Origin of the sequence: Marinomonas vulgaris (assembly GCF_018145875.1) — a bacterium.
GTDB lineage: Bacteria > Pseudomonadota > Gammaproteobacteria > Pseudomonadales > Marinomonadaceae > Marinomonas > Marinomonas vulgaris.
Genome location: NZ_JAGSSV010000007.1, coordinates 1 through 115343 on the forward strand (window position 1 = coordinate 1; position 115343 = coordinate 115343).

General features: G+C 47.9%; 106 protein-coding genes and 1 riboswitch (1 of these 107 running past the window's edge). Of the genes, 50 read left to right on the forward strand and 56 right to left on the reverse strand.

The annotated features are described in order from the left end of the window. Nucleotides 1–95 precede the first annotated feature (95 nt). Nucleotides 96–902, reverse strand: a complete 807-nt coding sequence (locus J9B83_RS07465; RefSeq protein ID WP_211536128.1) for an ATP-grasp domain-containing protein — start codon at nt 900–902, stop codon at nt 96–98. Between the two features lie 81 nt (nt 903–983). After that, nucleotides 984–1880: an EamA family transporter RarD gene (gene rarD / locus J9B83_RS07470; protein WP_211536129.1), complete on the reverse strand. Its 897-nt coding sequence runs from the start codon at nt 1878–1880 to the stop codon at nt 984–986. A gap of 162 nt (nt 1881–2042) precedes the next feature. Then, nucleotides 2043–2222, forward strand: a riboswitch (FMN riboswitch). Nucleotides 2223–2335: 113 nt separating this feature from the next. Here rarD and J9B83_RS07475 point away from each other — a divergent pair. Then, nucleotides 2336–3265, forward strand: coding sequence for a DMT family transporter (locus J9B83_RS07475; RefSeq protein ID WP_211536130.1), 930 nt, complete (start codon nt 2336–2338; stop codon nt 3263–3265). Nucleotides 3266–3302: 37 nt separating this feature from the next. Here J9B83_RS07475 and J9B83_RS07480 read toward each other — a convergent pair whose 3' ends face one another. Together J9B83_RS07480 and J9B83_RS07485 are read right to left on the reverse strand one after the other, a co-directional pair. Further along, a complete protein-coding gene (locus tag J9B83_RS07480; protein WP_211536131.1) occupies nt 3303–3587 on the reverse strand; it encodes a helix-turn-helix domain-containing protein in 285 nt (94 codons plus the stop codon). After that, nucleotides 3584–3904, reverse strand: coding sequence for a type II toxin-antitoxin system RelE/ParE family toxin (locus J9B83_RS07485; RefSeq protein WP_211536132.1), 321 nt, complete (start codon nt 3902–3904; stop codon nt 3584–3586). The genes J9B83_RS07480 and J9B83_RS07485 overlap by 4 nt, the downstream gene beginning before the upstream one ends. Nucleotides 3905–4142: 238 nt before the next feature. On the opposite strand from J9B83_RS07485, the gene J9B83_RS07490 reads away from it, so the two are divergent. From J9B83_RS07490 to J9B83_RS07515, 6 genes are all read left to right on the forward strand, one after another. Next, nucleotides 4143–5348, forward strand: a complete 1206-nt coding sequence (locus J9B83_RS07490) for an MFS transporter (protein WP_211536133.1) — start codon at nt 4143–4145, stop codon at nt 5346–5348. Nucleotides 5349–5448: 100 nt separating this feature from the next. Next, on the forward strand, nt 5449–7599 hold the full coding sequence (locus J9B83_RS07495; protein ID WP_211536134.1) for an FAD-dependent oxidoreductase: 2151 nt from the start codon (nt 5449–5451) through the stop codon (nt 7597–7599). Nucleotides 7600–7605: 6 nt separating this feature from the next. Beyond that, the gene (locus tag J9B83_RS07500) at nt 7606–8409 is read left to right on the forward strand and encodes a DUF547 domain-containing protein (RefSeq protein WP_211536135.1); all 804 of its coding nucleotides are present in this window, start codon (nt 7606–7608) and stop codon (nt 8407–8409) included. 32 nt (nt 8410–8441) lie between these two features. Next, nucleotides 8442–9167, forward strand: a complete 726-nt coding sequence (locus J9B83_RS07505) for a sulfite exporter TauE/SafE family protein (RefSeq protein ID WP_211536136.1) — start codon at nt 8442–8444, stop codon at nt 9165–9167. A gap of 138 nt (nt 9168–9305) precedes the next feature. Further along, on the forward strand, nt 9306–10697 hold the full coding sequence (locus tag J9B83_RS07510) for a sensor domain-containing diguanylate cyclase (protein WP_211536137.1): 1392 nt from the start codon (nt 9306–9308) through the stop codon (nt 10695–10697). Between the two features lie 83 nt (nt 10698–10780). Continuing rightward, nucleotides 10781–11305, forward strand: coding sequence for a M48 metallopeptidase family protein (locus tag J9B83_RS07515; protein WP_211536138.1), 525 nt, complete (start codon nt 10781–10783; stop codon nt 11303–11305). A 97-nt stretch (nt 11306–11402) separates the two neighbouring features. Here the strand turns inward: J9B83_RS07515 and J9B83_RS07520 are convergent, their stop codons facing one another. From J9B83_RS07520 to nhaC, 4 genes are all read right to left on the reverse strand, one after another. After that, on the reverse strand, nt 11403–12068 hold the full coding sequence (locus tag J9B83_RS07520; protein WP_211536139.1) for a 7-cyano-7-deazaguanine/7-aminomethyl-7-deazaguanine transporter: 666 nt from the start codon (nt 12066–12068) through the stop codon (nt 11403–11405). Between the two features lie 161 nt (nt 12069–12229). Next, nucleotides 12230–13087 (reverse strand): PA4780 family RIO1-like protein kinase, encoded by an 858-nt coding sequence (locus tag J9B83_RS07525; RefSeq protein WP_211536140.1) that lies wholly within the window; start codon nt 13085–13087, stop codon nt 12230–12232. A 16-nt stretch (nt 13088–13103) separates the two neighbouring features. After that, nucleotides 13104–14348 carry a DEAD/DEAH box helicase gene (locus J9B83_RS07530; protein ID WP_211536141.1) on the reverse strand — a complete coding sequence of 415 codons (1245 nt, stop codon included), beginning with the start codon at nt 14346–14348 and terminating at the stop codon, nt 13104–13106. A gap of 164 nt (nt 14349–14512) precedes the next feature. Continuing rightward, nucleotides 14513–16000, reverse strand: coding sequence for a Na+/H+ antiporter NhaC (gene nhaC / locus J9B83_RS07535; protein WP_211536142.1), 1488 nt, complete (start codon nt 15998–16000; stop codon nt 14513–14515). Between the two features lie 745 nt (nt 16001–16745). On the opposite strand from nhaC, the gene J9B83_RS07540 reads away from it, so the two are divergent. The 3 genes from J9B83_RS07540 to J9B83_RS07550 are packed head-to-tail and all read left to right on the forward strand — an operon-like array spanning nt 16746 to nt 20676. After that, nucleotides 16746–17504 carry a response regulator gene (locus tag J9B83_RS07540; RefSeq protein ID WP_328797715.1) on the forward strand — a complete coding sequence of 253 codons (759 nt, stop codon included), beginning with the start codon at nt 16746–16748 and terminating at the stop codon, nt 17502–17504. Continuing rightward, nucleotides 17489–18304, forward strand: a complete 816-nt coding sequence (locus tag J9B83_RS07545; protein ID WP_211536144.1) for a substrate-binding periplasmic protein — start codon at nt 17489–17491, stop codon at nt 18302–18304. The genes J9B83_RS07540 and J9B83_RS07545 overlap by 16 nt, the downstream gene beginning before the upstream one ends. Then, nucleotides 18304–20676, forward strand: a complete 2373-nt coding sequence (locus tag J9B83_RS07550) for an ATP-binding protein (RefSeq protein WP_211536145.1) — start codon at nt 18304–18306, stop codon at nt 20674–20676. The genes J9B83_RS07545 and J9B83_RS07550 overlap by 1 nt, the downstream gene beginning before the upstream one ends. On the opposite strand, the gene J9B83_RS07555 is transcribed toward J9B83_RS07550, so the two are convergent. After that, a complete protein-coding gene (locus J9B83_RS07555; RefSeq protein WP_211536146.1) occupies nt 20673–21977 on the reverse strand; it encodes an NAD(P)/FAD-dependent oxidoreductase in 1305 nt (434 codons plus the stop codon). The two genes, J9B83_RS07550 and J9B83_RS07555, sit on opposite strands and share 4 nt — an antisense overlap. Nucleotides 21978–21979: 2 nt before the next feature. Continuing rightward, nucleotides 21980–22930, reverse strand: a complete 951-nt coding sequence (lhpI, locus tag J9B83_RS07560; protein WP_211536147.1) for a bifunctional Delta(1)-pyrroline-2-carboxylate/Delta(1)-piperideine-2-carboxylate reductase — start codon at nt 22928–22930, stop codon at nt 21980–21982. A 197-nt stretch (nt 22931–23127) separates the two neighbouring features. On the opposite strand from lhpI, the gene J9B83_RS07565 reads away from it, so the two are divergent. From J9B83_RS07565 to J9B83_RS07580, 4 genes are all read left to right on the forward strand, one after another. Then, complete coding sequence (locus J9B83_RS07565; RefSeq protein ID WP_211536148.1) at nt 23128–23934, forward strand: AraC family transcriptional regulator; 807 nt, start codon at nt 23128–23130, stop codon at nt 23932–23934. Nucleotides 23935–24119: 185 nt separating this feature from the next. After that, nucleotides 24120–25790 carry a GGDEF domain-containing protein gene (locus J9B83_RS07570; RefSeq protein ID WP_211536149.1) on the forward strand — a complete coding sequence of 557 codons (1671 nt, stop codon included), beginning with the start codon at nt 24120–24122 and terminating at the stop codon, nt 25788–25790. Between the two features lie 119 nt (nt 25791–25909). After that, nucleotides 25910–26986, forward strand: coding sequence for an alkene reductase (locus tag J9B83_RS07575; RefSeq protein ID WP_211536150.1), 1077 nt, complete (start codon nt 25910–25912; stop codon nt 26984–26986). A gap of 99 nt (nt 26987–27085) precedes the next feature. Beyond that, on the forward strand, nt 27086–28258 hold the full coding sequence (locus tag J9B83_RS07580) for a methionine aminotransferase (RefSeq protein ID WP_328797716.1): 1173 nt from the start codon (nt 27086–27088) through the stop codon (nt 28256–28258). An 18-nt stretch (nt 28259–28276) separates the two neighbouring features. Here J9B83_RS07580 and J9B83_RS07585 read toward each other — a convergent pair whose 3' ends face one another. From J9B83_RS07585 to J9B83_RS07610, 6 genes are all read right to left on the reverse strand, one after another. Then, complete coding sequence (locus J9B83_RS07585) at nt 28277–28687, reverse strand: GFA family protein (RefSeq protein ID WP_211536151.1); 411 nt, start codon at nt 28685–28687, stop codon at nt 28277–28279. Nucleotides 28688–28820: 133 nt separating this feature from the next. After that, on the reverse strand, nt 28821–29594 hold the full coding sequence (locus J9B83_RS07590; protein WP_211536152.1) for a 3-hydroxybutyrate dehydrogenase: 774 nt from the start codon (nt 29592–29594) through the stop codon (nt 28821–28823). A 44-nt stretch (nt 29595–29638) separates the two neighbouring features. Beyond that, complete coding sequence (locus J9B83_RS07595) at nt 29639–31000, reverse strand: TRAP transporter large permease (protein ID WP_211536153.1); 1362 nt, start codon at nt 30998–31000, stop codon at nt 29639–29641. 14 nt (nt 31001–31014) lie between these two features. Beyond that, entirely contained in the window at nt 31015–31614 is a 600-nt protein-coding gene (locus J9B83_RS07600) for a TRAP transporter small permease subunit (RefSeq protein ID WP_211536154.1), read from the reverse strand. 105 nt (nt 31615–31719) lie between these two features. Then, nucleotides 31720–32778 carry a TRAP transporter substrate-binding protein gene (locus tag J9B83_RS07605; protein WP_211536155.1) on the reverse strand — a complete coding sequence of 353 codons (1059 nt, stop codon included), beginning with the start codon at nt 32776–32778 and terminating at the stop codon, nt 31720–31722. Nucleotides 32779–33102: 324 nt separating this feature from the next. Beyond that, complete coding sequence (locus tag J9B83_RS07610; protein WP_211536156.1) at nt 33103–34524, reverse strand: sigma-54 interaction domain-containing protein; 1422 nt, start codon at nt 34522–34524, stop codon at nt 33103–33105. A 113-nt stretch (nt 34525–34637) separates the two neighbouring features. Between J9B83_RS07610 and J9B83_RS07615 the strand changes: the two genes are divergently transcribed. Together J9B83_RS07615 and J9B83_RS07620 are read left to right on the forward strand one after the other, a co-directional pair. Beyond that, nucleotides 34638–35960: an MFS transporter gene (locus tag J9B83_RS07615; RefSeq protein ID WP_236037187.1), complete on the forward strand. Its 1323-nt coding sequence runs from the start codon at nt 34638–34640 to the stop codon at nt 35958–35960. An 85-nt stretch (nt 35961–36045) separates the two neighbouring features. Further along, nucleotides 36046–36555 carry a glycine cleavage system protein R gene (locus J9B83_RS07620; protein ID WP_211536157.1) on the forward strand — a complete coding sequence of 170 codons (510 nt, stop codon included), beginning with the start codon at nt 36046–36048 and terminating at the stop codon, nt 36553–36555. Between the two features lie 5 nt (nt 36556–36560). On the opposite strand, the gene J9B83_RS07625 is transcribed toward J9B83_RS07620, so the two are convergent. The 3 genes from J9B83_RS07625 to J9B83_RS07635 are packed head-to-tail and all read right to left on the reverse strand — an operon-like array spanning nt 36561 to nt 40989. Then, nucleotides 36561–38141 (reverse strand): cryptochrome/photolyase family protein, encoded by a 1581-nt coding sequence (locus J9B83_RS07625; RefSeq protein WP_211536158.1) that lies wholly within the window; start codon nt 38139–38141, stop codon nt 36561–36563. After that, nucleotides 38138–39682 (reverse strand): cryptochrome/deoxyribodipyrimidine photo-lyase family protein, encoded by a 1545-nt coding sequence (locus tag J9B83_RS07630; protein ID WP_236037188.1) that lies wholly within the window; start codon nt 39680–39682, stop codon nt 38138–38140. Before J9B83_RS07630 ends, J9B83_RS07625 begins: the two co-directional genes overlap by 4 nt. Next, nucleotides 39658–40989, reverse strand: coding sequence for a DASH family cryptochrome (locus J9B83_RS07635; RefSeq protein WP_211536159.1), 1332 nt, complete (start codon nt 40987–40989; stop codon nt 39658–39660). Before J9B83_RS07635 ends, J9B83_RS07630 begins: the two co-directional genes overlap by 25 nt. Nucleotides 40990–41484: 495 nt before the next feature. On the opposite strand from J9B83_RS07635, the gene J9B83_RS07640 reads away from it, so the two are divergent. After that, entirely contained in the window at nt 41485–43521 is a 2037-nt protein-coding gene (locus J9B83_RS07640; RefSeq protein WP_211536160.1) for a sensor domain-containing protein, read from the forward strand. Nucleotides 43522–43612: 91 nt separating this feature from the next. Continuing rightward, nucleotides 43613–43954, forward strand: a complete 342-nt coding sequence (locus tag J9B83_RS07645) for a zinc ribbon domain-containing protein YjdM (protein WP_211536161.1) — start codon at nt 43613–43615, stop codon at nt 43952–43954. A 113-nt stretch (nt 43955–44067) separates the two neighbouring features. Here J9B83_RS07645 and J9B83_RS07650 read toward each other — a convergent pair whose 3' ends face one another. The 5 genes from J9B83_RS07650 to J9B83_RS07670 all read right to left on the reverse strand — a co-directional run bounded on the left by J9B83_RS07650 (nt 44068) and on the right by J9B83_RS07670 (nt 49659). After that, nucleotides 44068–44349: a DUF3817 domain-containing protein gene (locus tag J9B83_RS07650; RefSeq protein ID WP_211536162.1), complete on the reverse strand. Its 282-nt coding sequence runs from the start codon at nt 44347–44349 to the stop codon at nt 44068–44070. 120 nt (nt 44350–44469) lie between these two features. Further along, entirely contained in the window at nt 44470–46530 is a 2061-nt protein-coding gene (locus J9B83_RS07655) for an ABC transporter permease (protein WP_211536163.1), read from the reverse strand. Next, nucleotides 46530–47600 carry a quaternary amine ABC transporter ATP-binding protein gene (locus tag J9B83_RS07660; RefSeq protein ID WP_211536164.1) on the reverse strand — a complete coding sequence of 357 codons (1071 nt, stop codon included), beginning with the start codon at nt 47598–47600 and terminating at the stop codon, nt 46530–46532. Before J9B83_RS07660 ends, J9B83_RS07655 begins: the two co-directional genes overlap by 1 nt. Before the next feature lie 174 nt (nt 47601–47774). Beyond that, on the reverse strand, nt 47775–48704 hold the full coding sequence (locus J9B83_RS07665; RefSeq protein WP_211536165.1) for an ABC transporter substrate-binding protein: 930 nt from the start codon (nt 48702–48704) through the stop codon (nt 47775–47777). Nucleotides 48705–49164: 460 nt separating this feature from the next. Continuing rightward, nucleotides 49165–49659, reverse strand: coding sequence for a fasciclin domain-containing protein (locus J9B83_RS07670; protein ID WP_211536166.1), 495 nt, complete (start codon nt 49657–49659; stop codon nt 49165–49167). Between the two features lie 126 nt (nt 49660–49785). Between J9B83_RS07670 and J9B83_RS07675 the strand changes: the two genes are divergently transcribed. Then, the gene (locus J9B83_RS07675) at nt 49786–50217 is read left to right on the forward strand and encodes a DUF4174 domain-containing protein (protein ID WP_211536167.1); all 432 of its coding nucleotides are present in this window, start codon (nt 49786–49788) and stop codon (nt 50215–50217) included. A gap of 128 nt (nt 50218–50345) precedes the next feature. On the opposite strand, the gene J9B83_RS07680 is transcribed toward J9B83_RS07675, so the two are convergent. From J9B83_RS07680 to J9B83_RS07730, 11 genes are all read right to left on the reverse strand, one after another. Then, nucleotides 50346–51470, reverse strand: a complete 1125-nt coding sequence (locus tag J9B83_RS07680) for a hypothetical protein (protein ID WP_211536168.1) — start codon at nt 51468–51470, stop codon at nt 50346–50348. Between the two features lie 159 nt (nt 51471–51629). Continuing rightward, nucleotides 51630–53177, reverse strand: a complete 1548-nt coding sequence (gene ahpF / locus J9B83_RS07685; RefSeq protein WP_211536169.1) for an alkyl hydroperoxide reductase subunit F — start codon at nt 53175–53177, stop codon at nt 51630–51632. Between the two features lie 131 nt (nt 53178–53308). Further along, the gene (gene ahpC / locus J9B83_RS07690) at nt 53309–53866 is read right to left on the reverse strand and encodes an alkyl hydroperoxide reductase subunit C (RefSeq protein WP_211536170.1); all 558 of its coding nucleotides are present in this window, start codon (nt 53864–53866) and stop codon (nt 53309–53311) included. Nucleotides 53867–54102: 236 nt separating this feature from the next. Next, nucleotides 54103–55026, reverse strand: coding sequence for a 5-oxoprolinase subunit C family protein (locus tag J9B83_RS07695; protein ID WP_211536171.1), 924 nt, complete (start codon nt 55024–55026; stop codon nt 54103–54105). Beyond that, the gene (gene pxpB / locus J9B83_RS07700; RefSeq protein WP_211536172.1) at nt 55016–55735 is read right to left on the reverse strand and encodes a 5-oxoprolinase subunit PxpB; all 720 of its coding nucleotides are present in this window, start codon (nt 55733–55735) and stop codon (nt 55016–55018) included. The genes J9B83_RS07695 and pxpB overlap by 11 nt, the downstream gene beginning before the upstream one ends. A 3-nt stretch (nt 55736–55738) precedes the next feature. Then, on the reverse strand, nt 55739–56494 hold the full coding sequence (locus J9B83_RS07705; RefSeq protein WP_211536173.1) for a 5-oxoprolinase subunit PxpA: 756 nt from the start codon (nt 56492–56494) through the stop codon (nt 55739–55741). Between the two features lie 20 nt (nt 56495–56514). Beyond that, nucleotides 56515–57822: a TRAP transporter large permease gene (locus J9B83_RS07710; protein ID WP_211536174.1), complete on the reverse strand. Its 1308-nt coding sequence runs from the start codon at nt 57820–57822 to the stop codon at nt 56515–56517. Next, entirely contained in the window at nt 57822–58340 is a 519-nt protein-coding gene (locus tag J9B83_RS07715; RefSeq protein WP_211536175.1) for a TRAP transporter small permease, read from the reverse strand. Before J9B83_RS07715 ends, J9B83_RS07710 begins: the two co-directional genes overlap by 1 nt. An 87-nt stretch (nt 58341–58427) precedes the next feature. Then, nucleotides 58428–59390, reverse strand: coding sequence for a TRAP transporter substrate-binding protein (locus J9B83_RS07720; RefSeq protein WP_211536176.1), 963 nt, complete (start codon nt 59388–59390; stop codon nt 58428–58430). 49 nt (nt 59391–59439) lie between these two features. Then, the gene (locus tag J9B83_RS07725) at nt 59440–60240 is read right to left on the reverse strand and encodes a putative hydro-lyase (protein WP_211536177.1); all 801 of its coding nucleotides are present in this window, start codon (nt 60238–60240) and stop codon (nt 59440–59442) included. Between the two features lie 116 nt (nt 60241–60356). Next, complete coding sequence (locus J9B83_RS07730; protein WP_211536178.1) at nt 60357–61250, reverse strand: LysR family transcriptional regulator; 894 nt, start codon at nt 61248–61250, stop codon at nt 60357–60359. A gap of 167 nt (nt 61251–61417) precedes the next feature. Between J9B83_RS07730 and J9B83_RS07735 the strand changes: the two genes are divergently transcribed. Both J9B83_RS07735 and J9B83_RS07740 read left to right on the forward strand, forming a co-directional pair. Then, complete coding sequence (locus tag J9B83_RS07735; protein WP_211536179.1) at nt 61418–61999, forward strand: DUF502 domain-containing protein; 582 nt, start codon at nt 61418–61420, stop codon at nt 61997–61999. Nucleotides 62000–62118: 119 nt separating this feature from the next. Next, nucleotides 62119–63345 carry a TIGR03862 family flavoprotein gene (locus tag J9B83_RS07740; RefSeq protein ID WP_236037190.1) on the forward strand — a complete coding sequence of 409 codons (1227 nt, stop codon included), beginning with the start codon at nt 62119–62121 and terminating at the stop codon, nt 63343–63345. A gap of 65 nt (nt 63346–63410) precedes the next feature. Here J9B83_RS07740 and J9B83_RS07745 read toward each other — a convergent pair whose 3' ends face one another. Further along, the gene (locus J9B83_RS07745) at nt 63411–64610 is read right to left on the reverse strand and encodes an OmpA family protein (RefSeq protein WP_211536181.1); all 1200 of its coding nucleotides are present in this window, start codon (nt 64608–64610) and stop codon (nt 63411–63413) included. Nucleotides 64611–64946: 336 nt separating this feature from the next. On the opposite strand from J9B83_RS07745, the gene J9B83_RS07750 reads away from it, so the two are divergent. Next, nucleotides 64947–65129, forward strand: a complete 183-nt coding sequence (locus J9B83_RS07750; RefSeq protein WP_211536182.1) for a hypothetical protein — start codon at nt 64947–64949, stop codon at nt 65127–65129. Here J9B83_RS07750 and J9B83_RS07755 read toward each other — a convergent pair whose 3' ends face one another. After that, complete coding sequence (locus tag J9B83_RS07755) at nt 65130–65948, reverse strand: substrate-binding periplasmic protein (RefSeq protein ID WP_211536183.1); 819 nt, start codon at nt 65946–65948, stop codon at nt 65130–65132. Nucleotides 65949–66116: 168 nt separating this feature from the next. Here J9B83_RS07755 and J9B83_RS07760 point away from each other — a divergent pair, with 168 nt between their 5' ends. Further along, on the forward strand, nt 66117–69056 hold the full coding sequence (locus J9B83_RS07760; protein WP_211536184.1) for an HD domain-containing phosphohydrolase: 2940 nt from the start codon (nt 66117–66119) through the stop codon (nt 69054–69056). Between the two features lie 35 nt (nt 69057–69091). Here J9B83_RS07760 and J9B83_RS07765 read toward each other — a convergent pair whose 3' ends face one another. The 7 genes from J9B83_RS07765 to J9B83_RS07795 all read right to left on the reverse strand — a co-directional run bounded on the left by J9B83_RS07765 (nt 69092) and on the right by J9B83_RS07795 (nt 75652). Further along, complete coding sequence (locus J9B83_RS07765; protein WP_211536185.1) at nt 69092–69409, reverse strand: hypothetical protein; 318 nt, start codon at nt 69407–69409, stop codon at nt 69092–69094. A 150-nt stretch (nt 69410–69559) separates the two neighbouring features. Next, nucleotides 69560–71284, reverse strand: coding sequence for an ABC transporter substrate-binding protein (locus tag J9B83_RS07770; RefSeq protein WP_211536186.1), 1725 nt, complete (start codon nt 71282–71284; stop codon nt 69560–69562). A gap of 112 nt (nt 71285–71396) precedes the next feature. Continuing rightward, a complete protein-coding gene (locus tag J9B83_RS07775) occupies nt 71397–71669 on the reverse strand; it encodes a DUF2160 domain-containing protein (protein ID WP_211536187.1) in 273 nt (90 codons plus the stop codon). Nucleotides 71670–71680: 11 nt separating this feature from the next. Continuing rightward, nucleotides 71681–72559 (reverse strand): carbohydrate ABC transporter permease, encoded by an 879-nt coding sequence (locus J9B83_RS07780; protein WP_211536188.1) that lies wholly within the window; start codon nt 72557–72559, stop codon nt 71681–71683. 9 nt (nt 72560–72568) lie between these two features. Continuing rightward, the gene (locus J9B83_RS07785; protein ID WP_211536189.1) at nt 72569–73438 is read right to left on the reverse strand and encodes a carbohydrate ABC transporter permease; all 870 of its coding nucleotides are present in this window, start codon (nt 73436–73438) and stop codon (nt 72569–72571) included. After that, nucleotides 73428–74561, reverse strand: coding sequence for an ABC transporter ATP-binding protein (locus tag J9B83_RS07790; protein WP_211536190.1), 1134 nt, complete (start codon nt 74559–74561; stop codon nt 73428–73430). The genes J9B83_RS07785 and J9B83_RS07790 overlap by 11 nt, the downstream gene beginning before the upstream one ends. A 2-nt stretch (nt 74562–74563) precedes the next feature. Continuing rightward, nucleotides 74564–75652 carry an ABC transporter ATP-binding protein gene (locus J9B83_RS07795; protein WP_211536191.1) on the reverse strand — a complete coding sequence of 363 codons (1089 nt, stop codon included), beginning with the start codon at nt 75650–75652 and terminating at the stop codon, nt 74564–74566. 309 nt (nt 75653–75961) lie between these two features. On the opposite strand from J9B83_RS07795, the gene J9B83_RS07800 reads away from it, so the two are divergent. Together J9B83_RS07800 and J9B83_RS07805 are read left to right on the forward strand one after the other, a co-directional pair. Next, nucleotides 75962–77986 (forward strand): sigma-54-dependent Fis family transcriptional regulator, encoded by a 2025-nt coding sequence (locus J9B83_RS07800; RefSeq protein WP_211536192.1) that lies wholly within the window; start codon nt 75962–75964, stop codon nt 77984–77986. 22 nt (nt 77987–78008) lie between these two features. Beyond that, nucleotides 78009–78557 carry a DUF7482 domain-containing protein gene (locus tag J9B83_RS07805; RefSeq protein WP_211536193.1) on the forward strand — a complete coding sequence of 183 codons (549 nt, stop codon included), beginning with the start codon at nt 78009–78011 and terminating at the stop codon, nt 78555–78557. Here J9B83_RS07805 and J9B83_RS07810 read toward each other — a convergent pair. Continuing rightward, nucleotides 78543–79595: a peptidase M42 gene (locus tag J9B83_RS07810; protein ID WP_211536194.1), complete on the reverse strand. Its 1053-nt coding sequence runs from the start codon at nt 79593–79595 to the stop codon at nt 78543–78545. The genes J9B83_RS07805 and J9B83_RS07810 overlap by 15 nt on opposite strands. A 226-nt stretch (nt 79596–79821) precedes the next feature. Here J9B83_RS07810 and J9B83_RS07815 point away from each other — a divergent pair, with 226 nt between their 5' ends. The 7 genes from J9B83_RS07815 (at nt 79822) to J9B83_RS07845 (ending at nt 87557) form a co-directional block, all read left to right on the forward strand. Beyond that, a complete protein-coding gene (locus tag J9B83_RS07815) occupies nt 79822–82380 on the forward strand; it encodes an EAL domain-containing protein (RefSeq protein ID WP_211536195.1) in 2559 nt (852 codons plus the stop codon). Then, a complete protein-coding gene (locus tag J9B83_RS07820) occupies nt 82377–83606 on the forward strand; it encodes a multidrug effflux MFS transporter (RefSeq protein ID WP_236037191.1) in 1230 nt (409 codons plus the stop codon). The genes J9B83_RS07815 and J9B83_RS07820 overlap by 4 nt, the downstream gene beginning before the upstream one ends. 32 nt (nt 83607–83638) lie before the next feature. Next, nucleotides 83639–84964 (forward strand): MATE family efflux transporter, encoded by a 1326-nt coding sequence (locus J9B83_RS07825; RefSeq protein ID WP_211536196.1) that lies wholly within the window; start codon nt 83639–83641, stop codon nt 84962–84964. Between the two features lie 128 nt (nt 84965–85092). Then, a complete protein-coding gene (locus J9B83_RS07830) occupies nt 85093–85800 on the forward strand; it encodes a MotA/TolQ/ExbB proton channel family protein (protein ID WP_328797717.1) in 708 nt (235 codons plus the stop codon). Beyond that, nucleotides 85790–86212, forward strand: a complete 423-nt coding sequence (locus J9B83_RS07835; RefSeq protein ID WP_211536198.1) for an ExbD/TolR family protein — start codon at nt 85790–85792, stop codon at nt 86210–86212. Before J9B83_RS07830 ends, J9B83_RS07835 begins: the two co-directional genes overlap by 11 nt. Further along, nucleotides 86209–86640 (forward strand): ExbD/TolR family protein, encoded by a 432-nt coding sequence (locus tag J9B83_RS07840; protein WP_211536199.1) that lies wholly within the window; start codon nt 86209–86211, stop codon nt 86638–86640. Before J9B83_RS07835 ends, J9B83_RS07840 begins: the two co-directional genes overlap by 4 nt. Beyond that, nucleotides 86637–87557: an energy transducer TonB gene (locus J9B83_RS07845; RefSeq protein WP_211536200.1), complete on the forward strand. Its 921-nt coding sequence runs from the start codon at nt 86637–86639 to the stop codon at nt 87555–87557. The genes J9B83_RS07840 and J9B83_RS07845 overlap by 4 nt, the downstream gene beginning before the upstream one ends. A 31-nt stretch (nt 87558–87588) precedes the next feature. On the opposite strand, the gene mltA is transcribed toward J9B83_RS07845, so the two are convergent. Further along, nucleotides 87589–88758 carry a murein transglycosylase A gene (mltA, locus tag J9B83_RS07850; RefSeq protein ID WP_211536201.1) on the reverse strand — a complete coding sequence of 390 codons (1170 nt, stop codon included), beginning with the start codon at nt 88756–88758 and terminating at the stop codon, nt 87589–87591. A 64-nt stretch (nt 88759–88822) separates the two neighbouring features. Continuing rightward, a complete protein-coding gene (locus J9B83_RS07855) occupies nt 88823–89416 on the reverse strand; it encodes a DNA-J related domain-containing protein (protein WP_211536202.1) in 594 nt (197 codons plus the stop codon). A gap of 61 nt (nt 89417–89477) precedes the next feature. On the opposite strand from J9B83_RS07855, the gene J9B83_RS07860 reads away from it, so the two are divergent. The 4 genes from J9B83_RS07860 to J9B83_RS07875 all read left to right on the forward strand — a co-directional run bounded on the left by J9B83_RS07860 (nt 89478) and on the right by J9B83_RS07875 (nt 92769). After that, the gene (locus J9B83_RS07860; RefSeq protein ID WP_211536203.1) at nt 89478–90155 is read left to right on the forward strand and encodes a zinc metallopeptidase; all 678 of its coding nucleotides are present in this window, start codon (nt 89478–89480) and stop codon (nt 90153–90155) included. A gap of 113 nt (nt 90156–90268) precedes the next feature. Next, the gene (locus tag J9B83_RS07865; RefSeq protein WP_211536204.1) at nt 90269–91747 is read left to right on the forward strand and encodes an ATP-binding protein; all 1479 of its coding nucleotides are present in this window, start codon (nt 90269–90271) and stop codon (nt 91745–91747) included. Then, a complete protein-coding gene (locus tag J9B83_RS07870) occupies nt 91744–92421 on the forward strand; it encodes a response regulator (RefSeq protein WP_211536205.1) in 678 nt (225 codons plus the stop codon). Before J9B83_RS07865 ends, J9B83_RS07870 begins: the two co-directional genes overlap by 4 nt. Before the next feature lie 96 nt (nt 92422–92517). Next, nucleotides 92518–92769, forward strand: coding sequence for an EF-hand domain-containing protein (locus J9B83_RS07875; protein WP_211536206.1), 252 nt, complete (start codon nt 92518–92520; stop codon nt 92767–92769). An 85-nt stretch (nt 92770–92854) separates the two neighbouring features. On the opposite strand, the gene betA is transcribed toward J9B83_RS07875, so the two are convergent. The 3 genes from betA to J9B83_RS07890 all read right to left on the reverse strand — a co-directional run bounded on the left by betA (nt 92855) and on the right by J9B83_RS07890 (nt 96529). Continuing rightward, nucleotides 92855–94522: a choline dehydrogenase gene (betA, locus tag J9B83_RS07880; RefSeq protein WP_211536207.1), complete on the reverse strand. Its 1668-nt coding sequence runs from the start codon at nt 94520–94522 to the stop codon at nt 92855–92857. Nucleotides 94523–94559: 37 nt separating this feature from the next. Next, entirely contained in the window at nt 94560–96017 is a 1458-nt protein-coding gene (betB, locus tag J9B83_RS07885; protein WP_211536208.1) for a betaine-aldehyde dehydrogenase, read from the reverse strand. Nucleotides 96018–96223: 206 nt separating this feature from the next. Then, on the reverse strand, nt 96224–96529 hold the full coding sequence (locus J9B83_RS07890; RefSeq protein WP_211536209.1) for an isoamylase early set domain-containing protein: 306 nt from the start codon (nt 96527–96529) through the stop codon (nt 96224–96226). A gap of 298 nt (nt 96530–96827) precedes the next feature. Between J9B83_RS07890 and J9B83_RS07895 the strand changes: the two genes are divergently transcribed. Continuing rightward, nucleotides 96828–96968: a hypothetical protein gene (locus J9B83_RS07895; protein WP_211536210.1), complete on the forward strand. Its 141-nt coding sequence runs from the start codon at nt 96828–96830 to the stop codon at nt 96966–96968. A 32-nt stretch (nt 96969–97000) separates the two neighbouring features. Here the strand turns inward: J9B83_RS07895 and J9B83_RS07900 are convergent, their stop codons facing one another. The 5 genes from J9B83_RS07900 to J9B83_RS07920 all read right to left on the reverse strand — a co-directional run bounded on the left by J9B83_RS07900 (nt 97001) and on the right by J9B83_RS07920 (nt 100797). After that, on the reverse strand, nt 97001–98725 hold the full coding sequence (locus J9B83_RS07900) for a GNAT family N-acyltransferase (RefSeq protein WP_211536211.1): 1725 nt from the start codon (nt 98723–98725) through the stop codon (nt 97001–97003). A gap of 132 nt (nt 98726–98857) precedes the next feature. Continuing rightward, complete coding sequence (locus J9B83_RS07905) at nt 98858–99070, reverse strand: hypothetical protein (protein WP_211536212.1); 213 nt, start codon at nt 99068–99070, stop codon at nt 98858–98860. Between the two features lie 133 nt (nt 99071–99203). Continuing rightward, on the reverse strand, nt 99204–99386 hold the full coding sequence (locus J9B83_RS07910) for a hypothetical protein (RefSeq protein WP_211536213.1): 183 nt from the start codon (nt 99384–99386) through the stop codon (nt 99204–99206). A gap of 131 nt (nt 99387–99517) precedes the next feature. Next, nucleotides 99518–100216, reverse strand: a complete 699-nt coding sequence (locus J9B83_RS07915; protein WP_211536214.1) for a ChrR family anti-sigma-E factor — start codon at nt 100214–100216, stop codon at nt 99518–99520. A 5-nt stretch (nt 100217–100221) separates the two neighbouring features. Then, nucleotides 100222–100797: a sigma-70 family RNA polymerase sigma factor gene (locus tag J9B83_RS07920; protein ID WP_211536215.1), complete on the reverse strand. Its 576-nt coding sequence runs from the start codon at nt 100795–100797 to the stop codon at nt 100222–100224. A 257-nt stretch (nt 100798–101054) separates the two neighbouring features. Between J9B83_RS07920 and J9B83_RS07925 the strand changes: the two genes are divergently transcribed. From J9B83_RS07925 to J9B83_RS07985, 13 genes are all read left to right on the forward strand, one after another. Beyond that, nucleotides 101055–101498 (forward strand): nuclear transport factor 2 family protein, encoded by a 444-nt coding sequence (locus J9B83_RS07925; protein ID WP_236037192.1) that lies wholly within the window; start codon nt 101055–101057, stop codon nt 101496–101498. Between the two features lie 16 nt (nt 101499–101514). Next, nucleotides 101515–102282 (forward strand): SDR family NAD(P)-dependent oxidoreductase, encoded by a 768-nt coding sequence (locus tag J9B83_RS07930; RefSeq protein ID WP_211536217.1) that lies wholly within the window; start codon nt 101515–101517, stop codon nt 102280–102282. 108 nt (nt 102283–102390) lie between these two features. After that, nucleotides 102391–103641: an NAD(P)/FAD-dependent oxidoreductase gene (locus J9B83_RS07935; RefSeq protein ID WP_211536218.1), complete on the forward strand. Its 1251-nt coding sequence runs from the start codon at nt 102391–102393 to the stop codon at nt 103639–103641. Beyond that, nucleotides 103635–104420, forward strand: a complete 786-nt coding sequence (locus tag J9B83_RS07940) for a DUF1365 domain-containing protein (RefSeq protein ID WP_211536219.1) — start codon at nt 103635–103637, stop codon at nt 104418–104420. The genes J9B83_RS07935 and J9B83_RS07940 overlap by 7 nt, the downstream gene beginning before the upstream one ends. A gap of 39 nt (nt 104421–104459) precedes the next feature. Further along, nucleotides 104460–105719, forward strand: coding sequence for an SAM-dependent methyltransferase (locus tag J9B83_RS07945; RefSeq protein ID WP_211536220.1), 1260 nt, complete (start codon nt 104460–104462; stop codon nt 105717–105719). A 93-nt stretch (nt 105720–105812) separates the two neighbouring features. Next, nucleotides 105813–106322, forward strand: a complete 510-nt coding sequence (locus tag J9B83_RS07950) for a DUF2878 domain-containing protein (RefSeq protein WP_211536221.1) — start codon at nt 105813–105815, stop codon at nt 106320–106322. 13 nt (nt 106323–106335) lie between these two features. After that, a complete protein-coding gene (locus J9B83_RS07955) occupies nt 106336–107064 on the forward strand; it encodes a hypothetical protein (RefSeq protein WP_211536222.1) in 729 nt (242 codons plus the stop codon). Between the two features lie 40 nt (nt 107065–107104). Beyond that, nucleotides 107105–107653 (forward strand): DUF3833 domain-containing protein, encoded by a 549-nt coding sequence (locus J9B83_RS07960; protein ID WP_211536223.1) that lies wholly within the window; start codon nt 107105–107107, stop codon nt 107651–107653. Nucleotides 107654–107803: 150 nt separating this feature from the next. After that, nucleotides 107804–109399 carry an EAL domain-containing protein gene (locus tag J9B83_RS07965; protein WP_211536224.1) on the forward strand — a complete coding sequence of 532 codons (1596 nt, stop codon included), beginning with the start codon at nt 107804–107806 and terminating at the stop codon, nt 109397–109399. Between the two features lie 81 nt (nt 109400–109480). Continuing rightward, nucleotides 109481–109831, forward strand: coding sequence for a DUF6164 family protein (locus J9B83_RS07970; protein ID WP_211536225.1), 351 nt, complete (start codon nt 109481–109483; stop codon nt 109829–109831). 93 nt (nt 109832–109924) lie between these two features. Beyond that, a complete protein-coding gene (gene rlmF, locus J9B83_RS07975; RefSeq protein WP_211536282.1) occupies nt 109925–110905 on the forward strand; it encodes a 23S rRNA (adenine(1618)-N(6))-methyltransferase RlmF in 981 nt (326 codons plus the stop codon). A 143-nt stretch (nt 110906–111048) separates the two neighbouring features. Further along, entirely contained in the window at nt 111049–113358 is a 2310-nt protein-coding gene (locus J9B83_RS07980; RefSeq protein ID WP_211536226.1) for an EAL domain-containing protein, read from the forward strand. 63 nt (nt 113359–113421) lie between these two features. Beyond that, complete coding sequence (locus J9B83_RS07985) at nt 113422–114138, forward strand: 1-acylglycerol-3-phosphate O-acyltransferase (RefSeq protein WP_211536227.1); 717 nt, start codon at nt 113422–113424, stop codon at nt 114136–114138. 6 nt (nt 114139–114144) lie between these two features. Here J9B83_RS07985 and J9B83_RS16005 read toward each other — a convergent pair whose 3' ends face one another. Continuing rightward, a protein-coding gene (locus J9B83_RS16005) for a DUF3482 domain-containing protein (protein WP_211536228.1) crosses the window boundary here: on the reverse strand, nt 114145–115343 show its 3' portion. The gene runs 145 nt beyond the window's last position; 1199 of the gene's 1344 nt are visible here — the last part of the coding sequence; the start codon falls outside the window, past its right edge; it ends in the stop codon at nt 114145–114147.

The following is a 115343-nucleotide window of genomic DNA, read 5'->3' on the forward strand; positions in this document are numbered from 1 at the left end:
GAGTTGATGTGACATGGTCAGGCTCGAAGGTTAAAAATGAATTGTCTCATGCGCGGGACTTATTCGCATCTTCCCTAAGCACCAAGGGTTAGGTTTTAAAACCCACTCGGCTGGTCGATTAGGTCGGCGGTAGACAGTAGGTGTTGTTCGTTTAGGTAGTTCAGTAGCTCTGTGTTGACGTCGTGTTGAATGTTGGGCAGCCCTTGGTTACCAAAGATGCGATTGATTTCAATCACGTAAGGCACAGAGCCGACCATGGCGATGTCGAATCCGGCGTGGTTGATGTCCAAAGATTCGGCCAGGAAGGTCACAAGGTCTTGCGCTTCTTTGGGAATCAAGGCAACTTCCACCTGACCACCTTGGCTGATGTTGTTATGGAAGCCATTGTCCGACTGCAAACGCCAGTAACCACTGACAATTTTATTGCCCACCCAAATAACGCGCATGTCCCGGTCAATCGGTAAATATTCTTGTGCGTACAGCACGTCGGTTTTTTCTATGTAGTCGCGCCATTGGCCGATGGTGTCGATTAAAAACACCCCATTGCCCATGCTACTACGCGGGATTTTTGCCACAAAAGGCGTGGCCATTTCGTCCCAAATACGCTCCGCTTCGTAGGGTGTGTTGGCGGCGATCAAGGTGTACGGATGTTGCTGCGGCGCTATGGTGTTGAAAGTGCGTGTCATCTCGATTTTGTCATGGCCAATCAGGTAAGAAGCCATGCTTGGAAAAATGCGTTTCTTGAGGCCGCAAGTCAGCGCAGTCAGTTGCCAGTATTGGGGAAACAACAGCCAATCTGCCTCTCTAATTTCCTCTAAATGATCGTACATGGATTCGGGTTTTATGTAGCGAACTTGAGGCAAATGGAGGGTTCTGAGGGCGTCAAACGAGATGATTTTCATAGGTTATAATCAATAGCGAAACAGGCCGCGATTGTGGGGCCTGTTTCGAAAAAAAGAAACTGTTTTTTGCTTAAATTATCATCACTGTTGCAGGGTATTGTGGGTTTTACGCAAGCGACGAACCGAGTCGAAAATCAGCATCGCTAAGGCCGACCAAATCAACACAAAGGTAGTGAGTTTTTCTGAACTGAGGGGCTCGTCGTAAAGGAAAACCGCTAGGAAAAACATCCCCGTTGGGCCTATGTACTGGAAGAAGCCAAGCGTCACCATGCTGACACGATTGGCCGCCGCTGCGAAACACATGAGCGGCACCATGGTCACTGGCCCAGCGGCAAACAATAACCAGTTAACGCTGGCGCTGTTGCCAAAAATATTCGAGGTTGGAGACGGGCTGAGAGTCAAATACATCAAGGCAAATGGCAACATGATGGCGGTTTCAATGGCCATGCCGGTAAAGCTATCGACCGCTATTTTCTTACGTACCAAGCCATAAAAGGCAAAAGTCATAGAGAGCGATAAGGCGACCCACGGGAGCGAACCAAATTGTATGATTTCAAACACCACGGCACAAAAGCACAGTAATACCGCGGTTTTACGAATGGTATCGAGCTTTTCCTTAAAGAAAATTACCCCCAATAAGATACTGATTAAGGGGTTAATGTAATAACCCAAACTGGCGCTGAGCATTTGGTTGTTTTGCACCGCCCAAATAAAGGTGCCCCAGTTAAAACCAATCAGCAAAGTAGACACCAGCATAGCGGCCAAAATTTTAGGGGCTTTTAAGACAGTGACCAGCGCCTTGGTGTAGCGCAAAATGAAAATCAGCGCCAACACCAATAAAAACGACCAGATAACACGATGAGCCAGAATTTCCTGAGCGGGAACAAACGACATCTCTTTAAAATAAATAGGCGCAATGGCCCATAAGGTAAAGGCAGTCAGGGCATAAAGAACGCCGCTTTTTGAAGAAGTTTGCATGACAATCATCCTAGCTGATCAAGAATTTTTATTGGTTGCAGAGTGTAGCTTAATACTGGGTAAACGGTCAGATTTTTTGCGTTATTAATGACTCCTAAAGGCCGGTTAATTATTGCCTCAGAAAGGGGATGGGTTTAGAGTTAGCTACGTAAATTTACATTAATCGAACTTCGGGGCGGGGCGAAATTCCCCACCGGCGGTATTTTTTCTTGGGTGACAGCATCCAGTTAAACAGCCCGCGAGCGCCTTGTTACGTTTCTTATGATTTTGAAACTACAAGGGTCAGCAGATCTGGTGAGAAGCCAGAGCCGACGGTTACAGTCCGGATGATAGAAGATCGACCAAGTTTTAATGCTCCTAGCAATGGGGCGTTCATGTGTGCTTTTTTAAGTGCGGCGCTTGGTACTATTCGTTCTCATCACCCCTGTGCATCTTATTGATTGGAGAAATTCAAGATGGCAGGAACATTCTTTATTATGATCGCGTGTTTTACGTGGGCACTGGATACCTTAATCCGTTACCCGCTGTTAGGCGCCGGTTATTCGACCTTGCAAATCGTTCTTATCGAACATCTTACCCTAGTGCTATTTATTAGCCCTATGTTGTGGCGGTATCGCCATGTTTATCGTCATATGTCGATCAGTGGCTTTTCCTGTCTATTTTTTATCGGCGGGATTGGCTCGGCCATGGGTACCTTGGCGTTTACCGAAGCGTTTCAGTATTTAAACCCTACCGTGGTGATTTTGCTGCAAAAGCTGCAACCGATTGTGGCTATTTTATTGGCTTATTGGCTGTTAAAAGAGCGCATCGAAGGGCATTTTCTACAATGGGCGGCGGTGATTTTATTCGGCAGCTTTGTAATGATGTGGCCGGATTTACGCCAACTCGGCGACACCCAATGGCATTATTCGAGTGACACCGCGAGCCTACTCAAAGGCTATGGTTATACCTTAATTGCCGTGATTGCCTGGGGGGCGGCGACCGTATGCGGTAAGTACTTGTCTCATCAGCACATGCCAGCGAACGCCATTATGTCCGGTCGCTTTGTTGCGGGTCTATTGGTGCTCTTGCCCATGGCCTTGGCTCAATCCGACAGCTTATCCATGATGACATCAGTAGACTTGAGCCTTGTGGTCGTCATGGCCTTGCTCAGTGGTTTTATTGGCATGTGGTTTTACTACCAAGGCTTGAAAACCGTTCCTGCGCAACTGGCGACCTTGGCCGAATTGTCCTTTCCCGTCTTCGCTGCCGTGATCAACTGGGTTTTCCTCGACATGGGCTTGACTGGCTATCAAATCATCGGCGGCATGATGCTGATACTCGGCAACATCGGCCTGCGTATGAAAGAACTGAGACAAAACGACCTAACCCCCGTGACGCAGTAAAAAAGCGCTTGAAGAGTTATGTGCACTATAAAATTAACTAGCTTGAGTGAATTTTTTGTGCGGCGAGCGTTAATTCGAAACCACAAGCATGGGCATATTTTGACAGCGTAGACCAGCTAGGGTTTGCGTTGCCTTTTTCTAAGCGACTGATGTTGCTTTTTTGAGTATGCATTTTTTCGGCTACCTGTTGCTGTGTGAGGCCGGCTTTGATGCGCATACTAATAAGTTGATCAATGAAGTTAAATTCGTTTTCGAGCTTCTCATATTCAGATCTCACTTCGGGGTTTTCAAAGGCGCGTTGTTTCAGGGCTTGAAGACTCATTGTTGAACCTCTTTTTGTCTTTCGCGAGCTAGTTTGAGCTCATGCTTTGGTGTTTTTTGAGATTTCTTGATAAATACATGCAGTACATAGATACGATTGCCTTTGAGGTAGCAAAATAAGCCTCGTCCAATGCCTTCCTTGGCTTTTGCTCTTATTTCAAATAGACCGTCGCCCATAGCTTCTGTGTGTGGTGGACCTAAATTCGCGCCATGCTTTTCCATTAATTCGAGTAGTTTAATCATCCGTGCCTGAATTTTAGGGGGCATACTAAGGAGTTGATCCTCAACACCACCGTAAAAATCTATTTTCCAGTTCATAGGAATCCCTTCATAAAGTTATCTTTAATGATAACTTTTATTGTTCTTTTTGTCTAATATTTGATCTATTAGATGGTTTACTTTTGCCTTCTTGCTAACTTCTTTTTTTATTGCGCAAATGGTGGCTTCGAGCGGGTGTTTTTGCTTTAGAATGGCGTTAGTTTGTCCGTAAGGTCAGTTTTTAAGTGCATCTCCTTGTGTTGATGGCTTAATAAGTTTGTTTTTTTAAGGAAGCCTGATGCCTGATTCCCCTGCTTTTTCAACAGCGGTTGCGCCGAGAACTCAATGGTTAGAAGTGATTTTGCTGTGGATTGCAGGTATTTCTGCGGCCATGCAATTTGCCAAGTTTTCGGTGTCGTTCGATGCTTTGTTGTCCCATTACGAGATGGGTGCCACGTCTACCGGAGCGGCGTTGTCGGCGGTGGGATTGGCGGGGCTAATCTTCGGCGTTTCAGCCGGCATGATTGCCAGCCGCATTGGTTATTTGAAAGTCTTGGTCGGTGCTTTGTTGTTGGGCGGTGTTTTGTCTTTGATTCAATCTACTTTGCCGCCTTTTAATTTGTTGTTCATAACGCGAATGCTGGAAGGCTTTTCTCAATTAGGTGTGGTTGTCGCAGCGCCGACCTTAATCGCGAAGTTGAGTGCGCCTCAGCATAGGTCGTTAACCATGGGCTTATGGGGGACGTTTTTTGGTGTCGCGTTTGCCGTGAGTGGTTGGATTGGTAAAGGGTTATTGGATAATTTGGGATTGCAGTCGGTGTTTTTTGGCCATGGTCTGCTCATTATGACCATGGGCGTGGTGCTGTTTTTCATTCTGAAAAACAATGCTGTGTTAGATCTGGTGCCGATAACAGGTGTGCAAGAAGGGTTTTTCAAGCAAATGTTGCAAGTGTATCGTAACCCTCGCAGCTTGTTACCAAGCTGCGTGTTTCTGTTTTACACCTGTACCTTGGTATCGGTTTTAACCTATGTGCCTGGTTTAGTCGGTGACTCTTCGCTGCAAAAGTGGATGCTGATCGTGCTGCCCTTGGTGAGTACATGCGGCACTTTCTTAGCCGGAGCGATTGCTCAATACGCGATGAAACCGCAGCGACTGGCGGTGTTGGCGTATTCGGGCATTGCGCTCAGTGTGTTGGTATTGGCGGTGATGCGCGATCTAGCGCCGGTGTTTTTTATCGCTGTGGCGGCCATGGTGTTGTTTTTGGGCATGGTGTCTGGCTCGTCATTGGCGATGATTCCGACCTTGGCGCGTAGCCCGAGCGAACAAGCCCAAAGTTACGGTTTATTGGCACAGTTCGGTAATTTAGGCGGCACGATAGGGCCGCCAGCGTTCGCCACCGTCATTACCCTGTATGGATTGTCGGGTCTTGTTGGGTTGGTGTTGTGCGTGTGTGTATGTGGTTTGTTTTTTAGTTTTTTATCTGGCCGTGTAAAAAGTGTTTGATCGAGTGTAATAATCTCGGCCTTAGCGGAGTCTAACCTTTATACAGTAAATAAATGAGTCAATTAGTCTTGAGTTGAAAAACTCTGTTGGAGCGTTAGTAATGAAAAAGTCGGGTTTATTAATCGTCATTGCGGCACTCATTGTAGGTTTTTTCTACTTTGATTTGCATCAATTGTTAACGCTGGAAGGCCTAAAGTCTGGCCTGGATCAGTTTGAAGCGTGGCGTACAGAGAGCCCGGTTTTGGTTGGCGGTGCGTTCTTAGTGTTGTACGTGATTGTGACGGCGCTGTCTTTGCCGGGTGCGGCGATTATGACCTTGGCCGCGGGCGCTTTGTTTGGCTTAGGTTGGGGTTTGCTGATCGTGTCGTTTGCCAGCACCATAGGCGCGACCTTGGCGTTTTTGGTAGCGCGTTACTTGTTGCAGGAAACGGTACAAAAGCGCTTTGGTGATCGCCTAAAAGCCATCAACGAAGGCGTTGAAAAAGAAGGCGCTTTTTATCTGTTTACCCTGCGGTTGGTACCGTTGTTTCCTTTCTTCTTGATCAACTTATTGATGGGCTTAACTACGATTCGTGCGGTGACTTTTTACTGGGCGAGTCAATTGGGCATGTTGGCGGGCACCTTGGTGTTTGTAAACGCAGGCACGCAACTTGGGCAACTTGAAAGCTTGTCAGGGATTTTGTCGCCGTCTTTGCTTTTCTCCTTTGTGTTGCTCGGAGTATTCCCTTTATTGGCGAAAAAACTGCTTAACGTCATCAAGGCGCGTCGCGTTTACAAAGGCTTCACCAAGCCAAAAACGTTTGACCGTAATCTTATCGTGATCGGCGGCGGTGCGGGTGGTTTAGTGAGTGCTTACATTGCGGCGGCGGTAAAAGCCAAGGTGACCTTGGTGGAAGCCCATAAAATGGGCGGCGACTGCTTAAACTACGGCTGTATTCCCAGCAAAGCCTTGATCAAAAGTGCCAAAGTCGCTCAGCAAATGCGCCATGCCGAACATTATGGTTTAGACAGCGCAGAGCCGACGTTTTCGTTCAAAAAAGTCATGGCGCGGATTCATGACGTGATCAGCAAAATTGAGCCGCACGACAGCGTTGAGCGTTACACCAAGCTGGGTGTGGATGTAGTGCAAGGCTACGCGACCATCGTCGATCCTTGGACGGTAGAAATTAAGCTAAACGACGGTGGCACCCAGCGTCTTACCGCGCGCAGCATTATTCTAGCCACCGGTGCGCGTCCGTTTGTGCCGGATTTACCGGGCTTGAACGACGTGGGTTATTACACCAGCGACACCTTGTGGGAAGAGTTTGCCAAGTTCGATGCGCCACCAAAGCGTCTTGTGGTGTTGGGCGGTGGGCCGATCGGTTCCGAATTGGCGCAGAGTTTTGCGCGACTAGGGTCGAACGTCACCCAAGTGGAGCGTTCTGAGCGCATCATGGTGCGAGAAGACGAAGAAGTCTCGGCGTTGGTACAAGAAAGCATGAGATCGGACGGGGTGACGATTTTGACCTCACATAACGCCATTCGCTGTGAAAAAGACGGCGACGTGAAACGCTTAATCGTCGAGAAAGACGGTGTGGAAAGCGTGATCGAATTTGATGCTTTATTGTGTGCGGTAGGCCGCCAAGCGCGCCTTGAAGGCTATGGTTTGGAAAACATTGGTGTGGAAACCAAACGCACCATAGTGACCAACGATTATCTTGAAACCTTGTTTCCGAATATTTTTGCTGTCGGCGACGTGGCGGGGCCTTATCAGTTTACTCACGTAGCGGCGCATCAAGCCTGGTTTGCGTCGGTTAACGCCTTGTTTGGCACCTTTAAAAAATTCCGTGCTGACTATCGGGTGATTCCATGGGCGACTTTCGTCGACCCAGAAGTGGCGCGAGTGGGCTTGAGCGAGCAAGAAGCAAAAGAGCAAGGCATTGCCTACGAAATGGTTCGTTACGGTCTTGATGACCTTGACCGCGCCATTGCCGAAAGTGCCGACAAAGGCTTTGTGAAAGTGTTAACCGTGCCGGGTAAGGATAAGATTTTGGGCGTGACCATTGTTGGTGAGCATTCTGGTGAGTTATTGGCGGAATTTGTACTGGCGATGAAACACGGTCTGGGCTTGAACAAAATTCTTGGCACCATTCATACTTATCCAACTTGGGCAGAATCGAACAAGTATGCGGCGGGCGAGTGGAAACGTGCCCATACGCCAGTGCGCATTTTGGCTTGGATCGAAAAATACCACACATGGCGTCGAGGTTAATATCCTATGAAAAACTGGTTGATGACCTTAGTGGCACTGATTGGATTACAAAGCACCTTGGTCAGCGCGGCAAACGCGTTTGATCATTCTACTTGGAATGCTTTATTGCAGCAGCATGTGTATTTGATTGATGGCGGTAAAGCCAGCCAGGTGGATTATCAAGGCTTTGATGACGACCAAGCCGCGTTAGATGGCTACTTGGCGTCGTTGAGCGCCGTCAGTCAGTCACAATTCGACGCTTGGAACAAAGACGAGCAATTGGCGTTTTTGATCAACGCTTACAATGCCTACACGGTAGAATTGATCCTGACAAAATGGCCGGATTTGGACTCGATCAAAGATCTAGGGAGCTTTTTTAGCTCCCCATGGAGCAAGGAGTTTGTGCCATTACTGGGCGAAAAACGCTCGCTGGATAACCTAGAACACACCTTGATTCGCGGCTCAGATCGCTACCAAGATCCGCGCATTCATTTTGCCGTAAACTGCGCCAGCATTGGCTGTCCGGCGCTCGCGAATCAGGCTTTTGATGCCGATAATCTAGACGCTTTGCTAGAGACACAAACCAAGCTGTTTTTGTCAGACAGCAGCCGTAATCGTTTGAATGGCGACATACTAGAACTTTCTTCTATATTTAAATGGTACCGTGAGGACTTTGAAAAAGGCTGGAAAGGCTACCAGTCTTTAGAGGCGTTTTTGAGTGACTATTCCAGCGCTTTGTCATTAAATACCCGTGCAAGCGAGCGACTAGAAAAACAGACGTTCGACATCAAATTTTTAGACTACGACTGGGCGTTAAACAAAACACCATAATGCTCAGTGATGGCAGCCGTTAGGGGAAATCATTGGACAGCGCGTGGATTGTATTGAGCTTAGCGGGACTAATCACCGGCTTCTCTAAATTTTCAATCGGCGGTATGGGGTTACTCATACTGCCGATTTTAATGATCTCTTACCCAGGGCCTGAAGCCTTGGCGATTCTGCTTCCTCTCTACATTGTGACCGACATCATGGCGGTGTGCAGCTACAAAGCCAAAGTGGCGTGGCCGGTGTTGTTGCGATTCCTTCCCTTAGCGTTTTTAGGCATATATGTGGCCAGCTACTTTTTAGCTTCCATCGATGCGGATCAATTCGTGCGCTTTTTGGGCGTGATGATCATCTTTATGATTCTTCTAGGGCTGTACCTCGACTACCGGCCGACCACCTTTATGCGTAAGCCATGGGCGGCTTATTCTATGGGCTTTTTCGGTGGCATTGTGACCATGATGGCCAACGCCGCTGGGCCTCTGTTCAGTCTGTTTTTACTGGAACAAAAGCTCAATAAAGAGACCTATGTGAGTACTAGGGCATGGGCGTTTTTTATTATCAATGTGGTGAAATTGCCCTTTTACTTGAGCCTGGGGTTATTGACCCTAGAAACAACCGAAGCCAGTCTGTACACCTTGCCAGGCTTGTTGGTCGGGTCATTTATTGGCTACCATTTTCTGAAAAAGATAAACCCAGTGCAGTTTAAATGGTTGATTCGCATTATGTCGGCATTGGCCGCCTGTAAGTTGTTTCTTTTCTCGTAAAAAATACAAAAACCATACAAAAAAAACCTAAAAACGATTGAGGCTGTCTTGCGCTACTTTGTGTTGTTTCGTAAAACTTAATAGTAATCAGATTATTACTTTTACCTAGTAAATACGACGAAATTACTTGGAAAGACTATGAACAACACCTTAAACGAGAGCGTTAGTTTGGAAGACGTTCTTGATACCACGCCCATACCTGTTATTTGTTCTGATGCCGTCACGGGGCAGGTTCAATACGTCAATAAAGCATTTACTGACTTGTTTGGCTTTCATCTCAACGAGATGGCAACCATAGACAGTTGGTTTGTAAAGGTCGGTTCAACCGCTAAATTTTACCCCAATGTGATAGAACCTTGGATGTCGACAGGCCATCAAGGCGCTTCCACGGAATTTTTAAACGCGACTTTTTTTTGCAAGTGGTATTCACAAAAACACATCAGCATGCGTTTTTCTTTAATAGGAAACACCAGAATTTGGTATCTTCATGATGTCACCGATTATTGGGTGGCAGAAGAACGATTAAGAGCGCGCAGTGTGATGTTAGAAATGGTAGCGAAAAGCTCAGCGTTACCCGATATTCTGGATGTGATCGTTAAGCAAATTCAAAAAGAAAACCCCATGTCGCTGTGCAGTGTGCTGTTGTTCGACAAAACCAACCAATGTTTGCGACTTGGTTCAGGCCCTAGCTTACCCGATTTTTATAATGATGCCATCGACGGCATAAAAGTGGGTTTGAATGTGGGGTCATGCGGTACGGCCGCTCATATTAATGAGCGGGTTATTGTGGAAAACATCTCCATTCACCCTTATTGGGAAAATTTCACTGAACTGGCGAAGCAAGCGGGTTTGGCTGCGTGTTGGTCGGATCCGATTCTATCCTCCAAAGGGGAGTTGCTAGGTACGTTTGCGATTTATAAGCAAGTTCCGTCTGCACCGACTGAGAAAGATTTCGAGTTAATCCAATTTGCCAGCAACTTGGCGAGCATCGCGATCGAAAATTTCCGCACGCAAGAAGCACTGGAAAACATGGCGTATTTTGACCATCTAACAGGTTTGGCAAATCGTGGCTCTTTTTTCCAGCAATGTGAAACCGTTCTCAAAGATGCGATTGAAAAAAAAGCGCCCTTATCTGTCATCATGATGGATGTGGACAACTTTAAGCGTGTGAACGATCAATTTGGTCACAAAGCGGGCGATTTAGTACTGCAGAAGTTGGCGCAAACTAGCTTGTCGATTTTACGACGCCAAGATTTGATGTCGAGAATTGGTGGGGAAGAATTTGCTGTTTTACTACCCTTGACAGAACACGAAGAAGCGCTTGTGATTGCAGAACGATTGCGTGTGGCTGTTGAACAATCGGCCGTGGTAGACGGCAAACATCAACCCATTCACTACACAGTATCCTTTGGCGTGGCGAGTAAAGCCGGTGCCAGTTGTTTCGTCGATAGGTTATTGAATAGAGCAGATAAAGCCTTGTATAAAGCCAAAGCAGCGGGTAAAAACTGCGTTCTTTCCTTGGATAGGTAATCCAACACAGAGCGACAAGACAAATAGCGTCGATCTATTGTTGGCTCCTAACGCATTGACTAGAACACGATAAGCAGGTTGCTATGAGTTCATCTACCCAAAGTAATGAGGTGAAAAATTACCTCGGCGCTTACTCCGCTCAGTTACAACAGCAAGTACAGCACCTTTTAGACACCGAAAAATCGGGTGATTGGCTACTGAAAAAATACCCAGTACCGCACGGCTTAAATGGCCCTCGCGCCCTGTACGACTATACCATGGCGCTGAAAAACGACTTTATGCGCAGTTCACCGCCGATCAGTAAGGTGATTTACGACGATAAAATTCACATCATCAACAACGCCCTTGGCCTGCACACTTTTGTGTCGCGCATGCAGGGCAATAAGTTAAAAGCCAAGCATGAGATCCGCGTGGCGTCTATGTTTCGTCGGCTGCCTGAGCCGTTACTCAAGATGATTGTGGTGCATGAATTGGCGCACCTTAAAGAGAAAGATCACAACAAAGCGTTTTATAAGCTGTGTTGTTATATGGAGCCGGAATATCACCAGTTAGAATTTGATCTTCGTCTGTATTTGAGCCACAGAGATCGATTTGGCGATTTATGGTAAAGCGTGTCGAAAACAGAAAAACACCCACAAAAAAGGCCGATTTCCCTACAAAATCGGCCTTTTTTGTGTATTTTGCTTGGCGAGAAAACGCGTTTTCTTAGGCGTTGGCGAGGGAGAAATCTGGCTTAATCGCGGTGATTTTCTTCGTCAAATAAGTTAATAGCATGCCGTACAAAGGAATAAATAGCCCCATGCTGATGATCAATTTAAAGGCGAAGTCAGCCAGTGCGATTTCTTGCCAATGCTGCGCCATGAAAGGGTCTACGCTCTGGTAAAAAGCGATGCCGAAAAACGCCAAGGTGTCTAAGCCGTTACCGAATAAAGTAGACGCCGCCGGTGCAATCCACCAAGCTTTAAGCTGGCGCAAGCGGTTGAACACCTGAATGTCCAATACTTGACCTAGCAAGTAAGCCAACAAGCTGGCAATGGCGATACGACCCACAAAACTGTTGTAGGTGGTTAACTCAGCGAAGCCTTGAAACGCCCCTTGCGCAAAAATTACCGACAATACATACGACACGATCAGCGACGGAATCATCACCAAAAAGATGATTTTACGCGCCAGTGCTGCACCAAAAATGCGTACCGTTAAGTCGGTTGCCAAGAAAATAAACGGGAAGGTGAACGCACCCCAGGTGGTGTGCAGATCGAAAACGGTAAAAGGAATTTGCACCAAATAATTGCTCGAAGCAATGATCAATAGGTGAAAAAACGCAAGGTAACCAAGGGCTTTACCCTGTTGTGCCGGTGTGAACGTACTCATAGTGTGACCTTTTTCGTTTGATTGGGGTGAGGGAACCCAAGTTTAAAAGTGCGCGGTTAGGCGCGCACTTTCTGTGTATATCGTTAAATTCGGAGCGAGATTATACAGAAAATACTTGATTAAAAAAGACTCAAATAGGAAAACTAACATTTTTTATTGCGTTAGTCCTCATCGTCTGTGGAGTTGATCCGCGCCAGCCTGTCTTGCTCTTCTTCAAAAGCGTCTTGAATTTCTTGCAGGACAGAATCCACATCGGCTTCTTCCGTTGGCTCGTCGAACAGCCCTGTTAACTCTGTTGTAGGGGTCAATTTACCCGCTTCAAATAGCGCCCAAATTTCTTTCGCGTATTTGGTCTCGAGCAAATCAGGAGCAGACATACCGTAGTAGTTGCGCATGTTGTTTATGTCCCGTTCGAGCATCCATTCGGCGTTGTTGTTGGCGGCGGCATCTACGGCTTGAGGTAAGTCAATAATGACGGGGCCATGGGAATCTACCAGCACGTTAAATTCAGATAAATCACCGTGAATTAAGCCTGCGCACAGCATGCGCACAATGTCTTTGATGATGGTGTCGTGATCCCGTCGGGCTTGTTCTTCTGTCAACACCACGTCGTTGAGACGAGGAGCCACTTCGCCATTATCGTCAGTGACCAGTTCCATCAATAAAACACCGTCGAAACAGCCATAAGGCGTAGGCGCACGAACACCGGCTTCAGCTAAGCGATATAACGCATCCACTTCGGCGTTTTGCCATAAGTTTTCTTGTTCGTCGCGGCCGAATTTGGAGCCTTTTTCCATGGCGCGGGAGCGACGACTGTTGCGAACTTTGCGACCTTCACGGTATTGAACCGCCTGTTTGAAACTGCGTTTACCGGCCTCTTTGTAGACTTTGGCGCAACGGATGTCTGATCCGCAGCGCACCACGTAGACGGTCGCTTCTTTTCCGCTCATTAATTGTCGAAGCACTTCGTCAATCAAGCCATCTTCGATGAGTGGTTGTATTCTTTTAGGGATTTTCATGCGGCTCGTTATCCTATTATCGGCGTCGTTTTGGCGATTTATTACGTTTTGAACTGGTTAATCCCAGCGCTTTGGCGCGAAGTGCTTTTTTCGATGGTTCGCGCTTTTTTTGTGTACTGTCTGTTTTGTTTAAATCGGGTTCAAAGCCTGGTAGCCATTGAGGAACAAAAGGCTCGCCCAGCAATTTTTCGATGTCGGTTAATAAGTAGCGCTCTTTTTCGGCGACCAAACTTACCGCCAAGCCGGTTGACCCAGCACGACCGGTGCGGCCAATGCGATGAATGTAGTCTTCTGCATTATATGGCAGCTCGTGGTTAATCACATACTGCAGCTGGTCAATGTCGATGCCCCGTGCAGCCACATCGGTCGCCACAAGCGCGCGTACTTTGCCCGCTTTGAAATCGGCCAGCACGCGATCTCGCGCCCCTTGAGATTTATCCCCATGGATGGCTTGAGTAGCAACGCCGTCTTTGATCATTTCTTTGGCTAATTCATCGGCACCTTGTTTGGTGCGGGTGAAAATCAGTACCTGTTGCCAATTCTTTGAGCCGATTAAAAACGACAAAAGCGCGCTTTTGCGATCTGCGTCGACCGCATAGACAATTTGCGCTACTTGGCTGGCCGTGGTGTTTCGCTGATCGACTTCGATCAATGTTGGCTCGCGCAATAAGGTTTTGCTCAGCGCGAAAATTTCGTCGTTAAAGGTGGCGGAGAAAAACAAGGTTTGACGTTCGGCCGGTAGCTTTTTCAAAATGCGCTGAATATCGACGATGAAGCCCATGTCGAGCATGCGGTCGGCTTCGTCGAGTACCAAGGTATTCAGTTGGCTTAAATCGATTAAGTTTTTCATCAGTAATTCGAGCAAGCGGCCTGGCGTGGCGACTAAGACATCGCAGCCTTGTCTGAGAGCATCGAGTTGTACATTAATACTGGCACCGCCGTAGGCGACCACAGGCTGAATCGACAAGGTGGCGCTGTATTTCACAAAGCTGGCGTGAACTTGCTGGGCCAGTTCTCGCGTCGGTGTGAGCACCAATACACGGATGGCGCGCTCTGCGTGGGCACTCGTTACCAGTCGATGCAGCAAGGGCAGAGCAAACGCAGCGGTTTTGCCTGTGCCGGTTTGGGCACCGGCCATGACGTCTTGTCGTGCCAAAACAGCGGGAATCGCTTCCCGTTGAATGGGCGTAGGCGTTTCATAACCTAATGTGGTGAGGTGACCAAGAATATCTGGATGAAGGCCTAACGACGCAAAGCTCATGACGGTTCCGTTTAAAAAGTGAAGTACAACTGTACAAGGTCAAAAATACAGCGGCTAGTGTAGCCGAAAAACACGGGGAAAAAAGAAAAAAGCAGACCGGTTGAGGTCTGCTTTTTGGGGGGCTTATCCATATGAACTTAGATAAGAGAATTTATTGTGTCAATTTAGGATTTAACCGTGTTGTATTCCATGACCAATTCATCATTTTTTTCCCAGCGAGCCAGCTCTTCTGCACTGGCTTTGGGAGAGAAAAAGCCCATCTGTGCGTAGACCAAGCCCAATACAGGGGAAATCCAGCAAGCAAACGCCAGTGGGATGTACAGCAGGTTCTCGAAGTTGCCGTCGCCAATGCTTAGACCTAAAGCACCGATAACAAAAGCACCGCCGGCGTTCCAAGGCACCAGTGGTGACACCAAGGTGCCGCCTTCTTCGATGGCGCGAGACAAGTTCAGCGTTGAGTATTTCATACCGCGATAAACCGGAGCGTACATACGACCAGGAAGGGCGATGGATAGGTAAGGGTCGCCTGCGACTAGGTTGGTCGCCACAGAAGTAAGCGTAGCCGAGGTTTGCACGCCTTTAAACGTAGAGACCTTAGTCATAATGGAGGTGATGATGGCTTCAAGGCAACCTGTGCGCTCCAGCGCGCCACCAAAACCAAGGGCGATCAGGATCAAAGAAATCGTCCACATCATCGACTGAATACCACCACGGTTCAGCAAGCTGTTGATCGCATCGGAACTGGTGGTGATGGAATAACCGCTGTTGGCGTAGGTGATAATGTCGTGAATGCCCGCACCTTGCGTGAAAACGGCCACAATGGAGCCCGCCACAACACCGGCAAACAAAGACGGAATCGGCGGCATGCGACGCATGGCCAGCACAATAACCACCAAAGCCGGCGCCAATAGCCAAGCGGAGATTTCGAAGTTGTTTTGCAACGAGGAGGTAATCGCCGTGATGCGCTCGAAAGAACCGTTGTCGTTGTCAATTAGGGTAAAGCCCGCGATCAAATAAATGACCAGAGCGGCCAGCATGGCAGGTACCGTTGTTGGCATCATATTTTTAATGTGTGAGAACACATCGGTGCCAGTAACGGCTGGGGCTAGGTTGGTGGTGTCAGACAAAGGAGATACTTTATCACCAAAAAACGCACCGGAAACGACCGCGCCGGCAGTCCAGTACATAGGGATTTCAAACCCTGCGCCAATGCCCATCAAGGCAAGACCAACAGTACCGACTGTGCCCCAAGACGTACCGAGCGACAAAGACACCACGGCACACAACAACATGGCCGCGGCCAAGAAAATTTGCGGTGACAACAGGGTTAAGCCGTAATAAATCAGCGTTGGCACAGTACCACTGGCGATCCAAACGCCCACCAACATACCGACCAAGATCAATACCGATACCGACGGCATGGACACGTGAATAACGTGGAAAATGCCCTGTTCAATTTGTTTCCATTTCAAACCCTGCTTGATACCGACCAAAGCGGTCAGCGCCAAGCCAATGGCTAGAGGAATATGCGGAGTAAAATCACCAAAGTAAAAAATTTGTATGCCGAGCAGAACTAAAGTCAGTATCACGGGGACAAGTGCGAGCATTAAGCTCGGTTTTTGTCCCTCGTTTTTATCAGTATTGACAGCCATGTTGCGTTCCTTTGAATTCTTTTTTATGGAGTGAGAAAAGGGAAAATGATCGCTTTTGTGATCGGGTATCACTTTTCTTGATTTAGGTTTTAGCAGGAAGAATTAATAAATTCACAAACAAGTCGTAATACTTTGTATCAACAATGTGAACGCCAATTTAAGTCAAATGACCCTGAAGTGAGCGGCTTATATGACAAATATAATAATAACCGAAGGACTTATTTGAATGATTTGATGCTTAAAAACATCATGAGATACTCTTTTGGCCATTAACAGAGTCACCGTAAAAAGAATCTTTGCCTTAATGTTGTGCGTGAATATGGCGTAATCCGTCATGATTAGTGAGGTTGCGTTTCTCTAATCGCAACCGAAAGACAGAGTCTGGCATTATCTTGCACCAAGGCAGAACCCCAGTAAAATCAACGACTCATTATGTGACACAGAGCACAAAAGAGCCTATTTGGCCTTCGTAAACGACCCTTGACCGAATCTGATCATTTGATCGCAAAGGGTTTTATTTCGACACAGGTATGAAATTTATGTAAACGCAGGTTTATATTTTCGCTTTTCATTTACAACTTGTTTATATTTTTCAAGTCAGGTTGGCCGTTTATCTTTTGCCTCTGTCCTTGTTATAGTGCTTAATCCGATTATGACTGAACTTATTTTATGCAGCAGGGACGATACTAAAGCAGCCATAATTCCTTGATTCCACTTTTACCTTTTGCAGTACCTAGCCATGTTAATGTCAGACATTAAAATCCTCGTCGTGGACGATTCCAGCGTTACCCGAGAAACACTCGAAAGTTACTTTGCCGAGGAAGGTTACACCGTATCAGGCGCCGAGACCGCCGAAGCCGCTGAGCAGCTGTTAAACGAGCAGACATTCGACCTTATTTTGCTCGACATTCGTTTACCTGGTAAAGACGGCCTTACCTTAACGCGAGAACTGCGCAGCCGCTCCGAAGTGGGCATTATTTTGGTCACCGGCAAGCAAGACGACATCGATCGCATTATTGGTTTAGAGTGCGGTGCCGACGAATACGTGTGCAAGCCTTTCAATGCACGAGAAGTCTTAGCGCGGGGCAAGAACTTGATCCGCCGAGTGCGCAAACAGCGCGAACTGGAGAAAAATCCTGTCGAAGCGTCAGTATTGCGCGACATTGGTACTTGGCAGCTTGATACCGCTCGACGGGTGTTGGTGAAATCCGACCGCAGCATTAGCCCGCTGACCGAAGGCGAGTTTCAACTTTTGTTGGCACTCAAAGCCAACGAAGGCATGGCATTAACCCGAGATCAGTTAATGGATCGCATTAAAAACCGCACATGGAATGCCACAGATCGCACCATAGACGTGTTGATCGGGCGCATTCGCCGCAAGTTAAGCGAAGACCCTCAATGTCCTCAAATGATTATTACGGTGCATGGCGTGGGCTATTTACTCAATAGTGCTTTAACAGACAACCTTGATGATCAAGATCTGGCCCCATGCGAGCCGATCTAGTCGTCGCCGCTTTTTGCTGGTTTATCCTGTGGCCCAAGGTCGCCGCTGCGGATACCTCGATAGAAACATTATCGACCATGACGGTGCGCGTGTGTGGCAACAGCGCCTACCCGCCGGTGTCTTGGGTCAATGCCGATCAGCAAGCCGACGGGGTGAATGTGGCGGTGATTAAAATGCTGCTCGAACCTCTGGGCGTCACTGTGGACACCCATCAAGACAGCAGTTGGCGACGTTGTCTAAAAGAAGTGGAGCTTGGCAACATCGATATGATGTCTGGATTTAAGACAGAAGCCCGTCAAGCTTTCATGACATTCCTTGATGCCCCTGTGATTCGCGAATCGATTTATCTGTATTTCCCCATAGATAATCCATTGGAATTCAAAGGCTGGGACACCTTAGCCGGGCTTAGGGTAGGCGTGTTAAGGGGCGACAGCTTTGGCGACGAAGTAGACGCGGCGCTGAACGCCTACCCCACGCTGGAATACGTATCGACTCAAGATCAAAATTTACTCAAACTGGCCGACAACCGCCTCGACATGGTGCCGATGGGTAAGTTGTCTGGGCAACTGGACATATTGCGTTTGGGCTTGCAAGGCAAAACCGGTCACATTCAGACCGACGTGGTGGATTTTTGGTACCTGGCCATTTCTAACCGTTCGCCGTTATTGCCTTGGTTGCCCTTTTTGAATGAGCGTTTGACCCGCCTATTAGATTCCCCAGAAACCGTGCCCGAATTGGTAGAGCGCTACCGACGCATTTACATTGCGGCGCTTGGACTAAACGGAGACTTTAGCGACTGATGAGCATGAAATCGACCCTGTTTCGCGCCATACCCAACCTGTTGCGTTACAAACAATCGCATCCGTTGGCCCACCGGATCTTTATTCGCCTGCTGTCGTTGAGCTTGTTACTGGCGCTGATTTCCACCAGCATCCAGGTGTTCAACGAATACCGCCGAGAGCGAGCGTCGATCCAACAGCAAACCGACTACATCACCTCGTCGCACATTGAAGGCATACGTAAAAGCCTGTGGGATTTAGACAGCGAACAGCTGGAGCTGCAACTCAAAGGCATCTTGAACTTTTCCAATGTGAGCGCCGTGACCCTGCACGCGGCAGACTGGCAAGACGACATCACCGTGGGCGACACCCAATCGATTTCCCCGAGTAATCAGGGCACCAAGTTGCCGGTGTTTTACATCGACCAAAGTCGACGCACCACAGAACGCATGTTGGGCGAGTTGACCGTGTACCACGACATGGCGGCGATCCAATCGAAACTGCTGCGTTCGGCCATTGAAATTGCCTTGTTCCAAAGTTTATTGGTGCTGATGAACGGGGTGTTCTTATTGCTGATGGTGCACTTAATGGTGACACGGCATTTGGAATACATGGCTCGTTATACTCGCACCATCAGTGCCGGTAATTTACAGACGAAATTGATATTGCCCTACAAACGACAGCGCACTGGCCGCGACGAAGATGAAATCGATTCGGTGGCCAATGCCATGAACGACATGCGCGAAGCGATTTTGGCTGACATCAAGCAAAAAGACGCCATTGAGGCTGAACTGCGTTATCACAGAGATCAGTTGCAAGAACAGGTACGCCGTCGTACTCGGCGTTTACAAAGCGCCAAAGAAGCCGCGGAGCAGGCGAATCTGGCGAAAAGCCAATTTTTAGCCACCATGAGCCACGAAATCAAAACGCCACTGAATGGCATTTTGGGCATGGTGGAATTGCTGCAGAGCCAACCGCAAACGCCGCAAAGCAATGAAAAACTCTCGGCCATTTATCAATCGGGCGACGCCTTACTGGAAATTCTCAACGGCTTGCTCGACTACGCACGTTTAGAAGAGGGCATGTACAGTCCCGAAATTCGGCCTTTTTCCATCCGCGAATTGATTCACTCCACGGGCTTATTGTTTACCGCGCAAGCTCAGCAACAAAATACCCAACTAAACGTCCAGATCAGCGATAACTTACCGGATCATTATCAAGGTGCGGCGGGCGCGTTGCGGCAAATTGTGTCTAATCTCGTGTCGAATGCGATCAAATTCACCCACGATGGCACAGTGACGCTGTCGGTGTCAGTGAGCGATGAGAACCCGGAGCAGGCTTCTGGTGTGCTGATCGAAGTAGAAGACACCGGCATTGGCATTCCAGACAGTTACCTAGCGAACCTGTTTGAGCGCTTTAGTCAGGCAGACGACAGCGTGACGCGTCGCTTCGGCGGCACTGGCTTAGGGTTGGCGATTACGGCGCAACTGGTGCGCTTGCTCGAAGGGGAAATTGGGGTAGAAAGCGAAGAAGGCCGTGGCAGTGTGTTTTGGTTTTATGTGCCTTTATTGGCGCTAGACGAGGCACAAACGCAGACTGATAAGCCGTTTCAGAGCGATAACACCATGGCGCCCATGTCGATTTTGCTGGTGGAAGACACACCCATCAACCAAGCCGTCACCACAGAACTCTTGGAGCGCGATGGCCATCGAGTGACTCTCGCCGAAGATGGTTTAGAAGCGCTTCATAAGGCGACTCAGCAGCGTTTCGATTTAATTCTAATGGACATTCATTTGCCCTCGCTCAGTGGTTTGGATGTGGCGGATCAAATTCGTCATGGCAGTCCATTGAATCCTGATACACCCATTGTTGCATTGACCGCCAATGTATTGCCAAGCAATGTGAAGCAGTGCCACGACATCGGCATTCGCGCAGTGATTCCTAAGCCATTTAAGCGCGAATTGCTTTATCAAGTACTTGGAGAGGTGCTGCATCGCCCAACGGACAAGACACCCACCGTTCCATTGATACTTGACTCACCAGCAGAGCAAAACGGACTGGACGTCAGCTTGGTGCAGTCGCACCTAACCGCTTTGGGTAAGCCTCGTCTGCAAAAGCTGGTGTCCTTGTTTTCAGTGGCGATTGAGCAGGGCTTAGATGAATTGGACGAGCTGCACCAGCAGCAAGATTGGTACGATGTGGCAGACGTTACCCACCGTTTGGCGGGAGACGCGGACGCGGTCGGCGCGCAAGCCTTGGCGACCGCGTTCAGAGACATAGAAAACCATTGTAACGCCAACACCAAGGTGGACTTTGACGACGACATTGCCGCTATTAGATCTCTTTATAAAAGCACCTTGGCGAGTTTAAACAATATTTTAGGTCGCCATTAAAAACGATCTACCCGCAGTGCATCGAGGGAGACGCTTGGGGTTTTCTGTTGCAATTTATCGAGCAATAATTCCGCCGTGATCGCCGCTTGAGTAATGCCCAAATGCTGATGACCAAAAGCAAACGACAAACGCGCAAAACGCGGATGTTGATCAATTACCGGCAAAGAGTCTGGCAACGACGGACGATGCCCCATCCACTCGCTCGATTGTAGGTCGGGTTTGCGAAATAAATCGGGCAACAAGCTTTGGGTGTGTTCGCGTAACACCTTAAAGCGTTTTTGAATGGGCGGTAAATCCACACCGCCGATTTCACTCATGCCCACTGCCCGTAGCCCAGCGCCCAAGGGCGACAACACCAGCTTGCGATCGGCGGATAAAATCGTGTGATGAATGCGAGTTTGGTCGTCCGGAAAGGTCACATGATAGCCCCGTTCGGCTTCCAGCGGCACATCCAGCCCCACTTGTTGCAACAAGCTTTTGCTCCACACACCACCACACACACTGACCTGATCAAAGCTCAGAGTCGAGATTAAGCCGGCGTCGCTCGTGAGGTCTACATTCACCCGGTCTTGATCGGGATTAAGCGCCGTGACTCGGGCGGTGATGAAGTCGCCGCCCCGTTGCATAAAGGCGTTGAACAAGGCGTTACACACCGCATAAGGATCGGATAAGCGATGAACCTCGGGGAAAAATACCGCGTGACTGAGGGTTTTAGACAGTTCGGGTTCGAGCTCAGCAAGGGCCTTGCCAGCGACAAATTCACAGGGAATCTGGTAGGCGCGCATCTTATCGATCAGTTGATCGGCTTCGTTAATGGTGTCCGCTGTTTGCCACACCACCAAGTGGCCGCCCTTGATCAACATGCTGTCAGCGCCAATGTCGCTCAAGGTGCGATGCCAAGCGGCAACGGCCGCTTGATTGAGCTGGTGGATCATCTTGGTGCCTCGTTGAGCTGGCTCAGTTTGAGACGCTTTTAGAAAGCGCCAATACCAGGGCGCGGCCTTGGTCACGTATTTCAACGGTGTGCAAATTGGTCCCTTGGGGTTAAGCCACAGCTTGGGCGCGGCTCGAAGCACGTCGGGTGTACCAAGAGGATCGATCACTTCGGTCGCCAAATACCCCGCGTTGCCATAGGAGGTGGATTTGCCCGGTTCGTTGGAGTCGATCAGGGTGACGTGAAAGCCGGCGCGCTGAGCTTGAAGCGCGACGCATAAGCCGACCACACCCGCGCCAATGACGGCAAAGCGGGTCGTTGAGTGAGTATCGCAAACCTGGTTCATGGTGTGAGTCTGCTCTGTCATGGTTAGGCTTCTTTAAAGGCCAACATGGCCGCCGCTAAATCTTCGCGAGAATCGCCAACGGATTTGAATAGGGTGATGGCCGTGGCTGGCTCAGGTAACGCGTTTCGACCAAGGTGAGTATTGCCGCATAACTCGGTCAATTCCGCTTGAATGTCGGTGGCGGCGATGGCACCTTCTTTAATGGGGATGATTAGATCGCCCGTTTCGGCCAAAGCCCCTGCGCGGGTGTCGACAAAGATCGAAGCGGTTTGCACGGCGGTGTTGTCCGCTTCACGCATGGTCGGGGTGAAGCTGCCGACCAAATCCACGTGCACGCCAGGTTTTAGCCATTCGCCCAACAGAATGGGCTCGTTAGCAAGGGTGGCGCAACTGATGATGTCCACCTCTCCAGCGACCTGTGGAAGTTGCTCTGTAGGGCAGACGCGAGCGTCTATGCCTTGGCGTTGTAAATCGGCCGAAAACTCAGACGCAGCAAGGGGTGTTCTGTCCCAAATCCATACGGTTTTGATGTCGCGAACGCTACAATGTGCGGGCACCAAATGGTGTCCCATGCGACCTGCGCCCATCATTAACAGGCTGCTTGAATCGGTACGGGACAAATAAGACGACGCCAGCGCCGACGCGGCGGCGGTGCGAATCGCGGTGATCACATTGCCGTCCATTTGTGCCAAGGTTTGACCGGTTTTGCCACAGCTTAGGGTGTACAAGCTGGTCAAACCAGGAAGGTTGCGAGTGTTGTTGCCGGGAAACACACTGACTTGTTTGACTCCAAGGTATTCCCCTTCGATCCAAGCGGGCATCAATAACAAGGTCGCCTGTGGCTCGTTGGGCACATCGATAAAATGGTGATGACGAACGGGAGAATGCACATCGGCGACAAAAATATCTCGCAAGGCAGGGATGATTTTAGACCAGGTTAAACGGGCGCGAAGTGTCTCGGCAGAAATCTGCATAGCGAAGGCTCCTGTGGTGTGCCGTAAGGGAATGAATGACGTCATCCTAGCAAGATATGGCCGCAGGCAGTTGACCAAAACTACGATAATGCGCACCAAAGCTATGGGATCGAGATCGATCGTTTGTCGTGCTAGCAAGATGCTAGGAAGAGATGTGACGAAATGCTATAACAGGACATCTAATCTTATTGTGACGTATGTTAACGAACGGTGGCGTGATGCAAAGCGAGATTCGTCGAAGTGTGATTGCGACCCAGCAGGGTGAGCATTTGCATGAGTATTCGCAAATACTCATTGGCTGGCAGGGTCGGATGACTTGCGAGCTGCCTCATTCCGCTCGCGCTTTAACGCGGGGGCAATTCGCGTTGGCGCCGAATGACATCCCCCATCTGTTTTCTGGTCATTCTCAAGAGTGTGAATTGCTGGTGGTAGACATGCACAAAAAAGACCCCCTGATGACCTACATAAGCGAAAGCTCAGGGGTATCGGCGGAGGTATTGTTGTCGTCCACTCCGGCGTTTTCGCAATTGCCGGTGGAGCTAATGGGCTGCTTGGCCTTTACGGCTCAGCGGCTAATCGGAGCCAGTGAGCAAGTTCGGCGTCGGGTCAGCACGCAAATGTTGCCCATGGTGCTGTTGCAAATCAGCGACATTCTTAGCGAACAAGACAAAACATGGCGCAGTGTGGCGCACCAGCGGCTCGAACCTCAGGTGCTCAACGATTTGATCGACGCCAAGCCAGAGCAGACGTTGAGTAATTCATGGCTGGCGCATTATTTCAACATGAGCGAAAGCCATTTTTATGTGGTGTGCCAGAAACAATTCGGCATGAGTCCGCAAAAATACCTGCTCACGCGCAAGCTTCAACAGGCGCAGCAATGCCTGCAAACCACCTCGATTCCCATCGCACTGGTAGCAGAAAAATACGGCTTTTCGAGTACCTCGGCATTTTCTCGTGCCTATAAGAAACACATGGGTGTTTCACCGAGCAAAGCCAAAATGTAATGCAATGTTTTTGAATGTTAATGAATTTAGTCAATTTGTAGCCATGTGTTACATATTTAAACTACTTCCTATTAGCCAAACATGCTTTATTTAAGCATCCTCTTATGGTGTGTTTTTTGCTTATTTTAGGTTGCCAATGGTGCGGTCATTCTGGTTCGGCTCAAAAGGGAAGGTGAGTGTTGAGTATGTCGATTAAGTTTCGTTTTTTAATATCAACCACCCTTATTCTGCTTCTTACTTGTTTCTTTTCTTGGCTGTCCATGAGGGTGTTAGCGGAAGACATTATTGTCAGCTGGATTGAGCGCTACGCTGAAAAGCAAGTTCTGTACGACAAAGAACGCACCTTGTCGCCCTTAATCCAGCAGGTCAATCTCTCAGAAGAATTTGCCAATTTAGACTCCCTCAAAGCCTGGGCGAAGCAGCCCGACAATGCGCAGCTCAAGCAAAAAGCATTGGCTGATACGGAAGCATTTCGCGGCCGTTTTGCCGATGATTCCTATTTTATTGGCTTAAAAGGCAACGGTCATTATTACTACAGCGACGGTGTTTTGCCGCCTAGTGGCGATCTGTATCGTTATACGCTGGACAGTGCAAAAGCGTCGGACGAATGGTTTTATCAAATTATGGCCGCCGAGCTGGACATGCACCTTAATGTGAACCCAGATGTTGAACTTGGGGTGATTAAACTGTGGAGCGATGTGTTGATTCGTGACGGCGACGCCATATTAGGCGTGGTGGGAACCGGCTTGGATTTGTCGGTGTTTTTAGCGCAAATGGTGGAAAAACAAGATATTTACTCGGCCATTGTGTTTACTAACTACGAAGGTTCTATTCAGCTGCACAAAAAACAAGAGCTGATCAATTACGCCACCATCACCAAACAAGCCCAAGACAAGAAGCTTATTTTTTCCTTGCTGGACGATGCTGAATCCAGCGAACGGCTCCAAAACGCCTTTGTGCTGGCCAAGTCTCATCCTAATCAGGTGGAAACCACAGCGGTGCACCTTAACGGCGTGCGTCAACTCGCCAGTGTGGTGTACATCCCAGAAATCGACTGGTTTCAAACGAACTTTATCGATATTAATAACTTCCTTCCTCTTACGGAGTTTTCGGGATTATTGCTGATTTTCTTTGTCAGTCTAGTGTGTGCCTTGATCGTGTTTTATGGCTTATTAACGCTGATTGTCACCAAGCCTTTGGAAGAGTTGAGCCTGTCCATTCAGTCTTTAGGAGAAAAACGCTATCGAGCTCCAGTACTGAGCTGTTTCGCAGGACCTGAAATTAAACGATTGGTGCACCAGTACGAAACGATTTCACGGTCTTTATTGGAGCATCAATCTTCTTTAGAAGCGAAGGTCGAGGAGCGCACCGAGGCGCTCAATCGTTTGGCGAAATTAGACCCTTTGACCGAGTTGTATAACCGCCGCGGGTTTGAGTTGTTCATGGCGCAATACATGCAACATTGGCAAACAACACAGCAGCCATTCGGTCTGATCAACGTGGATGTGAATCGTTTTAAAGCCATCAACGATCAGTATGGTCATGTGGCGGGTGATTGGGTGTTGCAAGAAGTTGCCAAGCATTTACTGAGCGCGGTCGGCAATAAAGGCGAAGTGGCTCGCTGGGGCGGCGACGAGTTCCTGATTTTGTTAAAACAAGCAAACGCGCACACCTTGGCTCAATTAACGAGCCAGCTGTTAGACCATGAAAACGCCCCCGTGTTGGCCATAGACGAGCATAACGTTAGGGTAACATTCAGTGTTGGCAGCGCCTTGATACAAGAAAACGACACCATAGACGATGTGTTTCATCGGGCAGACAGCGCCATGTACGCGGTGAAGTTTGCGACAAAATAGCTCGCACAAAATAATGCTCTATTCAGTAAAGAAAGTGCACAGGATTGTTTTTCTCAGCAAGTGCCCAATCTAGTTTTTCATCCTTGATCTCAAGATGAAAACGAATTCCGGAGTACGTTATGTCACAGTCAGATAATACCCTTTTTAGCCCAGTTCAACTTGGCGATGTCGCCTTAGCCAACCGTTTTGTGATGGCGCCGTTAACCCGCACCCGCGCCCCCGGTCATTTACCCAATGCCTTGATGGCCGAATACTACGGACAGCGCGCCAGCACGGGTCTGATCATCACCGAATGCACTATGGTGACCGAAGATACTTCGGCGTTTGGCGACGATCCAGGTATTTATTCGCAAGCGCAAATCGACGGTTGGAAGTTGACCACAGACGCCGTGCATCAAGCGGGCGGCCATGCCTTTATTCAAATTTGGCACGCTGGAAGAGCGGCTCATCCTTTGTTGAACGGTGGCAAAGAAGCGGTAGGCCCGAGCGCTATTGCGATCGATGGCGAGACGCACACCGCAGAGGGCAAAAAGCCTTACACAGTGCCTCGTGAATTAACCGTCGCCGAGATCAAAGCCATTGTGAACGATTTCCGCCAAGGGGCGATCAATGCCAAAGCCGCTGGGTTTGATGGCGTTGAAATTCATGGCGCCAACGGTTATTTACTCGACCAATTCTTGCGCGATAGCGCCAACCAGCGTACCGACGAATACGGCGGTTCAATGGAAAACCGAGCGCGTTTCTTGTTCGAAGTGATTGAAGCCGTGACAGAAGTGATGGGCAGCGGTCGAGTCGGCGTGCGTTTGTCGCCGTTGAACAGTTTTCAAAGCATGAAAGACACGGACCCATTGGCGTGGACGCGCTTTTTGGCGGAGCAATTAAACCGTTTCAACTTAGCGTATGTTCACCTGATGCGTGCGGATTTCTTTGGGATTCAGCAAGCTGACGTGGTGAGCGTCGCACGCGAAGCGTACCAAGGTCACCTGATGGTCAACATGGGCTACAGCCCAGCAGAAGCCCAGCAAGTGATCGCCTCTGGCCAAGCCGACAGCGTGGCATTTGGTACAGGCATTTTGGCGAACCCCGACTTTGTTGAGCGTGTTAAACAAGGCGCTGAACTGAACCAACCGAACCCAGACACTTTTTACACACCAGGCGCCGTCGGTTACACCGATTATCCATTTATGAGCGCTTAACAATTTATAGGCGCTTAACAACCGTGGTATAAACACCTTATCAAAACGCCAAGGCTGCGGCTTTGGCGTTTCTTTTTGACTTGTTAAGGCAACCACACAGTGACCACCACACCTTCTTTTACCTCTCCTATTTTATTGTCCAAACTGCCCGCCACAGGCGTGACGATTTTTAGCCGCATGTCGGCGCTGGCCAATGAGAAAGGCGCGATTAATTTATCTCAAGGTTTTCCGGATTTTCCACCCGATCCGCGCTTGTTAGAACGCGCTTCTCAGGCACTGTTAACCGGTAATAATCAATATTCTCCCATGACAGGTTTGCCATTATTGCGGGAAGCGATCGCCGGTTTAATAGCGCGTCATTATGGCCGCAGCGTCCATGTCGCCGACGAAATCACCGTGACCAGCGGCGCGTCGGAGGCGATTTTCGATGCCATTACGGCGCTGATCAAACCGGGCGACGAGGTGGTGTTGTTTGATCCCGCCTACGATTTGTACGAGCCGGCGGTGACGTTAGCCGGCGGTGTGTGCAAGCGGGTGACCTTGACTGCACCGAGCTTTCGACCCGATTGGTACGCCTTCCTTGAAGTGCTGAGCGATAAAACGCGTTTGGTGTTGATCAACACGCCACACAACCCGACCGGCAGCTGTTGGTTGGCAGAGGATTTAGAGCAATTATGGCAAGCGGTTCAGCACCATGATTTGTATGTGCTGTCGGACGAAGTGTATGAATTTATCCAGTTTAATGACGAGGTGGTGAGCGTTCACAAACACCCAGAACTGGCTCAACGTAGCATTGTGGTGTCGTCGTTTGGCAAAAGCTTTCATTTGACCGGCTGGAAAGTGGGTTACGTGGTCGCCCCCGCCAACCTCACTGCGGAATTGCGCAAGGTCCATCAATACGTCACCTTTTGCACTGCCACGCCCTTGCAACAAGCCTTAGCGGAGCATTTGCTGGCATTACCGGAAGAAAGCGCGGGGCTGGCGGGGTTTTATCGTCAAAAACGCGACTTACTGAGAAACGCCTTGGCAAACAGCCGCTTTCATCTATTACCCTGCGATGGCACCTATTTTCAGCTATTGGATTACAGCGATATCAGCGATTTGGATGACGTGGCGTTTTGCGAATGGCTTATCGACGAAATTGGCGTTGCCGCGATTCCGATCAGCGTGTTTTATCAAACGCCCCCTGACAACCAGCGAGTGATTCGTTTGTGCTTCGCCAAAGCAGACGACACCTTAATGGAAGCGGCTCAGCGCTTGAGTGCGCTGTAGCCGCGATTGTCGTCTGTATTAGCTTGGCATGGTGTCAAAAGCGGGCACGTCTTCGATGTGCTCGTCCCAATTGGCCTTGCTGCCCATGAAAATATGCGCCTGCACACCAAGCTCGACATCGGTGTCCAAGCTGCCTGCTGGCACGGCGATCAGGCCACGGGTTTGGGTCGCGTCGGTCGGTACGTTGGAGCCACAAATCGAGCAAAACGTACGGGCGAAAGCCGTCCCTTCAAGGCGATAAAAACTCAATTTCTCTTCGCCACTGAGCCATTTCAAGGAGCCACCGGGAGCGAACAAGTTCGCGCAATGGTTACTGCCCGAGGTCTTGCGACAGCGTGTGCAATGACACAGCACAAAGCGCTTAAATTCACCCTCTACTTCAAATTTAACCGCGCCACATTGGCAAGACCCAGCGTGTGAATGATTCATAATAAAGTGCTCTTTGTTATTAGATGTGAATGACAGCGCTCACGAGCGAGACTGAATGTTCAAACATTAAACCACCGCCAGTGAGCAGACACAAAACACCTTGTAAGATTCAACACGGACAACCGCGCTCAGTTTACTGCGCGGTGTAGCCGCCATCGATCACGATAGCTTGCCCCGTCACGCCCTTTGCCGAGGGGCTGGTGAGGAACAAGCAGTAGTCAGAAATTTCATCCACGGTAAGCAAACGCTTTTGCGGCACCAATGGCCAGATCACTTCTTCTAACACCTTGTCGAGGGAGACATTTCGGGTGCTGGCGAGATCCGCGAGTTGGTTTCGTACCAGTGGCGTATCCACATAGCCTGGGCAAAGTGCGTTAACAGTAACGCCAAAAGGCGCGGCTTCCAGCGCCGCGACCTTGGTGAGGCCAATTACCCCGTGTTTAGCCGAGTTGTACCCCGCCTTGCCGGCAAAGCCGATTAAGCCATTGATCGACGCCATGTTGATGATGCGCCCATGGCCCGCGGCTTTCATCAGCGGCAGTACCTTCTTGATCGCCAAGAAAGGCGCGATCAGCATGATGTCGATGAGTCGACGGTAGGTGTCCGACGGGAAATCTTCGATCGGTGCCACATGCTGCACCCCCGCGTTGTTGATCAGAATGTCGATCTGACCAAATTGCGCGATGGCGTCATCAATAGATGCCATAAACTGAGCTTCGTCGGTCACATCGCAAGCAAAAAAAGCGCAGTTTGACGCGTGCTCGACCATGTTGTTTCTGGCGATGTCGATGGCCGTTTGGCTGAAATCCAAAATCGCGACCTTCATGCCCGCGTTTAAGAATGCGTGGGCAATTTCCAAACCAATGCCGCTGGCGGCACCGGTAATTAATACAGTGTTTGAGTTCATATTCGTGCTCCAAACAGGTTAGCAAAAAAGAGGCGGTACAAGGGTTAGCCGTAAATCACTTCGGGTAACCAAAGCACCAGGTCTGGAAAAATGAACACCAAGAGCACCGCTAATAATTGCAGCAGCACAAAGGGAATCACGCCTTTATAAATGTGCATGGTGGTCACGCTCGGTGGCGCGACGCCTTTCAAATAGAAGAGCGAAAAGCCCACCGGCGGCGTTAAGAACGAGGTTTGCAGTGCCAGCGCAAACAAGACGACAAACCACACCAAGTTGAAATCCAGCGCGACCACCACGGGGCCGACCAAGGGCAGCAGAATCAAGCTGATTTCTAACCAGTCTAAAAAGAAGCCTGCGACAAAGGCGATCAGCAGAATCACCACAATAATGCCTGCTGGTGACAGCGGGATGCTTTGCAGCAAGGCGCTGATGAATTCGTCGCCGCCCAAGGTGCGTAACACCACGGCAAACGCCGTGGCACCAAGGAAAATCCCGAACACAAAGGCGGTGGTGATGGTGGTTTTACGACACACTTCGGCCAGCATGGCCATGTTGAAGCGCTTGTTCATGATCGCCAGTAACGTCGCGCCAAACGCCCCCACGCCAGCGGCTTCGGTAGGCGATACTATGCCCATGAAGATAGAACCCAACACCGATAAAATCAGCGCCAGCGGCGGAAATACGGCTTTGAGCGTGTCCCAAATTAAGCCCATGGTGACCGGCGGTAAATTTTGCGGTGGCTGGCACACTTTAGGGTTGAAAATCGCCGATAAAATTACGTAGACAATGTACAAGCCACCCAGCAATAGGCCAGGAATCAGCGCGCCCATAAACAAGTTACCGACTGACAACGACAGTTGATCGGCCATGATGATCAACATGATGCTCGGCGGAATTAAAATCCCCAAGGTGCCTGACGACGCCACAATGCCACTGGCAAACGACGGCGAATATTTTTGCTCCAACATGACGGGCATAGACAGCATGGCAAGCAGCACCACAGAAGCCCCAACGATGCCGGTAGACGCGGCAAACAAAATGCCGATTAGAATAACCGCCACGCCCAAGCCGCCACGAAAGCGCCCAAATAAGTTGACGAAATTGACCATCAAACGCTCGGCCACGCCGGAGCGTTCCAGCATCAAACCCATAAAAATAAACATGGGCAAGGCGACCAGCACCCAGTTGCTCATTTGTGCGTAAATCCGCTGAACGATGGTGCCGTAAATGCGCCAATCGTTCATGTAGTAGGTGTCCCAATCCAAATAAGTGGACGTTAAAACGCCTACCACGCTAAATACGATGGCCAATCCAGCAAGAATCCACGCCACGGGAAAGCCAGAAAAAATCATCATGATAAAACTGCCAAGCATGGCAATGACTAAAAACTCGTAGGTTTCAAACATAAATTATCTGCCAATTAAGGGTGCGAAGAAGGTTGAACGGGCGCGCCACGCAAAAAAGCGACGCAACGAAGCCAGCGAGAAGTAGCCGCCATAATCAACAACGCCAAAGCGATCAAAATGAAGGATTTAAGAATCCAGCGCATGGGTAAGCCGTCGAACGAAGGTGACACCTCGTTCATCCGGTAAGAGCGCTCTACAAAGGGAATCGCGTAGTGAAACATCACCACACAAAACGGCAGTAATAATAGGCTCAAGCCAAGCACTTCAATCCATACTCGGCGTTTCAGTGACCAGTGTTCGGCCACCGCGTCCACGCGCACATGGCCATCGTGAATAAAACAGTAGGATAAACCCACCATGAAGCCAACGGCATACAGGTGCCATTGCAGTTCTTCTAAGCCCACAAAAGTGGTGTTAAAAAAGTAGCGCATTAAGGCATTGCCGACGATGAGCAGCATCAGCGCCAGCCAAAGCCAAGACACCAAACGACCGGTTTTCTCAATAACAGACTCTAGCCAAAGAGAGACCTTGGTATGAGGAAGTTTGTCCATGTCGGAATGGGATAATTGCGCCTCGATGTCAGCCAAATTGAGATTAGGTGATTGATCGGACATGTGTTGCTCCTGAGAGAGGGCACGACACCGCGCGCCCAGTGAAAAACATCGGCACCAGAGGGTGCCGACTCACTGTGTAGCAATGAACGTATAGACGTTGAAGGGTTACTGAGTGTCCCAATCCCGTGGCAAGTAGCCGAATTTCTTCCAAGTGCTGTGCTCTTTTTGGAAGGCCTTCATGGACGCGTAAATTTCAGCGAACTGTGGGTCTTTCGCAGAATGACGTGCCATTACCTTGTCGGTGGCGTCTTGGAAGGCGTTAAGCACATCGGTTGGGTATTGATGCAGTTGCACACCTTTCTCTTTGAATTTGGTCAACACGCCACCTTGCAAGGCTTCAGATTTGGAAATCGCCAAGGTATTGGCCGCCATACAGGTGTTTTCGATTAAGGCTTGGGTTTGGCCGTTGAGCTTATCCCAGTCGTTGGTGTTGATGTACAAAAATTGGTTGGTGGAAGGCTGATGCCAGCCGGGCAAATAGTAATGTTTGGCTACTTGGTAGAAACCAAGTTGCTCGTCCACCGTTGGGATGGAAAATTCGGTGCCGTCCAGTACGCCGGTTTCCAGCGCTTGATACAATTCGCCACCGGGGAAGACGTTGATCGACATGCCAAATTCCGACATGATTTCGCCGCCCAGACCCGCCGCGCGGAATTTAAGCCCGTCTAGATCGTCGACCGATTTGATTTCTTTACGGAACCAGCCCGCCGCTTCTGGGCTGATGGTGCCGCATAAAATCGGACGCACATCGTAAGGTTTGAACAGGTCTTTGAGCATCTTGTCGCCGCCGTGGAAATACATCCATGCGGTGAATTCATTCGATTCTAAGCCGAATGGTGTGGCGCCAAATAACGCCGCCGCCGGAATTTGTCCCCATTCGTAGCCCATCCAAGAGTAACCAGCCGAGATGTTGCCCGCACTGACGTTATCAAAAATACTCAACGCGGGGATCAAGGTGCCCGGTTCAAACACTTGTAGGTTAACGCGGTTGCCGCTGGTTTCTTTGAGCATGCGAGACACTTCTGGCATGGCATCGCCCAATGCGGTCAACGAGGAGGAAAACGCCATCGGCACCTGCCAGCGTACTTTATCGAAGTCCGCATAAGAAGGCATGGCAAAGCTTAAAGCAGTGAGACAAGAGGCCGCGATCAGAGTCTTTTTCATGGTAATCATCCTATTATTTTTATTGTTTAGCAGTGTGCTGACAACAACACACTAAGAGCAATCTGTGTTTTGCTCAAGGCGTGCTTGAGCATGACGCTGTGAAGAGTATTACAAGAAGAGTGCCAAAAATTAAAATCCTATAAAAATCATAGGCTTATGATTTTTATAGGGTTGATAGATAAAAATAAACCCAATTATTTTCCGGTTATATGGACGGTTTGCGGTTATTTTGCACTTTTTTACCGATAAAACCGTCCGATAAAAAACACCTAGTCCGAATAATTGGACGTTTTGGTGAGTTTTATTAATTTTTTCTGCCAGTCGTTAGGTTAAACCATGCTTATCGAGTTTTTCATACAGGGTCGATTTGCTGATGCCCAGTTGCTTTGCTGCTTTCGTACGGTTGTTGTTGCACTCAATTAATACGGCTTTGATGATGTTGCGCTCCGCGAGACTAAGTTGCTCTTTGAGGCTACTACTGGAAGCCTGCTCAAGACTCAAGGGCGTTTGATTAGGAGACAGCTTCTCGGCGACCTGAGAGAAGTGCGACGGCAGCAGAGACAAGCCGATTTTACGATCTTTGCTGGTGTAAAACGCCGCTTCCATCACGTTTTCTAGCTCACGAATGTTGCCTGGCCAATGATACGCCAACATGGCAGTTAAGGCGTGCGCCGTCAATTTAGGGGCGCGACGACCGGTACGATGGGAAAGCTTTTGCAAAAAGAAGTCGGCCAGCTTGGCAATGTCGTCACGACGCTCACGCAGTGGCGGCAGATCGATGGCGACCACATTAATGCGGTAATACAAGTCTTCGCGAAACTCTCCGCTTTCGAGCAAGCTTTCTAAGGGGCGATGGGTGGCGGTGATGAGACGAATATTAATGGGCGTGGGTCGCGTGCCGCCCACCGATTCTACTTCACGGTCTTGTAATACCCGCAGCAATTTGGCTTGCATTAATAACGGCAAATCACCAATTTCATCCAAAAATAAGGTGCCGCCGTTGGCCAATTGAAACTTGCCTGCCTTGCCGCCTTTTTTCGCTCCGGTAAAGGCACCTTCTTCGTAGCCAAATAGTTCGCTTTCGAGCAAATTTTCTGGAATTGCGGCGCAATTGACTTTAATAAAGGGGTATTCCGCGCGATCCGATAACTGATGAATGGCGTGGGCGTAGAGCTCTTTGCCCGTACCGGATTCACCGCGCACCAATACGGTTACATCACCAGACGCCACTTGTGTCACCTTGGCGCTGAGGGCTTTCATTATAGGGCTGTCGCCGATGATGTCGGTTAGGTGAAAGTTCGCCCCTGTGTCGAGCTTTTCGGCGGCGAGGCGAGTTTGGTGTTTGAAATCTTGTTCCACCAACAAGGCCTTGATGTGGCTGTTGATCTGTTTCCATTCGTGGGTGTCGTGGAACATGACCGTGCCGACCGCGCCAATCACTTCCCCTTGTTCTATAATGGGAAAACGATTGGCGATCATGTTGCTGCCAAGGATTTTTTGGAACGATAAGCGCTCGGGTTTGCCGGTTTGAACCGTGATGTGCATGCGGGTGTTTTCGATCACGTCGGTGACTTTTTTGCCGATCAAGTCTTCGGCTTTTACGCCTAAAAAGCGCGCGTAGGGGCGGTTAATAAAGAAAATCTTCGTCTGATGATCGACGATCACCACCCACTCTTCCATGGCGTGCAAGATGGTTTTGTAGGTGTTGGCCGCTTGTGTGAGCTTGTTTAATTTTTTGACGGGCATGGTAAATCCGCTTTTTTGTTTTGTATCGACCCATTCTAGGGTCATCGTTGGTAAATGGAAACCAAGCACCGTATTCAGAAGTCTCAGACTCAGCAGACAATAAGAATATCCTGTTGAATAGTGATTCAACTCGACCAGACAGTGGTATCGTTAAGCATGTTATTCCCACCGTGATCGCATTTAACAAGGAGTTCCCATTGAGCCGTACGTTTCGATCTTTTTCTAACCCCAATTACCGGCTGTGGTTTGGCGGGGCGTTCATTTCGAATTTGGGTACCTGGTTGCAGCGTACCGCGCAAGATTGGATCGTGATTGCCGAGCTGTCGGACAAAAACGCCTCGGCGGTGGGTTTGGTGGTGTTTTTGCAATTTGCGCCGCAGATTTTTTTATTACCCCTGACGGGTTGGGCGGCGGATCGCCTTGACCGTCGTAAGTTGTTGTTTACTACTCAATGCTTAATGGCGATTTTGGCGCTTATTTTGGGGTTACTGGTGTTGAGCGGCCATGTGGTGCTCTGGCAAGTGTGTGCCTGCGCTTTTGCTTTGGGGTGCGTGGCGGCCTTTGACGCGCCGGCGCGACACGCGTTTGTGTCGGACATTGTCAGTGAAAAAGAGCTGTCGAATGCGGTGGGATTGAACTCGGTATCGTTCAACTCGGCGCGCTTAATAGGCCCTGCGGTGGCGGGCTTGCTGATTGCGCTGATCGGCACCGGCTGGGTGTTTATGATCAATGTGTTGTCGTTTATTCCTCTGTTAACCGCCTTGTATTTATTCAAAACCCGCCTATCGGCGACTTCTGCGGATACGAGTAAAACTCACACAGATAAGGCGAAATTCTTAGACGGTTTTCGCTATATTTGGCAACACCGTGAAATGACCATTATTTTGATGATGTCGTTTCTGATTTGCAGCTTAGGAATGAATTTTTCTGTGTACTTGTCTGCGATGACGGTGCACGTATTTCAAGGTCACGCCGATCAATACGGTTTCTTGATTTCCATGATGGCGATTGGTTCGATTTCTGGGGCGATTGTCACCGCGAGCCGTAAATCGTCGCCGTCGTTTGCTTTTATTATTTTAGTGGCGGGCATGTTCGCCGTGAGCTGCAGCTTGGTGGCCTTGAGTTCGAGCTTTTGGGTGTTTGCTGTCTTATTGATTACCTTGGGCTTGAGTCTGCAACTTTTCACCACGTCGACCGTGTCTTACATGCAGGTGGCCACCGAAAAACGCTACCGCGGCCGAGTGATGGCCATTGTGTTGGCCACAGTGCTGGGCAGCACCGCGATTGGTGCGCCCTTGGTGGGCTGGGTGGCGGATTTCTTTGGTGCGCGTTGGTCGATTGCGATGGGCAGTGCGTCGGGCATATTGGCGGCCGCGTTGGGGTTGTGGTTTGTGAGTCGGCAAAAGCGCGCTGCCCGCGAGCTTGGCAGTGCATGAGAATTGCAGTAATCTGAATTGAGCAAACATTTTTACGTCTAGGCAATTCAAATAATAATTCAAACCAGATGGATGGAGAAAAAGTATGACACAACAATTGGTAATGAGCTTTATCGGCGAAGATCGCCCCGGCATTGTCGAACGTTTGTCCGATACGATCGCACGACATCATGGTAATTGGTTAGAAAGCCGGATGGCGCATTTGGCGGATAAATTTGCGGGTATTTTGACCGTATTGGTGCCGCTTGAGCACCAAGAGGATCTGGTTACGGCGCTGCGTGACTTTGAGCAAATGGGCTTGCAGGTCACGGTCGAGATGGCTAACCAGCCGGACAGTCAAGGCTCAACTGTTTCTTTGTCTGTGGTGGGTAACGACCGCCCTGGTATCGTCAAAGCGGTGTCTCAAGTGCTGCATTCGCTCATGGTCAATGTAAAAGAGTTGACCACTTTATGTGAGCCGGCGCCGATGAGTTCTGACATGCTGTTTAAAACCGACATGGTGTTGATGGTGCCAAATACCCTGTCATTAGCCGATTTAGAAGCCGCGCTGGAAAACATCAGCAGCGATTTAATGGTCGAGTTATCCACAAAGTAAGTGGGTTACAACTCGTCCAAATGCGTCAAACACCAAGCGGCTCTGTCTAAAACGGCGTGTTTTTGTGCGTCGTTTTGTTTGTCCCAATTGCCATAAATCATGCCAATGCGTGGATTTTTGCTTAATCTTTCCCGATGTTTCACCATAAAGTGCCAATATAAGCTGTTGAGTGGGCAGGCCTGTTCGCCGGTTTTTTCTTTCACCTTGTAATGACACGAACCACAATAATCGCTCATTTTCTGAATGTAACTGCCACTGGCGGCGTAGGGTTTGGACGCAATCCAACCACCGTCGGCGAACTGACTCATGCCTCGCGTGTTAGGCAGTTCCACCCATTCGAGTGCGTCCACATAAATCCCCAAATACCATTCGTCCACCTGCTCTGGCTGAATTTCCGTGAGCATACAAAAATTGCCGGTGACCATAAGGCGCTGAATGTGGTGGGCGTAGGCGTAGTCGAGGGATTGACCAATGGCGCTGGCGAGACAGTGCATCTTGGTGTCCCCCGTCCAGAAGTAGCTGGGTAAATCACGTTCGGCGTTAAGGGCGTTTTGTTCTTGGTAGTCGGGCATGTTGACCCAATACATGCCACGTACGTATTCACGCCAGCCGAGAATTTGTCGCACAAAACCTTCGATTTGCGCAATATCGATCTCATCGTTTTCTCGATAGGCGCTCACCGCAGCCTTGATAACGAGCTTGGGGCTGATGAGTTTGCAGTTGATGGCGAAGGACAAGCGGGAATGATAGAGGCTCCAGCTGTGGGGCGTTTTGCTGGTCATGGCATCTTGAAAACGGCCAAAGTTAGGCAGCAGGTGCTCGCAAAAATAATCCAATAAAAGCAAAGCGTCTTGGCTTGTCACAGGCCATAAAAGAGCGGTGTCGGCTTTGCCGATAGAGGCAATCTGGTGGCGTTCGAGGCGCGCCAAAATTGAAGTTACATCATGCTGAAAGCATAATGGCTCGGGGATCGCGGCCAGATCTTGAGCTTTGAGTTTGTTGCGATTGGCGCTGTCGTAATTCCACTGACCGCCTTCGGGTTGCTTTTCATCGGCCATGAGAATGTTAAAGCGTTGGCGCATTTTGCGGTAAAAGCTTTCCATGCGCACCGTGGCATTGGGTTTGAAGTAGCGTGGAATCTCGTCGAACGGCAGCAAAAAGTGCTCACTGTCGACCATATTCATGGACAAGGTGTTCTCGCCTTCTGAGCCATGACGGTCAATGAGCGATTGGTAATTTTGCAGCACGCGGTACTCGTCGGGGCGTTGTAGCTCGATGCGTGTGATTTGGTGCTGGGCGGCGATGGAAAGAATCACTTGCTCGTGGGTTTGTGGCGTTGTCTCGCGGTTTGTTTTGTCAAGGGTCAGGTAACACACCGCATGACCCGCTTTTTGCAGCGCCTCGGCAAAGCGTTCCATGGCGAGAAAAAACGCACACAGTTTTTGCACGTGGTGTTTCACGTAGGTGGCTTCTGGGTGCAGTTCGGCGATCAGGTACAACACGCCGTCGTCTGTTTCACGAAACCAAGAATGGGCGGCGTTGAGTTGGTCGCCGAGAATAACGCGCAAAGTGTGGTATTGATTCATGAGTCGCCCTTGGAGGATGATTTAGTCGATTTGGTGCGTTTTGGCGCGCGGACGTGGGTGGCCAGAATGCGCTGCTTTTCTTTTTTCACATCGAGGTTTTGTCGGAATCCCCAGAGCCTGTCTCGGGCGGCTTTGCCTGCTTCGGCCAGTGGCACCAGTGGCGCGGGGTAATCGTCGCCAATATGGCATTCGTATAGGGCTTCTTCCATGGGTGACATTTCCCACGGGGCGTGGATGAGCGGCGCTGGCACTTCTTTTAGTTCCAGTACCCAGCGACGGATAAATTCGCCTTCGGGGTCTTGGTCTTGCCCCTGTTTGACGGGGTTATAAATGCGGATGGTGTTGGTGCCGGTCACGCCAGCTTGCATTTGAAACTGCGGGTAATGGATACCGGGTTCAAAGTCTAGAAACAGTCGCGCCAGATGATGGACACCCAAACGCCAGTCGATGTTCAAATGATGGCACAAGAAGCTCACCATCATGGCGCGCATCCGAAAGTTTATGTAACCGGTGGCGCTCAGGGCACGCATGCAGGCGTCTATCATGGGGTAGCCTGTTTGGCCTTGTTGCCATGCCCATAAATCGGCAGAGACCTGTTGGTCTTGACGATGAGGAAAGTGGTAGTAAGCGCGATTTACCGGACGATATTCCATCGCGCATTCGCTCTCGAATTTCTGCATAAAATGACAATGCCAATGCAACCTCGAACTGAGGGCGATCAAGGTGCGACGCCAGCCTTTGGTGTTCCAGCGGGAGAGTAAATCTTGGTACACCTCGCGCATGCTGATATTGCCCCAAGTCAAATAGGGAGACAGGCGTGTGCAGGCCGATCGGCTCGTGAGGGGACTGGAAAGTGAGCGGTAATAGTCTTTGCCGCGAGTGTCATAAAAGCTGTCTAATGTGCGCCATGCCAGTGTTGATCCGCCCGTTTGCATGCCTTTTTGCGGTGATTTCCACGATTCGGGGAGATCGGGTTGTGGATTGCTTTTGAGGCCAAACCAGTGTGCCTTCTCAAGCGGAACGTCAACAATGGGCGCACGCATGACTTTTTTCCATGCCTCGTCCCACGAAAGGCGATTTGGCAAAGCACGAATGACCGCGCCGGTGGGCGATTCTTGCCAGTCTATCCCGCGCTGGCGACACCAGTGTTTGACGTGTTTATCGCGTTCAAAGGTGAGCCCAATGCCAATTTCCTCGCTGCTAAACAACTGATCAAATGGCGCTTGCTGGTGGAGTTTTTCTAGAGCGCAGACAACCTCGTCCAAGACGATGTGGACACAACCGCCATAAGCTGAGAGCTGACGGTTCATATCCTCTAAGGATTGCCAGACAAAGCGCCAGTGACGTTGGTCGTAGTGTGGGTCGGCAATGAGGCTAGGCTCGTACACATATAAGGCGATAATAGGCCGCTGCTGTGCGATGGCATTGGCCAGCGGTGCGTGATCCGTAAGCCGCAAATCACGCTTGAACCAGACAAGCACCGGCGCTTGTGAAGAGGGCAATTGTGCCACGGCGGTCATGAGTTTGGGTATATGGGCCAATCGGCGGCGTCCACGGAATCGAGTTGCTCATCAAACACTTGCCCTTGCCATTTATTGATAAAACGTTGCTTGGGATCGTATTGCTCGGTTTGCTTTTTCAGGTTGAAGTGACGACCACCGCGAGGGTCAGCGCCGACGCCCGCGATGTACTGCCAATTGCCCCAGTTTGAGCCGACATCATAGTCAACCAACTGCTCTTCAAAGTAGGCGGCCCCATAACGCCAATCGATTCCAAATTCGTAAATCAAACAGCTGGCGACAATTTGCCGACCTCGGTTGCTCATAAAGCCAGTGGCGTTGAGTTGTTTCATACAAGCGTTCACGATCGGGTACGGCGTATTCCCTTGGCTCCATTTACGAAAGCGTTCAGCGTAATAACTGCCTTGAGCAGGCCGATTCGATAAGCCGCCAGGTAGAAACAGTTGTTTGCCATAGCGTGTGGCGTACCAGTGAAAGTATTCGCGCCACAAAAGTTCAAAGTAAATCCAGTAGGTGGACTCATTGGCGCCATGATCACGTTCGTAAACCTCTAGGCTGGCTTTGATCTGACGGGGTGACAGGCTGCCTTGAGCAAGCCAAGGCGAGAATTTGGTGGAGTTTTCCCAGCCGTCGAGCTCGTTCCGTGTTGCTTTGTAGTTTTGTGGCAAATCGGTGGAGAAATAGTCGCTCAATTGATCAATCGCTGCCTGTTCCCCTCCCGTAAACGGGCTGTTTTCGTCTAATGTTCGACTCAACGAGGTGGGCTGCCAAGGTTGAATTTGATGAAGATCAAAATGCGGTGTAGAGGGCAGTATGGGTGGCGCTGGTAATAATGTGGCGGTGTCGATGCTTTCCACAGAACGGCGGAACTTCGAAAAAGACACAGGCAGTTCTGCCACATCGAAGGGCAATTGGTGCGGACTAAATAAGCTCAATCCATGGCCTACACTTAGATGCACATCGGGAAAGCTCTGAGTGATGCGCTGCAAGGCTTGTTGTTCGTCCCAGCCACCGTGATGGTTACGGTAAAGATGGGAAATAGGCACTTCATTAAACAGAAGCGTAAGCGTTGTGACAGCGTCTAGGGGGCTCACATACAGGGTTTGTCCCATGTGGCTCAGTTGCGCAGAAAGATCATCTAAGCCTTGCTGTAGAAAGCGTCGGCGATGTTGAGACATGCCTTTTGTCGCATAACGACTAGGGCGCTGGCTATGGGGTTCATCACAATACAGGCACACCAAATGATCGACATCTTGCGCTGCTCGCCATAGTATTTCTTGATCGGCGCAACGCAAATCGTTGCCAAACCAGATAACGCCCAGTTTCATGGTGATATTCCTATGTGATTAATTGGAGATTAATAGCTAGTACGTGGAGAACAAGCGATTGGTTTAGGCCATTGTTATCGTGGGATTAGAAGCACTTTTAATACGTGTTTAATGAAAAAAACAAATGTACGAGTAACAAAAAAACACATTCAATTTGTGAGTAACATCAAATTTTTTGGGGAAAAATCGTTCATCGTGCAAATAAAATGATATACATCACAAATCACCGAGATTTGGACTAAAATAATATATGTTTTAGTTAACTTCTATATAGTGCTTTTCTATCAGAAAAGGCATCATCTCTTGTTTTTCGTATTCAGCGATTAGCTGGGTAATATCTCTTAAACATATTAATCAGTTAAGCATTATTATTTGGTTGAAAGTGATCTGCAATGACAAGGACATCACATCGGGTTTACGCGAAGCAGAATGGCTTTTTGCTCTGTAAGCGAATAACGACTTGTAAAATGGGTATTAAGGTTCAAATAACACATTATGGATACTAATCAGGAAAGTCTTCTCTACAAAGCCTTGTTTGAGGCGGCGGCAGACGGGATTATTATTATCAATAGCCGTGGCATTATTGAGTCATTTTCGCCCTCTGCCGAAGCCTTGTTTGGCTACGCAGAGACAGAAGTAGTTGGTCAAAATGTGTCTGTTTTGATGCCTAAAGATGATGCTCAGCGTCATGATGGTTATCTTAATAGTTACATGGAAACAGGAAAAACATCGGTTATCGGCAAAGGTCGTGAAGTGACCGCGATGAAAAAAAATGGCGATGTGTTTCGCATGCATTTGTCCGTTGGCCGTGCCGATATTCCGGACAGTCAGGTCATGTTTGTTGGCATTTGCCATGATTTATCGCCATACCTTAACGTCGTCAAACAACTTGAGCGTGTCGATATTCGTTATCGAAATGTGTTTGAATCAGAAGGCTTATTTATTGTCCGCTTAACTTTGAACGGCACCATTATTTTGTCGAACAATGCGTATGCTCATCAGTTTTTAGACGATCGAATTGCGGGTGATAACTTTTTAAACAGCGTGGCTGATTCTTCTCTACAAGATGCCCAGCGTTTACTTTCTTTGTCTCATCATGGCCTTTCGAGCGAAATAAAAATGCCTTTGATGATGTCTCACGATGATACCTTTAAAGAGGTCGAGTGGTGGTTTAAGCAGGTCAAGGACAACACGGGTTACCACATTCAAGCCGTAGGCATTGATGTCTCTGAAAAAGTGGGTGCGACCAACGAAGCGTTCTTCTTGAAAAACTTCGATTCTATCACCAAGCTTCCGCAGCTTGACTATGTTCAAATGCTTTTTACCGAGTCAAACAGGAAGGACCATGATTGCTATTTCATGGTGTTCGAATTGGTGGATTTTGAGCGTATTCGTGTGCTAAACGGCGAAGTGTTGGCCGATAAAATGCTGGGTGAGTTAGCTCGCTCATTAGGGGAGAAAGTTCTTTTTGAACACTTTTCTCGTCTGCAAGCTAGCCGCTTTTTACTGATTATGAAAACCCACCCGACCAAGCCGTTAGAGCAACAAATTCAAATCATCGCTGAATACATTCAAACTGAGCTGAAAAATACCATTGGTGATATTAGTTCAGACATTCGCGTGGGCACCGCTGGTTTTGACCCACAAAAAGACAGCTTTGCTTGTGTGGTAGAACGGGCGCTTATGGCCGTGGAATTTTCTCGACAGCAGAATGTGTTTTTGTCCTCTTATAATGAGTCGATTCATCAAGCGGCGACACGTAAAAAAGACATCCAAAAAATGCTCATTGAAGCCATTCGAGACTTCAATATAGACGTGTACTTTCAGCCAAAAATTGATCTACAGAGTCGTCGTATTTCAGGCTACGAAGCCCTTATGAGATGGTTTACCGACGAATACGGTTATGTTTCGCCGTTAGAGGTTATTGAAACCGCCCAAGAGCTGAATGTACTGTTTGAGCTGGATAAATGTGTGATGAAAAAAGCCTTGTCTATTATTAAGACATTGCCGCACATTTTTACGGTGAAATCACCGGTATCCATCAATATATCGGCGCGAAACTTTGGTTCAAAACGTCTTATCGATGGGCTTATTTTAGGTGTCCAAGACCTTGGGTTGGACCCAAGATCCATCGAGGTAGAAGTAACAGAAGACGCCTTATTAACGATTGGCGACCAAGTACAATCGAGCGCGAATGCCTTACGTGAAGCGGGTATTAAAATTTGTCTTGATGACTTCGGTACAGGGTATTCGGCTTTGAGTTACCTTGGCAAACTGCCACTTGATAACTTAAAAATTGATCGCAGTTTTGTTATTGAGTCAGAAAATGAAAGTGGCCGTTTGATGCTGGAAGCCATTGTGTCAATTGCAAAGTCTTATCATCTGACGGTGACAGCCGAAGGAATAGAAACCCCAGAGCAGCAGGCTTTTCTAGCGTCGATTGGCTGTGAATACGCACAAGGGTTTTACTATTCAAAGGCTTTACCTGCGAAGGAATTACCAGCGTGGATCGACACTTATCAAGCAGAATAAGTCATTAGATCACTCGATAATAAACACCATACGAAAAATAGGGGTATAATGCGCGCCACTTCTTCTATTGATACTGAAAGGTTATGAAACTATGAGTCTTCCGAATTGCCCAAAATGTAACTCAACGTACGTCTATGAAGACCAAGCCATGCTGATTTGTCCAGAATGTGCTTATGAATGGAATCCAAACGAAGAGATCGTTGATGAAGACGTGCTTATCATCAAAGACATGAGCGGCAAGTTGTTGCAAGAAGGTGATAAAGTGACTCTAGCAAAAGATCTTAAAGTGAAAGGTTCATCGCAAGTGTTGAAAATTGGCACCAAAGCAACGATTAAGCGTTTGGTTGACGGTGATCATGATATTGACTGCAAAGTCGATGGTGCGGGTGACATGATGTTGAAGTCTCAGTTTGTGAAAAAAGCATCGGCCTAATTTTCTCGTGGGCGATAAAACGCCGGCAAGAGACGAGTGAAATAAAAACGCAAGACATAAAAAAAGAGAAGACCCATTGGGTGCTTCTCTTTTTTTTATAAAAATTTTTCGATTTAAGCGTGATATTGATTTAATACCTTGGCTTTGAACACATAGCTGCCAAATGGCACTAAAGATGCAAGAAACCCAATCAAGGCGTGCTTTACGGATACACCAAATCGAGCCACACTCAGCGCTAATAGAATGTTAAATAAAATAAACAAACCACCATGAATTGGTCCAATCAAACTGACCATTTCTGGCATGTCCATGAGGCGTTTTAAGGGCACGGCAATAAACAGTAACAACAGCAAAGATGTGCCTTCTAAAATAGAAATGAAGCGTAACATTTTCATAAATGATCTCTTAAAATAAGTATGTTAATGATTCCTAATATACAGACAATAAGACCTTAAAAGAACGGTTTAATTCCATTTTAAATGGTTTACTTGTGATTCATTAGCTGTGCTGCACGGCTAGGCGATGCCGAGCGCTTTTTTCTGTGTATTGGACCAAGTATGGATCAAATGATCCACGGCCAAACCAATAAAGGCGACGCATAAGCCAAGCAGAATACCTTGCCCCATGCCATTAGATCTCGATAGAGACTGCATGATCAGCTGACCGAGATCATCGGTACCGATAAAGGCCCCGATAATCACCATAAACAAAGCAAAAATAATGGTTTGGTTGATGCCTAACAAAATATGTGGGAAGGCCAAAGGCAGCTCGACATGACGCAAACGTTGCATACGATTTAACCCAGACATGGACGCGGCTTCTTGCAAAGACGGAGGAACATTTCGTAAGCCTTCTACCGTATAACGTGTTGCTGGAATGGTTGCGTACACAATGACCGCGATCAGCACGGACAAATCGCTGACACCAAACAACATGATCACAGGGATCAAATAGATAAAAGACGGGAAGGTCTGGAAGGTGTCACATACCAGTAAAATGATTTTGGTTGCACGTGCATTTTGAGAGCATAAAGCCCCCATTGAGCAGCCGATGATCACCGAAATAAGGGTTGCGAACGTCACCATATAAGCCGTGATAAGAGCGCGATCCCACCACGGCGTTAAGGCGATAAAGCCAATAAACGCGGTGACGATGATGGCCGAGCGAATGCCACCAATGAGATAACCTACCCCAGTCACTAGAAACAAGGTGGCGACGACCGGCATGGCCAGATAGGTTTCTTTCATGGGGACCAAAACAGAGGTAATCATAAACAAGTTAAAGCTCTGTACACTCTGATAGGTCGCAGTGATCAACCAGTCTACAAAGGCGTCCCAAAAGGTTTGAGTTGTGAACCCTTGGGCTTCATCAATGATATAGAAGTAGTTGTGCACGTTTGGTAAAAACGTCGCCACAGCGTAGGCAATGATGGAGGTAATAATAAGAATGGCCATAAAAGCCAATCGGTATTTGTAATGCAAATAGAAAGGCAAATCGGCAAAGTAGTCGGTTTGTTTGTTCGCCCAGGCTAAAGAAAGCTTATCCAATACAACGGCGATTAGTACGATGGACACCCCTAACTCAAGGGCTTCGCCTATATTGAGCCGGTTGAGTGCGACCAGAAGGTCGTATCCTAGGCCTTTTGTTCCGATAAAAGAAGCAATCACGGCCATGGCCAAACATTGCATGATGACCTGATTCACACCAATTAAGATATCGTGACGCGCCGTCGGAATGAGCACGTTAAACATCAATTGACGAGGGTTACAGCCACTCATTTTGCCAGCTTCTAGTACTTCTGGGGCGACTTTTTTTAGTCCCAAAATAGTAAGTCGTATCATGGGAGGTGTGGCAAAAATAACCGTCGAAATAGCACCGGCATGATCGCCAATACCAAAAAAGACCACCACAGGGATAAGGTAAGAAAAGTGAGGCATAGACTGAGCCACGTTCAATAAGGGCGTTAAAATCAGTTCGAACGTTTTGTTTTTATAGGCCAATATCCCTATGACCAAGCCAATCAACACTGACAAGGGCACGGCTACCAGCACAAAAGAAAGAGTTTGCATGGCCGGCTCCCATTGCCCAAAGAGCGCAATATACACCATAGAGAGACCTGCGAGCACAGACAGTTTAACCCCGCCAAGGTAGTGGCCTAAAAGGAAAGCACCTGCAGCCACCGCGGTCCAAGGCAAGGCAGGAATGTACGCCCACTCGTTGTCGCTGACAAAATCCCAACTGGTAAAGATAACAATGGTTTTAACACCACCCAACAAAAGCTCTCGGATCAGTGTGATAAAAAACAGCACAACGCCCGACAAGCCGCGGGTGAACTCTTTCATCATGGTGGACTCTTCAGTGAGATCAAGTTCGGCATCGTAAATGTCGACAACCCAGAAATCATTGATGAGGTACTTCAATCCATTATTCAGGGCGTCCGGCAATAGCCAGAAAATATTTTCTTGGAAACGCCATAGGTTGCCGCCGGATTCTGGGTCTATGGCGACGACAAGAACAAAGAAAATCGCCAGTAAGGCGAGAAACTGAATGCCTTTATGGTGTTTTACGTTCTGCATTAGGCTTGACCTACTGTGTTGGTGTTAATAGACAGCTCGCTTGTGTCACCAAATAAAATTTTCACCATAATTTGGTTGGTTAGAATGCCCACTTTTTTACCTTGATCGTCAACCACGGCGACGGGGTTTTGCTCGCTCAAGACACCTTCTGCAATGGTTTCTATAACGTCATCTTGTGACACGGTTAAATCGCTAAGAGGTGTATGGCCATCGTCCTCTTGCATAATGGTTTTGCACGTTAAAACGCGTTCACGGCGAACACCGCGGGTAAACTTAGCGATGTATTCGGTTGCTGGGTTAAGCACAATATTGGCAGGCGTATCAATTTGTTCGATGATGCCATCTTTCATGATGGCGATACGATCCGCAAGGCGAATAGCTTCATCAAAGTCGTGTGTAACAAAAAGAATGGTTTTGTGTAAGACGCTTTGTAAGCGAAGAAACTCGTCTTGCATTTCTTTTCGAATCAAGGGGTCGAGTGCTGAAAAAGGTTCGTCTAAAAACCACAGTTCTGGCTCTACCGCAAGAGAGCGAGCAATGCCGACACGTTGCTGTTGGCCGCCGGAAAGCTGACGTGGGAAGGCGTTTTCATTGCCCGTCAGTTCAACCAGTTTTATCATCGCCATCGCTCGCTCCATACTGTCTTTGGTGCTGATGCCTTTCACTTGAAGAGGAAGCGCGATGTTTTCTAATACGGTTTTATGTGGAAGGAGCGCAAAGCTCTGAAAAACCATGCCCATTTTATTGCGACGAATATTAATGAGCGCTTTGTCGTCCATGTTTAGCAGGTCTTCACCATCGATAAAGATGTTGCCTGCGGTGCTCTCAATTAAGCGTGAAATACAACGTAAGAGAGTGGACTTTCCTGAACCTGAAAGGCCCATAATGACGAGCATTTCCCCTTTGTGAACCTCAAAAGAGGCGTTATTGACGCCAATGACGCATCCTGCTTCAATTAAGGATGCTGTATCGATTGCTCCGTCCGCTTTTCTTAAAACCTTGTCTGCGTGTTCGCCAAATACTTTATAAACAGATTCGCATTTAATAACGGGCTGGGTGGGTGTGGACATAACTTAAATCCCTGAAAAAAGAAGGTGCTACAACAAGCGGTTTGTTAGCACGGTGTTATTGAGCTGCTAAGGTGAGGCCCTTAAATAGACGTTGTGCAGTGCGTGGCAAGTACAGCGAATACAGCCAACATGCTAAGCACCTTGGCTGTACATTCACTTTTCTGTCAGCTTGCGTTATAGCCAAGGCTTCCAAATATTCTCGTTTTCTGCGAGCCATTGTTCAGCGGCTTCTTCGTGGCTTAAACCCTCTACATCAACCAAAGCGGCCATGTTGCCAATATCGGTTTTGGTGAATGAGATATTGTTGAACGCCTTGTAAGCTTGAGGCCATTTTTTCGGCATTTGGTAGTAAGCGGCTTTTTTCAACCAACCTGCTGGTGGTGAACCACACTTGCCATCACCACCGTCGCTGATTTTACAGCCTTCGGTGTAAGCGGGAAATTCAACAAAGTAACCACCTTCACCGGCGTCGGTGAAGTTAGGAGACCAGTTAAACACGACCACAGCGCGATTTTCTTTCTTCGCAGATTCTAGTTCTGCCCAAAGAGCGCCAGAAGAGCCGGCAAATTTCGCTGTAAAATTCATATCTAACGCTTCAATACGATCTAGCGTTTCTTGACCATGCCAATCCATTGGACCGTCTAGATAACGGCCTTTGCCACCACTGTCTGCGGTGGCAAACAATTCCGCGCAGTTGTTTAGGGCTTCCCAAGAAGGCAAGCCTGGGCACAACTCACCCACGTACGCGGGATACCACCAATCTTCTTGGGTTTTCGCCGCGTGTGTACCCACATCAATGATGCCACCCGCGTCTAACGCGTTATTAAAAGCCTTACCAAAAGTAGACTGCCATACTTCGTGAGAAATGGTGATATCACCGGTACGAACCGATTCGTACACGGCTTGACTGTCCGCAGGGACATAGGAAACGTTATTACCAATACTTTCAAAAATACCGCCGATAACATAAGCCATGGTGATTTGGCTCGTCCAGTTATGGGTTGGGATAACAATCGGCTCTTTAGAATCAGCTTGTGCCAAAGACGCGCTTAAGGCCAGTGAGCTGACAGCAGCCGTCGCTGCAATTTTCTTTAAGAATTTCATTAATATCTCCAGGTGTTATTTAGCGCATTATTACGACTAAACGCAGATGAAGCATGTTATTCGTACCATAGACGGCAGAATGCTCAAACATCAAATGATGTGCACAAAGATCAGAATGTAATTTGTGCAAAGATTAAAGACCTTCACTGTCGAATTAACAGCCAGTCTAGGGTGATTAGGTCACCGAAAGGACGCGATATTTTTCAATACGCCAGCAGGCAGGGCCAGAACTATGGGCCAGTTCTGTTGAGTCGAATGCTCTTATTTACACATGCCAGATGCATACCCTAACACAATAAAGGAAGAAATATTGTTTCGACTTGACAAAAAAATGGTAATGGCAACATTGAGTTACGTGAAACGGTTTGTATAAAAAGAGAATATGGTGGAGACGGTGGCATAAAAAAAACCGCCTTCGAGCTCAGCACGAAGGCGGTTTTAATACAAAAGAGTAATGTTATTACTTAGGCAATAACACGGTGTCGATGACGTGAATCACACCATTGCTGGCTTTCACATCGGCCATCACGACGGTGGCGTCGTTGATCATAACTTTACCATCGGTGGTGTTAATCGCTAGGTTCTGACCTTGTACTGTGGTTGCGCTGTCGACTTTCATGGCATCTGCTGCCATCACATTACCTGGTACGACATGATAAGTGAGTACAGCCACCAACTGATCTTTGTTTTCTGGTTTAAGCAGCATTTCAACCGTGCCTTTAGGCAGCTTTGCGAAGGCATCATCGGTTGGCGCAAAAACCGTAAAAGGCCCCTTGCTTTTCAATGTGTCGACTAAGCCCCCTGCTTGTACAGCGGCAACCAATGTGGTGAAGGAGCCGTTTTCCACCGCAACGTCAACGATGTCTTTTTTCATTCCGTGGTGATCTGCATGAGCCGCAGACATGAAGGCAAAGCTAGCAATGACAAGAGGTAATGCAACAAGTTTTTTTAACATGATGTTTTCCTTTATAGTGAATGCAATTAAGTAACCCTGTTAGTTACGAGGACAAAAGAGTCCTTGGATTGCGCTAATTAGTATTGATATGTGCAAAGAATAGTCATCTATTAAGGAGGGAAAATAATGCGATATTTCATCTTTTTATTAGCATTTATCGGAAGCTTTTCGACAAAAGCCAGCGAGCCAGAACCTTTGGCGGATCTTAGCGGTTTCAAATGGGAGCACCGTGTGGTCTTGTTTGACCATCTGGAATCCACAGACATTCAGCGACTGTTGGTCACCTATAGAAACGAATTAAGCGATCGAGATATTCTCTGGTTCATTTTGGGCGAGGGTAAGGTGCAGAGTAACTACAAGGGAGAAATTGCTACGGATTTCTCTACACGAATGCGCCAGCAGTATCGAATCGGCAGCCATAAAATAATCTTGATCGGTAAAGATGGCGGTGTGAAATCACGGCTTGAACAGATCGATTTAGAAGCGATTTTCACTGACATTGACGCCATGCCAATGCGTCGACAAGAAATGCAACAACAAGAGATGCAGCGACAATAGCAATAGAGAGCCGGAAATAAAAAACCGCCTTCCAGCTTAGCCGGAAGGCGGTATAGTATTAATTGTCACTATGAATAAAAGCGCGTTCTGTGAAACGATAAAATAACGTTGGTTTGTATTTAACTTCGTTATAAACCACCGGCTCCAATGGCGCTTATTATGTCTATAATGGTGCCGCCAATTGAGCCACCATCATCTTCATTTGTTTGCTTTTTCTGTTGTGCTATTTTTTGGTTTGTGGCGATTTGTTTCTCATGTTGTTCTCTAATTGCCGTAAATTTTCCTGAGTAGTTTGCAGCGGTTAAGCCTTCAGTGTTCTTTTGAGTTGGGTCTGCTCCTAGCTCCAACAAAGTCGCCGTTAACGCTTGTCGATTGAAGAACTCTGCGTTATGCAAAGCAGACATACCTGTTGTTTTGGTGATATAGGAGCCGTCAGGGTTAACGCCGACAATAGTGGCCGTATCATGCATAGAATTAATATCCGCACCATACTGAACCAATAACTTAGCTCTTTCAGAAGACTGTACTTCGTCAAGGTATACGGCTAGATCGGTAAGGTAAGCGCATTGTCCAGATGGGTGACAAGGATACGGAGCGCTGGCATCTAAACCATTGTTCAATAAAACGAGGAGCAAATTGTTGGTGTTTGAACTCAGAATAGAGTCGTACATAGGTAAACCATATTCAGGAAGTGTATTTATCTGAGCGCCCATATCTAGGATTTTTTGGGCAGCGATGGCTGTGTTGCTGCCGTTACGAAAGGTCGGCGCAGGGTTTTTTAGTATAAAGAAATGGGCGCTTGGGTAGTAAGAAATAGAAGAAACTAAGTAGTGTAAGCAGTTGGTGTAGTTAGGCTTTTCGTCTGGATAACGCTCTAGTAAAAAAGCCATTATTTCAAATTCTGCGATACCGCAAGCAAGCTCGGCAGGGGGAATGTTTATAGGCGTTCTTTGCCATTGATTTTTTCCGTAAAAACGAACAGAAACTGTATGGGCTGCGTCAATGCTGGATAAATATCTTACCGCTTCTAAGTTCCTATTATAAATAGCGGCTTCCATTGCATTTGAGTAATCAATGAAATTGGGTTCGACCACCTTAGAGCTCGTAACGTATGAGCTGTCCTGATAGTACTCTATGACCGCTAAATCATTATTTTCTATGCCGTGAATATGAATAGATGATTCTTTTGAAGCTTGGCTGGCACAACCCGACAACAAGAGCATGGTTAAGCAAATACTGAATAGACGAATCATAACAGACACCTTGGCAAATTAATGAATAAAAACCGCTTTATGGTTTTACAGTATAGTTTGCCGAGTTTTGTATAACCTACCCTCATTTGGGGTATTTTTGGATAAAAAAACCGCCTTCCAGCTTAGCCGGAAGGCGGTCTATGTAACGCTGGTCTGATCTTAGTTGCGGATCAGGTAATCAAAGGCACCAAGGGCGGCCGTTGCGCCGGATCCCATGGAGATGATGATCTGTTTGTAAGGCGCTGTGGTGACGTCGCCGGCTGCAAATACACCAGGCAACGAGGTTTCACCGTGGCCGTTGATGACTATTTCTCCGCGGTTGGTCAACTGCAAGGTGTCTTTTAAGAATTCGCTGTTCGGCACCAAACCAATTTGTACGAAAATACCTGCTACGTCGACAAGATGAGATTCATCTGTGGTGCGATCTGTGTATTTAAGCCCAATTACTTTTTGACCATCGCCCAATACTTCCGTGGTCATGGCGTTTTTAATGATGGTCACGTTTGGCAAAGATTGTGCTTTTTTCACCAAAACAGCGTCGGCACGTAGCGTGTCGCCAAATTCCAATACGGTGACGTGTTCCACGATACCCGCCAAATCAATCGCCGCTTCAATGCCTGAGTTACCGCCACCAATGACGGCGGTTTTCTTGCCTTTGAAGATAGGGCCATCGCAGTGTGGGCAGTAGGCGACGCCTTTGTTGCGGTATTCTTGCTCGCCCGGTACGTTCATTTCTCTCCAGCGTGCGCCTGTGGCTAACACAACGGATTTACTCTTTAGAATCGCGCCGTTCTCCAGTTCGATTTCAACGAATTCTTTCTTCTCAAGGCGAACCGCTTTTTGCGTTTTCATCACGTCAACATCGTAGTCTAAAACGTGTTGCTCAAGGCCAGCGACCAATTTTGGACCATCGGTCTCTTTGACAGAAATGAAGTTTTCAATCGCCATGGTATCGGCTACTTGGCCACCAAAACGCTCTGCTACAACACCGGTACGAATGCCTTTACGGGCGGAGTAAATTGCCGCTGCGGCGCCTGCAGGGCCACCACCAATAACCAACACATCGTATGGGTCTTTTTCTGCTAGGCTTGCCGCTTGTTTGTCGGCGGCACCGGTGTCGACCTTGTTTAGGATTTCGTCTAATGTCATGCGGCCTTGGCCGAATAACTCGCCGTTTAGGTAAACGGATGGCACCGCCATGATTTCACGCTGTTCTACTTCGTCTTGGAACAAGGCGCCGTCGATCATGGTGGCAGTAATGTTAGGGTTTAGCACGGCCATTAAGTTAACCGCTTGCACTACGTCTGGGCAGTTGTGGCATGAGAGGGAAATGTACACCTCAAAATCCAATTTCGCGTCCAGCGTTTTGATCTGGTCTTGCAGTTCCTGAGCCGCTTTTGATGGGTGACCACCGGCTTGCAACAAGGCCAATACGAGGGAAGTAAACTCGTGACCCATAGGAATACCGGCAAAGCGTACACGAGGCGTCTGACCAGCAGGGCCAATGGCCATTTGTGGCGCGCGACCTGTCTCACTGTCGTCTACAGATAAAGTAATTTTATCGCTTTTTAACTCGGTAATTTCACGAGCCAAGCTGAGTAGTTCGTCTGATTTTGCTGTTTTGTTGGTGGACACAGTAATTTCAATCGGATTAACGATATTTTGTAGGTATGTGCCCAGCTGTTGTTTGATGTTTGCTTCTAACATGATGTAAAACCCGTATTCTGATTGAGTGATGTACTGTGATGAGAATGTAAAAGCAAAAGAGGAGCAGGAGGCCTGCCCCCTTTTACTGTTGCCCTTTGCATTAAACCGTCAAAGGGCTCAGAAAAGTCAGCTTAGATTTTGCCAACTAGGTCTAGAGAAGGTGTCAATGTTTCTTCGCCTTCTTTCCATTTCGCTGGGCAAACTTCACCTGGGTGAGCGGCAACGTATTGCGCTGCTTTCACTTTGCGAAGAAGATCTTGCGCGTCACGGCCAATGCCTTCAGCGGTGATTTCCATCGCTTGGATAGTACCTTCTGGATCGATCAAGAAAGTAGCACGGTCAGCAAGACCTTGACCTTCGCGCATTACACCGAAGTTGTTAGTGATGTTGCCAGACTGGTCGCCTACCATGTAGTACTGGATTTTGCCGATGGTTTCAGAGCTTGCGTGCCATGCTTTGTGAGTGAAGTGAGTGTCTGTAGAAACAGAGAATACTTCAACGCCACGAGACTGAAGCTCAGCATAGTTGTCTGCTACATCGCCAAGTTCTGTTGGGCAAACAAAGGTGAAGTCAGCTGGGTAGAAGAAAAAGATTGACCATTTGCCTAGCACGTCTTTTTCAGAAATATCTACGAATTCGCCGTTTTTAAAAGCCGTTGCATTGAATGGTTTGATTTGAGTGTTGATCATGGTGTTTCTCCTAGTTGTGTTTAAGTGTGCGTTACCAACGAGAGTCATAATAGGGGAAGCGTATTCATTTAGAAAATTGTTATTTCCTAAACTTTCCATTGCCAAAAGCTATTGCTAGCCCTATTGAGACGCTCGCCTGTTTGACACAAACGAGATGCTATAGGAATACCATGACAGATGTAATGTCTTAAGAAGGGGAAAGATGGCTTATGTCAATATAGTGGCGCTAAAGAAAATTAGCGCCATTGGGCGAAGCGAGCCATTTGCAAATAGCGTTCGCGCTCGGCTTGATCCACGGTAATAGGTGTGAATTGGATAATATCGCCTGGTTTTTGTTGGGCTAAAATACCGCCGCCGACCCGCGTCACACAGCCCATTTTTGGGTAGCCACCGATGGTTTGTCGGTCACGTAGCAACACAATCGGCTGACCATCTTTGGGGATTTGAACCGCACCGTAAGCAATGCCTTCCGAAATAATGCCCTTGGTGTCGCTGCTGATGGCTTGGCCTTCTAAGCGGTAGCCCATGCGGTCCGAGTTAGACGACACCTGATAGTCGCTGGAGAAAAAGTTCGCCCGCTCTAACGACGAGAAACATTGATATTGATAACCCAAAATCACCGGGATTTCTTTCACGCTGTAATTGGGAATTGCCAATCGAGGCACGGATTTTTGTCGATGCACCGCGCCGGTCTGGTAAGCCAGAAGGTCGCCTTTTTGCAATTTATCGCCTTTGCCCGTTAGACCGCCGATCTTTTCACGCATCACAGTGGCGACGCTGCCCAAGGTAGGTTCGCATAAGAATCCGCCTTTGACGGCAAGATACGCCCGTAAGCCCCACACTGGTTGATGAAACGCGAGCACGTCGTTTTTTTTAATGGCGTAGGTTTGCCATGGCGTGATGCTTTTGCCGTTCAGCGTGGCGCCTAAATCGGCGCCAGTGATGGTAATGCTAGTGTCGGATTGGGCTTCCAATGACAACATGCCGAAGGTGATTTCCACTTGGGCGGCGTTTGGGGCGTTTTCCAACAAGGCGTTGCCCCAACGAAACGCTACTTCGTCCATAGGGCCGCCGGTGGTGAGGCCGATGGACTGATGACCGTGACGACCCAAATCTTGCAACAGTGCCAGTAAGCCGGGTTTGATTACTTTAAAAGCCATCGAGTTGACCTCCTAACACTAAGAATTCGTCCCGAGAAATCGGCTCGAAGCGAACCGAGTCGCCCATGGCGATGAGGGCGAGATTTTCACTGCCCCAGTCGATTAAATTGATTGGTGTACGACCAATGATTTGCCAGCCACCGGGGGTGACGCTGGGGTATACCGCCGTTTGATTTTCCGCAATGGCCACGCTGCCAATCGGCACTTTTAAGCGCGGCGTGGATTTTCTCGGCACATGCAGTTCATCCGGCGTGTTGCCTAAAAAAGCAAACCCCGGCGTGAAGCCAATCGCGTAGGCGCGGTACCGGGTGCTGTGATGACGCTGTATCACCTCGTCGGCGTTGAGCTGACAATGGCGAGCCACGTCGTCGATGTCTGGGCCGACTTCTTGGTGATAATACACAGGAATCACCACCTCGCGCTGGTCTGCCACCGCCGCCTCGTTCGCATCGATGGAGGCAATGGCATGATGAATGGCCTTGATGATGGCGAATCGGTCATAGCAATCGTCGTCAAACACCACCAATAAAGTGGTGTAAGACGGCACCAAATCGACAATGCCGTCGAGTGTTTTCAGCCGTGAGGTGACTTGGGCAATGTGATTCGACGTGGCTTCGTTGATGATCTGGCCGAAGGTCAGCAAACACGCCTGATTGCTGACCATATCGATACGGGGCAGGTCGGTGTTAGAAAAAGCACTCTGCTGCATGGTTTAGGTCACATTTGTGTTGTGGTTTAAACGATCGACAAGTTGGCGAATTTGCGTCACTGCTTCCAGCGCGTGAGCACCATCGCCATGCACACAAATGGTGTCGGCGTGAATGGCTAGGGTTTTGCCCGAGGCGGTGGTCAGGGTGCCGGTTTCGCACAGTTGCACCACTTGCTGTTCGATCAGGTCGAAACTGGCGTGCACCGCTTTTGGTTCCTTGCGTGGCATGAGCCGGCCTTCGTCTGTGTACAAGCGGTCGGAGAAGGCTTCAAACCAAATTGTCAGACCGTATTTCTTCGCCATGGCTTTGATCTCGGGTGCTTCCGGCACCGCCATCACCATCAAAGTGAGAGTGGCGTCGAGTTCGCTGACCGCCTGCATGACGGTGTCGAGCACGGAAAAATCCGCCATCATGGTGTTATACAAAGCACCGTGGGGTTTCACATAGTCGATTTGCGTATTTTGACTCTCACAAATGCCTTTGAGCGCGCCAATTTGGTATTGAATAATGGCTTTTAGCTCCGCGGGGGCGATGTCCATATTGCGACGGCCAAAGCCCACCAAATCAGGGTATGCCGGGTGCGCGCCAATGGTGACATTATGTTGTTTTGCCAGTGCCACGGTTTTCGCCATGGTGAGCGGATCGGAGGCATGAAAGCCACAAGCCACGTTGGCTTGGTCGACGAACGGCATGATTTGATCGTCTAGGCCCATTTTCCACGCGCCGAACGCTTCACCCATATCGCAATTTAATTTCATTGTTGATTCCTTTTCTTGAATTAGTTTTGTGACATGGTGGTCGGTAAATAGGTGACGATTTCAGGAAACACGCTGATGAGCAAAATCGCTACGCCGATCAATAAAAAGAACGGTAAAGCGGCTTTGGCGACATACAGAATGTTTTTTCCCGTTAGCGCTTGTATGACAAAGAGATTGAAGCCCACCGGCGGGGTTATCTGCGACATTTCCACCACGAGAACAATGAAAATACCAAACCACAGCAGGTCAATGTTGGCCGCTTCGACCATGGGTAAAATCACCGCTACGGTCAGTACAACCACAGAAATACCGTCGAGGAAGCAGCCTAAGATGACAAACAACACCGTGAGGTACAGGATCAATTCCATCGGCGACAATGACATGCCAGCGATCCACACCGCGAGCGCTTTTGGGATGCCTAAAAAGCCCATTGCCAAGGTCAAAAAATGCGCACCGACCAAAATAAAACCAATCATGCACGAGCTTTTTACCGCGCCGAGTAAGCTGTCCATAAAGCTGTGATAGCTAAGGGAACCGGTTAACGCCGCCAGTACCAAGGCACCGGTGACACCGATGGCCGCCGCTTCCGTTGGCGTGGTAATGCCGCCATAAATGGAGCCTAAGACAAAACCGATAAGACCGACCACAGGCAAGAGTTTTCGCAAGCCCTTGATACGCGCCGACCAGCTGGTTTCGTGTCCGGTGCTTTTGGGTAATTCGTCTTTGTGTAGATGGCCCCAGATCATGGTGAAGCCCATGAATAAGCTTACCAACAATAAGCCTGGCAAGGCGCCAGCAATGAATAGACGAGCGATGGACACTTCTGCCGCCACGCCGTATACGATCAAAATAATCGACGGTGGAATCAGCAAGCCCAAGGTGCCGGAGCCGGCTAGTGTACCGATCGCCATGCGGTCGCTGTAGCCTTGTTTGCGCAGTTCTGGCAGCGTCATACGACCAATGGTCGCGGCGGTGGCGGCCGACGAGCCGGAAACCGCGGCAAAAATACCACAGCTTAAAATGTTCACGTGCAAGAGTTTGCCCGGCACGCCACCCAACCAAGGGGACAAACCTTTGAATAAATCTTCGGATAAACGGGTTCGAAATAACACTTCGCCCATCCAAATAAACAGCGGCAACGCGGTTAAAGACCAGGCGGTACTGGCGCCCCAACTGGAGGTGGCAAAGAGCAAATCCACTTGGTAATTTTCAGACAGAATTAAGCCCAAACCGCCAATGGCGATCAGTGTAAACGACACCCACACGCCCAGTGCCAGCATGGTCAGCATGGTCATCGCGAGGATAATAGACACCCACATCATATCCATTAGATTTCCTCCAAAGACAAGGCGTCTTCTTGTTCACTGTAGGTAGGCTGTTTGCCTTTTAGCACCATCATTAGGGCATCTAAAATGGCCAGATTGAGTGCGATAACACCCACAGCGACTGGCACTTGAGGAATCCACAAAGGCACGGGCACATAGCCATAAGATACTTCTTCGTAGATGTAAGATTCATACACCATGTAACTGCAGGCGTAAGATAGGTAACAAAGCAAGGCAAAGGAAAGCAGCAGTATCACGGCTTCTTGGATTTTTCTTGGGAAAGGCGAAAAGCGCTCGATCACCAAGGTGACACGAATATGGCCCCCTTCGCGAAAAGTATAGGCTAAGCCAAGAAAGGTCGACGCGGCGAGGGCGTAACCAGCGAAATCTTCCGCGGAAGGGACAATGAACCCCGCCATGCGGCCAACGATCTGCGCCAGCAATAATAAGGTAATAATGACGATACACAAGCCGGCTAATATGCCCGATGCTTGGTACATTTTTTCTTTTAATAGGCTCATAGTGTTCACTTTTTTGAAGATCACGGCATGCTCTTCCCCCTATTTTTTACAGGGGAAGAGCTTCGCTGAGATGTGTTGCTGCGGATCTTAGTTTTCGTAGCGAGACAAGATGGCACCAATGTCTTTAGGTGCTTCGGCTTTCCATTCTTCGGTCATGGTTTTGCCGATGGCTTTTAATTCAGCCACCAAGGTAGGAGACGGGTCTGTCACCATCATGCCGTTTTCCAGCAAGGTGGCTTTGTCGTTGGCGGCACGTTCGGCGATTTGAGTCCAACCCGCGGCTTCAGCGTGTTTTGCAGCGTCCAGAATGATGGTCTGAGTGTCTTTGTCCAAACGGCGGAAGGCGCGTTTATTCACCACGACGATGTTTTTCGGAATCCACGCTTTTACGTCGGTGTAGTGATTTACATAATCCCACGCTTGGCTGTCTACGCCGGTAGACGGCGAGGTGATCATGGCTTGGATGATGCCCGTGCTGAACGCTTGAGGAATGTCTGGCGTTTGAATGGTCATCGGCGTGGTGTCCATCAAATCCGCAAGGCGAGATTGGGTAGGACTATAGGCACGCATTTTTTGACCTTTAAGGTCGGCCAAGCTGTTCACCGCGTTTTTGCTGTAAAGGCTCTGAGCTGGCCAAGCGACTGTGTACAACAAAATCATGCCATCTTTGTCGAGCGCTTTGGCAATGTCTGGTTTAGCCGCTTCCCAAAGTTGCTTGGCTTCTTCAAAAGACGTGGCCAAAAAGGGAATATTATCGTGCTTGTAGATGGGGTTTTCATTGCCCAAAATGCCCATGAAAACTTCGCCCATTTGCACCTGGCCGGTTTTTACAGAACGTGGAATTTCGGTGTGCTTAACCAAAGAGCCGCCAGAATGCACGTTGATTTCTAGTTCACCTTTGGAATTGTCTTTGATTTCTTGCGCAAACGAATAGGCAATTTGTGTTTGCAAGTTGCCGTCACCGTAAGGGGTGGGCATGTGCCATTTTTCGGCAAAGCTGGCACCGGAAGCAAGTCCGCCAATTAGGATAGCGCTGGTTACTTTTAACATGGTTCATTCCTCTTTTATGGTTATCTTGTTGTTGTGGTTTTTATGTGTGTTACATAACCGACAGATCGGTATCGAGTAGGTCGGTCACGAGCATTTTGCCTGGTGCATGGGTGATGCAAATCGGTGGCTTGGCGTTACGGATAGCCACTTGAGGCGTGACGCCGCAGGCCCAAAACACCGGCACTTCACCGTTTTTTATCGTGACTGCATCGCCATAGTCTGGGTTGTTCAAATCTTGGATGCCAATGGCGTCGGGCGTGCCGAAATGTAAGGGCGCGCCGTGGGCTTTGGGAAAGCGCGTGGTGATTTGAATCGCGCGAATGGCGTCTTTTGGTACATAAGGGCGCATGGTGACGACGGTGTTGCCGAAGAAGCGCCCAGCGGGCACGGTGGCGATATTGGTTTCAAACATGGACACATTCACGTCTTCTTCTATATTGCGCGGTGTGAGTCCGGCTTGCGTCAGGGCAAGTTCAAATGAGAAAGAACAGCCCAACACAAACGCCACCATGTCGTCTTGCCATAATGCTTCGATGTCGCTGCGGCTCTCTACTTTCTCACCATTGTGATACACGTAGTATTCTGGCACATCGTGGCGCATGTCGATGTCATGGCCGAGTTCTGGCATAGTGAAATTGCCCACTTCAGACACACCGATCAAGGGGCAGGCCACCGGATTTTTTTGGCAATACAGCAAAAACTCACTGGCCCAATCCGCGGTTAAAATCACCACATTGCCTTGCATGGCGCCTTGCGCCAAGCCGCTGGTGACGCCCGTGTGGGCTTTACGACGGATGGCTTGGCGTAATCCATGGGTTTGTTGCAAGAGCGGTGACTGTGCTGCCTTCATTACATTTATCCTTATTGTTGACACAATATGTGTCACTAAGAGTAGAGCGAGGCTGTATGAAAAGTCTAATCGTGTTTTTTTGGGTTATTTGATCAATTTTATTTATCAAGGTTTTATTATTCGGTATACGCTTTGGCCGCGGCCACCGCAATGTTCGTCGCCACTTCGGCCAGTGGATTGAAAGGTTCGTCGGAGTAAGACGCGGTAAAAGTGAGCGGGCTGGGCGTCCACACCGAGCGAATGTTTTGCAGCGTGCCAGCGGCTAATTCTTTGCGAATCATGACGTTAGGTAGAGTCGAAATGCCCACCGCATCAATGGCCAAACTGCGACATGCGGCCAGCGAAGTGGAGGCGAAAAAGTGCGCTGGTGGACCGTCTAGTTCGCGAAATTTATGGTTGATCTCAATATAAGGGCTGGTAGCGCGAGCATAGGTAATAATCGGCCATTTGGCCAATTCTTCGAGGTATAAGAGGCGATCGGGCAACCCCAAACGTGGGCTGGCCACCCATGACAGGGAAAATGTACACAACTCTCGGTTGACGATTTTAGGTTCAGGAATGGGGCCCATTAACAGGGCTAAATCCAATGTTCTGTCTTTTATGCCTAATGCTAAATTGGTGGTGATGTCGACGGTCATTTCCACATCGAGATGGGGCATGTCGGTGTGTAATCGACTCAAAAAATCGGGCAACCAGGTGTTCACGATGGTTTCAGAAACCCCCAGCCGCAAAATACCGGAATAGGTATTCGACACGCCAGCGCGCTTGCGCAGTTGCTCTGTTTGATAGAGAATTTTTTCGATGTAAGGCAGCAACTCTTTACCTTTTGAGGTAAGTGTTACCGGGCTAGAGCCGCCCTCGCGCTCAAAGAGTTTCACTCCTAACTCGTCTTCTAAACCAGAAATACGCGCTGAAATAGCGGGTTGCGTGGTGTGAAGCCGTTCAGCCGCTTTGCGGAAATTGCCCAAAGAGGCGACCCAAACAAAAGTTTCGAGGCGTTTGTAATTCACTGTGTAGGGCTCCATTGAGTCAAAAAATTGCGTAAAAACGCAAGGAAAGGAACCAAAGGGTATAAGGGCGGTGATATTTGAGCAATCTTTTCGTCAGTAAGGATGGAATAATAGGCGCGTAATCCAGCTTGCGGTATGCTGTGACCACTTTTTTAGGATAGAACCCGATGAACAAACTGATTGCACTGTTGTTAAAAGGATTGGTTGCAGTATTGCCTATTGGTTTAACTGTGTACCTTATTTTTTGGTTACTGGCGACCGGAGAAGCCATCGCACAGCCGTTGCTGCTGTGGTTGATTCCTGACGCTTTATATTTCCCAGGGTTGGGACTCATTGCCAGTTTAGGTGGGTTAGTGCTGACCGGCTTTCTAGTGAATCTGTATGGGATTCGTTACCTGGTCAAATTGAGCCATAACGTGTTTGAGCGCATTCCGCTAGTGAAATCTCTTTACGGTGCGATCAAAGACATGATGATGGTGTTTAACCTCGCCGAAAAGAAAGAAATGAAAAGCGTGGTATCGATTGAATGGAACGGCGCCCAAGTCATCGGCTTTGTCACGGGCGAGCAGACAGGGGAGCGCCTCTTTGGCGAGCAAAACCTTGTCGGTGTCTACGTTCCCCTGAGTTACCAGATTGGCGGCATTACCCTATACATCGCCAAAGACCGACTGACCGAACTCGACATCGGCGTGGAAGAAGCCATGCGACTGGCTCTGACAGCGGGTGTGCAGAGCCAGAAAGAAAAGTGATTGGTTTTGCCTTTTTTTCCGATTAAAAAGCGAACCTTCCCAGTCAGCGGGCAATATCAAACTATCCAATAATTCTCCCAATAAGCATGTAAATGACCTCGATAGATAAGCAAGACTCAATGCAAAAGCAAAAAAAAGTAATAGTAGTAGGAGCAGGTCCTGCTGGGTTAATGGCGGCAGAAACTGTTTGTGCCGCAGGGCATCAGGTGCATGTGTACGATGCAAAACCGAGCGCTTGTCGGAAGTTTTTGCTGGCGGGCGTGGGCGGTATGAATATTACGCATTCGGAAGCTTATCCTGATTTTATTCAGCGTTATTATGATAAAGCGGAATGGTTAGACAGTGCCGTTGGCCAGTTCGATTCTGTCGCCTTGTGCGACTGGATTCATCAATTAGGTGTCGAGACTTTTGTCGGTACATCTGGTCGAGTTTTTCCGAAAGACATGAAAGCCGCGCCTTTGTTAAGGCACTGGTTAAAGCGGTTACGGGAAGCCGGTGTGCAATTTCATATGCGTCACAAAATGACCGCAATATCGGCTAGTGACATCGAGTTTGATCATCTTGGTGAGCAAGTCATCGCTCACGGCGATGCCATTGTGTTGGCGATGGGTGGTGCTAGCTGGCCCAAGCTGGGTTCTGATGGGGCCTGGTTGCCAGTATTAGCTGAAAAAGGCGTGTCTATTACGCCGTTAGAAAGCGCTAATTGCGGTTTTTATAGCCACTGGAGTGAACACTTACAAACTAAGTTTGCCGGTAGCCCATTAAAAGACGTGGCGTTTTCATTCGTGCTCGAAAACGGGCAAGTGGTGACCAAAAAAGGCGAATGCATTGTCACCAAAGATGGTATGGAAGGTAGCTTAATTTACGCATTTTCCAAGTACCTTCGAGAGGGAATTAACGCCAACCAGCAATCGTCATTAACGATGGATTTTTTGCCACTACAAAGCCAAGAGCAAGTCATTAAAAAATTGCAAAACACCAAGCCCAAAGAGTCATTTAGCAAGTATCTAAAACGCACGCTGGGCATAGGTGGTGTTAAATCCGCTTTGCTGTATGAAGCGTTTGATAAAAATGCGTTCCAAACACCAGAAACCTTAGCGGGCTGTTTAAAAGCGGTGCCGGTGAGTTTTTACAAAACCAAACCTATTGATGAAGTCATCTCCACCGCAGGAGGCGTATGCGAAAGCAGTGTCGATGCTCGTTTGATGCTGAAGGCATTGCCTGGTGTTTTTTGCGCCGGAGAGATGCTCGACTGGGAAGCCCCAACAGGCGGTTATTTGTTGACAGGGTGCTTTGCCACAGGGCGTTTAGCGGGTAAAGGAGTATGCGAGTTTCTAAGTGTATAGTTTTCAAGTACAAAAAAATGCCCGATGATGCGAACCATCGGGCATTCTGTTTATATTACGATGTCTTATTTAGACGAAATCACGGCAACAACGCGACGATTTTGTTCGCGGTTAGAAGCGGTATCGTTAGCAAAGATAGGTTTTTCTTCGCCGTAGCCTATCGCTGTTACACGTTTTGCTTCAACACCAAGCTCTTTGGTTAATGTGTCGGCAACGGCTTGGGCGCGTTTTTGAGACAAAGCTTGGTTATACGCAGCGGAACCTGTGTCATCCGTATGACCTTCGATCACAGCGGTTGCTTCTGGATATTCTTTTAGGAATTGCGCTACTTCTTGGATGTTCGGGTAGTATTCTTGTGCGATCGCAACAGAGTTGCTGGCGAATTGCACGTCTAGGTAAACTGTTTTCGCGGCTTCTAACGCAACATAACAACCTGTCTCGTCTACTTTTGCACCCATTTCAGACGCTGGACATGCGTCTACATGATTGGCAATGCCATCTTTGTCGTCGTCCAATGCACAGCCTTTCATATCAACCGATACGCCAGCTGGAGTGGTCAAACACTGGTCTTTGTGATCGGCAACACCGTCTTTATCGCCATCAAGAGCACAACCATTCATATCAACCGATACGCCTGCCGGTGTGTTTAGGCATTGGTCTTTGCTGTCTTCAATGCCGTCTTTGTCGGTGTCTATGAATACAACTTTAACCGGCTCTTCAACGGCTATCATTGGCTCGCTGTTTGCCTTGGATTTGTTACCAAATACAAAATGTAGACCAAGCGTTGTAATATTATCTAGCTCATGGTCTTCAATGTCATTTACAAGACGGAAGTCTGCGCGCAAATCAACGATGTCATTTAGTGCATATTTCAAACCGCCGCCCGCATTAACAAGCGTGTTGTTTGCACCGGGGCTGAAGTCAGTTGTACCAACACCAGCCGCTAAATAAGGTACTAGCTTACCTTGCTCTGCAAGGTGGTAAAGCGTATCTAAGCGGAATTGATCAACATCAACATCGCTACCGTTTGATGATGCTTCACTGTCTGCCTTTAAATAAACAAGCTCTACTGCCCATGGATTACCAAACTGGTAACCAAGACCAAGGGATGCCGCTTCTGTGTTATCCACGCCGCGGTTATTGTCCATGTTGTAGTAGCCAATGCTCGGTGCAACCGTGAAGCCCTCTTCTGGTTGCGCTTGAGCAACAGTAGAGGCTGCAATAAGGCCAGTAAGAAGAGCGCGTTTGTTCAATAAAAAAGACATAGGGTGTTTCCTGATAATGGTGAGCTGTTAGTACCCAACAATACGTTGAATACAGCCAGTAACATGGCGCATTATGGCTTAACTTGTAGGGAAAAACGATGGAATCTATACAATTTCAAACATATCTCGTTTTCTTTACACAAGATTACATGGGCTGAAAAAAGAATGACAAAAAGTTGCGGATTTTTTTAAATGCAATAGCAAAAAACACGCTAGTATTTTTAGGTGCACAGCAGAAAACGCGCATTCTTCACATAACTTCCTTATTAATGACGGTAAAGCATTCAAAAGTCGGCTATGGTGAATGCTCAGCATGTATCTACGGAGAGAACTCGCATGAATACGAAAACAAATCGCTTAGAACATCTAGAAAACTTGCTCGAGAATCTAGAAAAGGTCTCACTTGACGATATTTCCCAAATCCCTTCTTCCCAGCAACATATTTTGGTTGAAAAAATTGAAAGCCTGCAAGACGAGTTAAAGGTGCTCATGATGAATCATTCGGGCATTACGCACTAGCTAGTGTCTGGCGTGAAACTGGCCAGCCAGCATCGAAGTAGCAATATCGGCGGATACGTGTTGCTCCATAATCTTTTGTAACTCGCCATTAAGCCCAAGGGTTTCGATCAGGCGAAGCCAATTGGCGATCTGTGCGCTTGAAAATCGGTGTTTTCCTAACATCAAGGACACCAATGTTGCATTTGCGGGAGACACGTCGAGCAGTTTAAGTGGGAAGGGTTCTTCACCTTTGGGGGGCAGGTGCTGGTAAAGTAGAGGGTTAATAAAGGCCGCGTTTACCTCGCCTTTAAGCAGCGCTTTAATGGTGTCCTCGTAGTTGGCGTAAAACGTTACCATCCCCAGCGCTTCCATTTCAGAGAAGCGGTAATTTAAGTAAGTGCCGTATCCACTGCCTGTCGCTCTTGCAAGTTTTACACCGGCGATTTTTTTTAATTGCTCTAGATTTTTAATGTTTGGCAATTTATTTGCATTGGTTAATAAAAGAAATTTAGCTTCATAGTAGGGAATGAACCAAGCGAAGGCCTCACGATGGGGCTCACGGGTTACACTGGGAACCAGATCGATAATGCCTTTTTCCATTAAATCAAAAGCGTATTGACGAGTGACAGGAACAAATTTGAATGTGCAATGGGTCAATTCACTGAGTGTTTGCAGTAAGTCTGGATCGATACCTTGACCATTGTAATTCATCACGCCAGAGTTCGTCAGCCCGACAGAAATACTCGTATTATTGCAACCAAATAGATCCGTTTCATCAGCGTAAGTGTGTAGTGCGACAGAGAGAAATAAGACTAAAATACAACATTTTACTGGCATCATGACTCCTCAGTATTAGTAAGATAGTGAGTAAAAAAGGCGCAAGCAGCGCAAAGAAAGCGTCAAAAAACCTTGTTATTTTTGTGTATAGTAAGCTAAAAAGTAGGTTATTACCGCAATTCATGCGCATTAGATGCTACTAGAACGAGAAAATCGAAGGGATTGTTTTTCATGCCACAACGTCAACAGAAAGGTTTTCTTGTTTCCGTTCAAACATTACTTATTGTATCCAGTGTGGCGCTTGCCATCGCCATTGCTAGTACCGTTGTTGTGTTGGGATATAAGGGTGCGAACAATGCATTAACGGCGGCATTGGAAGAGCAATTTAACACTATCGGGATGATGATTCGAGAGCGCGCTCGTCGGCTCACTTCTCCTGTCCAGTCTCAGCTTAGTGTGCTGATTTACGACCAAATTACCATTGCGACCGATCTGAGTACTCGCCTCTCTCGACTGCCTGTTTTTGCAGAGGCACTAAAAAGTAACCCTATTATCCGCAACATTTATGTTGGTTACGCCAACGGTGAGTTTTTTCTGATCCGCAAAACAGACACACAAGCTGTGAGGGATTTTTTCGATCTAGACAGTACCACCGCGTACCTTGTGCAAACCATCACTCTAGATGTTACTGGCAAGATGGTCGGTGAATATCGGATGTACGATAAAGACCTTAGACTCCAGGAAATACAGCAAAAGCCTGATTATATTTATGATCCCCGTGAGCGGCCCTGGTTTAAAGGCAGTGAAAGTCAATCTGGTTCGGTAACAAGTGTCCCCTATACGTTTTTTACTTCGGGTAAAGTGGGGGTTTCTATTTCTCAGCGCTCTGTGAGTGCGTCCTCTGTGGTAGGGTTTGATGCGACTGTGGATCAGCTCACATCAGAAATAAAAAGTTTGCGCTTGACCCCCGACTCGGAAATCGCCATTACCGAAAGTGATGGCACCTTGGTGGCCTATTCGGATCTTTCCCAATTAATGACACAAAACAACAACGGGCAAACGGTACGTCAAAATATTGCTAACTTAGCGTCTCCTATATTACCAACGGCCGCTCGCGAAATCGGTTTGACGGGGGCTTATCATCACGGTGTGATCGAGTCCGCTGGACGAGAATGGGTGGTGTCTAGTCGACCGTTAAATTTCGGTACAGGAACGGATGTGCGTTTATTGTTGGCGGTGCCGGCGGATAACTTATTTGCTTCCACACGAAAAATCATTCGTGACCAAGGCATTGTAATCTTAATCATCCTTTGTTTGTTTATCCCCTTTGGTATTTACATCATACGGCAAATAACTAAGCCGCTGAGTTTGTTGTCAAAAGATGTGCAAAAACTCGCCTCGTTTGATTTTAGTCACCCTATTAGAGTGAAAACTCGAGTTAAGGAAGCCTCTGATCTAGCGGATACAGTGGAGCGTTTGCGAGTGACTATTTCTCGCTTTCTTGAGATCAATAAAACCATTGCGGCCGAAGAAGATTTTAATACCCTGCTGGTCAAATTGTTAGATGAAATCATTGCCACCACAGAAACGGAAGCGGGCGTACTTTATCTGACCAACAATGAAAACACGGCCTTGGTGCCCTTTACGTCACGTATTGAGGGTGGCAAAACATTAGCGGTTGAGATTCCGGCGATTGAATTATCCCAAGAGGACTCCTTGATTGGACGTGTTGTGCACAGCAAAGGTGCACAACACATCAAGGCCTCTTTCGAAGAGCTCGAACGCATGGGGTTAGGAGAGGCAAGCCGCGTTGTTGAAAACCGACCATCAAACCTGCTAGCGGCACCCTTGTTTAATCGCAGCTGTGAACTGGTGGGCGTTATTCTTTTGTTCGAACAAGAAAGTATTGATCCTACACTGATGCGATTTACCGAGGCATTGTCTGGCTCCGCAGCGGTGTCGGTGGAAGCCCGACGTTTGATCACGGCCCAGCGTGAATTGTTTGAGAGCTTTATTCAGCTGATTGCCGGCGCGATTGATGCGAAAAGCCCTTATACCGGTGGCCATTGTGAGCGAGTGCCTGAGCTTACCAAGCTGCTTGCAAAAGCCGCCGTCGAATCGAACCAAGGCCCGTTTAAAGATTTCAGCCTAAGCCGCGATAACTGGGAAGCCATCCATGTGGCGGCGTGGCTGCATGACTGCGGTAAAATCACCACGCCAGAATTTGTCATCGATAAGGCCACCAAATTGGAAACTATCTATGATCGCATCCACGAGATACGCATGCGGGTGGAAGTGATCAAACGCGAAGCCGAGATTCGCTTCTTGCGTGATGAACTCGACGCTGCGTGTATTCAAACAGACGACACCGCCTTACAAGCGACCTTAGCTGAGCTGGATGACGATTTTGCCTTTATCGCCAACCTGAACCAAGGTGGCGTATACCTCGATGAAAGTAAACAAAGTCGTATGGACGCCATTGCACAAAAAACCTGGACCAAAACCCTCGACGATCGTTTGGGCATTTCCCACGAAGAGTTAGAGCGTAAAAACAGAGTCGTTGCCCCCGAGTTGCCTTCGCAAGAGCCATTACTGGCCGATCGCCCAGAGCACCTTTTCGAGCGCCCCGAAGCGGATACCTTACGGGAAGACAATCCGTGGGGCTTCAAAATGGACGTGCCGGAGCTGCTTTATAATCGCGGCGAAATTTACAATTTGTCCATACAGCGGGGCACCTTGACGCCAGAAGATCGCTATAAAATCAACGAACACATCGTTCAAACCATTAAGATGTTAGAAAAATTGCCTTTCCCCAAACACCTCAGTGCTGTACCTGAACTGGCTGGTGGTCATCATGAGAAAATGGACGGAACCGGCTATCCCAAGCGTTTAACCCGCGATGAAATGTCTCCTGTGGCTCGAATGATGGCCGTGGCAGATATTTTTGAAGCCCTGACCGCCATCGACAGACCCTATAAAAAAGGCAAGATGCTCTCCGACGCGGTGAGAATCATGGCGTCTATGGTAGAGAGTCAGCACATTGACCCAGATATCTTCCGCTTGTTTTTAGAGTCTCAAACGTACCTTGTTTACGCCCAGCAATACATGAAGCCAGAGCAAATCGACGACGTAAATATTGCACAGTATCTGGATAAAAAAATACCGGTCTAGGCTGGTGATGCTGTTAACGGCATCGCCACGTGTGTTTATTTCGATGGCGTTTTTTTCGTAGCATATTTTTTGGTGGCTCTGGATCGAAAACCTGATCTAGCGCCAACTTGTTTGATTCGACTTTTCATTTCTAGCATGGCAATTTTTATCTTCTTATTCGACGCGGCCAGAGTCTTTAGCTGCTCTATCTCTTTTAATGCCTCAGCAAACTGCTTTTGAGTTAGCAATATTTCAACCACTTTTTGCATATCAGCAACGACGTCAGAGTGATCCGTCGCAAAGTTCGACAAACTGGTTTCAAACGCGTTTCTTGCATGTGCTAAGTCGTCATTGGGTTGTGTAAATGTCGTCATGAGAGCCTTAGGAAAAGTGAAGTGAGTATGCGCTGTATTTTATTCGAAAATCATCAGTTTAGTGTGTTAGGTATTTCCTATTTTGCCTAAAAAAAGACCGGCCTAGGCCGGTCAAAAGTTCAGATTGAGTTAACTTTTACAAAGCAGACCTTATTCCCAAGAGCGTAGTAGTGCATCGTAGGAAACGGTGACACCTTGTGGTTTTTCATTTGCTAGTTTGGCTTTTGGTGCGCCAGGTTGAGCCAACCAGTAAGCTTCGTCGCGAGGTGTGTTGAGTTTTGGTCCACACAAAGGCTGCACGTTAGCGCGCTCGAGACGTTCCATGACTTTATCTTGCGCTGCCGCTAAGCCATTTAGGGCTTCTTGAGGAGTGGCTTCGCCACTGGCGGCTTGAGAAATGTACTGCCACCATAGCTGAGCCAGTTTTGGATAATCTGGCACGTTGATCCCCGTTGGCGACCACTGCTTACGTGCAGGCCCTTTGTAGAATTCTACTAGACCACCTAGTTTCGGTGCCGCTTCCGCCATTTCAGGCGAATTGATGTCCGATTCACGAATCGGTGTTAAGCCGACCAAGGTTTTTTGCAAAGACACGGTTTTGGCTGTGGTGAACTGAGCGTACAACCAAGCCGCAAGACGGCGATCGGTTGGCGTAGAGTTCATGAAGGTCCAAGCGCCTACGTCCTGATAGCCTTTTTTCATGCCTTCTTCCCAGTATGGCCCAACCGGAGAAGGCGCCATGCGCCATTTTGGCGTGCCGTCTTCGTTAACCACAGGCAAGCCTTTGGTGGTCATGTCCGCGGTAAAGGCGGTGTACCAGAAAATTTGCTGAGCCACGCCGCCTTGTGCTGGCACTGGGCCAGATTCAGAGAAGGTCATGCCTTGAGCTTCTGGTGGCGCGTACTTACGTAGCCATTCGACGTATTTGGTGGTGGCATAAACCGCCGCAGGGCCATTGGTTGCACCACCGCGGGAGACACTGGAACCCACTGGTGAACAAGCGTCTTTGATACGAATACCCCATTCGTCTACCGGTAAGCCATTTGGCGTGCCTTTATCGCCGGCACCCGCCATAGAGAACCAGGCATCGGTGAAGCGCCAGCCTAAAGATGGGTCTTTTTTACCGTAATCCATGTGGCCGTAAACCGGCTCGCCGTCAATGGTTTTGACTTTATCGGTAAAGAATTCCGCGATGTCTTCATACGCTGACCAGTTTACCGGTACGCCAAGGTCATAACCATAAATGGATTTGAATTTGGCTTTTAGGTCGTCACGGGCAAACCAATCCGCGCGGAACCAGTACAAGTTAGCGAACTGCTGGGTTGGCAATTGGTAAAGCTTACCGTCTGGGCCTGTAGTGAAGTCCAAACCGATGAAGTCGGCTAGATCTAACGTAGGCGAGGTAACGTCTTTGCCATCGCCCATCATCATGTCGGAAATAGGCACGACTTTTCCGTAACGGAAGTGAGTACCGATTAAGTCAGAATCGTTCACGTAAGCGTCGTAAATATTACGGCCCGATTGCATTTGCGTTTGCAATTTTTCAACCACATCGCCTTCTTGAATCAAGTCGTGATTGACCTTGATACCGGTGATTTCTTCAAAGGCTTTGGCTAACACTTGAGATTCGTATTTGTGCGTTGTGAGCGTCTCGGACGCCACATTGATTTCCATACCGCGGAAACGTTCGGCAGCGTCGGTGAACCACTGTAATTCATCAAGCTGTTGTTGCTTGCTCAGTGTCGACACGGAGAATTCGGTCTCTACCCATTTTTGCGCGGCGTCGGAATACGCGTCTGCCCACAGCGTGGCAGAATGCATCATGACGGCAAAAGGCAAGGCGGCGAGTGCAATTTTTTTCTTATTGTAGTGCATGGTTTACCTCAACAAAGTGTAGTGTTTCTTTTTGGTTTTTGACGTGTGCTTCCGTGCCAGACAGTCCATTCGTTATTACAAAGTGCTGCGTTTTCAAGACTGAAAACGCAGCTTAACCCCAGCGCATTAGAATAATCATCCAAAACGCGCACAAGGCGGTTGCCACCGCGATGTTCACATCCGTTAATGCAACGAATGCAAGGTGGATAAAGGCACTGCTAAGCAGGCCGATGAATAAACGATCGCCACGAGTGGTCGCCAGTGGTAAAAAACCACGACGTTCCACGCAAGGCGATACAATTTGCCAGGTGGTCATACCGACCAAGATCACTCCGATGCCGATAAAAAACAGCGCAGTGGGTAATGTCCAAGACATCCAAGCCATGATAGTTCTCCTTATACTCGGCCAAGGGCGAAGCCCTTCGCAACGTGGTTACGAACGAAGTAGATCACCAACATTCCGGGAAGAATGGTCAGCACACCGGCGGCGGCCAGCAGCCCCCAATCCATGCCCGACGCCGACACCGTCCGCGTCATAATGGCGGCAATCGGCTTAGCGTCGACGGACGTCAGTGTGCGCGCTAACAAAAGCTCTACCCACGAAAACATGAAGCAGAAAAACGCCGTTACGCCGATACCAGAACGAATCAAAGGAATAAAAATGCGCACAAAGAATTTCGGAAACGAGTAGCCGTCGATGTACGCGGTTTCGTCAATTTCACGGGGTACACCGCTCATAAAGCCTTCCAAAATCCACACCGCTAACGGCACGGTGAAAATACAATGTGCCAGCGCCACGGCAATGTGGGTGTCAAACAAACCCACAGAAGAGTAAAGCTGAAAGAAGGGCAGTAAGAACACCGCGGGTGGCGCCATACGGTTCGAAAGCAACCAGAAAAACATGTGCTTATCGCCAATAAACTTATAACGGCTAAAGGCATAAGCGGCTGGTAAAGCCACCAATAAGCTGATCACCATGTTCATAGACACATAGAGAATCGAGTTCAAATAGCCCATGTACCACGTTGAATCGCTGAATATTTTGGCGTAATTTTCCAAGGTGAAATCCGCTGGGAAAAACGACAAACCACTGAGAATTTCAGTATTGGTCTTGAACGACATATTGACCAACCAATAAATGGGCAACAGCAATAACACCACGTAAAAGACCAGCCCAAAACGACCACGCAACGTGGCATTACGCGCTTTACGTTCAGCCTGGCTGTGAACCGGTGCTTGTTCTTTTTGTGAGATCGGGGTCGAAGAATGCGTCATGATTCGCTCCTACTTGTCTTTTTGCATGTTCATGATGGTGGTGTAAAACACCCAGCATACGAGCAAAATAATTAAGAAATACACCAACGAGAACGCCGCCGCTGGCCCCAAGTCAAATTGACCAATCGCTTGTTGCACCAATGACTGACTCAAGAAAGTTGTCGAGCTACCAGGGCCGCCACCGGTCAAGACGAAGGGTTCGGTGTAAATCATGAAGGAGTCCATAAAGCGCAATAACATGCCGATCACCAACACGTTCGCCAGTTTAGGCAATTGGATATAACGGAACACCGCCCAGCGCGATGCTTGATCGATGCGTGCGGCTTGATAGTACACTTCAGGAATAGCGCGTAAACCGGAATAGCATAAGAGGGCAATCAGCGGAGTCCAGTGCCAAACGTCCATTAGGACAACGGTAAACCAGGCGTCTGTTGGGTTAGAGGAATAGTTATAATCCATGCCTAAACCATTCATAAAAGCACCAAACAAACCAATATCCGCACGACCAAAAATTTGCCAAATAGTCCCAACAACATTCCAAGGAATGAGCAGAGGAATCGCCACCAAAATCAACGCCAAAGACGCGCCACGGCCTTTGGTTGGCATCATCAAGGCGACACAAATACCCAGAGGCACTTCGATGGCCAGAATCGTGAAGGAATACAAGAACTGACGCAGCAGCGCTTCATGCAGGCGGCTGTCTAACATGACTTGTTTGAACCACTCTGTGCCGACGAAGTAGCGCGTATAAGGGTCAAAAATATCCTGTACCGAATAGTTCACCACTGTCATCAAAGGGATGATGGCAGAGAAGGCCACGATCAGGAAAACCGGCATGACCAAAAACCACGCCTTGTTGTTTTCTACTTTAGTTTGCATGATGAGTCTCCTCGGATTGAGTGATGACCGGATCGGCCACCTCGACAAGATATTCGTCTACATACACCTTGGTCCATTGTTCCGGAAAGCTGACGTAGATTTGCCCAGATGGCACTTTTTGATCTTCGCTCAATCGAGCCTTCATCATTTGGCCATTGAACAGGAATGACAAAATTTTGTAAGTGCCCAAATCTTCCACGTAATCCACATCGACTTTAAATGCATCGTCGTTTTTTCCGTCCCATACATGGACAAATTCAGGACGAATACCGACGGTGATTTTTTTGGGTTGCATGGCGTTGAGCCGAGTCAGCATGGCGTCGCTGGTGGTGATCTCATGGTCACCAAAACGCAGGGTGTCTTTGAGCTCAACCTCGAAAAAGTTCATGCCTGGGCTACCAATAAAATAGCCAACAAAGGTATGCGCGGGTTTTTCGAACAATTCTCGGGGCGTGCCAAATTGCACAATTTGCCCGTTGTACATGACGGCGATTTTGTCAGCGAAGGTCGACGCTTCCAATTGATCGTGGGTCACGTACACCATGGTGATGTTGAATTGTTCGTGAATTTGCTTGAGTTTACGGCGCAGCTTCCATTTAAGCTGTGGATCGATCACGGTGAGTGGCTCGTCGAATAAAATCGCCGAGACATTGTCACGCACTAACCCGCGACCCATGGAAACCTTTTGTTTTTGATCGGCAGATAAGCCTTTGGCTTTGCGTTTTAGCTGGTCAGACAGTTCTAAGATATCCGCCACTTCGAAGACTTTCGATTTGATCTTGTGTTCTGGCACGCCAATGTTGCGCAACGGAAACGCTAAGTTATCAAACACCGTCATGGTGTCGTAGACCACGGGAAATTGGAAAACTTGTGCGATATTGCGTTCTTCAGGTTTCAGTTCGTTGACACGCTTACCGTCAAACAAGACTTCGCCGTTAGAGGGTTCTAACAAACCAGAAATGATGTTCAACAGCGTTGATTTGCCACAACCCGATGGGCCAAGTAACGCAAACGCGCCACCTTGCTCCCAAACGTGCGTCATTTCACGAATCGCGTAATCTTCCGGTTTTGTTGGGTTGTCTGAATAGGTATGCGCTAAGGCATTGAGTGTGATGGCGGCCATGATTATTGCTCCCTCATTCGTGCTGGGGAATGCACCATTTTGCCATTCGCATCAAAGGCGTACAGCTTGTGCGTAGGAAAATAGACTTTGATTTCTTGATCCACTTGGTAAGCATGGACCCCTGACAAATGCAGTACCAAGTCAAAATGTGGATTGTGTACGTGCAAGAAGGTTTCTGACCCACTGATTTCGGCAAGGTCAACGCGTACTGGCAATTCCAAATCGTCATCGGCATGGGGCACCAAACCAATGTGCGAGGCACGCACGCCAAATTGATATTCACCGGGTGACAAGCGACGTAAATCGTTGTTTAAACGAAAATGTACTGTGTCGTCGAAGGTGACTTCTTCTTCGCTGACACGCCCCGGCACCACATTGATGGGCGGCTCGGAAAACATTTCGGCGGTGATGATGTCTTTGGGCTGGTGGTAGACCTCGGCGGTTGGCCCCATTTGCAGCAAACGACCCTCGTTGAGTACCGCCGTGTTGCCGCCCAATGCGAGGGCTTCGTTCGGCTCTGTGGTGGCATAGATCGCAATGCAGTTACGCGCTTTAAACAGGGCACGTAATTCTTGGCGAAGCTCTTCGCGCAATTTGTAATCAAGGTTTACCAAAGGCTCATCGAACAAGATAATTTGTGAGTCTTTCACCAATGCGCGAGCCATGGCGGTACGTTGCTGTTGCCCGCCAGACAGTTGTAAGGGCAAACGATCGAGGAAAGGGTCAATGCGCAGCATGGTCGCGGTTTCGCGTACTCGACGATCGACTTCGGTTTCGTCCATGTTCGCTAGGCGCAGTGGCGACGCGATATTTTCGTAAACCGTCAGGTTGGGGTAGTTAATGAATTGTTGGTACACCATGGAAATGTTGCGTTCGCGCACGGGCATGCCGGTCACGTCCACCCCATTCATGAGGATTTTACCTTTGGTGGGTCGGTCTAGGCCGGCCATGAGGCGCATCAGCGTGGTTTTGCCGGACAAGGTGCGTCCGAGCAAGACGTTGAAAGAGCCGGGTTCTAGGGTCAAATTGACCTCGTCGATCCACGTCTCGCCTTCAACAACGCGCGATACATTCTGCAGCGTCAGAGACATTGTGAGTACCTTTTTTGTTGTTATTATTTTGGGTGTTCAATGTGATGTGCGGTGCAAAAGTGAACGCACACAAGACAACCCTTATGATGTAATACATTACAAAACCTGTGCCAAAAATATTTTATTGGTATTATCTGTTTATAAATTATTGATAAATAACAATTTATTGTCTTTTCTTAAACGAATGTGATGGTTTTCGCTTTCGAACAGGGACTGTTCACGAGTGTTCAAAGTGTTTACAGTTCCTCATTAAAATGAACATTTCATGCACACTGCTCGTATTTTGGGTCGGTTGTGTTGGAGTCGGATATGCACGAAGAACAAAAACAAAAAAACACGACGACCACCGAAAATACGGCCACAGAGAGCACGGCACTTTTGCCAGAAAGCGGTGTATGGCAAACCCATAAAGAGCGTATTCAAGCGTCTTGGTATCGTTGTGAGCAGTTTGGTCTGGATCACACCAGCCAGCCGGATTTTGCGGCTCTGCCAAAAGGCACCTTGAACGATTTGGTCGACCAGCACCGCAGTTTGTTGGAAACCACGGAAAACGAAGTGTTGCCGTATTACGAAAACATTCTGAGCAACTCGGCGTGCATGATTGTGTTGGCAGATCGTCAAGGACATGTGCTGAACACATGGGGACAGCCGCGCTTTGGCAGCGCAGCGGAACACGGTTTAATAGGCGGTAATCAGTGGACGGAAATGGGCGTTGGCACCAATGCCATTGGCACCGCGCTGATCACCGGTGAGGCCATTCAAGTGGGGCGGGACGAACATTTTCTGCGCGCTAACCGTTTTATGGTTGGGTCTGCCTCGCCCATTTACAACACGAAAAACGATCTTGTCGGCGTGCTCGATATTTCATCCGACGCCTATTTGCCGCAAGACCATACCTTTGGCATGGTCAAACTCATGTCGCTCAGTGTGGAAAATAGACTGATCTTTTCGGCGTTTCAGCAAGAGCATTTCATCCTCAGTTTTAATACCAATGTGGTCAGTTTGGACAGTCATTGGTCGGGTATTTTGGTGCTCGACGAAAACGGCACCATTGTCTCGGCCAACCGCCGTGCTGAAGTCGTCTTAGCGCGAGATTTGGCGTTGCTCAATATTAACCAAATTTTTGACATTGAAATGCGCGAAATCAAGCACCATCCGGTAAGCTTACCGATGAAATTGATCGCCATGGGGCGCTATCAGTTTTATGTCAAAGTGATTCCGCCGGTGCAGCAAATTATGCGCGTACCAGACTTTCGTCAGCGCACGGAATATGTGTCGCCAAAATCAACTAAACCGCTTGCCACAAAAGAGGTAGAGACTGATTTGCAAAAAAACGTATCGACGGATTTGCCTGACAATGTGATTCCACTTGCTGAGTTGCAACATGGCGACGAACGAGTTGAGCGATTAGTGCGTCAAGCTCATAAGATCATGGAAAAAGACATTCCTATTTTGATTCATGGCGAAACGGGGGCGGGAAAAGAGATTTTTGTGCGCAGTTTGCATTACCACAGCTCCCGTGCCAAAGAGATGCTGGTGGCGGTGAATTGTGCAGCAATTCCTGCTGAATTGGTGGAGTCTGAACTATTTGGTTATGAAAAAGGCGCTTTTACAGGCGCACAAAACCGGGGCTCGATAGGCCTGATTCGGCGCGCCCATCGCGGCACCTTATTTCTGGATGAAATCGGTGAAATGCCCATGGCAGTACAATCACGTTTGTTGCGTGTACTACAAGAAAGAGTCGTCACGCCTTTAGGCTCAACAGAGACCTATCCGGTGGACATTAAGCTGGTGTCGGCGACGAATCGCACCTTAAAGGACGAGGTGAAAGCAGGGCGTTTTCGACAAGATTTGTATTATCGCATTTCAGGGTTGAACATTGAGTTACCGGCGTTGCGTGAGCGTTCTGACAAGGCGAGGCTGATTCAATATTTACATAATCGACTGAGAAAAGAAGAGCCAGGCCCGGCTTTATCGCCCGCGATGATTGATTTATTGGTGACGCACCCTTGGCCGGGCAACATGCGACAGCTTGCTCATGTGTTAAAAGTCGGCATGGCCATGGCCGACGAAGAGGTGTTGGAAGAGTGGCATTTGCCGGATGATTTTTTCGATGACCTTGATGAAAGCGGTCTTGGTAAGACCAATGACAAGGTGGAAAATCAGCAGACTGCGACGTCAAACACAGCACAAGAAGAGCCGTTGGAAACACTCATACCGCGTTTACTGAGTGAATTTAAAGGCAATGTGACTCAAACGGCGAAAAGCGCCGGCGTGAGTCGTAATACCGTGTACAAATACGGTAAGTTAAAAGACAATGGCGATAACGAGTGACAAAGACGATAAAGGGCGACCTATGATAAAGCAAAGTGTGTGTTGGTGTGTGATGGCTCTGCTCTTATCTGCGTGCGCCGCACCTTTGACAAAGCATGTTCAAGGCGACGAGGTGGCGATTCATTTTCCGTTGTACCACGCGTGGTACAACGATCAGGAAATCTTATACATCACCACAGATGTGTCGGATCAAGCCATTGCCATTGAGAAAAAAGCCAACTATGCGCCTCGTCTTCGAGACGCTCTGCCCAGATACCCAAGATCACCAGGCGTAAAAAGTGCTTTAGAGCGGGTGTATGCTTTTCCAAACCAAGAGCAAGCATGGAATGTGTTTCCTTCTGCGCCTCAGCCGTTAGGACCAAGCAGCGAAGACAAGCAGTATTCGCCTTTGTGGTTAATGTACACAGTGGTGTGGAAAGACCCAAGTAAAGCCCGTGAACTTAGGTCGGAAGAGGCCATTTTCGTGGCAGAAGACGAGGGGCTAGTGACCGTTGAGCGAACCGACGTGGTGCTCAATTGTCCTGTGTTGCCGTTTTCGCTGAAGGAACCCCATCTGCTATTCGATCGCTGAGAGCACTTTTAACATGCGTAGGAAGGCGTCGACAGATTTTACCGATGCGGACTCGTGCATGGTGTGATAGCCAATGGTTGGTATTTGAATGGTGGTGCCATCCACCAAACCATTCGATGCCGCGATAATACGCCCCAACTCCGTACTGCCTAACGAACTCGGCGGCAAGCCTTGTTCAGCGCGTTTGGCGTTTTCACTTTCCACGTAACGGTTTTTATACAAATACGAGATGCCGTTGTCTTTGCATAAGCTTTCTAATAGCTGAGTGCTGTCTGTATTAAAAGTGGCGTTGGCGTCTTTCTCACGTAGTACAAGCAGCTGTTCATTGGCGGCGTCTAAGTTAGGGAACGGGCTGGTGTCCACCACAAACAAGCGGTTCGTTGAGCCACCGAAACGTCGAAACCATTCCAATAAATAACGCCAGCTTTTGCCGGCTTCTTCTTGGGCGGTGAAAAACGCCGTGCCTTTAAAGCCATGGTCAAATAAATGCACTAAGGCGGCGGCGGAAATCACGTTGTCGAGCTGACCTTCCAGTCGATCATCAACCTTTTGCAATTGGTCTTTAAACGCGATGGGCGTGCCAGCGACCACGCCTTCAAGCCCGTCGATTTCAAAAATTAAGTTGTTGCGAAATTCACACACGTAGGAACTTTTGATGACGCCTTTGCCGCGGTATATGCCAGACCAAGGCTCATAGGCATACACTTCTTCATGGTTGAAGCGTTCTGTTACTTTAGTCATCAATTCTTCTGAGACCGAATTGTTCAATAAATCGGTGCGATTGGCCGATACAAACGCCGCGTATTGGAATTCATTTGGCCCTGTGCACACTAAACCGTGGCGATCGATGTGTGCGGAAAACATGGTGCTAAAAGGGTCGCTGCCTTGAGCGACGAGTAGGCCTTCGTACCAGGTGACTTTCGCCCCTCGTTCTTCTAATTCGCGCTGTAATACGCGCAAGAAAGAGTGTTCTGCGCCCACTACGCTAGGAGCGCGAACGAGCAGTTTGAGTAGGTCGATAAAGTCATCACTAGGCATGCAAAAAGGTTCCAAAAAGAAAGAAGAAAGCGAAGGCTCGTTTATAAACTGAATGGATGAAATTACATACTATTTTTTTCGGTTATCGAAACGATAAGTTTGACTTATGTTGCCCTGAGACGGCGCATTTTCATGACAAAAATTATAAAAATGCCATAAAGAGTGGCACCAAGCTTAAACTTAAATGCTATTCTTCTAGTCATTTTTTAGGAATGGAATCAGGACTATGCCAGCCAAAGAATTGCTTTCGGATTTGTTCGTAGAAACACTCGAGCAAGCCATGGACGCGGTCGTTGTGATCGATTCGAACAATCAAGTGGTCTTTTATAACGGTGCTGCTGAGCAACTATGGGGCTATAAAAAAGCCCAAGTGGTTGGACAGAATGTCAAACTTCTTGTTCCTGACAATATCAAACCTCACCACGATGGTTTTGTGAATGCGAACCGTGAGTCGGGTGTGGACAAAATAGTCGGCACCAATCGTGAAGTCGAAATTGCCTGCCAAGACGGATCCACGAAATGGGGCTCCATGTCGATTTCGAAAGTCAGCGTGGATGGGGCGAATTTGTACACCGCGTTTGTAAAAGACGTCACGGGTGCGGTTATTGAGCGCAGACGCATCGAAATGCTGTCTCTAGTCACCGATAAAACCAATAACGCCATTTTCATCACGGATGCCAACTGGAAAGTGGTGTACATCAACCAAGGTTTTACCTCGATTCTAGGGTATCAAGATGAGGATATTATCGGCCGCACGCCGATCTCTGTGATTGCGCCAGGTTACAATCATTTAGACTTGGTGAATGTGCGTAAAACGCTGTTTAGTGGGGTAGCCATTAACGAAGATGAATTGCTGCAAAGTAAATGTGGACAAAAGGTCTGGTGTTCCGTCATGAGTAATCCTGTGTTTGATGACACAGGAAAGTTCACCCATGTGGTGACCATATTGTCGGACATCACCAAGACCAAGCTGCATGAAGTGATGCATTCTTGCATGTTAGGTGCCATTGCTCGTGACCAGCCCCTGTCGATTATTATGGAATACGCTTGCCATGAGATCAGCCGTATTACCAATAATGGGATTATTCCAGCCATTTTGCAGATAGATGAACACAATAATTTGCAACTATTGTCCGCACCACAATTGCCTAGTCGTTATCGAAAAATATTGCATGATATTAGGATAGGTAATGGTGTTGCGTCGTCTGGTACTGCGGCGTATTTAGGCGAATCTGTGCTGGTTACCGACATTGATGATGATCCTTTGTGGGATGGCTACCGAGAGCGAATTCTGCCTTTCGGTTTTAAAGGTTGTTGGTCGACGCCAATTAAAGACAGTCAAGGCGGGTCGATCGGTGTGATTGCGTTTTATCGTAAGGACAATCAGGCGCCCTCTGAATTAGAACACCAACTGATTAATGTACTGGGCCCCTTGTGCGCTTTGGCTATCGAGCGTGAAAAACAGCGCAAGGATATACGTCACCTTGCTTATTACGACAGCTTAACCAAGCTGCCCAATCGCAGCATGCTGCACGCCAAGGCAGAGCAATCCCTTAGAGAAGTGCAGCAACTAAAAGGCAGTTTGGCTGTATTGTATGTGGATGTAGACCGCTTTAAGCAGGTGAACGATACGTTTGGCCAGCCAGAGGGAGACAAGTTGCTGATTGAAATCGCCGACCGGTTAAAGCGTAAGTGCGTGAACGCCGACATTTGTGGGCGCTTGTCTGGTGATGAATTTTTGTTGGTGGTGATGGGCAAACACACCAGCGATCTGAATTACTTTATCGAAGAGCTGCGTTTGTCTATCGCTTGTCCTACAACGATCGACGGCACCTTGTATTCGCCGTCGGCCAGTATAGGGGTCAGTATTTTTCCAGAAGACGGCCAAGACATTGGTACCTTGATTCACCGGGCAGATATGGCCATGTATCAAGCAAAAGTCGCGGGCAAAGGGCGCTTTTCGTTTTTCAGTCACGAACTTAACCAGCTGGCGTTGGAGCGACAAGAGCTAGAGGTAGAGTTGCAAAGATCCATCCTCGATAATCAGTTAGAACTGCATTATCAGCCACAGGTTCATATGAAAACTGGCAGGTTGTACGGAGTGGAAGCCTTGGCTCGTTGGAATCACCCGAAATTTGGCGCCGTGTCACCAGCACGCTTTATTCCTTTAGCGGAGGAGTGTGGCCTAATCGGTGATTTGAGCAAGTGGGCGCTTAAAGCCGCTTGCCAGCAAATGGCGATCTGGCGCAACAAAGGTGTGGCGATTCCGGCGGTGTCGGTAAACCTGTCGCCGTTGAATTTTCATAATAAAGATTTGTGCAGTCAAATCATGGCCGAGTTGGAAAATAATCAGCTTCAGCCATCGGACATTACCTTGGAGCTGACCGAGAGCGTGCTGCTAGATTCAAATCCGAGCACCATGGAAGTGTTGCATGAGATTCACAGCAAGGGCATTCGCTTTTCCATAGACGATTTTGGCACCGGCTATTCAAGTTTGAGTTATCTGCGTAAAATCCCGATCAAAGAACTTAAACTGGACAGTAGTTTTGTGTTTGAGTTAGAGCAAGACGACACCAGCCAAACCCTCAGTAAAGCCGTACTGCAAATTGGCGAAAGCTTAAAGCTAGATGTGGTCGCCGAGGGGATAGAACGACAGGAGCAATACGACATTCTTAAACTCCAAGGTTATCATGTGGCCCAGGGCTATCTGTTTTCGAAACCATTAAACGCGGTGGAAATCGCTGAATGGGTGACTAACGCCAATACCATCATAGTGCCGTCTTGAGCGAGCTAAACAGCGGCACTCACCTTAGCCGCCGAAAGCGTTTGCCAGAAAAAGAGCTGGTGGCTTTATTTGCATTAATGATGTCTTTGACGGCGTTAAGCATGGACGCCATGTTGCCGGCTTTTGCTCAAATAGCTGAATCCCTAGCGATCGTGGATTATCAGCAAACCCAATGGTTTGTCTCGGCGATGATTTTAGGCATGGTGTTTGGTGAGCTGTTGTTCGGGCCTTTATCCGATGCCATTGGTCGTAAAAAAAGCATCTTGTTGGGCATTGGCGTGTACGTGATTGGCTCGATTGTGGCGGTTTTGGCGTCGTCGATTGAAGTGTTTTTACTGGGGCGCTTGATTCAGGGGTTTGGTGTGGCAGGGCCGAAAATTGTGTCTCGCGCCTTGATTCGAGATTTGTACAAGGGCGCGGCAATGGCGCGCATCATGTCGTTTGTGATGATGGTGTTTTTGTTGGTGCCCATGTTGGCGCCATCGGTTGGGCAGTTGGTTATGCAGGTTGCGGATTGGCGCTGGATCTTTGCCTTGCTGATTGTTCAAGCGACGATTGCTGCGACCTGGCTATTGATTCGTCAACCAGAAACCCTGTCAGTAGCTGATCGTATTCCATTGAATCGAAAACGCCTTCTGATTGACGTGAAAATGATTGTCAGCCGTCGTGAGGTGATGGCGTTCACCGTCTTGTTGGGGGCCATTTTTGGCGCGTTAATGATGTACATCAGTACGGCGCAGTCCTTGTTTCAAGATGTGTATCAAACCGGTGATAAGTTCCCCTTGTACTTTGCCGTGATGGCCATTGGCTCGTCGGCGATTAACTTCTTTAACGCCAAAATTGTTCAGCGAGTGGGCATGTTACGCTGCGTGATGAGTGCATTAAGTGTCTTATTAACCGCTTCTTCTGTGTTACTGATTTCCACCTTGATGTTCGACGGTGTGCCGCCTCTATCGTGGTTTATGACCTTGGGTATCATTATGTTCGCCTGTTTTGGAATGATTTTCGGTAACGTCAACGCCATGGCCATGGAGCCTTTGGGCGCGGTAGCTGGGCTGGCGTCGTCGTTGATTTCGTCCTTATCGAGTTTATTGGCTATTATCTTCGCTACCCTGATCGGGCAATTCTACTTCGGTACCGTCACACCGTTAGCGAGCGGTTTTGTGATTTTCTCCCTGCTGGCTTTGATTATGTTGCTGTACGGTAATCGAGTGCAAATAAGGTAGAATACGCCCTCACATTTAGTATGAGTGCGCGTATGTCTTCTTCTGTTGCTGCTTCCACATCGTTAGGAAAGCAGCTCTTCTCTATGACTTGGCCGATGTTGTTCGGCATCTTATCCTTGATGAGTTTTCAACTGGTCGACAGTGCCTTTATCGGCCAATTGGGTGTATTGCCTTTGGCGGCACAAGGGTTCACCTTACCGATTCAAATGGTGGTAATTGGTCTTCAAGTCGGTTTGGGCATTGCCACCACAGCGATTATTTCTCGAGCATTGGGCGCTGGAAACCATGGCTATGCCAAGCAGCTCGGTGGCTTGGTGCTGGCGATCGGTAGCATTGGTATTGCCGTGTTTGGTGTGCTGGTGTGGTTGTTACGTCATCCTATTTTGGCTCTTCTTAGCGCACCAGAATCGATTTTCCCTGTGGTCGATGGGTATTGGCCACATTGGCTGCTCAGTGCTTGGGTTGGGGCATTATTGTATTTTTATTACAGCATTTGTCGCTCAAATGGCAATACGCTGTTGCCGGGCATTATGATGGTGGTAACCAGTGTCTTGAATGTGCTGTTAGACCCGATTTTTATTTTCACATTAGACCTTGGATTAGAAGGCGCCGCCATGGCGACCACGCTGTCGTTTGTATTGGGGCTGATAATCATGGTGCCACTGGTGGCACGTAAGCATTGGGTAACCGTGGATTGGCAAGATTTGAACGTCACAAAAAGTGTTATGGCCATCGGGCACATTATGGGGCCTGCGATGGTCAGCCAGTTATTACCGCCAGTGTCGTCTGTGCTGGCGACCAAACTCATTGCCGGCTTTGGCACCGCGGCGGTAGCCTCATGGGCGCTCGGGTCGCGCTTCGAGTTCTTTGCGATTGTGTCCGCGTTGGCGCTGACCATGTCCATCCCTCCTATGGTCGGCCGATTATTGGGCGCGAAAAAAGTGGATGACATCCGCCACCTTGTTTTTATTGCGGTGCGTTTCATTATCGGCTTTCAATTACTTGTTGCGCTTGCGACCTTTTTCGCCTCCGAACCCTTGTCACAACTACTGACCAGCGAGATGGAAGTGTCGACTATTTTGAATTGGCATCTGATGCTAGTGCCGATCAGTCTGGGCTCTTTAGGAGTGTGTATGCTGATGGTGTCGGTGTCCAACGCCTTGGGCAAATCCTATACGGCGCTTACTATCTCGGCATTGCGGCTGTTTGCTTTCTTTTTGCCTTGTTTGTGGATCGGTTCTGAAATCGCGGGTTTAAAAGGCCTCTTCATCGGTATTTTAATTGGTAATTTATTGGCTGGTTGGTGTGCGTGGCGTATGTACTTACGAACGCTCGCCATCGTTGAGCGTGATGTATAAATGATATAACATAACACTCTAATGTAGGTAAATTGCAATTGAAAGCCTAGTTGATAATGAATGTCATTTGTATATAATGCTCGCTATGCCTGAATTATAATTATTGGAGAATTATTGTGGACGCCTTGGTGAAACAGAAGATAATCGCTTTTTTAGAGGTCGGTGGGCCAGTTGTATGGATACTGATGGTGTTTTCTGTGGTGGCGTTGACCATAGTGTTGCTGAAACTGTGGCAGTTCGCGGCGTTGCGTGCAGAGAGTACCAAGCGTGCAGAGTTAGCCTTGGCGCAATGGCGAGCAGGCGCGGCAGATAAATCTCTTGCGTTGCTTAATGAGAAACGTCCTATTGATGCCTTGGTGAGTTACACCATGCGCGCCATGCTGACGGCCGAGGCCAATGTTGAGGTGATTCGTGAAGAAGCCGAGCGTCGTGCGATGAACCGATTGAGCCAGCTGCGTGCTTACCTTCGTCCATTGGAAATCATCGCCACTTTGAGCCCTTTGTTAGGCTTGTTGGGGACAGTATTAGGCATGATCACCGCGTTCCAACAAATGGAAGGCGCGGGCAATCAGGTCGATCCTTCTGTGTTGTCAGGCGGTATCTGGCAAGCCTTGTTAACCACGGCCGTTGGGTTGGCAGTAGCCATTCCTGTGGTGACCTTGCACAGCTGGTTGGAGCGTAAAGTAGAGCGTATTGCTCACAATATGAACGATATGGTGACTCAAGTTTTCACTGTGAAAGCCGTCAATCTGGTCTCATCACAGGCGCATCACACTGTTTCAAAACGTGATGCAGAAACCGGCAGTGACAAGGATAAAGCCTTGCATGCCGCTTAATATTTCCCAACCTAAACGCAAAAACGCAATTAGTTTAACGCCACTGATCGATGTGGTGTTTATTCTATTGTTGTTCTTTATGTTGACCTCCAGCTTTGTGCCTTGGCGCATTGTGGATACGCCTTTATCGGTGGCAACAGACGCCCCTGCTGCCCCAGAAGAGCGCGTCAATGTGATTCTCACGTTGAAGCAAAACAATGGCCAAGTGTGGGTAAACGACGAGGTGCTGAGCCTGTCAGATTCGTCTGTGTTTCAAACTTTGGTCAGCGACAATGGTGATGCGGTGTTTATTATCCAAGCAGAGGATGGGGTGACTTTACAGTCGTTAATGAGCCTAGCTGATCGCTTGAAACTTAACGGCGCTGAAACAGTTTCCATCGCCAATGCCTTTGCTATGCCGGAGGCGAAATGAAAATAGCCGCAAAATACGCCGCCAGAAAAGCCAACGACGATGACAACATGGTGCCACTGATCAATGTGGTGTTCTTAATGTTGGTGTTTTTTATGGTCGCTGGACAAATTCGCAAAGCTGACCCAATCCCCGTCATTCCCCCTCAATCTATCAATGATACGCGTGCGGCCACCGACCCAAATATTGAGATAGTGGTGGGCGCCGACAATATTCTGTATGTGGATGATGTGCTGTTTACCGTTGAAGATGTGCAAGCTTACTTGGAGCAAGCGTTTTCCAGCGCGGTCAACCCCGACGCTTTTTGGGTGCAAATCAAAGCCGATGGCGATATTCCTTTAGATTCGCTACGGCCCATTTTCAATCAAGTGCGTTTAGCGGGACTGACCAAGGTCAGTTTGGCTACTCAACTAGAGAGAGAAGCAAAATGATCGCCACACGACATTGGGTACTGGCTGGTGGCTTGGCAATTTCTGTGCATGCGCTGGCGTTTTATGCGGTGTTTAACTCACCACCACAAGGCAGCCAAGCGCCCGGTTCTCAAGGTATAGAGTTTGATTTAGGCATGGTGGGCGATTTGGGCGTTGCGGCACAAACCACCATGGCTCAAGAAGACGTGCAAGAAGTCGAAGAGATAATAGAAGAGCCTATCGAAGAAGTGGTTGAAGACATCGTCGAGCCTGAACCTGTTATCGAACCAGAACCCGTTGTCGAGCCTGAACCTGTTGTTGAACCTGAGCCGATTATTGAGCCAGAACCTATTGTTGAACCTAAACCAGAGCCAGTGGTTAAACCAGAACCTGTTGAGGTAAAACAGGCCTCGCCCATTGAAGTGGAAAAGCCTAAGCCTAAGCCAATACCGAAAAAAGAGCCGAAGCCAAAACCGAAACAAGAACCAAAGGTAGAGCCTAAACCACTCCCTAAAAAAGTGCCTAAAAAAGAGCCAGCACCTGTCAAGCCCATGCCTAAAAAGATTGCACCGCCTTCCGCGGCAAATCAAAAGGCCACCACGGGCAGCGCCAACTCAGCCAGTACAGGTGGAAACCCGGGTGCTAAGGCCGACTATTTTACACAGCTTACCGCCGTATTAGGCAGTAATAAGCGTTACCCGAGGGCGTCTCGTCGTCGTAGTGAGGAAGGGGTCGTGTCTTTGTCGTTTGTGGCTCATGCAGACGGTTCCGTGTCTGATGTGAGAATTACTGAGAGTTCTGGGCATCGACGTCTTGATGATGCGGTGCTGGACATGATTAAGCGCTCAGTGCCGTTGCCACCTTTTACCAAAGGTATGGTGGAAAGTGAGTTGCGCATTAATTTACCTGTCTCCTTCAAACTGAGCGACTTACGTTAGTCGCTCAGTATTCTTAGTTGAGTTGCTCTGCTTATTGAGCGATCAGTTTCGCTGGCGCTGGATGCTTGGGCAGTAATAACCAAACCTTGCCAAAGTGCTTGAGTTGCCCTGCGTGTACATGGGCTTCTTCGCCAATACCCTGATACCAATCGATATGACCAGGGCCTTTTATTGCGCCGCCTTTGTCTTGGGCGAGTAATAACCGAAACTCGTGCCCCATTAAGTTGCCATAGGCGTCCAGTTTGGGGACTTGCGCGAGCAGAATGGAACCGAGCGGAATCACGCTGGGATCAACCGCTGCTGAGTAAAGTGGTGTGAGTGGCACATTGGCCGCGCCGACAGGCTTTTCTGGGCCTTCACTGAAAAACAAATAACTGGGATTGGTGGAGAGCATTTCGCGATTGCGTTCTGGGTGATCTTTGAGCCACTGGCGAATGCTTTGGGCTGAAATGTCCGCCCGATCAATTTCGCCCCGTTCGATAAGTTCTTTGCCTAAACTGCGATACGCATGACCATTTACGCCTCCCCACGACAAGAGTTTGCGCTCGCCATCTTCGTATTCCACCACGCCCGAGCCTTGCACATGCAGAAAGAAGTTATCCACTAAACTGGCGGTGTAGGCGATCTCTAGCCCTTGGCCTGCTAATGCGCTATTAAAGTCGATGTCTTCGCGAGAAGGGAAGTTGCCTTCGGCATCCCGCTGGGTGGGTTTACGATAAAGCGGGTAGCGATACACCTCGTCGGGTAGGTGTCGAACGGGCAAAATTGGCACATAGTAACCGGTAATCTGTACATTGCCCCGCTGGTCTTGTCCGGCCAATTGGTGAGCAATCAGTTGGGGCTGTTTGGTTGGATCAACAAGCCATTGACCGATTTCTTGTGCGACTTGTTTTAGATCGGCCACGCTGGTTTGGGTGTTTTCCAGTAAAAAGGTTTTGTCGCTGATTTTGTTTAAGTAGGCAATGTGCTGCTGCAGCCCTGCTTGAAAGCTTTCGTCTGGCATGGGCAAGCCTGGAGGAAGGCTTTCTTTTAGATATAGGGTATCGCGTTTGAGCGCGGTGGCGTCGCGGCCATTGTTTGCAAAGTCATTAGATTGATCAATTTCGGTGACGCTGCAACCGGCAAATACAACCAAAGACGCCAGACTGACAAGGCGAAAAAGGGGGCGTCTTGGTGTACGGTTTGTTGGAAGTATTGACATCATACGCTCTATTTTTTTGTGAAGGATTTAACAACAAAGTGAGACCACAGCTTGCGTGCTAGGTTCAAAAACTTAGGTGCTCATAGGCTTGGCGCAGACTAATAAAGGTGTCTTGATCGCCGCCACGATCTGGGTGATGTTGTTGTGCGAGCTTACGATATTGCTGTTTGATGTCAGCTTTACTCGGATTGGTGTTGTCGATCTGTAAGGTTTTGAGGGCGGCCTCCCGATCCCCAGAGACACTGATACCCGTATAAAAACTATTCAGTAAATCGGAGACATCACTGGCGTTGGTTTTCTCGTACTCGCTCCAATCCAGATAATAGCTGGCTAACTTTGCGTCGACGCTGATGTCCAATGAACTTGTGTCTGAGGAGGTGTTGTCGGAGGCGTTGCATTCTTTGGCGCTGACTAAAGAAATACGCAAAGCGCTGATATTGAGCAGCAGGTGTTCGTCTTGCCAGAGGCTTTGTTGCAGCTGATACAAGGCATTCATGATTAAGAAATGCTGGCGAAACAGTGTTAAATTGGCATCGTCGGCCAGCTGGTTGAACTCGGGTAATTGTTCTTTTAGGGCTTTTAAAATAGCAAACTCGGTGGTGCCATCAGGATGATGTTTTAACAGAGTAAGAATAGGGCCGACCAAGGGGTTTTTCATATCAAGCTCGTTTAGGTTATCGTTATTAACAGTGTAGCAACTAAAGATTAAAGGCAAAAATATGTTGTGGATTATCGGGATTGTGCTGGCCTTGGTGCTGATTGTTGGGCCGAGTGTTTGGGTAAAATACACGTTAAAACGCTACGCAACCGACCGTGAGGATTTACCTGGTACCGGCGGCGAGCTGGCGACGCATTTGGTGAAGCGTTTTGAACTGAATGAAGTGAAAATTGAAGCGACCAAAGAGGGTCAGGATCATTTTGATTTTGGCCAACATAGAGTGCGATTAAGCCCTAGTGTGTTAAGTGGTCGTTCGTTGACGGCGGTGGCCGTGGCAGCCCATGAAGTGGGTCACGCTATTGCCCATGAAAAGAAGCAGAAAATCTCTCACTTAAGTACTCGCTATCTACCACTTGCTCACCTTGCTCGCCGTATTACCGCGGGTCTGTTGCTAGGTTGGCCTGTTATTTCGGCTTTGTTGCATTTGCCTTATGCAGTGCCTTTGCATGCGGCTGTGGTGGGGTTATCTGGGTTCTTAGCGGTGATTGTGCAACTGGCGATTTTACCCGAAGAGTGGGACGCCAGTTTTAACAAAGCTTTGCCGATTTTAACCGAGGGCAACTACATTCCACATAGTGATCTACCTAAAGTGAAAAAAATCCTCACCGCCTGCGCGATGACTTACGTTGCTGCTGCCTTGGTTAGAGTACTCTTTGTATGGCGATGGTTTAAGCGCTAGTCCTTGTGATGCGGCTTTTTCCTTTATCTCCATTATGCCTCCCATATTTTCATGTAGACTAAATTATTTATTCGAGCGCGAGCGACTCGTTTTTATCGACTAAAGGGCATCCGGTGCGCATTCCAATAGTAACTAAGCTGTTCGTGTCTTTGTTTATCACCAGCGTGGCGTTGGTGGCGGGCATGGCGTTTTTGGTGAGCTACAGTTTTAAATCCGGTTTCCAAGACTATCTGAATCAACAAGAGAAAAAGCAGGTCATTGAATACGCCGCGACCTTGTCAGATTACTATTCGAAAGAAGATGGATGGCAGCAACTCATTGAGCACCCTGATATCTGGGGAGCATTTCTTGGCGATCAAGACGGCTCTGCGCCGAGGCAGCCTCCTGAGCGCCATGTATTAAATTTCCCCCAAATGGACTCACCGCCGCGAAATGAAGAAGAGCGTCGCTTTCCGCCACCCCCTCAAACTTCCCCAGTGGAAGAGTTAGGGCCTATCAGTCATCGTATTCATTTGTTAGATGCGCAACGCCAATGGGTCATAGGCGTCCCACCGGCTCTAGATAAAGCGTCCTTCCAATGGTTGGAGGTGCCTGTTATCTCTGGTACAGAAACAGTGGGCTGGTTGGTGCTACAGCAAAGAAACCTAGTAACGGGGCCGTTGGTGGTGCGTTTTTATGAACAGCAGCAGAGCAACTTATTGTGGATTATTGGCTTGGCGGGTCTAACTTCTTTGGTCGTAGCCTTGTTTTTAGTGCGCTATTTTTTATCTCCGTTGAAACACCTCAAAGAAGGCGCGAGCGCCTTATCTAATGGCGATTACGATTTCGTCTTTGAGGGCAAAAGTAACGACGAATTCGCCGCTTTAGCAGACAGTTTCCAGTTGTTGCTGCAAAGTCTAAAAAAGCAAAAAGAATCACGAGAACAATGGCTGGTGGATATTTCCCATGAGTTACGCACCCCCATTGCCGTGCTGCGCAGTGAGCTAGAAGCGATACAAGATGGCATTCGCCAAGCCGACATGCAACGAATCGATTCCATGCACCATCAGGTGATGGGATTACGCCGTTTGGTGGACGATTTGTACCTGCTTTCCAAAACCGACTCTGGTGTTTATCAGATGAATTGGCAGCCTCTGAATTTGGTGACCTTGGTGCAAAGATTGATCCATCAGTTTGACGCCAGGGCCATGGAAAAAGGGCTGCACATTGAATTGATCGCCTCTAGTGATCCTGTGATATTAAAGGGCGATGAAAAGACCTTGGAGCAGTTATTGGTGAATGTTTTAGAAAACAGTTTACGTTACACCGATGCGCCAGGGAGTATTCAGGTGTCGATTATTGACCAAGAGGAAAATGTGGGCGTGTGTGTAGAGGATTCCTTGCCTGGTGTGGCCGCAGAGCACTTGCCGAATGTATTTCGTCGTCTATACCGTGTTGATCAATCCCGCAGCCGCCAACACGGTGGTTCAGGGTTGGGATTGTCCATCTGTCGTAATATTGTCACCATGCACGGCGGTGACATTAGGGCGAGAGCGTCGACGCTGGGTGGTTTGGCTATTGATATAACATTGAAAAAAGAGAGTGGAACATGAGCGACACAAGAAAGTTTGTCTTAGTAGTGGAGGATGAACCGACCTTGTCGGCTATTCTATGTGAATACCTTGAGCACGCCGGTTTTCGGACGAAAAGCCTAGAAGATGGCGCGCAGGTAGTGAATACGGTGAAGCAACTGGCACCTGATCTGATTATTTTGGATTTGATGCTACCGAACAAAAATGGCTTGGACATTTATCGTGAAATTCGCCTGTTCAGTCAAGTGCCAGTGATTATGGCGACAGCCAAAGTGGAAGAAATTGACCGCCTTATTGGCCTGGAGCTGGGAGCAGATGATTATATTTGTAAGCCATACAGTACCCGAGAAGTGGTGGTTAGGGTGAAGAACATTTTGCGTCGCAACGATGCCCCCACGTTTGTACCAGAAGATGGACTAAAAATTGAAGAATTGTCGATGACCGTTTTATACCGACAACAGCGCATTCCACTCACTCCGGCAGAGTTTAAAATTTTGGCGTTCTTGCACAAAAATGCCAGCAAGATCTACAGCCGTGAGCAATTGATGGACAACATATATTCCGATAATCGTGTAGTGGCGGATCGAGCCATTGATAGCCACATTAAGAATTTGCGTAAAAAATTGGCCGAAGCCAGCCCGGGTTCCGACTACATTAAATCTGTTTACGGTGTGGGTTATAAGTTTGACGATTAGTCGCTGTTATCTCCATATTGAATACAAATTCAATGCCTATACTGCCCGTCGTAAATTATCGACGTGGTGTCTAAGAGACGCCTGAGGAAGTACAAAATGAAGACAGTATTTTCAGCCACTATGTTGCCTGTTTTAACGGCAAGTATGTTAGCGCTTTTCTCTCTGAATACTCTGGCGAATGAGCCACCGAGAAGCCCACCTTCGTTTGAACAAATGGACGCAAACGGTGATCAGGTTCTGACGAAAGACGAAGTGCAAGGCCCATTGCTAAATGACTTTGATCGTTTTGATACGGATCACAATGGTTCTTTAAGCGAAGCTGAGTTACCTGCGCCACCTAGTCATTAAGGTCGTTCTGTAAGCAGTCCAATGGCACTGGACACAGTATGATCGCAATAATCCGCCTCTTTCTAATGAAAGAGGCGGATTTTTTTTAGCGTTGTTTGGTTTCAAACTCTGGATGAATCCAAACAGGGGCGTTTAGACTCGGCAAGGCCTCTTTGCCCAAAATCATGTCGGCGGCTTTCTCTGCCACCATGATGGTAGGGGCGTTAAGATTGCCATTGGTGATGGTGGGGAAAATTGACGAATCCACAACGCGTAAATTTTCAATACCGCGCACCTGACAGTACTCATTAAGCACAGCCATTGGGTCATTATCGTCGCCCATTTTACAAGTGCAAGACGGATGATAGGCGCTTTCCACGTTGTCTTTTACCCATTTATCGATGTCGGCATCGCTCTGAATGTGTAAACCTGGCTGAATTTCTTCACCGCGAAAATCCTCCAGCGCCGATTGTTGCAGCACTTCGCGTGTTAGGCGAATGGTGTCGCGCCAGTCTTGCTTATCTTGCTCGGTCGAAATGTAGTTAAACAAGATGCGAGGCTTGGCTGCTGGGTCCGACGACTCTATCCACAGCTTGCCTCGGCTTTCAGGTTTATTTGGCCCCACATGCACTTGATAACCATGACCTTCCACCGCCGCTTGACCGTCGTAACGCATGGCGGCAGGCAAGAAATGGTATTGAATGTTCGGCCATTTTAAGCCCGCTCGAGAGCGAATAAAGCCACAAGACTCAAAGTGGTTGGTGGCGCCCAGTCCGGTTTTGAATAACATCCAGCGTGCGCCAATCATGCCTTTGCTGACTAAGCCAAGCTTGCTATTTAGAGTGACAGGCTGCTTACATTCGTATTGGAAATACACTTCTAGGTGATCTTGCAGGTTTTCACCCACGCCTGGCAGCTCATGCAATAAAGGAACACCAGCGTTGTTCAGCACGTCTTTTGGACCGATGCCAGACAATTGCAGCAACTGGGGCGAACCCACGGAGCCCGCCGATAAAATCACCTCTTTGTCGGCCATTATGTGCTGAACTTGGCCGTTTTTACTGAATTCTATACCAATGGCTTGTTTATTTTTGAACAAGACTTTATGTGTCAAAACGCCGGTTTTCAGTGTTAAGTTGGGACGGCTGAGAGCGCGACGCAAATACACATTAGACGTAGACGCACGTACGCCATTTTTCACCGTCATGTGCATGGGGCCAAAGCCTTCTTGGCGATACCCGTTGTAGTCGTCGGTTTTGCCATAACCCGCTTCTTCGCCCGCTGCAATAAAGGCTTGGTATAGCGGATTATAGGTCATGTCGTTGCCGTTGTTCGTGGCTAAAGGGCCACCGTCACCACGGTACAAATCAGCGCCACCTTTCCAGCTCTCGGCTTTTTTAAAGTAAGGCAAGCAGGTCTGATAATTCCAACCAGTGGCGCCATTTTCTTCCCATTGGTCGAAATCACCGGCGTGACCACGAACATACACCATGCCGTTGATTGAGGAAGAGCCGCCCAACACTTTGCCACGGGGGCAGTGCATTTCTCGGCCATCGAGACCAGGTTCTTTGTCGGTGTGAAATTGCCACGCGTATTTTTCGGTGTTCATTGGATAAGACAAGGCGGTGGGCATTTGAATAAAAATGCTTTTATCCGAGCCGCCCATTTCTAATATCAGCACCTTGTGCTCACCGCTTTCTGTTAGTCGGTCTGCCAGCACACATCCTGCGGAGCCAGCACCAACAATGATGTAATCGTATGTTTCATTTGCCATGACGGTTCTCATTTTTGACAAGGGGTAAGAGCTCAGCTTAGTAAGGGCTTTCGATGTCGTTAAGATCGACAAATACGCTCTTAGTTTGTGTGTAGTGGTACAAGGTTTCGATGCCATTTTCACGACCAATGCCCGACTCTTTATAACCACCAACCGGCATTTCAGCAGGCGATGCACCCCAAGCGTTAATCCAACAAATACCGGCTTGCAATTGATTAATGACTCTGTGTGCGCGGGCAAAGTCTTTGGTGAACACTCCAGCGGCTAAGCCCAGTTTGGTGTCGTTGGCGCGTGCAATCACCTCGTCTTCATCGGTAAAACTCAATACCGACATGACAGGACCGAAGATTTCATCGCGTACTTGTGGCATCTCGTCGGTGCAATCGGTGAAGACGGTTGGCGCGACAAAAGCGCCCTTATCGAGGCCGTTGTCAGTGACTTGGTAGCCGCCACATAATAGCGTTGCACCTGCGTCTTTCGCGGCTTGAATGTAACCGAGTACTTTTTGCATGTGATCTTTTGAAATCAAGGCACCGACTTGGGTGTTCATGTCCATCGGGTCACCAATGACCATGGCTTCAGTGCGTGTTTTCAGTTCTTTAGTAAAGGCATCGAGCATGTCCGCATGAACAAACACACGGGTGCCATTAGTACAGACTTCGCCTTGGGTGTAGAAATTGGCCAACATGGCCGCAGACACCGCTTGGTCTATCGGCATATCGGGGAAGATGATCATCGGCGATTTACCGCCCAACTCCATGGTAACTTGCTTTAGTGTTTGTGCCGAAGCGGCCATGACTTTTTTGCCCGTACCGACTTCACCAGTGAAAGACACCTTATCGATACCTGGGTGAGCGGTGATCATTTGACCGGTGCGAGCGTCCCCTTGAATCACGTTGAAAACGCCGTCTGGTAAGCCCGCTTGGGTGAAAATCTCGGCCAGTTTTAGGGCGGTGAGTGGCGTTTCTTCGGAGGGCTTGAAGATCATGGCGTTGCCAGCGGCGAGTGCAGGGCCAGATTTCCACATGGCGATCTGAATCGGGTAATTCCATGCGCCTATGCCCGCACAAATGCCCAGAGGCTCGCGGCGAGTGTAGAAGAAGTTGCCATTGCTAAGGTCTTGGTAATCGCCTTGGATTTTATCGGTCAGGCCGGCGTAATATTCGATCACGTCAGCGCCGGTTTGAATATCAACGCAAATGGCTTCTTGTAATGGCTTGCCGGTGTCTAGAACTTCTAGGCGTGCCAATGCTTCATTGTTTTCACGTAATAAGTCGGCGGCTCTTTTAAGAATGCGTCCGCGCTCGACTGCACTCATGGCTGCCCACACTTTTTGACCCTGTTTGGCAGATTCAACGGCTGCGTCCAACTCAGCTTGCCCCGCGTGCTCTACGGTAGCAATGACATCGCCAGTGGCGGGATTAATAGTGTCGAAGTGTTCACCGCTGGTCGATGCATGGTAGCGACCGTGAATGTATTGCTGCTGGTGTGCCATGAGATACCCCTGATGTTGGAAACTGTTCGTGAAAAGACAGATGTGCATTTTTATTAAATGCGCGTTTAATAAAACCAATTGTACCTAATTTGACATCACATTGCAGCCCGTAGAAAAAACCGCTGGGCGAACAAGAGAAGTGTGTGAGCAGGTTGGGGAGAAATACAAGAAAACGCCGCCCTGATAAAGATCAGGGCATGGATGGGTTACAGTTGAATAACGCCGTTCGATTCATGACTGATTGGGCTAGGAACAAAGGCATCAGCCATGTCGTCGTTCATCCAATCTGTGCTGTTTAATACATAACGAAATTGATACTCCGCATCCACAGCAAGATTGAGCGTTGACGCAAAGACCCCGGACTTCTGTTTTTTCATCGGATTTGCCGTGTCATCCCAGTTGTTAAAGTCACCAACGACGGAAACCTTCTTGGCTGTGCCAACAGCATCGGCAGGTAAGACAAACTTTACTTTGCATTGTGGTTTGGTTTTTAAGTAGGTTTTCTCAATCATGTCCAGACTCCATTTTTAGGTGACCGTGGTAAAACAAAGGTACCGAAGTGATTAGCAAGGCTTACGCCATTTTCCGTAACCGTTTCATATGTAAGTAAAAACGCTAAAAACTGATATGCAAATGTTATGTATCACGGTGCATTTTGCTTGTTGAAAAAGCAAGTGATGCGCTTTCTTTGTGCTAGAGACTTTCTTATTTTAGAAGGTGGCGGGTTAGATCACCTTGATCTACACTAAATAAATGCACAACCGTTATCTTAGTAACCTCCATCTTAATAATAAAAATGAGGTGTTTATCATGGATATTGAAACCGTCGTTCTTCTCATTTTAAGTGTGGTGCTCGTCATTAAAGTCGTGTATCTGGCATTTTTCAAGCACGCAGACCATGAGGGGCATTCGGCCCGCCATGGCTCCCATCATCATAGCGACTCACGCTAACCAATAGACCAGTATAGATTATAAATCCCGGGTTATATTGGCGTATTGTGGCCTCGGTAGCGTTTGTTTTTTGAGTCTTTAATAGTGTTTAGGTCAACGAGTACTAACCCGTCGACGCAATAACCAAAGTCGGCATCGACGCCAAAATCCAAGAAACGAACGCCACCGGGTTCACATAATTCGCTGTATTGCTTGAATAATGTAGGAACACTGGCGCCAAAATGGTTGAGCTGTTCTTTTAAGACTCTAAAATCGGCTTCGTAATCTTGACCACTGAATAATCCAGATAAAATGTCTTTGTGCTCCGCGGTTACCTGATAGGGCGTGAAGGAGCGAGCCAGATGTTCATGATCAGCAAAATACAACTGATAAAACGCCACAATAAAATCTTTTGCGACTTGTGGGTAACTGTTACTTAAGCTCACAGGGCCAAACAAATAGCGAATGTCAGGGTGGCGATCGAGGTAAGCACCTATGCCATACCATAAATAATCGAGACTGCGTTTGCCCCAGTATTTAGGCTGAATGAAACTGCGGCCGAGTTCTATGCCTTGTTCGAAATAGGGTTCCATATCGCACGAGTAGCGAAACAGTTCCGCGCTGTAGATGCGGTTCAGTGTCTCTTCTTTCATATAACGAGCCACTTCTCCAATACGGTAAGCTCCGACAATTTCCAGCGCTTCTTCGTCCCACAAAATTAAGTGGCGGTAATACTGGTCGAACTTATCCAGATCAGAGCGTTCCCCTGTGCCTTCGCCTACTTTGCGAAAGGCAATTTCTCGTAAGCGCCCAATTTCCTTCATGGTGACGGACATGGGGTCAAAGTCGAACAGGTAAATTTGTTTATTGTCTTTGGTGCTACCAAGGTGTTCGGCGAGTTTTAGTTCTTGCTTAATGAGCTGACGATTCTGGGGGTGTTCAACCGTTTTTTCGGTTTTCAGCAGAGGCTTTTTGCCTTTGGCGATGCGGTATAAATGCCGCTTGACCAGTTTGTTTTTTTCTTTGTCACTCAATGGCAGTTTGGCCAATTCTTGGATGGGAATGGCTTGGCCGACTTGCATGGGGATTTTCCGGTTACGCTGGCGAAACATTTCGTTTGCTAGCTGTAACGTGGACAAAGGGCGGTACAAGATTGAGCTGGTATAAAACAGCATGGAATTACGACCACCAATATGAACGGGCAGTAATGGGCTGTTGGTTTTTTGTGCCAGTTTCAGATAATTCTGATTCCATTGTTGGTCTTTAACTCCGCTGGGCGATAAGCGCGATACTTCCCCAGCGGGGAAAATAATAACCGCTTCTTCGTTGTGCAAGCAGCTCATGATGGCCTTAAGCTTTTGGCGACCAGTTTTGCCCCCCATATTGTCTACAGGCAGCACCAGTTGTTTCAAGCCATCGAAGCCCATAAGTAAATCATTGGCGACGATTTTGACATCAGGACGAATTTCCCCAATCAGGCGTAATAAAGCCAAGCCGTCTAACGCGCCCAATGGGTGGTTGGCAATGATCATCACACGACCGCTGGCGGGAATATTACGTCGGTCTACTTGGCTGACTTGATAGCTGAAGTTGAAGTGATCCAGTACTCGGTCAATGAATTCGAAGCCGACACAGCCGTGGTTTTTTTCCAGGAATTGATTTACTTCATTTTCGTGGAATAAGCGCTTGAGCACGCTTAACGTCGGGCGAGTAATAAAGGGGCTTTTGTCGAAAAACTGAGGAGACTTACTGGCAATCATTTGCTCGACTTGTATCACAGTGTAGCTCCGCTTTTGTAAGATAGTAGGTGTCTTATTAAGCAGAGTAGATGGTCAGTATGACAAAGGTGTGACGTTTATATGGCGAAAAAATGAACGCAAAAGGAAAAAGTGAACATAAAGAAAGGAGGGTTAATCGGGTGTAGAGTCTTCGTCACCTTTTGGCGTTTTGTCGAAGGTATAAAAGAAATACCACAAACAATAACTCGTTATGCCCAACGCGACGGCCGCCCAAAGGGGTTCATTTGATACCCATTCCAATATTGTCCACGCTGCACAGAAAGTAGTGGCAGCGACTCTGCGCCATTTGGGACGGAAAAAAGCACGATCTGAATCAGTCAGCATAAACGTTGAAGGTCATTAATAGGAAACATTACAGGTAAGAAATCATTTGATCCGCCAACCTATCAATCATGATAGAACGCTTAGAAAGCAAGGATAGTGTTGGCGTACAAACGTAATTTAGGCAAAGAGCGAGTTATTGTGCTTTGGTCTTACTGTTGCCTAGAGAAATATGACGAGAACCCGTTAGTTGGGATTGGCCGCTCACTCCTGAGTCGATTTTATCTATCTGCCCGCCTTTCGCAAGAAACTCTTGCATCTGCTTTTCGATGGATTCTGACGTTTCTGAAGCCGCTGGCTGTTTCTTCTTAGTGGCCATGATAAATAGTCCTTGTTTTTAATTTGAGCAAAGACTATACCAGATTTTCATGATTTTTGCTTGTTATTGCCAGATAAGATAAAAACAATGCCTGTTTTCAGTTGCGAAAACAGGCATTTTGGTGTTCACAATCAGGTTTGAGGGTGATACCGGCGGATCAATGGGTTCAATAGTCGAGTTAACCAACCAGTAAACTCAATAGGGGCATCCAGCACAGTAAGACAAATGCACTCAGCGTCTTTTGTCACCATAGGCTTATGCTTATGGCTGGCGTCGCGGCTGATAAAATCCCCTTGGCGATAGACACCACTTTCGTCTGAAAATGCACCTTCCAACACAAGTGTAATTTCGTCACCCGTATGTGTGTGTGTCGGCATGTGAGCACCTGCTTTGATTCTCGTCAGCGCCACTTGAGCACCACCTTCTTGATTATACAAGGTAGCGATTTTAAACGACGGCGATAAACGCATCCAAGTTAATTCATCGTAGCCCTTGGTAATAAACTGGCGCAAACTGCTTGGCACCTTATAGTCATCCCAACTGCTGTCTGTCGTGTTAGGCGCAATAGCGTGCGCGGCGTCATTATCCAATGCTGTAGCCGACTGTTCAGAAAGATTCGCAAAGAAACTGTCTTTCAAATCGCCGAAGCATTGATTGTCAGTGTTTGTTTGCTCAAAAAACTGAGACCCAAGTAATTCCAATTTGCGTATTTGTTGTTGGCATTCGCTGCAATGCTCTAAGTGAGTGGACACACACAAAGAATGAGCGAGTGGTAAAGAACCGGCTGCGTAGTCGGTTAGAATTTCAATCGATGGATGGTAGTTAATCATCGATACTACCTCTTAACGTATATAGTGAGTTTGTGCAGAGCAAGACGAACACGAGATTTAATCGTGCCAAGTGGCAAAGACAACTCTTCCGCGGCTTCTTTGTGAGTTTTGCCTTCTAAATACACTTTTGCTAACACCTGTTTTTGATCTTGTGGCAATTTACTAAGACCGTGTTCGATGCGTTCTTTGTCGCGTTTTTGCAGCGCATCTTTGAACGGGTCAGCATTTTCGTCTACCACGTGTTGCCATAAATATTCTGGGTCGATGTCAGATTGATGACGACTGTTTTTGCGCAAATAATCAATCCGAGCGTTTCTCGCCAGCGTAAATACCCAAGTATTTAATGAGGCTGATTCTGGTTTGTAAGTATGAGCCTTATTCCAAATACGAATCATAACTTCCTGCGCAATGTCATCGGCCATTAGATTAGAGCCAGGTTGGGCAGCAAGGCAAAAAGATCGTACTTTTGGCACATAATGATCAAACAAACGACCAAGCGCTGCTTGATCTCTGTGTTCTGCAATAGCAAACATGTCTGCCACGCGTTGTTCATCAGGTTGTAATTTGGTTGCGCGTTCCATTTGTTGCTCCAGTAAAGGAAGGCTATCTTGTATAAAGATACGCTACAAAATTCATAACGGATCATTTTTTAGAAAAAGAAATGGATAAAATTCTCTCATTTTTGATGTGCCTGCTAACGTGAACATGTGGCAAATAGTGATCTGTATGCCTTTTTCAACCGTTTAATTAACAATGCAAATTAATTTAAGAAAAATACAACGATAAGGTTTAAGGTCAAACGTGCAATTTCAAGCGACAATGAAGGTAAGTGATGATTATGGCAAACGCTAAAATGGACACAAATTCCCAATTAATAGAGCGTTTTAAAGCATTTTATCAAGATGTGAAACATCCACAGCTCGACAAGCTTGATGACGTTTATGCAGAAGATGTGCTCTTTAAAGATCCTGTTCATGAAATACGTGGTTCAGAGACCTTGCATGCTTACCTTTCTGAAATGTGCGTAAATGTCCACAGTGGTCGTTTTGAATTTCTAGATCAAATTGTCTCGGACAACACAGCTTACATAAAATGGAATATGCATTTTAAGCATCCTAAATTGGGTAACAAAACCATTACCGTGCGTGGCATGAGTCAAATCCAGTTCAATGGTCGGATTTATTATCACGAGGATGTATACGACATGGGGCAGATGTTGTACGAGCATGTTCCCTTGTTGGGTGGCATGGTTAGAGCATTAAAAAAGCGTTTAGCAACGTGAATCGGGGAGTAAAGCATTGAGCCAGTCCGCTAAGCAACAAACAGTATGGATAACCGGTGCCAGTTCTGGCATCGGTTTTTCTTTGACAAAACAATATCTAGACGCTGGTTGGCGAGTGTTTGCCAGTGCCAGAAGCCAAGGTGAGCTGACGGCCTTAATTGAAACACATCACAACCTTGCTTTTGTTCCATTTGATGTGGCTCAAAGCCAGCAGGTGGAAAAAGTGCGTGAACTGTTGAGCGAATTCACTGATCATCTCGATTGCGCTGTATTAAATGCTGGAACCTGCGAATATTTGGACATGACAGAAGATCATCCTGATTGGAATATGATGGATCGTGTGATGTCGGTGAATTTCTTTGGCTTGGTTAACAGTGTTGATGTGTGTTTGCCTTTGTTGAAAAAAGCGCCCCGAGGGCATTTGGTCGGAGTGAGTTCCCAAGCAGTGCAAGCAGCGTTCCCACAAGCGGAAGCTTATGGTGCCAGTAAAGCCGCTGCGCGCTATTTTCTGTCTTCGTTACGTGTCGATTTGAAACCCTTTAATATTGACGTTACCTGTTTGTTACCGGGTTTTGTCGATACGCCACTTACCCAAAAAAATACCTTTCCGATGCCCTTTTTGATGTCGTCTGATGAAGCCGCGAAACGCATGTTTCGTGCTTTGGCATCGCGGCCTTATGAGTTCGCTTTCCCCAAACGTTTATCTACCATGCTGTGGGCAGGACGACACTTTCCTAAGTGGTGGTTAGGCATGTTGGCACCAAAGGAAAACACCAAAGATTAAGCTGACAAGCTTGATGTTGATCATTCTAAGATTGTAAAAAAACACATATAAACAATGGATCTGCGTGGCGGGTTGACAACAATAGACGTTTAAAAGGAGACAGAATAAGTGAAGATAGCCATTATAGGATCTGGGATTTCAGGGCTAACCAGTGCATATTTATTGCAACGTGAGCACGATGTCACTGTGTTTGAATCGGCGGCGCGTATCGGTGGTCATACTGCTACCATTGAGGTGCCGGAAGGCGCATCAACCCGCAATATAGACACGGGTTTTATTGTATTCAACGACTGGACTTACCCCAATTTCATCCGACTAATGGACGAGCTAGGTGTTAAATCAAGAGACACTGAAATGAGCTTCAGTGTGAGTTGTCAGCGCACAGGTTTGGAATACGGCGGCAACAATTTAAACACGCTTTTTGCACAACGTCGCAACTTATTAAACTTTTCCTTTATTGGCATGTTAAAAGACATTTTGCGTTTCAATAAAGAGGCTATCCAAGATTTAGATAGCGGGCAGCTTAAAGAAGGCGTCACGCTAGGGGAATATTTAAAAGACAAAGGCTATGGCGAGCGTTTTGCCAGCCATTATTTGATTCCTATGGGCAGTGCCATCTGGTCTTCGACCTTGAATGAAATGATGGAATTTCCGTTGGTGTTTTTTGTACGTTTCTTCAAAAACCATGGCTTATTGAGCGTAAACGATCGGCCGCAATGGCGCGTTATTGAAGGCGGTTCATCGGCTTATTTGCGGCCTTTAGTCGAACAATTCAAAGACAATATTGTCTTAAACGCACAGATTGCATCGGTAAGCCGTGCTGACAACCAGGTTACTATTATACTGGCCGACGGTAGTGAACAGGTATTTGACCAGGTGGTGTTTGCTTGTCACAGTGACGAAGCGCTGGCGCTATTAGCGGACCCAAGTGACGATGAAAATACCATTTTGTCGGCGATTCCGTATCGAAATAATGATGTAGTGTTGCACACCGATACCAGCATGCTGCCGAAGAAAAAACTGGCTTGGTCAAGTTGGAACTACCATTTAGGCGAAGATCAAACCAAGCCTGCGACACTTAGCTATAACATGAACATTTTGCAGCACTTTTCCAGTGACACAACGTATGTCGTGACGCTGAATCAAACTGACCTGATAGACGACAAAAAAATTGTCGGACGTTTCCAATACGCTCATCCTACTTTTACGTTAGAAGGCATTAAGGCGCAAGATCGCTGGCAAGACATTAATGGTGTGAAGAACACCTGGTTCTGTGGTGCTTATTGGCGCAATGGTTTTCACGAAGACGGCTGCTGGAGCGGCGTACGTGTGGCCAATGGTTTGGGTGTGGCATGGTAGCTTTTACCCCGGCACACAGTGCTATTTATCAGGGAAGTGTGCGCCATCGTCGCTTTTCACCCCGTCAACACGACTTCGAATACGCTGTTTTTATGATGTATTTTGATCTTGATGAAGTCGACGACATCATGACGATGAGCCCTTGGTGGTCCTATAAAACCTGGTCATTGGCGCGGTTTGCCCGCAAAGACTATTTTGGCGACGATGCTCTACCTATTAAAATCGCGGTATTGAATGAAGTGAATCAACGCCTTGGTCTGGCGTTAACAGGTCCGGTGCGCATGTTAACCAACTGCCGCTACTTTGGGTTCATTATTAATCCGATCACTGTGTATTACTGCTTCGATGAACAAGAGCAGCTGCAAGCAATGTTATTGGAAGTGACCAATACGCCGTGGGAAGAAAAAATCGCCTATGTGTTGTCCTGTGATCCAAGTACCCATAAGCAGCGTATGGTATTCAACAAAGAAATGCATGTGTCGCCTTTTCACCCAATGGAACACTATTACGACTGGCGCAGCAACGTACCAAGTGAAAAGTTGGCGGTTCACATGGAGAACAAAACCTTAGACAAAGAAGAGTGTGTGTTTGATGCCACCTTGTCTTTAACGCGTCAGGGGATGACTTCGTCGTCATTGGCCAAGATTTTGTTTCGTTATCCCGTTATGACGATGCAAGTGGCATGGGGCATTTATTGGCAAGCTCTCAAGCTTTGGTTGAAAAAAGTGCCGTTTCATTCGCATCCAGATTCATCAACGTCTACTACGTCAAAAAAGTAGTGAACACCACACAGACAATGTATAAGGAGACCAATAATTATGAACTCCGTGAGTATAGGCAATCAGAAAGTGACAAAGAATCGCACATCAACATGGTTTGATAAGCTCGCCCGTAAAATGGTGTTCACAATGCTTGGTCGACTTGAAGTCGGTCATCTTACTTTAGAAGAAAATGGTGAAATCTACGAATTTGGTGAGCCAAAAGACACAGCGAATTACAATGCTCACATTCATATCCACGACATCCACACTTATCGCGATATTTTTTCTAACAGCAGCATAGGCGCTGGCGAAGCTTACATGAAAGGCTGGTGGTCTTCTTCCGATGTGGTGGCGGTGATTCGTTTAATGACAGCGAATTTGAATGTGATTAACAAGATGGACGCAAAGCGTCCTATCTGGAGTCGTGTTGGCGCCAAAATCATGCACAAGCTAAACGCTAATACCAAACAGGGTTCGAAAGAAAATATTTCGGCTCACTATGATTTAGGCAACGATTTCTTCTCGCTATTTTTAGATCCCACCATGATGTATTCCGCTGCCGTGTATCCGCAGGTTGATTCTTCTTTAGAAGAGGCTTCGGTGAATAAATTGGACCGTATTTGTCAGAAATTACAGCTAAAAACCACAGATCATCTTGTTGAGATAGGTACAGGTTGGGGTGGCATGGCGATTCATGCGGCCAAGCACTACGGCTGCAAGGTCACCACGACAACCATTTCGAAAGAGCAATACGATTTTGCTAAAGCTCGCGTAGAAACTGAGGGCTTACAGGACAAAATCACCCTACTGTTAGAAGATTATCGTGACCTAAAAGGTCAATATGACAAGCTGGTATCCATTGAGATGATTGAAGCGGTTGGTCATGAATACTACGACAGTTACTTTTCTAAATGCAGCAGTTTACTCAAGCCACATGGCGTTATGGTTATTCAAGCCATTACTATTGCTGACCAACGTTATGATTACGCCCGTCGCTCAGTCGATTTTATACAGCGCTATATTTTCCCTGGCGGCTGCTTGCCATCAAACCAAGTAATAGCGCACAAGATTGCGTCTAAGACCGACATGCAAATCGTTGGTTTGGAAGACATTACCGAACATTATGCAAAAACCCTTGCTGACTGGCGTACGCGCTTTCATGCGGCGCGTCATGAAGTTGCTGAAATGGGTTTTGATGATGTGTTTTGTCGTATGTGGGACTTTTACTTGGCTTACTGCGAGGGTGGCTTTAAAGAGCGTGCTATCAGTACTAGCCAATTTGTTTTTGCCAAGCCTGAGCATCGTCTGTCTATTTAATTTCTAGAATTTTTTAATGCTGAGATAACTTGCAACCGGTTAAATCACACCGCCCTGGTTAAAGCTCACAGAAGCCACGAAGGAATCAATGACATGAAACCTGCAATCAATGCCATTTTATTCCAGCTCGTATGGTTTGTCTGTTTGCTGTTCGGCAGCGCTTGGGCACTGGCGGCTACGGCGGTGTATTTATTTTTACACCATCATTACTTTATGCGCAGTCGTCGTGAGTGGCGTTTATTGCTAACCTTTCTCTTTCTCGGCCTTGTTGTCGACGGGATCTTATTCCAAATAGGCGTGTTCTCATTTGTTGACCCCAATATTCAAACCGTTGCTTTTCCGCCTGTGTGGTTGTTATGTCTTTGGGTCTGCGTGGGATCTTTATTTGCCCACAGTCTGTCTTTCTTGCGCTCTCGATATGTATTAGCGGCTTTAATGGGCACTCTTGGACCGACCATGAGTTATTTTGCAGGGGCTAAATTAGCGGGCATCGCGTTGGCGCAGCCTATGTTTATTAGTCTACTGATCGTTGCGGTTATTTGGGCGTTTGTGTTGCCTGTTGGGGTTTGGCTGTCGGATAAATGGGCATTATTTCAAGATTAAGGACACAATGAAAATGACGCGTATAGCAGAATGTTTATTATCCCATCGTTTTGTTGGTGCAGCTTTTGGTGCGCTTTTATTCAGCTCTATAAGTTTTGCGGAAGCGCCCTCGACTACCATTATCGGTAGTGCTTACAGCCAAGAAACCGGCGAGCTTTTGTATCGCGAAACTCACACACCTTTGGCTAATAAAACTTACAAGGTTGAATATTCAGAGCCTAACGGGCAGGTATTCGCTGAGAAAACATTGGATTTTTCTGAGTCAGATATTACTCCGAGCTTTGTACAACGCAATGACCGTAACGGCGAGCGTATCGAAGTGAGCCAGCGAGTCGGCAATTTGAATGTGGTGTACCAAGAAAACAGCGCCGCCAAAGAAGAAAAGAAAGCCATTAAACGCGAACAAGGCATGGTGGTCGATGCGGGCTTTGATGCTTTCGTGAAGCAATATTGGTCACCGCTTATGTCGGGCAAATCCTTGGATGTGGAATATTTAGTGCCGAGTAAGCAAACCACCTTTGGATTCCGTTTTAGCCGCGCCACCTGTTTAGAAGGCACTCCAGCGGGCGCTCAATGCTTTTCTTTGGCGCCAATTTCTTGGTTGGTAAAAATGGCGGTAGATCCTATTGTGGTTGCTTACGACCCAGTGAATAAAGCTTTATTACGCTTTACCGGACGCGCCAATATATGCGACGTCAATGGTAAATATGAAAACGTTGATATTCAATATCGTCACCTCTGATTTGATGAATCTAGACAGCGTACTTTTTAGGAGAAATGACATGCGCTCTTTCTGGCACTCTAGCGTTACCAAAATTAGCACCCTGATATGCTTGATATTTTTGACTGCCTGCTCGACACCGGATGTGTCTATGTACGCGAAAAATGAACCAAAATTTGACTTGGAATCGTTTTTTTCAGGTCCATTATCGGCTCATGGTATTTTGAAAAACCGTAGCGGCGAAGTGATTCGATACTTTAACGCCACGTTAGAAGGCAGCTGGGAAGAGGGTGTTGGCACCTTGGCGGAAGTGTTTGTGTTTGACGATGGCGAAGTGCAAAACAGAACCTGGACCATGACGCCTAACAACAAAGGCACCTACACAGCAACGGCCAACGATGTTGTCGGTTCGGGTGAAGTGAATATCTCGGGCAATGCCTTATTCATGAACTACGTGTTACAAGTACCCTACGATGGCGATGTAATCGAAGTCAATGTGGACGACCGCATGTACATGGTGAAAGACGGCGTTGTGATGAATGAGTCTGTGATGACCAAGTTTGGCTTTGAGGTGGGTTATTTATCCATAGTGATTCAAAAAAATCCGTAAAATAAATAAGGTTTTTTCCTTCATATTTTATGCACAAATCAAACATGCTCAGATTTTCTGTGGTATATATAAAAGATCGCTTTTTAGCGGTCTTTTTTGTTTTTTGCTGTTCTGATTTCATTGTAACTTTTCAAGGAGGGGCATTTTTTTATGGTAAAAATGGTGTCATCTCGTTTGCAGGGCAGAAAGAAAACCCTGTTGCTGTGTGCTTTTTTCTCCTTGGTGAGCAGTATTATGGTATTTGCATCGAGCCTTTATTGGTATCTGTTGGATGACCTTGAGCAGCGCACAGACACAGCGCAACAGGTGTTAGACAATCAGATGCAGAATATCTTTGTGGAGTTAAAAGAGGTTGCTGATCAAGCAACTTTTTTTTGCGAAAAAGACGATGTAAAACGGTTACAGAAAACGACTTTTTATTCGCCCATTTTTAAAGAATATGGCCTATTTGATCACGATTATAAGCTCTTTTGCTCCAATATAGGGCCGATTGATATTACCCTGTACAGTACCGTGATTGAGCGCTTAAAAAGCAGTCAAGACAGGAAAACGGTTTCTTTAAGTCAATCTAACACCTTAAGCGAGTCAACCTTCTTTGCCTTTTATCAGCGTGAGGATGGACTGGGTGTAAACGGGTTAGCGCCACCGCGCAGCTTCTCTTTGTTTATCGATCAAATATTGCGACCAGATTATCATTACCTATTGACCATTGGGAAAAACACCATCGATTCCCGTCGTGATGCTCATCAGCATTCTGCCAGTCATAGCGCTGCTGTAGGCGTTTTAGCACATAGATCTGTGACCTTGGACGATTGGTCGTTAACGTTGAAAGTATTTCTGCCAACAGCCTTGTACTGGCAATATTGCTTGTTGTTGCTGCCTTTTGCCATCGTCAGTTGGTTGATACTGTTAGTGGCGTTTTACAGCGCCACTCTGTTATGGCATCACTATCAGCATTCTTTGCATCACTGTATAAAGCGTGCCATTAAGCGCAATGAAATGCAGGTGCATTACCAGCCTATTGTGTCGCTACAAAGAGACAAGCCCCATGAATTGGAAGCCTTGATCCGGTGGCATTCGGAGCGTCATGGTCAAGTCTCGCCCTTGATAATTGTTGATACCGCCAATCGATTGGGGTTAATGGAAGAGCTCACCTGGATGGTGATTCGACAAGTGGGCAATTTTTACCGGGACAACCACACTGTACTCAAAGACATTAAAACAGCGGTTAACGTGGATAGGTTTAGTTTACTAAAAGATAGTTTTACACCTATGTTAGCCGAGTTGCTTAACCAATATCCTGAACTAACCGGACGGTTGGGTTTAGAGGTGACGGAAACCAGTGCGCTGAACGATGATGAGTTGCCACTGATGGTCAGCCGATTTGAGCATCTTAAAAAAATTGGTGTAAGCCTGTCGGTGGATGATTTCGGTACAGGCTATTCTGGCTTAGATTTTTTGCGCCGATTCCCTTACGACACCTTAAAACTGGATCAGGTTTTTATCGCCAGTTTAAAAGACGATCACTTTTCGCGGCAGATCCTTACCTCGGTCACCAAGTTAGCAAAAGAGCTGGGCATGGAACTGATTGCAGAAGGGGTAGAGCGCCAGGATCAGTTAGAAGCGGTACAGATGTTGGGGGTTGATAGGGTTCAAGGCTATTTTTTCAGCCGGCCACTTCCCAAGGAACAAGTAGTTGCCTGGTTGCTAGACAACACACCGGCCAACACTCCTGTATGCCGTTAACCGACCGCCAGGCAGGATTGTATTCTGTGCGGGCTTCTCTTACTCTCTATCGCTTCATCTTTAGGCTCAAGGTTTTAGGTTATGGCAACGCTGGTTTTTCGACTGAAATACGTTCCCGAAGAAGAAGCAGACGACATTCGTCAGCTGCTATTCGATAACGATATCGCCTTTTATGAAACCAGTGCGGGGCGGTGGCAGATTTCAATGGCGGGTTTGTGGGTGAAAGACAAAGAACAAGCCACAAAGGCCATTGCACTAATTCGTGAAGACCAGCACAAACGCGCTCAAACCATGCGGCCGATTAGCTTAGGGCAATGGGTTTTAGGGTATTTGCAGCACGCAAAAGAGAATCCCGCCGAAGCGTTTTTTACGCTGATCGCCGTGATTCTTATATTAGGATTGTCGATCCTTCCTTTCACCTTATGGTTGTGAGTGTCCTATATAACGAATGGTCGCGAGTTTTCGTATCGGGTTGACTTGGGAATTCAGTTATACTTTGGGTTTGATTTTTACAATGGCATGAACGTGGTCTCAAAAAGCAAGAACATCAAGGGCAAACGCTCGAACAAGTTAGAACTGCATCCTCGTAATCCCCATCGGGCGCGCTACGATTTTGGTTTATTGGCGGATTCTTGCCCAGAACTGTCCAGCGTTATTCAGTTGAATCAACAGGGTAATGCGTCGGTGGATTTTGCTGATCCTAACGCGGTAAAAATCCTCAATCGTGCTTTATTGAATCATTTTTATGGAGTGGCATTTTGGGATATCCCAGCGGGTTATTTGTGCCCTCCTATCCCGGGCCGGGCCGATTACGTACATTATTTGGCGGATCTACTGGCTGACAGCAATCATGGAATTATCCCCCGCGGTAAGGGCGTTAAGGTGCTCGACATTGGTGTGGGGGCAAACTGTGTGTACCCGATTATCGGCCATCAAGAGTACGGTTGGCAGTTTGTCGGGTCGGATGTTAATCCTGTCGCAGTGGCGACGTGCGACGCTATAGTGGCGTCTAATCCTTGCCTGAAAGGTGCTATCAGTGCACGTTTGCAAACGCAGCCGGCCAAATTATTCGAAGGGATTTGGAAAGAGAAGGATCGTTTTGATTTAACTCTGTGCAACCCACCGTTTCACACCAGCGAATCGGCCATGTTGGGCGAATCACAGCGCAAATGGCGAGGTGTAAAAGGCAAAACAGCTACCTCTAAGCCATTATTGAATTTTGGCGGAAAAGCGGCTGAGTTATGGTGCGAAGGCGGCGAAGCGGGTTTTGTATCGAGGATGATCAAAGAGAGCGCTCATTACGGCGATCATTGCTTTTGGTTCACCTCGCTCATTGCCAGACAAAGTAATTTAGAGGCGATATACCGCGCTTTAAAAGCAGCGGGTGCTCGTCAAGTTAAAACCATTAATATGGCTCAAGGGCAAAAAATCAGCCGTTTTGTGGCGTGGAGTTTCCTTGCTGATGACCAAATGGATTACTGGAAAGACACCTATTGGGCTCATTAATGCCAGTTAGTCGATAGTCGGTTTACAGAGCAACACAGTGTAAGCATGGTATAAAAGACACTTAGGCCCTATTATTCTGGATTAGATAGCTTGCAACTTTATAACCAACGCGGCTACAGCATTGCCATTTAAGAGGTATTAGCGTGTTAAAAAGCTTTCGGGCACGACTCATTTTGTTCATTTTATTGCTGCTGGCTTTAGCTCAGTTTGGCACGGCGTTGGCAGTCTTGTCTTCGCTAAAAGAAGCGAACTATAAGCAAGGTGTTCAGTCGATAAATGTGTCCCGTAATGTATTTGATTTATTCTTAGAAAGTCGGGCTGAGCAGCTTACTAAAGGGGTGGAGATTCTGGCCTCGGACTTTGGTTTCAAGCAAGCGGTCGCGACACGAGAAACCAGCACCATCGGCTCGGTGTTGCAAAATCATGGTGCGCGTATTAGTGCTGATATTTCTTTGTTGGTATCGCCCAATGGTGCGCTTATTACTGCGACTCAAGATGTAGGCGAAAACCCTACCATTGCACAGCTGGTGATGGCGGCTCGTCGATCTGGCGGTTCTTCCATTAGCACCATGATTGCCTTTGAAGGCACGTCTTATCAATTGGTGTTGGTGCCGATTAAAGCGCCAAATGTGATTGCTTGGATCGGCATGGCATTTCAGCTTGATCAAGCATTAGCCGAACAAATAAAAGCGGTGACAGGGTTAGACATCAGTTTTGTGAACGAAAACGACCCTTTGCACCTGATGTCAGGTGGTTCTACCTTGCCACCGCAAGAAAAGGTGCAAATATTTAAGCGTATTGGCAATGTGGAAGCCATTCTCCAATATCCAGCGTTTTCAGCCGACGAAAAATACTTGTCCCTAGGAGTGGATATTGGCGTGCCCGAGCAATGGGGCATTATACATTTGCCTTATGGCCCTTGGCTGCAAAGCTACAACAATACCCGTAATCAGTTGGTGTGGATTTTTACCGGTGCACTGGCTTTGGCCCTGTTATTTGGTATTGCCTTAGCGCGCAACATGACACAGCCAATCCAAACTCTAGTGGAATACGCTCGACAAATCGGCATGGGCGGCAATAAAAGTCGCTGTGATGCACCTCATATTGAGGGAGAGTTTGGCGTCTTGTCTAACACCATGGAAACCATGCAAGAATCGATAGTGTGTCGTGAAGAATTGCTTACCCATCGAGCGTCTCATGATCAGCTAACGGGATTGTTTAATCAAAGCGCGGTGGAATCTTATCTCGCAGAGGCGTTATCTAAAACCCAAGGTGGTTTGATGTTGGTGAATTTGCGACATTTTAAGCGCACCAATAACATGCTGGGCTTTGATGTGGGTAACGTCTTATTGTCCAAAGTGGCTCTGCGACTGCAAAATTGGGGCGACGACGTGACCATGCTAGCGCGTTTAAGCGGCGATAAATTTTTATTTGTTTTCGAACGGCCAGTTCAGCAAGCCGATTGCGAAAGTTTAAAGCAATGTTTTGCGCAAGAATTTGATATCTCGGCGGATTCCAGTATTCGAATAGAGATTAGCATCGCTGTTTTGCCTTTTGAGCATGCGACACAGGATGTGAACAGTGCCATGCGCCGTCTTGAAATCGTGGCCGATAAAGCCCGTGAAGACAAAAACTTGTGCGTGTTTTACGAAGAAGGGCAAGACGAAAACCATCGTCGACAATTGACCATTATTCGTGATCTGCCCACCGCGCTTGATAACGATGAACTGTTTGTCGTGTACCAGCCAAAGGTGTGTTTGGTATCGGATAGCTGTCATGAGTCGGAAGCCTTGATTCGTTGGATTCACCCCGAGCTTGGGTTCATCCCTCCGGATGAGTTTATTGCCCTGCTAGAACACGCTGGGAGCATTCAAATACTCACCAAATGGGTTCTTAATAAAGTGTTGTCACAGCTGAGTGTATGGTGGCAACAAGGTGACGAAATGCGCGTGGCGGTGAATTTATCCGCGCATGATTTGCTCGATGACATGCTTCCCACCATGGTGGCAGAAGCCTTAGCGGCGAATCAATTACCTGCGTCGGCCTTGGCGTTAGAAGTAACAGAAAGCGCGGTAATGAAAGATCGAGAGAAAGTCATCGCCGTGCTGGATGCGTTACAAGATATGGGTGTTCATCTCGCCATTGATGATTTTGGAACCGGACAGTCTTCATTAGCGTATCTACGTGAGTTGCCAGTGAACGAGGTGAAAATCGACCGTGCGTTTATTCAATTCATCGACACGAATCAAAAAGATGAATTTATCACTACGGCGACAATCGATTTATCCCATAGTTTGGGTTTTAGTGTGACCGCAGAAGGGGCTGAAAATGCCGAGGCTGTGGCGTTATTAACACAGCGTCGCTGTGATAAAGTACAAGGTTACTTTTTTTCTAAACCTTTGGTAGCGAACGAGTTTTTTTCATGGCGCAAAGCCTTTAATTCAGATAAATAATCTCTGATTACGGTATTTTATGGCACGTAACAAAGAAGTGAATAACGTGAGGTATGTTGCACAATGCTGTTATTGATACGAGTCACATTGCTGGTGGTGTTTATTGTGGTGGGAACTCTGCTTGGTATTGTTTTTTGTTTGCTGACATTAAAGTCTAAAAACCGCGTTTATCACCTTGCCAATGTGCTTTCCAGTTCAGCCCCTCTGTTTGGTTTAAGCGTTGAGGTGCGACAGTCTGACGCGGCTAGTACTGTGCCTCAAGCCGTGTATGTGGGTAATCACCAAAACAACTACGACTTGTTTACATTGGCGGCCATGGTACCCAAAGGCGTGGTGACAGTGGGCAAAAAAAGCCTCCGATGGGTGCCTTTCTTTGGGATTCTGTACTGGGTAAGCGGCAACATTTTGATCAACCGTGATAACCGCAAACAAGCGATTGCCACCATAGATCAAGTGGTGGCGAGCATGAAAAAAACCGGCTTATCGATTCTGATGTTTCCAGAAGGCACCCGCAGTCGTGGTCGTGGCTGGTTGCCGTTTAAGCGCGGGGCGTTTTACGCGGCGATTCAAGCGGGCGTGCCGATCGTGCCGATTGTGTGCAGCGACACTCATCGTCAAGTGAAATTGAATCGTTGGAACAATGGACGAGTGATTGTCGAAACACTGGATCCAATTGAAACACAGGGTCTAAATGTCGAAGATGTTGGCGATTTACTGGCCTTATGTGAAAGCCGCATGCATGAGACTAAACTGCGTTTAGACGCTGAGCTAGCTCGTTAGATCTGTCTAAATCTGAGCCTCTAAAATAGCCTGTATGGCCCGCTTAGTTGGGTGATGCTCGGGTAAGCTAGCCGATGCCCATTCTGGGTGTTGCTGAGCTTGTTTCCAATGCGGTTTTAACGGCGTAATCAAGGCTTCGTTGGTTGATTTATCGGCTATCTGATAAGCTTCTTGGGAGGCGTGACCGCGCTGATGAAGGTGTTGAACCAGGCTCAATCCTCGCAAACACAATAAGGTCAGCGTTGCTTGCTCAAGACACAAATAATGGTGCTTGGTGAGTTTGCTTTTTAAGGTGTCTTTGTAGCGCAGCCCTGTTTTCCACGTGGCACCGAGCACCGCGCCAATGGTTGTGGCAGTGCCTAGGGTTAATCCTGCCGACATCACATCGATACCCGCACCAATAGCCGCGCCTTTTAAGGCACTGGTGCCCGTTTCTATGCCCCATTCTTTGAGTGTGTCGGCGTCAAAAATGTCCTGTTGCCAGCGCGCATTTTGAATGGACAGAGGCGAATTGATCACGTCCCCCTGTTGAAACTCGTACAACCTCAATAAGTTAGTGATGTATTGACCTTCCAAATCCCGAACCTTGTCTTCAAACAGCAAAGATTCTGTATCGCTAGGCGGATAATGGCGGCATTCTGTGCGAGTGCTGGCGGCTTTGATGAGTAAGTCGGCCAGTTGTTGATTGGCCAAGGTTCGGCGCAACGTGGCGGCTTCTTCCCGAGATTGAATAAGCTGTGTTAAGGTATCGTATTGGTCGGGCATCAGGCTTTGAATGCTCTGATACAGGCGTTTTTCATCTTCAAAATAAAACGCCACGGTATCGTATTTGATTAAGGCATGCAGGTGACGTTCGGCCAATACCTGACGCCAAGCTTCCCAATGTGCGCTGGTGGTGGCGCTGAAATTCAGTACTGGAATAATCGGCTTGCTGGCGCTGGCAAGAATCGCTAATTCGTCCAAATATTTGCCCAGTGGCGCTTGGCGCACGTCAATCACATACAAAATAATGTCAGCTTGACTAAGCTGTTTGAGAATTTTTGCTTCTTGTTCGAACTCGTCTTGCGCGAAGTCGCTGTTGCAAAATGGAGCAAGCCAGTCGGCACCTTGATATCGAGCAAAATCATCGCTTTGGCGAATTTCCCACAAACCAAGGGAGTCTTCAAATCCTGGCGTGTCGGTTAAGGTAATAACAGGTTTACCAT

What these genes read in the sequence shown, in the direction of transcription:
- J9B83_RS07585 (WP_211536151.1), bottom strand. Translation starts at nt 28,687, where the DNA reads ATGAATCATTCACACGCTGGGTCTTGCCAATGTGGCGCGGTTAAATTT.
- J9B83_RS07945 (WP_211536220.1), top strand. Translation starts at nt 104,460, where the DNA reads ATGAACTCCGTGAGTATAGGCAATCAGAAAGTGACAAAGAATCGCACA.
- J9B83_RS07605 (WP_211536155.1), bottom strand. Translation starts at nt 32,778, where the DNA reads ATGAAAAAGACTCTGATCGCGGCCTCTTGTCTCACTGCTTTAAGCTTT.
- J9B83_RS07860 (WP_211536203.1), top strand. Translation starts at nt 89,478, where the DNA reads ATGTTGTGGATTATCGGGATTGTGCTGGCCTTGGTGCTGATTGTTGGG.
- J9B83_RS07770 (WP_211536186.1), bottom strand. Translation starts at nt 71,284, where the DNA reads ATGCACTACAATAAGAAAAAAATTGCACTCGCCGCCTTGCCTTTTGCC.
- J9B83_RS07480 (WP_211536131.1), bottom strand. Translation starts at nt 3,587, where the DNA reads ATGAGTCTTCAAGCCCTGAAACAACGCGCCTTTGAAAACCCCGAAGTG.
- J9B83_RS07655 (WP_211536163.1), bottom strand. Translation starts at nt 46,530, where the DNA reads ATGCAGAACGTAAAACACCATAAAGGCATTCAGTTTCTCGCCTTACTG.
- J9B83_RS07870 (WP_211536205.1), top strand. Translation starts at nt 91,744, where the DNA reads ATGAGCGACACAAGAAAGTTTGTCTTAGTAGTGGAGGATGAACCGACC.
- J9B83_RS07680 (WP_211536168.1), bottom strand. Translation starts at nt 51,470, where the DNA reads ATGATTCGTCTATTCAGTATTTGCTTAACCATGCTCTTGTTGTCGGGT.
- J9B83_RS07760 (WP_211536184.1), top strand. Translation starts at nt 66,117, where the DNA reads ATGCCACAACGTCAACAGAAAGGTTTTCTTGTTTCCGTTCAAACATTA.
- J9B83_RS07540 (WP_328797715.1), top strand. Translation starts at nt 16,746, where the DNA reads ATGTCAGACATTAAAATCCTCGTCGTGGACGATTCCAGCGTTACCCGA.
- J9B83_RS07725 (WP_211536177.1), bottom strand. Translation starts at nt 60,240, where the DNA reads ATGAAGGCAGCACAGTCACCGCTCTTGCAACAAACCCATGGATTACGC.
- J9B83_RS07465 (WP_211536128.1), bottom strand. Translation starts at nt 902, where the DNA reads ATGAAAATCATCTCGTTTGACGCCCTCAGAACCCTCCATTTGCCTCAA.
- J9B83_RS07750 (WP_211536182.1), top strand. Translation starts at nt 64,947, where the DNA reads ATGAATACGAAAACAAATCGCTTAGAACATCTAGAAAACTTGCTCGAG.
- J9B83_RS07675 (WP_211536167.1), top strand. Translation starts at nt 49,786, where the DNA reads ATGCGATATTTCATCTTTTTATTAGCATTTATCGGAAGCTTTTCGACA.
- J9B83_RS07530 (WP_211536141.1), bottom strand. Translation starts at nt 14,348, where the DNA reads ATGAGCTTTGCGTCGTTAGGCCTTCATCCAGATATTCTTGGTCACCTC.
- J9B83_RS07555 (WP_211536146.1), bottom strand. Translation starts at nt 21,977, where the DNA reads ATGACAGAGCAGACTCACACCATGAACCAGGTTTGCGATACTCACTCA.
- J9B83_RS07660 (WP_211536164.1), bottom strand. Translation starts at nt 47,600, where the DNA reads ATGTCCACACCCACCCAGCCCGTTATTAAATGCGAATCTGTTTATAAA.
- betA (WP_211536207.1), bottom strand. Translation starts at nt 94,522, where the DNA reads ATGGCAAATGAAACATACGATTACATCATTGTTGGTGCTGGCTCCGCA.
- J9B83_RS07960 (WP_211536223.1), top strand. Translation starts at nt 107,105, where the DNA reads ATGCGCTCTTTCTGGCACTCTAGCGTTACCAAAATTAGCACCCTGATA.
- J9B83_RS07965 (WP_211536224.1), top strand. Translation starts at nt 107,804, where the DNA reads ATGGTAAAAATGGTGTCATCTCGTTTGCAGGGCAGAAAGAAAACCCTG.
- J9B83_RS07825 (WP_211536196.1), top strand. Translation starts at nt 83,639, where the DNA reads ATGTCTTCTTCTGTTGCTGCTTCCACATCGTTAGGAAAGCAGCTCTTC.
- J9B83_RS07735 (WP_211536179.1), top strand. Translation starts at nt 61,418, where the DNA reads ATGAACAAACTGATTGCACTGTTGTTAAAAGGATTGGTTGCAGTATTG.
- J9B83_RS07840 (WP_211536199.1), top strand. Translation starts at nt 86,209, where the DNA reads ATGAAAATAGCCGCAAAATACGCCGCCAGAAAAGCCAACGACGATGAC.
- J9B83_RS07970 (WP_211536225.1), top strand. Translation starts at nt 109,481, where the DNA reads ATGGCAACGCTGGTTTTTCGACTGAAATACGTTCCCGAAGAAGAAGCA.
- J9B83_RS07790 (WP_211536190.1), bottom strand. Translation starts at nt 74,561, where the DNA reads ATGGCCGCCATCACACTCAATGCCTTAGCGCATACCTATTCAGACAAC.
- J9B83_RS07645 (WP_211536161.1), top strand. Translation starts at nt 43,613, where the DNA reads ATGAGTCTTCCGAATTGCCCAAAATGTAACTCAACGTACGTCTATGAA.
- J9B83_RS07595 (WP_211536153.1), bottom strand. Translation starts at nt 31,000, where the DNA reads ATGTTTGAAACCTACGAGTTTTTAGTCATTGCCATGCTTGGCAGTTTT.
- J9B83_RS07835 (WP_211536198.1), top strand. Translation starts at nt 85,790, where the DNA reads ATGCCGCTTAATATTTCCCAACCTAAACGCAAAAACGCAATTAGTTTA.
- J9B83_RS07485 (WP_211536132.1), bottom strand. Translation starts at nt 3,904, where the DNA reads ATGAACTGGAAAATAGATTTTTACGGTGGTGTTGAGGATCAACTCCTT.
- mltA (WP_211536201.1), bottom strand. Translation starts at nt 88,758, where the DNA reads ATGTCAATACTTCCAACAAACCGTACACCAAGACGCCCCCTTTTTCGC.
- J9B83_RS07875 (WP_211536206.1), top strand. Translation starts at nt 92,518, where the DNA reads ATGAAGACAGTATTTTCAGCCACTATGTTGCCTGTTTTAACGGCAAGT.
- J9B83_RS07500 (WP_211536135.1), top strand. Translation starts at nt 7,606, where the DNA reads ATGAAAAACTGGTTGATGACCTTAGTGGCACTGATTGGATTACAAAGC.
- J9B83_RS07550 (WP_211536145.1), top strand. Translation starts at nt 18,304, where the DNA reads ATGAGCATGAAATCGACCCTGTTTCGCGCCATACCCAACCTGTTGCGT.
- J9B83_RS07715 (WP_211536175.1), bottom strand. Translation starts at nt 58,340, where the DNA reads ATGAGCCTATTAAAAGAAAAAATGTACCAAGCATCGGGCATATTAGCC.
- J9B83_RS07905 (WP_211536212.1), bottom strand. Translation starts at nt 99,070, where the DNA reads ATGCTGACTGATTCAGATCGTGCTTTTTTCCGTCCCAAATGGCGCAGA.
- J9B83_RS07755 (WP_211536183.1), bottom strand. Translation starts at nt 65,948, where the DNA reads ATGATGCCAGTAAAATGTTGTATTTTAGTCTTATTTCTCTCTGTCGCA.
- J9B83_RS07955 (WP_211536222.1), top strand. Translation starts at nt 106,336, where the DNA reads ATGACGCGTATAGCAGAATGTTTATTATCCCATCGTTTTGTTGGTGCA.
- J9B83_RS07765 (WP_211536185.1), bottom strand. Translation starts at nt 69,409, where the DNA reads ATGACGACATTTACACAACCCAATGACGACTTAGCACATGCAAGAAAC.
- betB (WP_211536208.1), bottom strand. Translation starts at nt 96,017, where the DNA reads ATGGCACACCAGCAGCAATACATTCACGGTCGCTACCATGCATCGACC.
- J9B83_RS07590 (WP_211536152.1), bottom strand. Translation starts at nt 29,594, where the DNA reads ATGAACTCAAACACTGTATTAATTACCGGTGCCGCCAGCGGCATTGGT.
- J9B83_RS07925 (WP_236037192.1), top strand. Translation starts at nt 101,055, where the DNA reads ATGGCAAACGCTAAAATGGACACAAATTCCCAATTAATAGAGCGTTTT.
- J9B83_RS07670 (WP_211536166.1), bottom strand. Translation starts at nt 49,659, where the DNA reads ATGTTAAAAAAACTTGTTGCATTACCTCTTGTCATTGCTAGCTTTGCC.
- J9B83_RS07785 (WP_211536189.1), bottom strand. Translation starts at nt 73,438, where the DNA reads ATGCAAACTAAAGTAGAAAACAACAAGGCGTGGTTTTTGGTCATGCCG.
- J9B83_RS07895 (WP_211536210.1), top strand. Translation starts at nt 96,828, where the DNA reads ATGGATATTGAAACCGTCGTTCTTCTCATTTTAAGTGTGGTGCTCGTC.
- J9B83_RS07775 (WP_211536187.1), bottom strand. Translation starts at nt 71,669, where the DNA reads ATGGCTTGGATGTCTTGGACATTACCCACTGCGCTGTTTTTTATCGGC.
- J9B83_RS07705 (WP_211536173.1), bottom strand. Translation starts at nt 56,494, where the DNA reads ATGAAATTAAATTGCGATATGGGTGAAGCGTTCGGCGCGTGGAAAATG.
- J9B83_RS07475 (WP_211536130.1), top strand. Translation starts at nt 2,336, where the DNA reads ATGGCAGGAACATTCTTTATTATGATCGCGTGTTTTACGTGGGCACTG.
- J9B83_RS07575 (WP_211536150.1), top strand. Translation starts at nt 25,910, where the DNA reads ATGTCACAGTCAGATAATACCCTTTTTAGCCCAGTTCAACTTGGCGAT.
- J9B83_RS07495 (WP_211536134.1), top strand. Translation starts at nt 5,449, where the DNA reads ATGAAAAAGTCGGGTTTATTAATCGTCATTGCGGCACTCATTGTAGGT.
- J9B83_RS07640 (WP_211536160.1), top strand. Translation starts at nt 41,485, where the DNA reads ATGGATACTAATCAGGAAAGTCTTCTCTACAAAGCCTTGTTTGAGGCG.
- J9B83_RS07545 (WP_211536144.1), top strand. Translation starts at nt 17,489, where the DNA reads ATGCGAGCCGATCTAGTCGTCGCCGCTTTTTGCTGGTTTATCCTGTGG.
- J9B83_RS07740 (WP_236037190.1), top strand. Translation starts at nt 62,119, where the DNA reads ATGCAAAAGCAAAAAAAAGTAATAGTAGTAGGAGCAGGTCCTGCTGGG.
- J9B83_RS07950 (WP_211536221.1), top strand. Translation starts at nt 105,813, where the DNA reads ATGAAACCTGCAATCAATGCCATTTTATTCCAGCTCGTATGGTTTGTC.
- J9B83_RS07720 (WP_211536176.1), bottom strand. Translation starts at nt 59,390, where the DNA reads ATGTTAAAAGTAACCAGCGCTATCCTAATTGGCGGACTTGCTTCCGGT.
- J9B83_RS07570 (WP_211536149.1), top strand. Translation starts at nt 24,120, where the DNA reads ATGTCGATTAAGTTTCGTTTTTTAATATCAACCACCCTTATTCTGCTT.
- J9B83_RS07800 (WP_211536192.1), top strand. Translation starts at nt 75,962, where the DNA reads ATGCACGAAGAACAAAAACAAAAAAACACGACGACCACCGAAAATACG.
- J9B83_RS07985 (WP_211536227.1), top strand. Translation starts at nt 113,422, where the DNA reads ATGCTGTTATTGATACGAGTCACATTGCTGGTGGTGTTTATTGTGGTG.
- J9B83_RS07920 (WP_211536215.1), bottom strand. Translation starts at nt 100,797, where the DNA reads ATGGAACGCGCAACCAAATTACAACCTGATGAACAACGCGTGGCAGAC.
- ahpF (WP_211536169.1), bottom strand. Translation starts at nt 53,177, where the DNA reads ATGTTAGAAGCAAACATCAAACAACAGCTGGGCACATACCTACAAAAT.
- J9B83_RS07855 (WP_211536202.1), bottom strand. Translation starts at nt 89,416, where the DNA reads ATGAAAAACCCCTTGGTCGGCCCTATTCTTACTCTGTTAAAACATCAT.
- lhpI (WP_211536147.1), bottom strand. Translation starts at nt 22,930, where the DNA reads ATGCAGATTTCTGCCGAGACACTTCGCGCCCGTTTAACCTGGTCTAAA.
- J9B83_RS07525 (WP_211536140.1), bottom strand. Translation starts at nt 13,087, where the DNA reads ATGAAAATCCCTAAAAGAATACAACCACTCATCGAAGATGGCTTGATT.
- J9B83_RS07665 (WP_211536165.1), bottom strand. Translation starts at nt 48,704, where the DNA reads ATGAAATTCTTAAAGAAAATTGCAGCGACGGCTGCTGTCAGCTCACTG.
- J9B83_RS07490 (WP_211536133.1), top strand. Translation starts at nt 4,143, where the DNA reads ATGCCTGATTCCCCTGCTTTTTCAACAGCGGTTGCGCCGAGAACTCAA.
- J9B83_RS07620 (WP_211536157.1), top strand. Translation starts at nt 36,046, where the DNA reads ATGACACAACAATTGGTAATGAGCTTTATCGGCGAAGATCGCCCCGGC.
- rarD (WP_211536129.1), bottom strand. Translation starts at nt 1,880, where the DNA reads ATGCAAACTTCTTCAAAAAGCGGCGTTCTTTATGCCCTGACTGCCTTT.
- pxpB (WP_211536172.1), bottom strand. Translation starts at nt 55,735, where the DNA reads ATGCAGCAGAGTGCTTTTTCTAACACCGACCTGCCCCGTATCGATATG.
- J9B83_RS07780 (WP_211536188.1), bottom strand. Translation starts at nt 72,559, where the DNA reads ATGACGCATTCTTCGACCCCGATCTCACAAAAAGAACAAGCACCGGTT.
- J9B83_RS07815 (WP_211536195.1), top strand. Translation starts at nt 79,822, where the DNA reads ATGCCAGCCAAAGAATTGCTTTCGGATTTGTTCGTAGAAACACTCGAG.
- J9B83_RS07745 (WP_211536181.1), bottom strand. Translation starts at nt 64,610, where the DNA reads ATGTCTTTTTTATTGAACAAACGCGCTCTTCTTACTGGCCTTATTGCA.
- J9B83_RS07795 (WP_211536191.1), bottom strand. Translation starts at nt 75,652, where the DNA reads ATGTCTCTGACGCTGCAGAATGTATCGCGCGTTGTTGAAGGCGAGACG.
- J9B83_RS07915 (WP_211536214.1), bottom strand. Translation starts at nt 100,216, where the DNA reads ATGATTAACTACCATCCATCGATTGAAATTCTAACCGACTACGCAGCC.
- J9B83_RS07940 (WP_211536219.1), top strand. Translation starts at nt 103,635, where the DNA reads ATGGTAGCTTTTACCCCGGCACACAGTGCTATTTATCAGGGAAGTGTG.
- nhaC (WP_211536142.1), bottom strand. Translation starts at nt 16,000, where the DNA reads ATGGCTGTCAATACTGATAAAAACGAGGGACAAAAACCGAGCTTAATG.
- J9B83_RS07565 (WP_211536148.1), top strand. Translation starts at nt 23,128, where the DNA reads ATGTTAACGAACGGTGGCGTGATGCAAAGCGAGATTCGTCGAAGTGTG.
- J9B83_RS07910 (WP_211536213.1), bottom strand. Translation starts at nt 99,386, where the DNA reads ATGGCCACTAAGAAGAAACAGCCAGCGGCTTCAGAAACGTCAGAATCC.
- J9B83_RS07600 (WP_211536154.1), bottom strand. Translation starts at nt 31,614, where the DNA reads ATGTCCGATCAATCACCTAATCTCAATTTGGCTGACATCGAGGCGCAA.
- ahpC (WP_211536170.1), bottom strand. Translation starts at nt 53,866, where the DNA reads ATGATCAACACTCAAATCAAACCATTCAATGCAACGGCTTTTAAAAAC.
- J9B83_RS07845 (WP_211536200.1), top strand. Translation starts at nt 86,637, where the DNA reads ATGATCGCCACACGACATTGGGTACTGGCTGGTGGCTTGGCAATTTCT.
- J9B83_RS07510 (WP_211536137.1), top strand. Translation starts at nt 9,306, where the DNA reads ATGAACAACACCTTAAACGAGAGCGTTAGTTTGGAAGACGTTCTTGAT.
- J9B83_RS07520 (WP_211536139.1), bottom strand. Translation starts at nt 12,068, where the DNA reads ATGAGTACGTTCACACCGGCACAACAGGGTAAAGCCCTTGGTTACCTT.
- J9B83_RS07650 (WP_211536162.1), bottom strand. Translation starts at nt 44,349, where the DNA reads ATGAAAATGTTACGCTTCATTTCTATTTTAGAAGGCACATCTTTGCTG.
- J9B83_RS07635 (WP_211536159.1), bottom strand. Translation starts at nt 40,989, where the DNA reads ATGAAACTGGGCGTTATCTGGTTTGGCAACGATTTGCGTTGCGCCGAT.
- J9B83_RS07625 (WP_211536158.1), bottom strand. Translation starts at nt 38,141, where the DNA reads ATGAATCAATACCACACTTTGCGCGTTATTCTCGGCGACCAACTCAAC.
- J9B83_RS07610 (WP_211536156.1), bottom strand. Translation starts at nt 34,524, where the DNA reads ATGCCCGTCAAAAAATTAAACAAGCTCACACAAGCGGCCAACACCTAC.
- J9B83_RS07805 (WP_211536193.1), top strand. Translation starts at nt 78,009, where the DNA reads ATGATAAAGCAAAGTGTGTGTTGGTGTGTGATGGCTCTGCTCTTATCT.
- J9B83_RS07515 (WP_211536138.1), top strand. Translation starts at nt 10,781, where the DNA reads ATGAGTTCATCTACCCAAAGTAATGAGGTGAAAAATTACCTCGGCGCT.
- J9B83_RS07695 (WP_211536171.1), bottom strand. Translation starts at nt 55,026, where the DNA reads ATGGCTTTTAAAGTAATCAAACCCGGCTTACTGGCACTGTTGCAAGAT.
- J9B83_RS07710 (WP_211536174.1), bottom strand. Translation starts at nt 57,822, where the DNA reads ATGGATATGATGTGGGTGTCTATTATCCTCGCGATGACCATGCTGACC.
- J9B83_RS07810 (WP_211536194.1), bottom strand. Translation starts at nt 79,595, where the DNA reads ATGCCTAGTGATGACTTTATCGACCTACTCAAACTGCTCGTTCGCGCT.
- J9B83_RS07890 (WP_211536209.1), bottom strand. Translation starts at nt 96,529, where the DNA reads ATGATTGAGAAAACCTACTTAAAAACCAAACCACAATGCAAAGTAAAG.